The following is a 115,343-nucleotide window of genomic DNA, read 5'->3' on the forward strand; positions in this document are numbered from 1 at the left end:
GTCAGGCAGTTGAAGAAGGTCGTCTTGCCGGCGCCGTTGGGGCCGATCAGCCCGACGATCTCGCCGCTGTTGACGGTGAGGTCGACGTTGCGGACGGCGGTGAGACCGCCGAACCGCATGGTGACCCCGCGCGCGTCGAGCACGGTCTCGCCGGGGACGGAGGCGCCGGGGGCGGCGCCCTTGGTGGTGGTGTCGGTAGTCATCGTGGTCAGGCCCCTGCCTTGCTGAGGACTGCGGGCGCTTGTGCCTCTTCGTGGAATTCGAGCTGGCGGCGCCGGTTCGGGATGAGGCCTTCCGGACGGAAGCGCATCAGCAGGACGAGCGCGAGACCGAAGGCGAAGAGCTGGTAGTCGCCGAGGAACTGGAGCTTGGCCGGGATCAGGTAGAGCAGCGCGGCGCCGACGAGCGGACCGCTGATGGTGCCCATGCCGCCGAGGACGACCGCCGCCAGGAGGAACGCCGAGTTCGGCGGGACCACGTGCGCGAACTGGTACTGCTCCGGGGTCACGGTGTACGTCACGTGCGCCTGGACGGTACCGGCGAGGCCGGCGAGCGCGGCACCCAGGGCGAACGCGATGAGCTTGACCCGGAAGCCGTTGATGCCCATGGCCAGGGCGGCCGTCTCGTCCTCGCGGATGGCGATCCAGGCGCGGCCGATGCGGGAGTCGCCGCTGCGCCGGAAGACGACCACGACGATCAGGGTGATCAGCAGCATCAGCAGGAAGTAGTTGGCGAAGCGCGCGATGGTGAACCCGGCGATGGTGTGCTCCGCGCCGAAGTCGAAGCCGAAGATGTTGAGGTTCGGGATCGACGAGATGCCGTTGGAGCCGTTGGTGATGTCCGGGCCGGAGGTGCCGTCCATGTTGAGGACGGTGATCCGGAAGATCTCACCGAAGCCGAGGGTCACGATGGCGAGGTAGTCGCCGCGCAGCCGCAGGGTCGGGGCGCCGATGAGAACGCCGAAGATCATGGCGACGACGGCGCCGAGGATGGCGGAGGCCCAGAACGGCAGGTGGATGTCGAACGGCGAGGAGGGGGAGCCGGAGACCATGGCCGCGGTGTAGGCGCCGACGCCGAGGAAGGCGACGTAACCGAGGTCGAGGAGGCCGGCGAGGCCGACGACGATGTTCAGGCCCAGGGCGACGGTCGCGAAGATCAGGATGTAGACGCCGATCGTCGCGTACTGGTCGTCGGACTGGGTGAAGGGGAAGGCCGCCGCCGCGACGAACGCGCCGATCATCGTCACGTTGCGGTGCTTGCCGGTGAGCGCCGAGACCCGGGCCACGAGCCCGGCCTTGGACGCGGCGGCGAAGCCGAAGCCGGCGGTGATGAGGAAGCCGACGAACAGCTCGTCGTACTCGGTGCCGATGCCGTACGTGAACACGGTCAGACCGAGGGCCAGCGCCGCGACGATGATCAGGATCTCGGCGTAGGCGGGGATCTTGCGGGCCGGGGCGGCGGTGCCGGAGGCGAAGGCCGCCTTGAAGACGGCGAGGTTGGTGCGCGCGTTGTGGCGGAACTGGTCCCAGCCGGTGTCCTCGGGGTCGGCCGGCTCGGGCTCCGGCCGCTCGAAGGGCAGCGCGAGCGCGCCGAGCAGTGCGGCGAGGGTGGCGACGGCCACGACCCAGCCACCGGGTTCGAGGTTGACCAGGCCGCCCAGCTGGGCGCTGATGGCGATGATGGTGAACCAGGCGGTGGCGAAGGTGCCGAGGGCGGACAGCTTGAGGGCGCTGTCGGCACCTGCCGGGGCCAGCCAGCCGAGGCCCTTGACGCCGTACGACGCGAGGCCGAACAGCGCGGTGAGGGCGCCGCCGATGAGGACCAGGACCTGCAGGCCGCCGGGGTAGCCGTAGACGGTGAGGTTGCCGGGGAACGCGGCGGTCCAGGTCCAGGAGAGGAACGTGGAGATCACGGCGAGGATGCCGCCGCCGGTGGCGAGCGCGCGGCCGACGCTCTCCGGGAGGCCGACGAGGCCCTTGGGGGCGCCGGCGACGGGGGTGCTCGGGGTCTCGGGTGCTGTGGTCTGTGTGGTCATCGTTGTCACGCCCTGTCCGCCACGCGCTCACCGAGCAGGCCCTGCGGCCTGAACAGGAGCACGAGGATGAGGAGTACGAAGGCCCAGACGTTGGCCCAGGACTGGCTGCCGAACTGCTCCATGCCGGGGATGTCGGCGATGTAGGCCGTGGACAGGGCTTCGGCGACGCCGAGGACGACGCCGCCGAGCATGGCGCCGTAGATGTTGCCGATGCCGCCGAGGACGGCTGCGGTGAAGGCCTTCAGACCGAGGATGAAGCCCATGCGGAACTGGACCTGGCCGTATTTCAGGCCGTAGGCGACGGCGCCGATGGCGGCGAACGTGGCGCCGAGGGCGAAGGCGACCACGATGATGCGGTCGGTGTTGACGCCCATGAGCTTGGCGGTGTCGGGGTCCTGGGCGGTGGCCTGCATACCGCGTCCGGTGCGGGTCTTCATCACGAAGTACGCGAGGACCGCCATGCTGATCGGCGCGGCGATCACCAGGAAGACGTCACCGGTCTGGATCGTGACGTTGCCGATCTGGAAGGGGCCGCCGTCGATCTCGGGGAAGTTGATGGACTCCTTGGCGCCCGGGTACCAGGCCCACACGGCCTGCTGCAGGGCGAGGGAGAGACCGATGGCCGTGATGAGGGGGGCCAGGCGTGGTGCGGTGCGCAGGGGGCGGTAGGCGAACCGTTCCGCCCCGATGGCGACCAGCACGGCGACGAGGATGCCGCCGATGAGCATCAGGGGCAGCGCCACCCACATGGACGTGCCGTCGGGCAGCACGTAGAGGTAGACCGTGAGGGCGCCGAAGCCTCCCACCATGAAGATCTCGCCGTGGGCGAAGTTGATGAGCTGGACGATGCCATAGACCATCGTGTAGCCGATGGCGACCAGCCCGTACATGGATCCCAGTAGCAGGCCGTTGACCAGCTGCTGCGGCAGTTCGTTCACCGCATGTCCTCCGAGACGTTCGGATAGTCGAGGAATGTGACCGGATGCGAGTCCGCGCGGGGCGCCTGTGATGCGGCGCCCCGCGCGGCTCGATGAGTGGTGCGGGTGTGGATCAGCCGGTGTAGGTACCGGACTTCACCGGCTTCCACTCGCCGCCCTCGACGGAGTAGACGGTGAGCTGCTTGTTGGTGGTGTCGCCGAACTCGTCGAAGGAGACCTTGCCGGTCACACCGTCGAACGAGACGTTCTGCATGGCTTCGGTGATCTTCGCGCGGGCGTCGTCCGGAAGCTTGCCGTCGTTGTCCTCGACGACCTTCTTCACGGCCTCGATGATCGCCCAGGCGGAGTCGTAGGAGTAACCGCCGTACGCGGCGTAGGGCTCCTTGTAGCCCCCGGCCTTGTAGGCGGCGACGAACTCCTTGGCGGAGGCCAGGTCCTCGACCGGGGCGCCGACGGAGGTGGCGAGGTCACCGGTGGCGCTGGAGCCGGCCAGCTTGATGAAGGTCGGGTCGTAGATGCCGTCACCGCCGACCACGGGGACCTTGGCGCCGGTGGCCTTGATCTGCTTGCTCAGCGGACCGGCCTGCGGGTACTCACCGCCGTAGTAGACGACGTCCGCACCGGAGTTCTTCACCTTGGTGGCGACCGCGGAGAAGTCCTTGGTGTCGGGGTCGATGTGCTCGGTGCCGACGATCTTGCCGCCGAGCTTCTTGAACTCGTCGCTGAAGGTGGCCGCCAGACCGGCGCCGTAGGTCTTCTTGTCGTCGATGACGAAGACCTTCTTCTTCTTGGCGTCGTTGACGACGTACTGCGCGGCGAACGGGCCCTGGATGGCGTCCGTGGTCGCGGTGCGGAAGTACGACTTGTACGTGCGGACCTTCTTGGTCTGCCAGTCCGGGCCCTGGGTCAGCGTGGGACCGGTGTTGGCGGGGGAGACCTCGACCAGCTTGGCGTCGTCGAACACCTTCTGCATGGACTCGGCCACGGAGGAGTTCAGCGGGCCGACGACACCGAGGACGTCCTTGTCGGCGACCAGCTGGGTGGCGTTCTGCTGGCCCGAGGAGGGCTGCGCCTGGTCGTCGAGCGCCTTGACCTCGAAGGTGACGCCGTCGACGGTCTTCTCCTTGTTGGCCGTCTTGGCGGCGAGGTCCACGGAGTTCTTGATGCCGAGGCCCAGCGCGGACAGGTCGCCGGTCAGCGGCGCGTCGACGCCGATGACGACCTTGGTGCCACCGCCGCCGGAGGAGTCCGAACCGCCCTCGTCGCGCGAACCGCAGGCGGTGAGTGTGAGTGCACCCGCCGCCAGCGCGGCGGTGATGGCGATGAGCGAACGTTGACGCACGATCAGTCAGTCCTTTCGGTGGCACGGCCCTACGTGTTGCAGCGGCCGAGTCGAGCGCTGGGGCCGAAATTTCTTCGAATCCGATGGCGCGGTGACTGGCGGTGACTCTAAGCGTGTGTGGGGAACGTGGAGGAGGGTCTGACCGATGCTGTGACGCTCTTGTTATGACACGACGTAATGCAGAGCGGTACTCGGTGGGTGGAAGAGTGGAATTCGGGCCGATTCGCCCCGTCCGCATAGTGAGAACCTGCAGGGTGTCGAGCGGTGATTTCAGTAGTGTTCTATGGCTTTGGTGATGACGAGGGTGTGCTGCCGCAAGCGACTCGTAGGGCCTCTGAGAGGTCGTGCGCATAGCGCTCGCCCAGGATGAAACTGTGGTCTTCTATTGCGCGCGTATTACGCAGAGTTACGTCCAGGAAAGGCAGCCCGGCGTTCCTGGGTGCATTGGCGCAGTGCACTACATGCATGGTGATGACAATCTTGCGGGGAGAGCCGGCCTTGGTCCGGAAGGGCGGCCGGGGCGCCGAGACGAGGGAAAGGGCGGCGTACGGCTGGGACACGCGCGTCACGGTGATGGGCGGTCCGGACTGGGTGGTGACCTCCACCCCGAAGCTGAAACTCCTGGTCGGAGCGGTCGCGGGGGTGCGCTGCGCGCCCAGGTAGGTGAATCCGATCACCTGCGACGGGTACGGCGGAGGGGGAGGGGGCGGCGCCTGGGGACGCGTGGCGTACACATAGCCGCCGCCCGCGAGAAGCGTGACGGCCGTCGCTGACGTGAGCACGGCACGGCGACGCCGGGCGTACAGCCGCGCCAGCCGTCCGCGCGGGGGAGGGGCGGCGATCGGCGACGGGCCCGCGTCCGGGGCGTCGTCCCACGCGCGCGTGCCCTCACCCGGCTCGACCGGACCGACGCCGCTCACTGCCAGGGGCCCTTGGCCGGACCGCCGTCGCGGTACCAGTCCGCGCAGCCCTCGCGTGCCCCGCGGTCGATCAACTCCTCGGCCGCCTCCCGGCTCTCCCGCTTCTTCGCGGCCCGGGCGGCGTCCACGACGTCGCGCAGGATCTCGTACTGCCCGTTGGACAGCCCCATCGACTGGTAGTCGCCGTAGGTGTCGCCGTCCAGCACTTCCCGAGACCAGTAGGCGACGACCCGCGCGCACAGCTCCTCGGGAGGTGTGGCCCGGGGTGACGGCGGCGAGCCCGAGGCGCTTCGCGCGGTGGCCCGCGCACCGGCCGGCGTCCCCTCGCCCGCTCCGGATCCCCCGCAGCCGACGGCCAGGCCGCCGCTCAGCAGCACCAGCCCGAGCCCCCGTCCGAGCGCCGCCCCCGGTCCGAGGGCCCCTCCCGTTGCCATGCCATGACGCTAAGGGGCCCGGTGCCAGGGATCAACGGCGGACGCACACCGGTGGGTCAGCCCTTCGGCTGGACGTACCGCGAGTCAGTCCTTCGGCTGCACGTACTGCGCGTCGCCCGGATTGACGTCCCGCAGCATGCACGTCAGCCGGGCGCTGCACACCCGCCTGCCCTGCTCGTCGCTGATGACGACCTCGTACGTCGCTGTGGAACGCCCCCGGTGCACCGGTGTGGCCACGCCGGTCACGAGCCCTGACCGGACGCCCCGGTGGTGTGTGCAGTTCAGGTCGACGCCCACGGCTATCTTCGAGCTGCCCGCGTGCAGCATGGAGCCGACCGAGCCCAGGGTCTCGGCGAGTACGGCGGACGCGCCGCCGTGCAGCAGCCCGTACGGCTGGGTGTTGCCCTCCACAGGCATCGTGCCGACGACGCGGTCGGCCGAGGCCTCCACGATCTGCACCCCTATGCGGTTGCCCAGGTGCCCCGCCGAGAACATGGCGACGAGGTCGACGCCGAGCGCCGCGTACTCGTCGATGACCTCTTGCGGGAACGTCACGTGGTGCTGCTCACCCATGGGGCCCGGCTCCGTTTCGTCATGGATCTCGTCGTGGCGGACCGGCTTTCGCCCGCCGGCCACCCGGCTGAGCAAACGCTCAGTCGGTTCCCGATTGTTCCAGACGGATCACGACGGACTTGCTCGCCGGTGTGTTGCTGGTGTCCGCGGTGGCGTCCAGAGGCACGAGGACGTTGGTCTCCGGGTAGTAGGCGGCCGCGCAGCCCCGGGCCGTCGGGTAGTGCACGACGCGGAAGCCGGGCGCCCGGCGCTCCACGCCGTCCTTCCACTCGCCGACCAGGTCGACGTAACTGCCGTCGGCGACCTTCAGCTCGGCGGCGTCCTCCGGGTTGACCAGCACGACCCGGCGGCCGTTCCTGATGCCCCGGTAGCGGTCGTCCAGGCCGTAGATCGTGGTGTTGTACTGGTCGTGCGAGCGCAGCGTCTGGAGCAGGAGGCGGCCCTCGGGAAGCTCCGGGTACTCCACCGGCGCCGCCGTGAAGTTCGCCTTGCCGGTCGCGGTGGGGAAGCGGCGCTCGTCCCGCGGGGCGTGGGGGAGCGCGAAGCCCTCGGGACGGGCCACGCGCGCGTTGAAGTCGTCGAAACCGGGGACCACGCGCGCGATGCGGTCACGGACCGTCGCGTAGTCCTTCTCGAACTCCTCCCACGGTGTGCGGCTGTCCTCGCCCAGCACACGGCGGGCCAGCCGGCACACGATGGCCGGTTCGGACAGCAGCTGCGCGCTCGCGGGCTGCAGACGGCCCCGCGAGGCATGCACCATGCCCATGGAGTCCTCCACGGTCACGAACTGCTCGCCACTGCCCTGGAGGTCCCGCTCGGTACGGCCGAGCGTGGGCAGGATCAGCGCACGCGCGCCCGTGACGGCGTGCGACCGGTTCAGCTTCGTCGACACGTGCACCGTCAGACGGGCGCGGCGCATGGCCGCCTCCGTCACCTCGGTGTCGGGCGACGCCGACACGAAGTTGCCGCCCATCGCGAAGAACACCTTCGCCCGGTCGTCGCGCATGGCGCGGATCGCCCGCACGACGTCGTAGCCGTGCTCCCGGGGCGGCGCGAAGCCGAACTCCCTCTCCAGGGCGTCCAGGAAGGCGGGCGCGGGCCGCTCGAAGATGCCCATCGTGCGGTCGCCCTGCACGTTCGAGTGACCGCGCACGGGGCACACACCCGCGCCAGGACGGCCGACGTTGCCGCGCAGCAGCAGGAAGTTGACCACCTCACGGATGGTCGGCACGGAGTGCTTGTGCTGGGTCAGACCCATGGCCCAGCAGACGATGGTGCGCCGCGAGGCGAGGACCATGCGCAGGGCCTCGTCGATCTGCCCGCGCGTGAGGCCGGTCGCCGTGAGCGTCTCGTCCCAGTCGGCGGCCCGCGCGGCCTCGGCGAACTCCTCGTACCCGTGCGTGTGTTCGCGGACGAACTCCTCGTCGACCGCGCCGTCCGACTCGAGGATCAGCTTGTTGAGGAGGCGGAACAGGGCCTGGTCGCCGCCGATACGGATCTGCAGGAACAGGTCCGTGAGCGCGGCGCCCTTGACCATGCCCTGCGGGGTCTGCGGGTTCTTGAAGCGCTCCATGCCCGCCTCGGGCAGCGGGTTCACCGTGATGATCCGCGCGCCGTTCGCCTTCGCCTTCTCCAGGGCGGAGAGCATGCGCGGGTGGTTCGTGCCCGGGTTCTGCCCGGCCACGATGATCAGGTCCGCTTTGTAGAGGTCGTCGAGCAGAACGCTGCCCTTGCCGACGCCGAGGGTCTCGGTGAGTGCCGAGCCGGACGACTCGTGGCACATGTTCGAGCAGTCGGGCAGGTTGTTCGTGCCGAACTCGCGCGCGAACAGCTGGTAGAGGAACGCGGCCTCGTTGCTCGTCCGTCCCGAGGTGTAGAAGAGGGCCTCGTCGGGGGAGTCCAGGGCGGTGAGCTCCTCGGCGATGATGTCGAAGGCCCGGTCCCAGGTCACCGGCTCGTAGTGCTCGCCCCCTTCGGGGAGGTACATGGGGTGGGTGAGCCGGCCCTGCTGGCCCAGCCAGTAGCCGCTGCGGGTGGCGAGGTCGGCCACCGAGTGGGCGGCGAAGAACTCCGGGGTGACCCGGCGCAGGGTGGCCTCCTCGGCGACCGCCTTCGCGCCGTTCTCACAGAACTCCGCCGCGTGCCGGTGCTCCGGCTCCGGCCAGGCGCAGCCCGGGCAGTCGAACCCGTCCTTCTGGTTGACGCGCAGCAGGGTGAGCGCGGTGCGCTTGAGGCCCATCTGCTGCTGGGAGATCCGCAGCGAGTGTCCGACGGCCGGCAGCCCCGCGGCCGCGTGCTTCGGCCCGGCGACCTGCGGTGCGTCCTGAACCGGATCGCCCTTCGGCGGCTTGGATGCCATCGCACGCTCTCCTTCGACTGCGAGGTGAAGCAGGATTCCGACCACACCGACTGCGAGGTGAAGTACGTTTCCGATCCTCGCACGTGTCAGTGACAGCGATCGCCGCAGGGCGAAAGGCGGAACGCGGCCCCGCGGGCCCGACGGCAGGCCGGACCGGCGACTCTCCGTGCCGGGGAAACTCCCCACCGTGACAGGCGTGCTGCCCGACGGCCTCCGCCGGCTGTGACTGTGGGGACCGGGTGCCCGTCCACGACGGCCGGGCCCGACTGTCAGTGGCTCGTGGCAGGATCGGGGGCGTGGCAGAGACAGCATCGAAGAAGACCGAGAAGACCCCTGGCGGCGGCCGCCCCCGGCTCATGCTCATGGACGGGCACTCGCTGGCGTACCGCGCGTTCTTCGCGCTGCCCGCGGAGAACTTCACGACCGCGACGGGCCAGCCGACGAACGCGATCTACGGGTTCGCGTCGATGCTGGCCAACACCCTGCGCGACGAGGCGCCCACGCACTTCGCCGTGGCGTTCGACGTCTCCAGGAAGACCTGGCGCTCCGAGGAGTTCACCGAGTACAAGGCGAACCGCTCGAAGACCCCCGACGAGTTCAAGGGCCAGGTCGAGCTGATCGGCGAGCTGCTCGACGCGATGCACGCCCAGCGCTTCGCGGTCGACGGCTTCGAGGCGGACGACGTCATCGCCACGCTCGCCACCCAGGCCGAGGCCGAGGGCTTCGAGGTCCTCATCGTCACCGGCGACCGGGACTCCTTCCAACTGGTCACCGAGCACACGACGGTGCTGTATCCGACGAAGGGCGTCTCCGAACTCACCCGGTTCACGCCGGAGAAGGTCTTCGAGAAGTACGGGCTGACGCCGGCGCAGTACCCCGACTTCGCGGCGCTGCGCGGCGACCCGTCGGACAACCTGCCGGGCATCCCCGGTGTCGGCGAGAAGACCGCCGCGAAGTGGATCAACCAGTTCGGTTCGTTCGCGGAGCTGGTCGAGCGCGTCGAGGAGGTCAAGGGCAAGGCCGGGCAGAACCTCCGCGACCACCTGGAGGCCGTCAAGCTCAACCGCCGCCTCACGGAGATGGTCCGCACGGTCGAACTGTCCAAGGCGGTCGGTGAGCTGGAGCGCGCGCCGTACGACCGCAAGACCGTCGCGATGGTCCTGGACACCCTGGAGATCCGCAACCCGTCCCTGCGCGAGCGGCTGCTGGCCGTCGACCCGGGGGCCGAGGAGGCCGACCCCACCCCGGCCGCCGACAGCGGCGTCGAGCTGGACGGCACGGTGCTCGGCGCGGGAGAGCTCGCCCCCTGGCTCGCCGAGCACGGCAAGGCGGTCCTCGGTGTGGCCACGGTCGACTCGTGGACGCTCGGCACGGGCGCGGTGGCCGAGGTCGCGCTGGCCGCCGCCGGGGGAGCGGCCGCCTGGTTCGACCCGACCCAGCTGGACGAGCCCGACGAGAACGCGTGGGCGGCCTGGCTGGCGGACGGGTCCAAGCCCAAGGTCCTCCACAACGCCAGGGGCGCCATGCGCGTCTTCGCCGAGCACGGCTGGACGATCGAGGGCGTCACGATGGACACCGCCCTCGCCGCCTACCTGGTCAAGCCGGGCCGTCGCTCCTTCGACCTGGACGCGCTGTCCCTGGAGTTCCTCCACCGGGAGCTGGCCCCCGCGGCCGAGGCCGACGGGCAGCTGGCCTTCGGCGCGGACGACGGTGCCGAGGCCGAGGTGCTGATGGTGCAGGCCCGCACGATCCTCGACCTGGGCGAGGCGTTCGGGACGCGGCTGGACGAGGTCGGCGCGGCGGACCTCCTGAGGGACGTCGAACTGCCCACCTCCGCGCTGCTCGCCCGCATGGAGCGGCACGGCATCGCGGCGGACAGGGCGCATCTGGAGGCCATGGAGCAGATGTTCGCGGGCGCCGTGCAGCAGGCCGTGAAGGAGGCGCACGCGGCGGCCGGGCACGAGTTCAACCTGGGCTCTCCCAAGCAGCTCCAGGAAGTCCTCTTCGGTGAGCTGGCCCTGCCCAAGACCAAGCGCACGAAGACCGGCTACACGACCGACGCCGACGCGCTCGCCTGGCTGGCCACCCAGACGGACAACGAACTGCCGGTCATCATGCTCCGCCACCGCGAGCAGGCGAAGCTGCGCGTCACGGTCGAGGGCCTCATCAAGACCATCGCCGCGGACGGCCGCATCCACACCACGTTCAACCAGACGGTCGCCGCCACGGGCCGCCTGTCGTCCGTGGACCCGAACCTGCAGAACATCCCGGTCCGCACGGACGAGGGCAGGGCCATCCGCCGGGGTTTCGTGGTCGGCGAGGGCTTCGAGTCGCTGATGACGGCGGACTACAGCCAGATCGAGCTGCGCGTGATGGCCCACCTCTCGGAGGACGCGGGCCTGATCGAGGCGTTCACGTCCGGTGAGGACCTGCACACCACGGCGGCCTCGCAGGTGTTCGGCGTCGAGCAGTCCGTGGTGGACGCGGAGATGCGCCGCAAGATCAAGGCGATGTCGTACGGCCTGGCGTACGGGCTGTCGGCGTTCGGTCTCTCCCAGCAGCTGAACATCGAGGCGGCCGAGGCCCGCGCTCTGATGGACGCCTACTTCGAGCGCTTCGGCGGCGTACGGGACTACCTGCGCAGGGCGGTCGACGAGGCCCGGGCGACCGGCTACACGGCGACGCTCTTCGGGCGCCGCCGCTACCTGCCCGACCTCAACAGCGACAATCGCCAGCGCCGCGAGGCCGCCGAGCGCATGGCCCTGAACGCCCCGATCCAGGGCACGGCCGCCGACATCGTCAAGATCGCCATGCTGAACGTCGACCGGGCGCTGCGCGAGGCGGGTCTCACCTCCCGCATGCTCCTGCAGGTCCACGACGAAATCGTCCTGGAGATCGCCCCCGGCGAGCGCGACCGGGCCGAGGAACTCGTCCGCCGCGAGATGGCGAGCGCCGTGCAGCTGAGGGCGCCCTTGGACGTCTCCGTCGGCTCGGGCCCTGACTGGGAGTCGGCGGCCCACTAGCGCCTCCGGCGGGCAGCGGACGGCATACGGGCACCGCGACGAGGGCCCGGCACCCCGTGGGTGCCGGGCCCTCATGCCGCCCCCACGTCACCCGTTCGGAGTCATCGAGACCCCTGGAAAACGTCACCCACCTGGCCCTCAAGAGGGCGCCCCCGGCGGGCGCGCGGCGCAAGGATGCGGGCATGGGCATACGCACGCTCCGCCGCCGTACCGCAACGACCGCCGGCGTCCTCGTCTCGGCGTTGCTCGGACGGGCACCCGTCTACGCGCTCGACGCCAGCACACCCCGTATCCCCGAAGACGTCGCCCTCTTCCGCACCCAGCGCGACCTCGCCCGCGCGGCGGAACAGGCCTCCACGGCGCTCTCACGCACGGCCGCACGGCCCTGAGCGACGGGGGCGTCAACGAACACAGCACGCGGTCAGCGGGACACGCGCTCCACCACGGCATCACCCGGGGGCGCGGGCACCGGGCGCCACACCCTGACCCCGACCCCGTACAGCATGAGCCCGAGCACGAGCCCCGCTCCGGCGCCGAAGCACAGCGTGGGAATCACCTCGTACGGCTTCGCGGTGGTGCCCCAGTACTCCCACCACCGGGTCACCCGCTGCACCGCGGCCGCCAGCGCGCATCCGCCGATCACGAGGCCGGCCACCAGGCGGTCCGCCATGGACAGCGCGGGCACGCCGTCGGGCTTCCGGGACGGCTGCCGGCGCAGGGCCAGCACCACGAAGACGACAAGCACGACGGCGGCCACGGCCGAACCGCCGTACTGCAGGTACCAGTAGAGCGGTGAACCCGCGATCTCCCGCCCCAGGACGGGGAACAGGCGCATCCCCCACCGGTCGAGGTGCGTGAACGCGTCCCAGACGACGTGCGTCAACGCACCGAGCGCCGCCGAGACGTACCACCACACCACCTCGGACGGGCGTGAACGCCCGCGCAGGCGCTCATGTCCCGCCCCGCACCGCACCAGTGCCGCCACCCGGCCCTGGCGATGCCGGGGCAGCAGGGCGACCAACGGTTCGCGCAGGACCAGCCACATCCCCACCAGAGCCCAGGAGACGAGGACGTCGAACGTGAGAACCCCGGTGAAAGAGTGGGTGAAATCCCCGAACTCCATCGCTCCGGGCAGCACACTCGCCGCGTAGTAGGTCATGTCGGGCGCGAACGAACCGGCGACGAGCAGCGAGGGCACCAGCGGCCCACGGCCGGTCCCGTCGAGGCGCACGGCGGGCAGGACGGCGGCCGCGTGGCTGAGCGTGAAGGGCAAGTCGTCCCCCTGCGACGGGTGTTGGCCGGGCGCCCCCGCCCGGTGATCACTGCCCGCCAGTATGCGCGACGCGGCGCCGTCCGCCTCAAGGGCACCGGAATGGAGGGCACCGGATCCCGGCGGAACGGATATGGCCAACCGGTGAATAACGGGCACGAACGGGTGTTGACGCGATGGAAGTTGTCGTAGGGTCACCTGGGTCACGGTGCGGGGAGCGCGATCAAACGCCGATGACGGGGCAACCGATGAGCGTCGTCGACTGTCCTGACAGACGGCACCACAGGGAACGCGAAGACCATCGTCCGCGGGAGGGGTTCACTCGATGTCGGCGCAATTCGGCAAGAGGCTGCGCAAGGGGGCGGCGACCACGACGGTGGCCGCGATCGCGGTCGCGGCACTGGCCGCCTCCCAGGCTCCGGGAGTCACCACCGACAGTGCCGGCAGACAGACCACGGGCTCGCCCTCCCCCGACGCCACGTCCGACGCCACGTCCGGCGCCGCCGACACCGCGACCGGCAACTCGCGCTACTACACCGACCTCCCGCCCCTCGACAGCCCCACGGCGACCCCCGGCACGGGCGGTGACACGTCGGGAGGCACGGGCGGCACCGAGCGCGGCATCCCCGCGACCGTCCTCGACGCCTACAAGCGGGCCGAGGCCTCCCTGCGCGATTCCAAGCCGGGCTGCAACCTGCCCTGGCAGCTCCTCGCCGCCATCGGCAACGTCGAGTCGGGCCAGGCCCGCGGCGGCCGCGTCGGCGCCGACGGCACGACGTTCGGAAAGATCCTCGGTCCGGTCCTCAGCGGCGGCCTGTTCGCGAACATCAAGGACACCGACAACGGCGCGTACGACGGCGACAGCACGTACGACCGCGCGGTCGGCCCCATGCAGTTCATCCCCTCCACCTGGGAGTGGGCGGGCCGCGACGGCAACGACGACGGCCGCAAGGACCCCAACAACATCTACGACGCCGCCCTCGCGGCCGGCAACTACCTGTGCCGGTTCAACTGGGACCTGTCCGACCAGAAGGACCTCAGGCGCGCGATCCTCAGCTACAACAACTCGACGCACTACCTGAACACGGTGCTGACGTGGCTGGAGTACTACCGCAAGGGCGTCCACGAGGTCCCGGACGGCACGGGCACGCTGCCTCGCACCCCGAGCGACGGAAACAACTCCGGGTCGGGCACGAGCCCCAGCCCGAAGCCGAGGGACACGCAGAAGCCGAAGCCCCCGAAGACCCCCACCAGGCCCGGCACCCCGGGGACGGACGGCGGCACCACGAGCCCGAGCCCCAAGCCGCCCAGCACACCCCCGAGTACGCCTCCCAGCACGCCGCCCACCCCCACCGACACGGTGGACCACCTGGAGAACGCGGGCACCGGGACGCTCACGGCCATGGCGGGCGACGCGTTCACCGAGAAGATCGCCGCGCGCACCGAGACCAAGGCCGGCAAGGCCGTGGAGAAGGTCCGCGTCCGCTTCACCGTCGTCGGCGACACGGACACCACGTTCACCGGTGGCGAGACCGTCGCCACGGTCGTCACCAACAGCGCCGGCACGGCCACCGCGCCCGCGCTGCAGGCCGGCGAGAAGGCCGGCGACTTCACGGTCCGCGCCACGGTCGTGGGCCGCTCGGTACCCGGCCTGGACTACAAGGCGACCGTCACGGCCCGCCAGGCCGACACGTTGGCCCGCACCACCAACACCGAGCTGACCTGTGTCCCGGGCGGCGAGTTCGCCGAGCAGGTCGAGGTGAAGGCCACGTACAAGGGCGCGGTCGCCGACGGCGTCGCGGCCACCGCCACGCTCGTCAAGTCGGCGGACGACCCGACCGCGAACGACAAGGGCCCGTACTTCAAGGACGCCGACGGCAAGACCGTCCGCACCCTCACCGGCCTCACCACCGACAAGGACGGCCTGCTGAAGCTGCCGAAGCTGTACGCGGACGACACGACCGGCACGTTCCAGCTCCGTGTCACCACCACCGGCGGAGCGGTGCTGACGGTCGAGCTGAAGGTGGCCGCGGCCGAATCGGCGTCGCCCAGCCCCAGCGCGTAACCCACGGCACGACAGCCCACGACAGCTCACCTCGACGACGGCGCTCCTCCACTCGGAGGGGCGCCGTCGTTGTGTGTGCGACGTGTTCTCATCTCGCCCGGCCGTTGCTACCGTGCCGGAACTGACGGTCTATCAGTTCCTGTTCGCCGGGAGGCCCGTATGCGTGCTCTCGTCGCCGCCGCGACCGGTCTCGCCCTCGCGCTCGCCCTGGTGTTCACGATCACGGCGATGGGCTCCCCGACGGGCGAGACGTCACCGAAGCCGCTGCTGACGACGGTGCCCGCACACCCGTAACTCCCCGGGAGGGAGGCCGAGATGCGCCGCAAGGCCGGCCTGGTCCTGCTCGCCCTCGCCGTGTTCTTCACGGCCCTGTCCCCGCTGGTGCGCTGGTACGCCTTCCCGCGCCTGGCCAAGATCCCGGCCAACCAGTACCAGGACATGGTCCTGGAAGCGAAGGACGCCACCCTCCTCGACTACGGCACCATGCGCGCGAAGAAGGTCCCGAAGGTCACCATCGTGCAGACGCTCAAGGGCAACGTGGAGGCCGCGGAGAAGATCGAGGAGACGGCCGGCCGGGACGTCGTCGTCTGGGACGGGCTCTCCTACGTCCAGGGCCCCGACCGCAAGATGGTCTCCAAGATCCCCGAACGCTACATCTTCGACGCCCACACCCAGGAACCGGTGCACGCCAGGGGCGAGATGGTCGACGGCGACCCGGTGAAGCGGGAGGGCCTGGAGTTCAAGTGGCCGTTCCTCACGGAGAAGCGGGACTACGAGTACTTCGACGCCCAGGCCCGCGTCACCGCGCCCATCCACTACAAGGGCACCCAGGACTTCCGCGGCATCGAGGTCTACTACTTCGAGCAGACGATCCCCTGGACCAAGGTGCCCTTCCCCAAGACCATGCCCGTCCAGGGCATCACCCCGGAGTCGGTCGCCAGGACGGGCACGACCCGCTGGTACACCACCGTCCGCAAGTTCTGGGTCGAGCCCCTCACCGGAGCCCCTGTGTACGGCGAGGAGCTCCACAAGGAGGAACTCCGCGGCGGCACGCTCCTCGGGGGCCGCGAGAAGGTGACGGCGTTCGCCGGGCACGTGAAGATGCGCGAGGACTACATCCGGTCCACCGTGGACCTCGTCGAGTCCAACCGCACGCTGGTGCTTCTGATGACCTCGTACCTGCCGTGGGGCTTCCTCGCCCTCGGCGTCCTGCTGCTGTCGCTCTCCCTCTACCTGGAGGCCCGCGGCCGCAGGCCCGGTGAGCCGGAGCCGGAGGAGTCGTTGGACCCGGAGCCGGTCAGCGCCTGAGCGGCGCGCTGTCGGTCAGCGCCTGAGCCGGGCGTTCGTGTGCCGGGTCGGCTCGGCGGTCGCCGGGTCCTCGGGCCACGGATGCTTCGGGTACCGGCCCCGCAGCTCCGCCCGCACGGCCCGGTAGCCGTCCTTCCAGAAGGACGCGAGATCGGCGGTGACGGCGGCGGGCCGTCCGGCGGGGGACAACAGATGCACGAGCACGGGCACGCCGGCCAGCACGGGCGACTCGTGGAGCCCGAACATCTCCTGCAACTTCACGGCCAGCACGGGCCGTTCTGGATCGCCGTAGTCGACCCGGATCCTCGATCCGCTCGGCACCTCGATCCGCTCGGGCGCGAGCTCGTCGAGCCGCGCGGCCTCCCCGGTGGCCCAGGGCAGCAACCGGCCCAGCGCCGCCCCGGCATCGATCCGTGCCAGATCGCTCCTGCGCCGGGCCCGGCTCAGCTCCGGCTCCAGCCACTCGTCCACGCGCGCGTGGAGGGCGTCGTCGGAGACCTCGGGCCACGGCTCGCCCAGGTGCAGTCGCAGGAAGGCGAGCCGCCGCCGCAACAGCTCGGCCTCCGGCGACCACCGCAGCAGCCCGAGCCCTTCCTCCCGCAGCCCGTCCAGGAGCGCCTGCCGTACGAGCCCGGAGTCGACGTCCTTGAGGGGGCGCACCGCCAGCTCCACGGCCCCGAGCCGCTCGACCCGCCGCGCGACGACGTCCCCGTCGGCCCAGTGGACCTCCTCACCCACCGCACGCAGGGGCGCCGCCGCACGCCGGGCCACGTCCTCGTCCACCGCGGCGGCGAGCCGCACGCGCGCGTGCCCCGCGCCGACGGGCCGGTCCGCGACGGCGACAGCGAGCCACGGGACACCCCGCAGGGACGAGCCGTCCCCCACATCCGCCCGCGTCCCGGACACCATGACGTACGACCCGCCCCGCGCCCTGGCCACCCGCTCGGGAAAGGCGAACGCGGCCACGAGCCCGACGGCGGCGTCGTCCGTGGGCGCCGGGGAACCGGGCGCGGGACCCGGGGTCACGTCCTTCGCCCTCGGGGCCACGTCCGCGGCCGAGGACCTCAGCCGCCGTGCCTCGGCCCGCCAGCGCCCCGCGTACGCGTCACCGCCGCGCCGGGCCGCCCGCAGAGCCGAGGCCAGGTCGTCCCCGTACTCGCGGGGCGCCTCCTCGCTGAGCAGGGCGACGACCTCGGCCGCCCGTTCCGCGCCGACCTCGGGCGCCGCGTCGAGCAGCGCCCGCGCCAGCCGCGGATGCAGCCCGAGCCGGGACATCCGCACGCCACGCTCCGTGACCCGCCCGCTCGGATCCACGGCACCGATCGCCGACAGGACGTCCCGCGCCGCCGCCATCGCCCCGCCCGGCGGCGGGTCGAGCAGCGCCAGCCCCGACGCCTCCGGGTCACCCCAGCAGGCCGCCTGGAGGGCGAACGCGGTGAGGTCGGCCAGTTTCATCTCGGGTGCCGGGAACCGCGGCAGACGGGCGTTCTCGGCCTCCGCCCAGCAGCGGTACGCGGCGCCCGGAGCCTCACGCCCGGCACGCCCCGCCCGCTGGCGCCCGGCCGCCTGCGAGGCCCGTACGGTCGTCAGGGCGCTGAGCCCGCGCGCGTGGTCCACCCGCGGCTCCCGCGCCAGCCCGGCGTCCACCACGACCCGCACGCCCGGAACCGTCAGCGACGACTCCGCGACGGCCGTGGCCAGCACCACCCGGCGGCGCTCCCCGGGGGACAGCACCGCGTCCTGCACGGCCGCGGGCGCACGCCCGTGCACCTGGAGCATCTCGACGCCGTCCAGGTCGCCCAACCGCCCGGCCACGCGCGCGATCTCACCGACCCCGGGCAGGAAGCACAGGACATCGCCCTCCCGCTCGGCCAGCGCCCGCCGCACCACCGACGCCACGTGCGCCAGCAGCTCCGGGTCCACACGCATGCCGTGCGGGGGCCTGGGGGAGGGACGCACGGGCGGCGCCCACACCACCTCCACCGGATGAGAGACGCCCTCCGCCTCGACCACCGGCGCGTCGTCAAGCAGCCGGGCCCACCCCTGCGCGTCGGTCGTCGCGGACGCGGCCACCAGACGCAGCTCGGGGCGGAGCGCGGCCCGTACGTCGAGCAGGAAGGCAGCCACCGTGTCGGCGTCCAGGTGTCGTTCGTGGCACTCGTCGAGGACCACGACGTCCACGCCCGCCAGTTCCTGGTCCCGCTGCAACCGCTGCAGCAGCAGGCCCGTCGTGACGACCTCCACGCGCGCATGACGCCCGACCACCCGCTCGCCCCGCACGCTGTATCCGACGCTCTCGCCGACCTTCTCCCCGAGCAGCCACGCCATCCGCCGGGCCGCCGCCCGGGCGGCGATCCGGCGCGGCTCGGCCACGACCACGCGCCGCGCGGGCCCGTCACCCACCAGCCCGGCCAGCACCAGGGGAACGAGCGTGGTCTTCCCGGTGCCGGGCGGCGCCACCAGGACGGCGGTGCCGTGCCCCTGAAGAGCGTCGTTCAGCGCGGGCAGGGCACTGCGGACGGGCAGCGCGTCCAGGGCGTCGTAACGGATCACGCCCCTAGTGTCGTACGGCCGTCCGGTGCCGTACGCCTGTCAAAGCGGCCTCCCACGCGCGCGTGCCGTTCGGTTCAGTCGCGCTCGCACACGAAGACGGCTGTCCCGGGGATCAGGTTCCCGCGCAGGGGGGACCAGCCGCCCCACTCGGAGGTGTTCCAGGCGGGCCACTCCGGCTCGACCAGGTCGACCAGACGGAGACCGGAGGCCACGATGTCGCGCACCCGGTCGCCGAGGGTGCGGTGGTGCTCGACGTACACCGCGCGGCCCTGCTCGTCCTGCTCGACGTACGGCGTGCGGTCGAAGTACGAGGCGGAGACGCTCAGCCCCTCGGGGCCCGGCTCGTCCGGGAAGGCCCAGCGGATCGGGTGGGTGGCCGAGAAGACGAAGCGGCCGCCCGGGCGCAGCACCCGGCGGACCTCCTTCAGCACCAGCACCGGGTCGGCGACGAAGGGCAGCGCGCCGTACGCCGAGCACGCCAGGTCGAAGGACGCGTCCGCGAACGGCAGGGCGCCCGCGTCGGCCTGCACCAGGGGAAAGGTTCCGCCGATGCGCAGTGCGTGCTGGAGCTGGCGGTGGGAGAGGTCCAGGGCCACAGGGCGGGCGCCCTGCGCGGCCAGCCAGCGCGAGCACTGGGCCGCGCCGGCGCCGATCTCCAGGACGTCCCTGCCCTTCAGCTCCTCCGGCGGTCCGAGGAGCTCCGCCTCCACCTCGTCGAGGCCCTCGGGGCCCCACACGAAACGGTCGTCCCCGAGGAACGTGCCGTGCTCCACCTGGTACTCGTCCGCGTTCCTGTCCCACCAGCCCCGGTTGGCGCGGGAACTCTCCGCGACACCGGCCGCACGCCGGGTCGCTTCGGGGTCGAACGCATCGGGCTCTTGGATGATCGGCTCCCTCGTCGTACTCTTCCGTACCTACCGGTAGCCGGTGGTGTCACGGAAGGGGCATACCGGGCCTGCGCGGCTCGGAACGCCGTCCGGTGCACGGCATGCGGTTGCCGCCGCGTGTGTTCTTGTGCCGGGAATGGGGCGATCCGCCCTGGGTGTGCGAGTTCGTGCGTTGACCCTGCCCGGCTGCCCCCGTATGCTACAAGTTGCGCTGCGGGCCTGCGCGCCTCAGACGGAGCAGGCTGCGCTCGCATCTGTTGTATGTCCCCTCGGTTGTCGAGGCGCCACCGGATTTCCGGTGTGGCGCTTCCTAGGCTGTCCGGCTTCTGCAGAGCGAAACGGGCTCCCGGCGTAAGCAGTGCCTACGACTCAATGTCCGTACCGGAGCCCTTTCCCACATGACGAGCAGCACCGAGACCACCGCCACCACCCCGCAGGTTGCGGTCAACGACATCGGTAACGAGGAAGCCTTCCTCGCCGCGATCGACGAGACGATCAAGTACTTCAACGACGGCGACATCGTCGACGGCGTCATCGTGAAGGTCGACCGGGACGAGGTCCTGCTCGACATCGGTTACAAGACCGAAGGTGTCATCCCGAGCCGCGAGCTCTCGATCAAGCACGACGTCGACCCGAACGAGGTCGTCGCCGTCGGTGACGAGATCGAGGCCCTCGTCCTCCAGAAGGAGGACAAGGAAGGCCGCCTGATCCTCTCGAAGAAGCGCGCCCAGTACGAGCGTGCCTGGGGCACCATCGAGAAGATCAAGGAAGAGGACGGCATCGTCACCGGTACCGTCATCGAGGTCGTCAAGGGTGGTCTCATCCTCGACATCGGCCTCCGTGGCTTCCTCCCGGCCTCCCTGGTCGAGATGCGCCGCGTTCGCGACCTCCAGCCCTACGTGGGCAAGGAGCTCGAGGCCAAGATCATCGAGCTGGACAAGAACCGCAACAACGTGGTCCTGTCCCGCCGTGCCTGGCTGGAGCAGACCCAGTCCGAGGTCCGCCAGACGTTCCTCACGACCCTGCAGAAGGGTCAGGTCCGCTCCGGCGTGGTCTCCTCGATCGTCAACTTCGGTGCCTTCGTGGACCTGGGTGGCGTCGACGGTCTGGTCCACGTCTCCGAGCTGTCCTGGAAGCACATCGACCACCCCTCCGAGGTCGTCGAGGTCGGCCAGGAGGTCACGGTCGAGGTCCTCGACGTCGACATGGACCGCGAGCGCGTCTCCCTGTCGCTGAAGGCGACCCAGGAAGACCCGTGGCAGCAGTTCGCCCGCACCCACCAGATCGGCCAGGTCGTGCCCGGCAAGGTCACGAAGCTGGTTCCGTTCGGTGCGTTCGTCCGCGTGGACGAGGGCATCGAGGGTCTGGTCCACATCTCCGAGCTGGCCGAGCGCCACGTGGAGATCCCGGAGCAGGTCGTCCAGGTCAACGACGAGATCTTCGTCAAGGTCATCGACATCGACCTCGAGCGCCGTCGCATCAGCCTCTCGCTGAAGCAGGCCAACGAGGCCTTCGGTGCCGACCCGGCCACGGTCGAGTTCGACCCGACCCTGTACGGCATGGCCGCGTCCTACGACGACCAGGGCAACTACATCTACCCCGAGGGCTTCGACCCCGAGACCAACGACTGGCTCGAGGGCTACGAGACCCAGCGCGAGGCGTGGGAGCACCAGTACGCCGAGGCGCAGACCCGCTTCGAGCAGCACCAGCAGCAGGTCATCAAGTCCCGCGAGGCGGACGCCCAGGCCGCTGCCGAGGGTGGCGAGGCCGCCGCTCCGGCCGCGTCCGGTGGTGGTTCGTACTCCTCGGAGGGTCCGGACAACTCCGGTGCCCTCGCGTCGGACGAGGCGCTTGCCGCGCTCCGCGAGAAGCTCGCCGGCGGCCAGAGCTGATCGCTCACCGCTAGGCAGTAACCGCTGACCCAGGGCCCGCACCAGTGAGGTGCGGGCCCTAGGTCTGTTGAGCGTCCGCCCGCTGCCGCGCGGCGTCACCCGTACGGATGAAAAGCCTGTGAGATGAGGCCGTGAGGGCTGGGGGCGGGAATGGCCGCGCCCCGCGCGACGTTGTCCAGTACGAACACGAGGAGGAGCGGTCACAGTGCTTGATCCGCAGGGTTTGTACGCATGGGAGCCGAAGGGCCTGGCAGTCGTCGACGTGGCGCTCGCCCAGGAGTCGGCCGGTCTTGTCATGCTCTACCACTTCGACGGATACATCGACGCGGGCGAAACCGGCGACCAGATCGTCGACCGGCTCCTCGGCTCGCTGCCCCACCAGGTCGTCGCACGCTTCGACCACGACCGGCTCGTGGACTACCGCGCCCGCCGCCCGCTGCTGACGTTCAAGCGCGACCGCTGGACCGGCTACGAGGAGCCCACGCTGGACGTGCGGCTCGTGCAGGACGCCACCGGGGCGCCCTTCCTGCTGCTGTCGGGTCCCGAGCCCGACGTGGAGTGGGAGCGCTTCGCCGCTGCAGTCCAGCAGATCGTGGAGCGGCTCGGCGTCCGCCTGTCGGTGAACTTCCACGGCATCCCCATGGGCGTCCCGCACACCCGCCCCGTGGGCCTCACCCCGCACGGCAACCGCGCGGAGCTGGTCCCGGCCCACCGCAGCCCCTTCGAGGAGGCGCAGGTCCCGGGCAGCGCCGAGTCGCTCATCGAGTACCGACTCATGGAGGCCGGGCACGACGTCCTCGGCGTCGCCGCGCACGTCCCGCACTACATCGCCCGCTCCCCGTATCCGGACGCCGCGCTGACCGTCCTGGAGGCCATCACCGGAGCGACCGGTCTGGTACTGCCCGGCGTCGCGCACGCCCTTCGCACCGAGGCCTACCGCACGCAGACCGAGATCGACCGGCAGATTCGCGAGGGCGACGAGGAGCTCGTCTCCCTCGTCCAGGGCCTTGAGCACCAGTACGACGCCGCCGCGGGCGCCGAGACGCGCGGCAACATGCTGGCCGAGCCCGCCGACATCCCGTCCGCGGACGAGATCGGGCGCGAGTTCGAGAAGTTCCTGGCGGAGCGGGAGGGGGAGGGCTGACGGCGAGGGCTGACCCGGCCCGAACGGACAGCCGAACGGACACCCGGGCGGACGCGCGGACGGACACCCGGGCGGGCGTCATGTCGGCGTCGGGCCGCAGGGCCTAAGCTTCCGGTCATGCTGAAGGTGGGCTTGACCGGGGGTATCGGCGCCGGCAAGAGCGAGGTGTCACGGCTACTCGTCGAGCGCGGTGCCGTGCTGATCGACGCGGACCGCATCGCGCGCGAGGTCGTCGCGCCCGGAACCCCCGGGCTGACGGCGGTCGTCGACGCGTTCGGCGAGGAGGTGCTCGCCCCGGACGGCAGCCTGGACCGCCCCCGGCTCGGCTCCCTCGTCTTCGCGGACGCGGAGAAGCTCGCCGTGCTGAACGCGATCGTGCACCCCCTGGTGGGTGCACGCTCCCGCGAACTCGAAGAGGCCGCCCCCGAGGACGCGGTCGTGATCCATGACGTCCCTCTCCTCGCCGAGAACGGACTCGCCCCGTTGTACGACCTCGTGGTCGTGGTCGACGCGAGCCCCGAGACCCAGCTCGACCGGCTGGTGCGCCTGCGCGGCATGACCGAGCAGGACGCCCGCGCGCGGATGGCCGCCCAGGCGACCCGCGAGAAACGCCTGGAGATCGCGGACATCGTGGTCGACAACGACGTGCCCCTGGAGGAACTTCACCGGCGCGTGGGGGACGTATGGGCCGAGCTCGCCCGTAGGGCGCGGGAGCCGCGGCCCCAGGAATAGCGCCCCTTCAGGGACGCGTTGAACCGTGGCAGCAAGGGAAGGGATCAGCCGTGCCCGAGATCAGCGGTTCCAGCGGACGTACTCCGGAGACGCACGTCATCGACTACCGCGCCGCCGAGCAACTGCTCGCGGCCGGCGACCCGCGGGGCGCGGTGAAGCTCCTCGACGAAGTCATCGCCCTGCACCCCGAGAACACGGCGGCCCGGCTGCTGCGCGCGCGTGCCTTCTTCGCCGCCGCGCAACTGCGGCCCGCCGAACTGGAGTTCACGATCGTCCTGGAGCGCGAGCCGGACAACGCGTTCGCGCACTTCGCGCTCGCCCGCACCTACCAGCGCCAGAGCCGACCCGACCCCGCAAAGCGCCACTTCCGCCTCGCGGCGGCACTCGACCCGAACCCCCAGTACCTGGAAGCGGCACGCTTCGAGACGTGACGCCCGCCTGACGCGGGTGGGCCGGTAGCGGCTTGGCCGGGACAGCACACCTAGCGCCGTTGGTGGTCCTCCGGAGGCCGGTACGGAGGCACGTCGCGACCGGGCTGGTAGTGGGGGCCCTGGCGGATGTGCCGCAGGACCATCAACAGGTCGACGGTGACGATCAGCCAGAGCACACCGCAGGCGATGGCCCAGCCGGGCCGTCCGACGAGCGTGAAGGCGATGGTCCCCGCGATCGCCCAGACCAGCCCCCACACGCTCAGCCACAGACGCAGCCGCAGGGCACTGCGCGCTGTCGTCGGTTCACTGCCCGTACGCATAAGGATCACTGCTCCTCTTCGGAAACGTACTCTTCGTCCGGCACGTTCTCCAGGAGACGGTGAAACGATCGGACAGGGAGGCGATGGCGCTGCTGGACGCGCTGAGGGCGGACGAGAAGCTTGCCGAATGGCTGGGGGAGCCGGGGGAGCGGAAGGCCGACGACGTCCCACGTGTGGACGTGCGGCTCCCCTCGGCCGGCGATCTCCCTGACATCCTGCTGGACCTGGCGGTGCCGTACGAGGACGTCAACGAGATCGTCGCGCTGCGCGTCACGCTGCTCGCCGACGCGGAGGCGACAGGACTTCTCGAACGGTGCGTCGGCGCGCTGATACGGGACATGGGGGAGCCCGGCAAGGGCCCGAGCTTCCCTTCCTTCCCGCCGGAATCGGGCCCGCTCGTCCGCTACTTCTACGTGTACGTCCTTGTCGCCGCCCTGCCGTACGTGCGCGCGTACCACCGTGAGCGCGGCATCCCGGACGACGTCTCCCGGCGCACACTGGCCGACCTAGGCCGTGCCATGGTCCTGCACCGCAGGCGGTACGGCACGGGCGGGGTACTCGTGCCGGGCTGGCTGGCGCTGCACTTCCACGGGGAGCTGTACCAGCTGGGCCGACTGCAGTTCCAGCGCTCGCGGATCGAGCGGCGGGATGCGGAGGGGTTCGCAGGCGTGGGCCTGGAGCTCGGGGTGGGGGAGCCGTATCTGAGCCTGCACATCCCCGACTACCGGGGGCCGCTGTCGCCGGACGCGTGTGACCGGTCGGTCGTGCTGGCGCGGGAGTTCTTCGCACGGCACTACCCGGAGGAGCACTACGCGTCCGCCCTCTGCCACTCGTGGCTGCTGGACCCGCAGCTGAAGCGCCGGCTGCTCCCGGATTCCAACATCGTGCGGTTCCAGGAGCGGTTCGAGGCCGTGTACGTGGACACCGAACCGGAGGACGGCCTTCCCGTCCGCTTCGTCTTCGGCGATCCCGACCTGCCGGTGGAGACGCTGCCGCGCCGCACGGGTATCGAGCGGGCTGTGGTGGATCACCTGAGGGCAGGGGAGCACTGGTACCTGGGTCACGGCTGGTTCGCGTTCTGATGCGCGTTCTGATTCACGTTCTCATTCACGTTCTCATTCACGTCGAACGGATTCACTCCATCGGGTGACCGTGTGGGGGGAACGGCCGGGCGAGGACTGTCCGTTGGACGGACATGAGCATTCAGATGCGTGAGGGATACCAGGGGACCGGGCCCGGAGCGATCACCCCGGACGGCTGTGCGGTCGAGCTCTATTCGCGGCTTCCGTTACGGGGCGAGCCGGACATCATCGCCGGCGTGGCGCCCGCGGGGGCGAGAATCCTCGAACTGGGCAGCGGGGTGGGCCGGATGACCCACCCGCTCCTGGAGCGGGGGTTCACGGTCACGGCCGTGGACGAGTCGGCCGAGATGCTGGAGCGGGTGCGTGGAGCCCGCACGATATGCAGCCCCATCGAAAAGCTCGACCTGGGTGAGAAGTTCGACGTGGTCATGCTCGCGTCGTTCCTCGTGCACAGCGGGGACAACGAGGTGCGGCGGGGCATGCTCCGGACCTGTCTGCGGCATGTCGCGGACGGCGGCTTCGTGCTGATCCAGCGCGAGGGGGAGGACTACCACTCGAACGTGCCCCGCGAGCACGTCAACCCCAGCGGCATGACCGTACGCATCGTGTCGTCCGAGCCGGTGGGGGACGGGGTGAACTCGGTGCACGTGGAGTACGACTGCCCGGACGCCGCCTGGACCCAAACGTTCCGGTCACGACCGCTGACGACGGAACAGTTCGAGGGGGCGCTGGGGGAAGTGGGATTGAGGGTGGACCGGTATGTGACGGAGGACGGGATCTGGGTGAAGGTGGTGCCGGTGGAGTAGCCGAAATCCCGCTGGGCGGCGATGAGTTCCGGACCGGTCGTCGGTCTGCCTCTGTGACAGCGATACGGAACCGCTTCACACAGGAGACCTCATGTCCGAGACCACCGCCTCCGTCACCCGCCCCGCCATCGACCGGGGCAGCGCCCGTGCCCGCCGCGCCCGGATCTCGCTGCGGGCGCTGCAGATCGTGCTCGCGCTCTTCTACGGGATCGCCAGCGCTCTGCCCAAGCTGATCGCGCACCCGTCGGCCGCCGAGGGCTTCGAGAAGATGGGCTGGGGCAGCGCGGGGATGTACACCATCGGCGTGCTCGAACTGGCCGGCGCCGTCGCGCTGCTCATCCCCGTGCTGTCCTCGGTCGCGGCGGTCTCGCTGAGCGCGCTGATGGTGGGCGCGTTCGTCACGCAGCTCGTCGTCTTCGACGGGGAGAACGCGGCGACCCCGCTCATCCTGATCGTCCCGCTCGCCCTGATCGCCTGGGCCCGACGCCACCACACGGCCGAGCTGGCCCGGCTGGTCCGGCGTCGGGCGTGACGGACGGAGCGAGCGGCAGGTGCGGCTCCCTCGCGGGGCGCCGGTCCCGGATCAGCGAGGGTCGGGGGAGCTGCCCGGTCGACCGGATTCGCCCGGTCCGCCGGGCCCGCCCAGGCCGCCGCGGAGGCGTTCGATCTCGCGGCGGTCGCGCTTGGTGGGGCGGCCCGTGCCGCGGTCGCGGATGCCGACGGGGGCCACGGCCACGCGGGGCGGGGGCGGCGGGCTGTTGTCGACATAGCACTCGACCGCGACGGGGGCGCCGACCCGCTTGCGGATCAGGCGTTTGACGACGACGATCCGCTCGCGGCCCGCGTGACGCAGCCGTACCTCGTCGCCGACGCGGACCGAGTAGGCGGGCTTGACGCGTTCGCCGTTCACACGGACGTGCCCTCCGCGGCAGGCCGTGGCACCCATCGAGCGCGTCTTGACGAGGCGGACGGACCAGATCCAGCTGTCGATCCGCACGCTCTCGCCACTGGCCGGGCGAGCGGCCTCGGCGGCGGCCGCGGCATCGGCCGAGTCGCGCGCCTCCCGTCCGCCGGACGCGCCCTTCTCGCGGCCCGTACCGCCCGCCTCGCCCGCGGCGCTCGTGTTGTCGTCCGCACCCTCAGAAGCCATGTGTCCGACCTTAACGCCGGCGAGCAGGTCATCCGGTGGGATTTCCGCCGGTACGCCGCCGCCACCCGGTTCGCCGATCACCGGTCGTACCGTGGACGCATGGACAGCAGCCTGGCCCAGCTGGACGCACGGATCACCGGGTGCAGGGCGTGCCCGCGGCTGGTCGACTGGCGGGAGGAAGTGGCCCGTACGAAGCGGGCCGCCTTCGCCGAGTGGACGTACTGGGGGCGTCCCGTGCCCGGGTTCGGGCCGGGCGACGCGTCCCTGCTGATCGTGGGGCTGGCGCCCGCGGCGCACGGGGCGAACCGGACGGGACGGATGTTCACCGGCGACCGGTCGGGGGACGTGCTGTACGCGGCGCTGCACGATGTGGGGCTGGCGTCGCGCGGGACCGCGGTGAGCGCCGACGACGGCCTGGAGCTGTACGGCGTGCGGATCACCTCGCCCGTGCACTGCGCACCGCCCGCCAACCGCCCGACGCCCGGGGAGCGGGACGCCTGCCGCCCGTGGCTGATCAGCGAGCTGGAGCTGCTGCGGCCGACGTTGCGGGCCGTCGTGGTGCTCGGGGCCTTCGGCTGGCAGGCCGCGCTGCCGGCGCTCGCCGGCGCCGGATGGGACGTGCCCCGGCCACGGCCGTCGTTCGCGCACGGGGCACGGGTCACGCTGGAGGGGCGGCCACGCGCGCTCGATCTCTTCGGCTGCTTCCACGTCAGCCAGCGCAACACCTTCACGGGCCGGCTCACGCCCGCGATGCTGCGGGACGTTCTGCGGACGGCGGCCCGGTCCGCGGGGCTGCCCACCGTGCCGCACGAGCGGTAGCGGCGGCGTACGTTCCGTGGTCGCGGGTGTGGGCAGCGAGAAATGGGGCTGCTGACGGCGGGTGGCGCCGTCTAGGGTCGTGTGAATGGGCCTGTATCCGGAGATCGAACCGTACGACCAAGGCATGCTCGACGTGGGCGACGGCAACCACGTGTACTGGGAGGTCTGCGGCAATCCGCGGGGCAAGCCCGCGGTGGTGCTGCACGGCGGGCCCGGCTCCGGGAGCAACTCCGGCTTCCGGGGCTACTTCGACCCGGCCGCGTACCGCGTCGTGCTGCTGGACCAGCGTGGCTGCGGGAGGTCCACGCCGCACGCCAGCGCGTACGACACCGACATGAGTGCCAACACGACGGCGCACGTCATCGCCGATCTGGAGCGGCTGCGACGGCATCTCGGAATCGAACGGTGGCTGGTGTGGGGACTGTCGTGGGGGTCGGTTCTCGGCCTGCGCTACGCGCAGACGCATCCCGGTGCCGTGTCCGAGCTGGTGCTGACCGCCGTCGGGACCGGGGCCAATCGTGAGGTTGCGCTGCTGACCAGGGGGCTCGGGCAGTTCTTCCCCGAGGCCTTCGAGCGGTTCCTCGCGGAGCTGCCCGAGGACGAGCGTGACGGAAACCTGGCGGCGGCGTACAACCGGCTGATCGAATCGCCCGACCCCGAGGTACGGGCGCGGGCGGCGCGAGCCTGGACCGACTGGGAGACGGCCATGGCTCCCGCCCCGCCGCGTTCGATCCCTCACTACGAGGACCCGGTGTTCCGCATGGGCTTCGCCCGCATGGTCACGCACTACTGGGGCAACGACCACTTCCTGGGCGAGGGCAACGACGAGGGCGTGGTCCTGCGGGACGCCCCTCTCCTCAAGGACATCCCCGGCACCCTCGTCCAGGGCAGCCTCGACCCCGGCAACCTCCTCGGCACGGTGTGGCTCCTCCATCAGGCATGGCCCGGGAGTGAGTTGGTCCTCGTGGACGAGGTCGGGCACACCGCGGGCGCGCCGGGCATGGTGGACGCGCTGGTGGCGGCGACGGACAGGTACGCGGCCCGGGGGTTTGAGCCCTGAGGGGTGCCGCTCGCTAGCGGCGGACGCGTGCCCGTTCGCCCGCCGACTGCACGAACTGCAACGCCAGCGTGGGTGGGGCCGGGGCGACACCCGGTCCGCCCGCCTCGGCCCACTCCACCAGTTCGTCCGTGCAGTCGTCGCCCATCGACCAGCCGACCCAGACGGATCGGCCTCCGCGCCTTCGACCCTCGCCCGAGGGCTGGACGACCACGATGTTCGCCTGGTCGCACGGGCCGAGGCAGTCCGTCGTACGGACCGCGAAGCGACCGTCGGAGGCCGCCGCTGCCGAGCGCAGCCGGTCCAGCTGGCCCTCGTGGTCGTGGCCGGGGTACTTGCGCGGATCACCGCAGCAACAGCCGCGGCAGACGACCAGCGTGCAGGGGCGGGCCCGGGCGGCGCCGATCACCGTATGTGTGCTCACGCCTGTCCTTCCGGGCCGGGCTTCGCCCGTGCGCCACCTTCGTCTCTCGGGTCACCGTCGCCGAGCTTCGTCGCTTCTCCGTCGCCGGACCCGGTCGCGGACCCGGTCGCTTCTCCGTGGCCGTCCGCGGTCGTTCCACCGTCGCCGGTGAGCTCCGTACCGAAGAGATGCCGCACCGTCGACCGGAAGTTCGTCCGCACATGGGCCAGCGCGTGGGCCCGGGCCCGTGCCGGGTCGCCGGAGGCGATGGCCTCGTACAGCTCACGGTGTTCGACGAGTAGCTGGGGCCATTCCTCGTTCCGGCGGGTCATCCAGCGAAGGCGGCCCGCGACGGGTTCCAGGGAGGCGGTCAGCAGGTCGTTGCCCGCCATCGCCATGATGCGGTCGTGGAGGCGGCTGTTGATGTCGGTGATCGCCTCCGCGTCCCCCGCCTCCGTCGCAGCGGACGCCAGGTCGAGCAGTTCGCGGACCTCGGCCAGGTCCTCGGGCGTCGCGCGGGCCGCGGCGAGTCCGGCGGCGTAGACCTCCAGCGCCTCGCGCAGCTCGAAGAGCTCCCTGACGTCGTTGGCGGTGAGCCGGCGTACGACCGTGCGGCGCGGCGTCTCGAAATGGACGAACCCCTCGCCTACCAGCGCGCGGATCGCCTCGCGGACAGGAACGCGGGAGACTCCGAAGCGGTCGGCCAGCTCCCGTTCGACGAGTCGGTCACCGGGCCGGAGGCGGCCCGCGATGATCTCCTGCCGCAGGTTCGCGAGGACGCGTTCCCGCACGGCGCCCAGGGGTTCGATCTTCGCCATGGGCCCCATCTTCGTCGACTCCGGGGGTGATTTACGAAGCGTTAACAACAACGACATCGGTCGGAACTGTTGACGGGAGGACCATGGGCGCAGTTTGGTATACCAAACACCTTGCATTTGGCCCCAGCAGCTGGCCCCCGCAGTTGGCCCCCACGGTCAGTCCCCCTCGCAGGCGGCCCCGCACACTGTCCTCCCACAACAGTCCTCCTCCGTCCCCTCGCTCATGGAGGCCCCGTGTCTCTCGCCGACCATGCCGAAGCAACCGGAACATCCGCGTTCGTCCCGGATCCCCGGCTCACCAACGAAGACCTCGCGCCCGCCGAGAAGCGCAACTGGAAGGTCTTCGACCTCTTCGCCATGTGGATGTCGGACGTCCACAACCTTGGCAACTACACGTTCGCCGCGGGCCTGCTGGTCCTCGGCATGAACGTGTGGCAGGTCTTCACCTCCCTGCTCGTCGGCTTCGTGCTCATCTACGTCGGGATGAACTGGATGGGGAGGATCGGGCAGCGCCACGGCGTGCCCTTCCCCGTCGTCAGCCGCATCAGCTTCGGCGTCTGGGGCGCCAACATCCCGGCGCTGATCAGGGCCGTCATCGCCATCATGTGGTACGGCATCCAGACCTACCTCGCGTCCGTCGCCGTCAACGTGATGTTGCTGGCCGCCTGGCCGGGCCTGGAGTCCTGGACGCACAACTCCTTCCTCGGGCTGCACGCGCTCGGCTGGCTCTCCTTCGTCTCGCTCTGGATCCTCCAGGCGTTGATCATCAGCCAGGGCATGGAGTCGGTGCGGAAGTTCCAGGACTTCTGCGGTCCCGCGATCTGGGTCGTGATGATCGCGCTCGCCGTGTGGGTCCTGGCCAAGGCCGGCTGGACCATCTCGCTGACCTCGACCCCGCACCCGGTCTCCACCGGTGAGCAGTGGCGGCAGTGGTTCGGCGCGATCGGGCTGATCCTCGCCACCTACGGCACTCTGATGCTCAACTTCTGTGACTTCTCGCGCTTCGCGCCCACCTACAAGGCTGTCAGGCGGGGCAACTTCTGGGGCCTGCCGATCAACTCCACGGCCTTCGTCGTCGTGTCGGTCATCGTCACGGCCGGCTCGCTGGAGGTGTTCGGCGAGGCCATCACCGACCCGGCCGAGCTCGTCGCCAAGGTCGGCAACACCTGGGTGCTCGTCCTGGCCGCCCTGACCTTCGCCATCGCCACCATGGGCGTCAACATCGTCGCCAACTTCGTCTCGCCGGCGTACGACCTCGCCAACGTCTGGCCGCAGAAGATCACGTTCAAGGTCGGTGGCATGATCAGCACGGTCGCCGCGCTGGTCGTGACCCCGTGGAACCTCTTCTCCAACCCGACCGTCGTCAACTACTTCCTCGGCGGCCTCGGCGCCTTCCTGGGCCCCCTGTTCGGCGTGATCATGCTGGACTACTTCTGGGTCAAGCGCGGGCGTATCGACGTCGACGAGCTCTTCAACGCCGAGCCCGGCTCCCGCTACTACTACCGCAAGGGCGTCAACCCCAAGGCCCTGTGGGCGTTCCTGCCCGCGGCGGCGGTGTCGGCGGTACTCGCGCTGGTGAAGGACTTCCACTCCGTCGCCCCGTACTCCTGGTTCATCGGAACGGCCATGGCCGCCGGGCTGTACGCCCTGCTGTGCCGCCCCGAGCGCGCCGCGGCCGAAGCGTCCGCCGTCTCCGAAGCGCCAGCCGTTTCCGAAGGGCCTGCAGCCGCCGGTCCCACCGCCGTGGAGGGCTGAGCGTGCGCATCGTCGTCACCAACTGCAACACCACGCAGGAGATGACCGAGGAGATCGCACGAGGTGCCCGGGCCGCCGCAGGCCCGGGCACCACCGTGATCGGACTGACCCCGGCGTGGGGACCCGAGTCGGCGGAGGGCTGGCTCGACAGCTACCTCTCGGCCGCCGCCGTCCTCGACACACTGCGGACGTACGACGAGCCGTACGACGCCGTCGTCATGGCCGGGTTCGGCGAACACGGACGTGAAGGGGCGCGGGAACTCGTCGAAGTGCCCGTGGTCGACATCACCGAGGCCGCCGCCCACTTCGCGTGCCTGCTGGGACGGCGCTACGGGGTCGTCACCACGCTGGAACGGTCCTGCGGGCAGATCGAGGACAGCCTGGAGACGGCCGGGGTGGGGCGGAACTGCGCCGCCGTGGTCGGCACCGGGCTCGGCGTCCTCGACCTCGGCGATCCCGTACGCACCGAGGAAGCCTTCGTGGCCGCCGCCGAGCGGGCGCGGGACGCCGGCGCCGAGGTCCTGGTGCTCGGGTGCGCCGGGATGACGGGGCTGCAGCGGACCGTGGGGGAGAAGCTGGGGCTGCCCGTCGTCGACGGAGTGGGCGCGGCCGTGAAACTCGCCGAGTCGCTGGTGACACTCGGCCTCACGACCAGCCGTGCGGGGAGCTACGCCAAGCCCCTCCCCAAGCGCCGGACCTGGGGCCGGAGCGACGAGTGAACCTGCGCGGGCTACGCGGGCTCGGGGACGACCGCGGTCGCCGTGATCTCCACGAGCTGGCCCGTGTAGCCGAGGCAGGCCACGCCGAGCAGCGTCGAGGAGTGCGGGCCGGTGCTGAGGCCGGAGGCCTCGACGACGTCCCACACCGCGGAGAGGACCGCGGTCTCGCCGCTCACGACGTACACGTCGCTCGACACGACGTGCGCGAAGTCGCTGCCGACCGCGCGCAGTTGCTCGCCGAGGTTGGCGAGCACCTGCTCGGCCTGCCGTACGGGGTCGCCCGCGCCGACGAGGTTCCCGTCGGCGTCGAGGGGGACGGAACCGGCCAGGAACGCCAGCTTCGTCCCCGCCTCGACGACGGACGCGTGGGAGTACACGGGCGGCGGGAAGAGGCCGGGGACGGTGACGCGCTGGATCATGGAAGCTCCCAGGATCAAAGGTCAACTCTTGGATCAACTCGATCAACTTTTGATCATGCGAGCACTGTGACGTCACCGCACCCGATTTTCCCCGGTCACCCGTCGGCCACCCCGGCGCGGCGATGCGACCTACCTCGTCAGCGCATCGTGCACCCCACTGCCGGCGTAGGGACTCTCCACCCGCCAGCCGTCCTCGCGCGCCACCCTCTCGAACACGCCGAGCTTGTACGCCAGCCCTTCCGGCTCACCGATGTCACACCACCGACCGGCCTCCGCTCCCTCCTTCTCCCCTCGCACCAACGGCCACCCGCGCATGGCGAGATGCAGGGCCAGGGTCGAACGCGCGTACATACGTACGGCACCGCGATCGTCCACCATGCGCCGGTACTCCTCGGTCTCCCGCAGCCGCAGCCGCCCGTCGTCGCTCCCGGCCACGAGAAGCGGGACCAGGCCCTGCGCCCCGTCCACCAGAAACGTCAACTCCCCCTCCCCCTCCCGCACTTCGTACCGCGGCAGATACGACAACCTGGCGAGCACCAGCGTGTGCTTCCACGAGGTGACCCAGAGCCCGCGGCCGAGGTAGTAACGGACGGACGCCTGCCAGGTCCAGTGCGTGTCCAGGCGGAACCCGTGCAGCAACTCCTCCGCGCGGCAGGCCTCGTACACCGCGTCCAGAGCCGCCGCGCCGAGTCCCTGCCGCCGGGCGACCGGATGGACGTAGAGAGAGGAGACGCGCAACGACCCCACGCCGGTGAGCCATGTGTCGACGGCGATGGTCCCGATCGGTTCACCCTCGCGACCGGGCGTCCGGATCCAGTACCTCCCGCGGTACTCGTCGTCATGCGGGTACGAGCGCCCGGCCGCGCCCAGCCGGAGCCGCAACCGCTTCTCGGCCGTCACCGTCAGCGAACCCGGGTCGACGCATGTGCCGAGGGCTCCCTCGGTGAGTGAGGCGAGATCCCAGAGCCCGAACCGGCGGCCTTCACCGAAGGCGACAGGGCGGAGCAGGGGAGAGGACGCCAGACGTTCGTGCACGCGCAGGGCTTGATCATCCTTCATGGGCCCGGAGCGTAGAGACGCCCCGGCTCCAACCGCCCGGTTTCGCAGGGGAGTTCACCGCACACTTCACCGGTGCGGTGGACCAAGCTGTTGATCACTCATTCGTCTCTCGCATTCGTGTGCGAGATCGGGGTGTGCCTCGGCGATGGCCGCGTAGATCCGCCAATGCAGCAAAGCCTCCGCCTCCGCACGTCCGAGGGCCGTGGGCCCACCGCCTCCGGGGGGCCCGTCCAGGAGCCGGCCGTAATGATCGACCAGCCGCTGCCGCAGGTAGTCGACCTTCCAGGGCGCGAGGGAGGTGCGGTCGTCCCTCGCACCCTCGTCCCTCGCACCCTCGTCCCTCGCACCCTCGTCCTGCCGCCCTGCCTCAGCCTCGATCCGTGCCCGGTGCTCAACGGCACGCCGCGCCAGCTTGCCCGGGTCCAGCCGGGGCACGTCGAGGGGCTCGGTCCTGATCCGCTCCAGCACCTCCTCCTGCCGCCGCCCCAGCGCGGCCCGCACCACTTCCGACCGCCGCGCGGCTGCCTGCGCCACCACCCGGAACTCCTCACTCCGCTCGGCGGCCTCGACCCGCTCGACGCGATACAGCCGCGTGGGCGGCGCGGCCCTGAACCGCGGATTCAGCGCGAGCCGGTCCGGCGACCCCAGCAGCCGGTGCACCATCCCTCCGGTCCACCCGCGCACCCGCAGCCCGGCCAGCGACACATACCGTCGCCCGTCCTCCTCGTAACCACCCATGGCTACCTCCCCCGTAGCGCAGCAGCGCAGCAGCAATGCAGCGCTCAACAGCTCGGCCGTCACGCTCTGTGACGACATCTCCCATTGAAGCGCGCGCCACTGACAATCGGGCGGGGAGGGGCCTGTGGCCGCCCCGGGGCTACTGCTCGGCGAGCAGCGGTGCTCGGTGACTTCGGTGCCGTCCTCGTCGGCGGCGGGGAAGACAGCCAGGAAGCCCTCGACCGGCAGCGATGAGCAGGACGGCCGACAAGTCTGGAAGCCGAGTTGACCAGTCTGGCCGTGGCGGGCGCCACGCCGTTCGTGACCCAGATGGTGACCGACGGGTGGGAACAGGTGCGCGACCGCGTCGTCGCCTTCTTCGCCCGCCATCGGTGAGCCCCGGGGATGAGCGACGACGACGCGTTCCGTGGCCGAGTCGCTCTTCGAGGACGTGCACCTCATGGGGTCGCGTTACGGTGCCCCTTCCCGGAGGGCCCTGGAGGCTTCCGGCGGCTGGACGCGCCGGAGCGGCGGAGGGTGCTCATGAGTGGTGTCTGGTCCGGGAGGTCTTCAGCAGGCGTCGCCGACTGATCCCCGCCATTGCGTTCATAAAGAACCCGGCTTTCCCGCCGATCGTCACACCCCGTTAACACACACCCCCCGTCCCCTCCGGCCACGCCCCGTACCGTGGAGACCAGGAAACCCCGCCCTTCCGGCCACCGTCGCCCGAACGAAGGCACACCCCCGCCCTCGTCCTGACAGGAGCCACACCCTTGTCCCGCCTCGCGCTTGCCGTGCCGCCCTGGCTTGCTCATGCTCTGCGTGCGCAGAGGGGGCCCGTGCCGTGGAACGCGGTGGTGAGGGGCGCCTTGGCGGGTGGGCCGTTGCTGCTCGCGGCCGTACTCATGGACCAGGTCTCCGTCGGCGTCGTCGCCGCGCTCGGGGCCATGCTCGCCGGGATCAACGACCGGCCCGGGAGCCGGAGGATCTCGGTCAAGCGGATCGGGGTGCCGGCGCTCGCGGGGGCCGGAGGGCTGCTCGTCGGGACGTACGCCGGGGAACACACGCATGCCGTCGTGCTCACCCTCGTCCTGACCCTGCTCGGGCTGCTCGCAGGAAGCGTCAGTGCCATCGGGCCGGTGGCGTCGGGGGCCGGGACGCAGTTGCTCGTCACGGCGGCCATCGGGGCCGGGATGCCGTTGCCCGAGAGCGGCTGGGAGCGCGCGCTCGCCTACGTCGGTGGGGCCGCGTGGCTGCTCACCCTGCGGCTCGTGCTGCCCACGCCAGGAGCCGTCGCGGGGGACTCGCGGCTGGAGTTCTGGCTCGACTTCCGGTTCGACGGGGAGCGGGATGCCGTCGCCAAGGTGTACGACGCCGTCGTGGAGCTGCTGCGTGCCACGGGCAGCCCCGAAGCCACCGACCGGCGGGCCGCCCTGACCGCCGCTCTCGATCACGCGCAGGACGCCCTCGCCGGACCCCGGCTGCGGCGGTACGCGAGTTCGGCGACCGAGCGGCGGCTGCACACCCAGTACGCCGCCGCGCTGCCCCTCGCCGAGGCGGCGACCGCGCTCGCCTGGGCGGGAGAGGCCGTGCCCGCCCGAGCCGCCGAGGGGCCACTGCGCCTCGCCGCCGCCGTACGGGCCAACACGTCCACCGGGCCACTGCCCGCGCCCGCTCGTTCCGCGCCCGCCCTGCGCGCCCTGGACGACGCCCTGCTGGGGGCCGCCGAGGCGTTCGACCAGGAGGGCGACGCTCACGAGGAGAGGCTCCACCGCCGGCGTCGCAGCGGCAAGTCGCTCGTCCGGGTCGCCCTCGGGTCCGGCGGGCGCGAGTACGGGATGCGGGTCGCCCTGTCCTTCGGGGTCAGTGCGGCCGTCGCGCAGGCCCTCCACCACGTCCACTGGTACTGGCTGCCCGCCACGGCCGTCTTCCTGGTCAAGCCCGACCTCGGGCCGCTCGCCTCGCGCGTGCTGTCGCGGGCGGCCGGGACCGTGCTGGGTGCGGTCGTCTTCGCCGGGTTCGCCGCCCTGCTGCCGCGGCCCGAGGGGCTCGTGGCGCTCGTCGCCGTCTGCGGTGCGCTGATTCCCGTCGCCACGCGGCACTTCGCCGCGCAGACCGCCGTCGTCACCGTGCTCGTGCTCGCACTCGTCATGGTGGGCGGCGACCCGCAGGCCTCCTGGAGCCGCATCCTGGAGACGCTGCTGGCCTGCGCGATCGTGCTGATCGTGGGCCACCTGCCGATGCCGGGGCAGCGGGGCGGCGGTGTACGCGCGCGACTGGCCAAGGCCGGGGACGCCGCGTACGCCTACCTCGCGCACGTGCTCAGCGAGTCCGACGACCGCGCCCGGCGGTGGACCCTGCGTCGCGAGGCCTACCGCACGCTCGCCGAGGCCCACGCCGCGATCGACCTCTCCGCGGCCGAACTCCCGGCTCTGGCCCGGCACACGGAGGGCACCGCCGAGGTCGCGGCCACGCTGGAACGCCTCGTCGACACCACCACCGCGTACGCCGTCCACCTCGACGACACCGGCCACCTCACGCCCCAGGACACCGAGCGGCTCACCGAACTCCTCGACGAACTCACCGAGCGCGGCAGACGGGCGGGGCTGGGACGCCTGGCACCGGCGGCCCGGCGGGGCACCCTGCCGGGGCTGCGGACGGTGGGCTAGCGCAGACCCTTCGCTTTCTCGATTTCTCGATCAGGCCCTCGGCTCCCAGGATGGCTCGTTCACCTCTCCCGGGAGTACGCCACCGTCGTACCGTGACCGCATGACGCCGTCTCGCGCCGACTCCCCCGCGGATCTCCTCATCACGGGCTGCGCCGCCCTCGTGCACGACGAGGAGGAAGGGATCGGGTTCGTCGAGGACGCCTCGATCGCCGTACGCGGTGGGGCCATCGAGTACGTCGGCTCTGCCGGGGCCGGGGCCGGCGCCCATGCCGAACCGCCCGCGACCGAGCGCATCGACGCCCGCGGCCAGGTCGCCCTGCCCGGTCTCATCAACTGCCACACCCACGCCCCGATGGTCGCCCTGCGCGGAGTCGCCGAGGACCTGCCGGCCGAGGAGTGGTTCAACGACGTCGTCTGGCCCATCGAGTCGAACCTCACCCCGAAGGACGTGGAGCTGGGCGCGCGGCTGGCGTGCGCCGAGATGATCCGCGGCGGCGTGACCTGTTTCGCCGACCACTACTTCGCGATGGACACGGTCGCCGCCGTGACGGCCGAGAGCGGTCTGCGCGCGCACCTGGGGGAGGCCTACTTCTCCTCCCAGGGGCCCGAAGGACGCCAGAAGTCACTGGAGTTCGCGCTACGGCACCGGGGTGGCGCCGGCGGACGCATCACCACCGCACTCGCCCCGCACGCCCCCTACACCGTCGACGAAACCGACCTCGCCGCGACTGCCGAACTCGCCCGCGAACACGGCCTGCCCGTCCACCTCCACGCCTCCGAGAGCCGCGACCAGACCGACAACAGCCTCGCCCGGCACGGCGTCACGCCCATCGAAGTGCTGGAACGCACCGGACTCCTCGGCCTGGACGCGGGTGTGCTGATCGCGCACGGCACTGGCATCATCGAGCGCGACCTTCCCGTCCTGGAGCGGGCGACGGGGCCGGTCGCCGTGGCGTCGGCACCCCGCGGCTATCTGAAGTTCGCCTGGCCCGCCACTCCGGTACGGGCCCTGCGCCGTATCGGCGTCGACGTCGGGCTCGCCACGGACGGCGCCGCCTCGAACAACTCGCTCGACGTGTGGGAGTCCATGGCCCTCACCGCGCTCGTGCAGAAGTCGACCGAGGGCGACCCGCGCTGGCTGACCTCACGGCAGGCGCTGCACCACGCCACGCTCCAGAGCGCCCGGGCCGTCGGTCTGGGGGACCGCGTCGGCAGCCTCGCACCCGGCCGACGCGCCGACATCATCCTGGTGGACATCAGCGGCCCGCACGCCCAGCCCGTCCACGACCTCGCCGCCACCCTCGTGCACAGCGCCCGTTCCTCCGACGTCCGCACCACGATCGTCGACGGGCGCGTCCTCATGCGTGACCGGGAACTCCTCACCATCGACCTCCCCGCGACCGTGGAGGAACTCGGCGCGCGCCTGCCCGCGCTGGTGGACCGCACCCACGGGAGGCGGATCCAGGAGTACGACAAGCCGCCGGAGTAATCGTCGGAGAAGTGGTCGCCGGGCACGTGGGCGTTGGACATTGAGCGTCGGACACGTCACGTGTGGAATTCGGTGCGGAAAGTCACCCAGCAGGGCGTTTTCTGAGAGCTTCCTCACCGTTCTGCGTTGACCAAGTGTCAACTACGTCTCATTACCGTCACGTCAAGAGCCGTTCACCCCCTGGAGGGCGTTTAACTCTACGAGTACAGGCTTTACAGGGAGGTGCAGGGTGAACGGGAGAACAGTGCTGAAGCGCTTCCCCGCAGGCGGGCCGCGCGGCTCGTGGCCCGCCGAGGAGTTCGCGCAGGCGCGCCGCCTGGAGGGTCAGGCCGCGGAGGTCGTCATGGACCTCGCCACCGACACGTTCCTGGTGATCGTGCGCGGAGCCGACTCCGGAGAGTGACCCATGAGTGACTCCGGAGAGTGACCAGTGAGTGGGTCCCCGAGACCCGTCAACCCGCCTCCCTCGTCGGCACCTTCGCCGTGAACTGCTCCGCCTGCAGCGAGTACAGCTCCGCGTAGACGCCGCCCGTGGCCAGGAGTTCCTCCGGCGTGCCGGACTCCACCAGGCGCCCCTGGTCGAGGACGTGCACCAGGTCGGCGTGGCGCACCGAGGCCAGGCGGTGCGTGATGAGGATGACGGTCTGGCCGGTGTTCGCCAGGGCGCGGATCTTCTCGAAGACCTCCAGCTCGGCGCGGGCGTCGAGGGCCGCCGTCGGCTCGTCCACGATCAGGATGTGCCCACGCCGGTACGCCGCCCGCGCGATGCCGAGCCGCTGCCACTGCCCGCCCGACAGCTCGTGTCCACCGCTGAACCCGCGCGCGAGGAGCGTGTCGAGGCCGCGCGGCAGGTCCGCCACCACGTCCTGGGCCCCCGCCTCGGCGACCGACGAGGAGACGCGCTCGTCGGTCGGCGGCGCCGAGGGGCGGCCCACCGCGACGTTCACGCGGGCCGTGAAGGGCCACCTCTTGAAGTCCTGCGCCACCATCGCGATGCGTTCGGCGAGCTGCTGCCGGTCGGCGTTCGCCGTGTCCACGTCGTCCCACAGGATGCGGCCCTTGTCCGGTGTGTACAGCCCGGCGAGCAGCTTGACCAGGGTGGTCTTGCCCGAGCCGTTCTCGCCGACGAGCGCCACGATCCTGCCGAGCGGCACCGTCAGCGTCACGTCGGACAGGGCGGGCCGGGTCGCCTTGCCCGGGTACGCGAAGGTGACGTTCTCCAGGCGGATCTCGCGGGGGTCCGTGGGCAGCGGTTCCCCGCCCACCGGTATCGCGCGCTTGGCCGCCTCCACGTACAGACGTTCCATGTCGCCCACGAACAGCGCTTCCTCGTGCAGGGCGTTGAGCTCCAGGACGAGCGTGTCGAGGCTGGCCGAGCCGGTGCGGATCGCGATGACCGCCGTCCCCGCCACGGACAGCGCCATGGCGCCCGCGAGCAGCAGTGCGCCGAGCGTCGCGTACGTCGCCACGGTCGCGAGCCCCGTCCAGGCGGCGGCGATGAGCCCCGTACGGGCCGCCAGGCGGGCCAGGCGCGCCTGCTCGGCCTCCGCCGTCTCCGACATCGAGCGGAAGTGGCGCAGCAGGAACGGGCCCACCCCGTGCACACGGATCTCCGGGGCCGCCTCCGGCTGGGTCAGCAGTTCGCTGATCAGGCGTCCCGCACGCGCGTGCTGCACCCAGGCGTGGAACGACTCGTAACGGCGCCGGGCGATGGTCAGCGAGCTCCAGGCGCTCGGCAGCGTCATCGTGACGAGCAGCGGGAGCAGGGCCGGGTGCAGCACGGTCAGCACGCCCGCCGCTGCGACCAGCGAGATCATCGCGTTCACCACGCGGGCGGCGTAGGAGATCATCCGGCGCGCCGACTGGGCGCCGTACTTCGCGGTGTCGAGCAGCTTGTGGAAGGCGTCGTCCTCGATGGCGGCCAGCTCCACGGCCGCCGCCCGCTCCAGGTACAGCTCGGTGGCCACCCGTTCGACCTTGGGTTCCAGGCGGCCGGTGCCGTGCGTGGAGACGGCGCGCAGCAGGGCGGCCAGCAGCATGACGGCGGCGATGGCGACGAGGGCCGGGACAGCGCCCCGTAACCGGTCCCCGACCGGGCCGGCGGCCATCAGCCGGGCCAGGACGGTGTTGACCGCCAGCAGGCTCACCGCCTGGGCCAGGCCCCGGCCGACCTCTGCGGCCAGCACGGTCCGGGCGGCGCGCCGGTCCGCCTGCCAGGCCAGCCGGAAGCTGGAGGCGAGCAGTGACGGGAGCCGCCTCACCATGGCGCGGAAGTTCAGCTCCAGGAACGCGTCGGCGTGCTGCGACCAGCCCGTGTCGTACCGGAGCGGCCCGCCGAAGAGGAGCACCTCGGAGTCGGAGATCTCCGGCTGGTGGTCATTCTCGCGTGTACGTGGCGGGCGTGGCGTTCGTGGCGTTCGTCGTGCGCGCGGTGTTCGTTTGTTCGAGTCGGGCGCTTTCCCCACCCCGGGCCTCCCCCGATCGTCGGCGAACGCCACTATCGCGGGGCGGACGCCGGGGGACCAGAGCGCGCGACCGTCTCGCGGCGGCTCGTACGGAGCACGGCGGCGCGAGCCGTCGGACGGCTGTGCGCGGGGAGTGAGCGTGGGGGAGCTGCGAGGGAGGAGCGGCTGGGCGGGCAGGGGGAGTGGCGGCCCGGAGGGTGGTGACGGCCGCGCGGCTCGGGGGACCGGAACGCCCCCGACCCGAGACCGGCCCGCCACCACCGGCCCGGCGGACAGCGCTCGCGCGCCCCGCGGCGGGCTCCCGCTCAGGCGCTGATCGGCCGCGACCAGGCCGGCGTCGTCCCCGTCGCCCGGCACAGGGCCAGGTAGAGCGGTATCGGCGGGGTGTACGGGATCGTGCCGACGGGCTTGTGGATGAGGTCGGGGGCGGCGGGGGTGTCGGGCAGGACGGCGCCCGCGACGTACCGGACGGGCTCCGGCCACTTCAGGGCGTAGTCGGAGTCGGAGGGCACGATCCACCACCAGTGCGTACCGTCGGCGTACACGCACCCCACGCGCGGCAGCCGCGGCAGCACCTCGGGGCCGAGTTCCGCGGGCACTCCGACCGCGTCACAGCCCATGGGGGCGGTCATGCCCTCGGGCAGCGCGAGCCGCTGGGGCGTCTCGGGGGTCCGCTGACCGCGCCGGAGGCGGATCAGGGTGTCAAGGCACACCACCGGGGCCGTACGGCCCCCCGAATCCGCACCGGTCGACGCCCTCACACACTCCCCCGCTCTCGGCCGTGCTCGACCGCGAGGACCTCCACGGTCCCCGTCTCGTGGGACGCCTCCGTGCCGTTGCCCCGGTCCTCCGCGGGCGGCTTCTTCGCGCTCCAGCCCAGGTCGGACCGGGCGGCGGTGTTTTGGACGCGGTCCTGGACGCGCTCCTGGGCACGGTCGTGGCCGTGGCCCCGGCCACGACGGTCCGCGGGGGGCGGCACGGTGCGCAGGGGGCGCGCGGGGTCCGCCGGCCGCGACGCGTCCGCGGAGCGCTGAGCGGGGATGACCCCACGAGGCAGGTCCGCCCAGACCAGCAGCCCAGGGCCCGCGTCCTGCGCGCCCCAGGCACGGCACATGGCCTCGACGAGAAGCAGTCCCCTCCCGTGCTCCTCCTCGGGCCGCTGCGGCGAGGGGTGCGGCTCGCCCGGAGCGCACCCTTCGTCACGCACGGCTATCCGGACGAGGTCGTCACGGTCGTGCAGCTCGCAGACGACCCGGCGGCCGGCCGCGTGCACGATGGCGTTGGTGACCAGCTCGGACACGACCAGTGCGGCCGTGTCGCAGGTGTCCTCGCACAGTGCCCAGCCGGACAGCCGGGCGCGCGTCATCCGCCGGGCGTGAGCCACGGAACCCGGGTGCGCGGCCAGTTCGAAGCGGAACCGGCGTTCGACGGCCGCCTCGACGGCCGCGTCGGGGCGCACCCCGGCCGCCGGTCCGGGAGCGAACCGGTCTTCGGCGGCATCTGTTCCTAAGGGCGCAGGCGGAATCACAGTTGCCACTATCTCCTCGCCTCGAACACTTGGCAAGAGTCACTCTGAAAAATGCAGAGTGCGGTGTGACTCTCTGAAAGGTCGTGGCACACTGCTCGGTAACAGCACGTGACGCGGCGCCAGTTGGATCCCTGCACGAGTGCACAGGTGTGTGACCACGTAAACACGCACGGGCACGGCAAGGCTTCGGACGGGCGCCGCAGGGCTGTCGAGACCAGGAGGAGCACCAGTTACGGGCCAGGAGGAGGGGCGAGGTGAGCGAGCCGCGGTCCGCGCCGACGGTCGGTCAGGTCGTTCTCGGCCGACGCTTGTTGGACCTGCGGGAGCAGGCGAACCTGAAGCGCGAGGAGGCCGCACGCATCCTGCGCGTCGCACCCGCCACGGTCCGCCGTATGGAGATGGCAGAGGTCGCCCTCAAGATCCCGTACCTCCAGCTCCTGCTGAAGGCGTACGGCATCACCGACGAAGAGGCCGAAGCCTTCGTCCAGTTGGCCGAGGAGGCCAACAAACCCGGCTGGTGGCAGCGGTTCCACGACATCCTGCCGGGCTGGTTCTCGATGTACGTCAGCCTGGAGGGCGCGGCGAGCACCATCCGCTCGTACGAACCCCACTTCGTGCCCGGACTGCTGCAGACCGAGGAGTACGCCCGTGGCGTCCTGCGGTCGGGTGCCATCGGGCAGACCAGCCCTGAGGACATCGAACGTCACGTGGCGCTGCGCATGCAGCGGCAGGGCCTGCTCACGCGTGAGGACGCGCCCCGCTTCTGGGTCGTGATGGAGGAGACGACCCTGCGCCGTCCCGTCGGCGGCCCCGAGGTCATGCGCGCCCAGATCGACAGGCTGCTCGACGCCACGGCGTTGTCCAACGTGACGCTGCAGATCGCGCCGTTCGACCGGGGGCCGCACCCCGGGACGTACGGGCCCTTCGTGCTGTTCCGATTCGCCGTGCCGGAGCTTCCCGACATGGTCTACAGCGAGTACCTGACCGGTGCCGTCTACCTGGACGCGCGCAACGAAGTGGCAACCCACCTCGAGGTCATGGACCGCATGGCGGCCCAGGCCGCCACAGCACATCGCACGAAGGAGATCCTCCGGGATCTCCGCAAGGAGCTGTGAATGGATCGCATCAAGCCCCAGTCCCGCAACCAGTCGCACATGCGCGCCTACAACGGCATGCCCGCCCGGGAACTGGGCAGCGAGGGCTGGCACAAACCGTGGAGCGGTGGCAACGGCGGCAACTGCCTGGAGGCGATGAAGCTCGCCGACGGCCGGATCGCCGTACGCCAGTCCACCGACCCGGACGGGCCGGCGCTGATCTACACGCCCGACGAGATGAACGCGTTCATCAAGGGAGCGAAAGCGGGGGAGGCCGACTTCCTGCTGTCGTGAGTTCCTTGTTCAGCCAACTGTTCACTGGTTCAGTCAACTTCCCTGATTTTGCTAATGAATTGAGCGTGGGCTTGGTGGAATCGATCGCCAACGGCCGCAACGACTTACGGAGTTCTCCATGACCGGGCAGGGCCCCCTGAAGCTCGACACGAGCAAGCCGCATCCGGCGCGGACGTACGACTGGTTCCTCGGCGGCAAGGACAACTACCCCGTCGACGAGGAACTGGGCCGCAAGATGCTCGCCCTCGATCCCCGGACGCCGGTGATGGCCAAGGTCAACCGCGCGTTCATGCACCGCGCCATACGCTGGTTGGCTGACAACGGTGTCCGTCAGTTCCTGGACATCGGCACGGGCATCCCGACCGAGCCCAACCTGCACCAGATAGCCCAGCGGGTCGCGCTCGACGCCCGCGTCGTGTACTGCGACAACGACCCGATCGTGCTGGCCCACGCGGAGGCCCTGCTGCGCGGCACGCCCGAGGGCGTGACCGAGTACGTGCAGGGCGACGTGCGGGAACCCGACGCCATCATGGAGCGGGCCGGCGAGATCCTGGACTTCAGCCGGCCCGTGGCGCTCTCGCTCGTGGCGCTGCTGCACTTCGTCACCGACGAGGACGGCGCGTACGACCTCGTGGACCGGCTGCTGTCGCGGCTGCCCGAGGGCAGCTACCTCACGGTGTCGCACGCCACGGCGGACTTCACGCCGGAGAAGTCGAAGGCCGCGGTCGAGACGTACCGGGCCGGCGGCATCAACCTGGCGCTGCGCTCCCGCGACGAGGTCGGCCGTTTCTTCCAGAACCTCGAACTCGTCGATCCCGGCGTCTCGCTGGTCACCGACTGGCACCCGGAACTGGGCGAGCCCGTGCCGGGCCAGGACGACGACGTCATCCCGGGCTACGGGGCGGTGGGCCGCAAGGTGTGACGCGGGGCCCGTGCCGTGTGTGGAGCTGTCCCTGTCGGGGCCCTCCGGGGGCTACGCCGTCATGGGCCGGTCGTACGGCCCGATCGGTGCCGGAAGCCGTGCCGCACCGGTCAGATGACGGTCCACCGCGGCGGCCACCGCCCGTCCCTCCGCGATCGCCCACACGATGAGGGACTGCCCGCGGGCGGCGTCCCCGGCGGCGTACACGCCGGGCACGTCGGTCGCGAAGTCAGCGTCACGGGCGATCAGACCGCGCCGGTCGAGCGTGACACCCAGCTGGTCGATCAGGCCGTCCTCCCGGTCGGGCCCGGAGAAGCCGAGGGCGAGCAGGACGAGGTCCGCGGGGATCGTGCGCCCGGTGCCCGGCACCTGGCGTCGCCCCGCGTCCACCTCGACCAGGTGCAGCGCCCGCACATGCCCGTCCTCGTCCCCCGTGAAGCGGAGCGTCGACGCCGCGAACAACCGCGCGTCCGCTTTCGCCGCCGGCGCGGTCCGAAGGTCGCGCGCCTCCTCGTGCGCCGCCGAGAGCCGGTAGATCTTCGGATACGTCGGCCACGGCTCGGTGTCCTCGTCGCGCTCGGACTGCGGCAGCGGGTAGATGTCCAGCTGGGTCACTGACGCCGCGCCCTCCCGCACGGCCGTCCCCAGACAGTCCGCCCCCGTGTCACCGCCCCCGACGATCACCACGTGCTTCCCGGCGGCCGACAGCGGCGAGACCTCCAGATCCCCCTCGCACACCCGGTCGGCGAGCGGCAGGTACTCCATCGCCTGGTGGATACCGTCCAGCGCCCGTCCGGGCACGTCCAGGTCCCGCCACGCGGTCGCCCCCGTGGCGGTCACCACGGCGTCGTACCGCGACCGCAACTCGTCCGCCCCGATGTCCCGCCCGACCGCTGTCGACGTACGGAACTTGGTGCCCTCGCCCCGCATCTGCTCCAGCCGGCGGTCCAGGTGCCGCTTCTCCATCTTGAACGCAGGGATGCCGTACCGCAGCAGCCCGCCGATCCGGTCGGCCCGCTCGAACACCACCACGGTGTGTCCGGCCCGCGTCAACTGCTGGGCCGCGGCCAGCCCGGTGGGACCCGAGCCGATCACCGCGACCGTCCGCCCGGTGAGCCGGTCCGGCGGCCGGGGTGGCGCGAAGCCCTCGGCCCAGGCCCGGTCGGCGATGGCCACCTCGACGTTCTTGATGGTGACCGCGGGCTGGTTGATCGCGAGCACGCATCCGGCCTCGCACGGCGCGGGGCACAGCCGTCCGGTGAACTCCGGGAAGTTGTTCGTGGCGTGCAGCCGGTCACTCGCCGCCCGCCAGTCCTCCCGCGAGACGAGGTCGTTCCACTCGGGTATCAGGTTTCCCAGCGGACAGGCGTCGTGGCAGAACGGTATGCCGCAGTCCATGCAGCGGTCGGCCTGCTTACTGATGATCGGCAACAGGGCCCCGGGGACGTAGACCTCGTCCCAGTCCCGCACACGCTCCTCGACGGGCCGGCGGGGCCACTCCTGACGTGGCGTGGTCATGAAACCCTTGGGATCGGCCATGGCCGTGTCCCCTTACGTGACATACGCGTACGGCGTGGCCGTACGACCTGCGGACATCGGTCTGCGCGAGGCCGTACGCCGTCGGGCGGCACTCCTTTCCCGCCACGATACGTGGCGGTCGCCGGATCCGCCCCGGCCGGCGCAGGCCCGTTCCCTTCAGGCACGCGTGCGCCTGTCACTCTCAGGCTGCCCGGGCGGGCGCCCGCGTACCCGCCTCAGGTCAGGGCGAGCACGTACAAGAGCGCCGCGGCGGCCGAGGCTATGCCCCGGATATGGTTCCACGTCGACCACTCGCTCACGTACGTCGGCCAGTACGCGGCAGCCTCCGGAGTGCCCGCGTCCAGCTTGGCCAGGGTCTCGTTGCGCGGCACGTTCGCCACCATCGTGACCCCGAAGCACCCGAACAGATACAGCGCGCTCCCCAGCAGCAGTTCCACCGTCCCCTGGTCCGGCCACAGCACGAACGTGACCACCGCCAGCACGGCGCACAGCACGGCCGACCCGGCGAAGAGGAGCATGAAGGGCGGCCTCAGCGCCGCGACGTTGATGGCCTGCATCGCTGCCACCCCCTGCGCGGGCGGCAGCGCGGCGAGAGCCCTCATCACGAATGTCGAGAACCCGCAGAACACCCCGGCGACCAGACCCGTCCCGAGCACACCCAGCACCGTCAGCACGTAGTACGGCCCATCGATCATGATCACTCCCGCATCGTCCCCCGAAACCCAGAGCCTGTCCGGCCCCTGTCGCCACCACAAGTGAAATGCCGTACGGGCACAGCGGCCATCGCCGAGATGCGCACGCCCATACGCGAGCGTCCAGAGCGCTCCCGCACATGAGCGCCCGGCGCCGGGGCCGCTCTCTCACGCCGTCCGGTCACGCCCGTCCTCCCCACTCGCCCACCGCCACTGCCCGTCCCCGTCGGTCTACCGCCACGGCCTGTCCTCCTCGGCCTCCCGCCACCTTCGCAATGTCGCCTCCACCACTCCCGAGATCCGCCGTCGTGCCTCGTGCCGGGGCACCCCGCTCATCAGGAGCTGGTCGTACGACGTCTCCACATGCCGTACGGAGGCGATGACCGCCGAGGTCACGGCGATCTCGGACAGCGCCCGCCCCGCGGCGCTCCGGCCCACCCGCCCGCTGCCCCGCACCGAGGCGTGTGCCGCGATCGCCCCCGCCCGCCCGGCCGGGCAGCCGGGAAACAGCCGCAGGATCTCCGCCGCGAACGCGTCGGTGAACCGCACGTCCTCCGCGGCACGCCGCCGCGCGTCCCGCGCCCGGCGCCGTCGGCGTGCCTCCGCGTCCGCCAGACACCGCTCCTCGGCCCGGGCCAGTCCCTCTTCCTCGACCAGGACGCCCTGCCGCTCGTACCGGCTCCTCCTCCGGTTGAACCGCACCACCACCGCGGACAGCGTGCTCTCCTCCCGTGACCTCCGCGTCAGCGCGGTGTCACCCCGCGGCAGGAACACCAGATGCCCGAGATCCACGCAGTCGAGGCACCTCGGCACGCCGTCCTCCAGGACCAGCAACGCCAGCGGTCCGCTCCGGCACTCGGCGCAGTGTTTCCTCCTGAGTGCCTGGATCACGACAAGCCCGATGCGGGCCGGGGGAGTTGCAAGTGCCGTCATACGCGGATCATTCCCGTCCCGACCGGCACTTCACTCAGTTCACGGCCTCATGATCGGCCTCTTCCCGGGGACCTTCCGCCGCCCGCGTCGCGCCCGAGGAGTCCGCCTCCCGCCCCTGACCGCTGTCAGGGCCGCTCTCGGGGCCGTGCGGCTCCGCGGGGCATCATGGGCCGTGTGCGACTTGAAGCGATCACCTGGGAACGGCTCGGCGACCTCCTCGCCGACCGCCTGCTCGACCTGAAACCGGACGACGGCAGCCCCTGGCCTCGCATCGCGTTCGACGGAGCTCCCGCCGCCCGCCCCGGCGATCTCGCCCAGCGCGTCTGCGAGGCACTGCGCGTACGCGGCCGGCCCTCGCTCGTCGTCGGCACGGACGGTTTCCTGCGTCCCGCGTCCCTCCGCTTCGAGCACGGGCACGAGGACGTGGAGGCGTACTACAGCGGCTGGTTCGACACGGCCGCCCTGTGGCGTGAGGTCTTCGGCCCCCTCGACCCCGGCGGCGACGGCCGCGTCCTGCCCGACCTGTGGGACCCCGCCACCGACCGCGCCACCCGCAGTCCCTACGTCCCACTCCCGGCCGGTGGGTTCCTGTTGCTGCACGGCCCTCTCCTCCTCAAGCACTGGTTCCCCTTCGACCTGTCCGTCCATGTCCTTCTCTCGGCGGGCGCTCTGCGCCGCCGCACCCCCGAGGCCGAGCACTGGACGCTCCCCGCCTACGAGCGCTACGCGATGGACACCGGCCCGGCGGAGACGGCGGACGTCGTGGTGCGCGCCGACGACCCACGGCGCCCCGCCTGGAACGGCTGAGTACCGGTGCGGCCCTCTGCCAACCGCCGGCGGACTTCATAAAGAGCTTTTACATGCACGTGCATGAAAGTATGCTGCGGGACATGACGATCTCCTTCGACGAACCCGTCCGCGATCTGCTCGACGCCAGGAACTTCGCCAGCGTCGCCACCCTCGGCCCCGGCGGGGCTCCCCAGAACTCGGTGGTCTGGATCAAGCGCGAGGGCGACACCGTCCTCTTCTCCTCCGTCGCCGGCCGGCAGAAGGTCCGCAACCTGCGCCGTGACCCGCGTGTCAGCGTCTCCGTCTTCGATCTCACCAACCCCTACTCCTCGGTCGAGATCCGCGGTACCGCCCAGATACTCCCCGATGACGACAAACGCCTCCCGTACGAGCTCTCGCACAAGTACCTCGGCATCGACCCTCCCGCCGAGAAGGACGACGAGGCGCGCGTGATCGTCCGCGTGGTCCCGGAGAAGATCGTGAGCTTCTCGGCCTGAGCCTCTCGGGTCCGGCCGGGGCCTTCGAGGGGCGTGGGCGGCCTGCCGAAGGTGTGGCGCTCCGGGTGCGTTCCCTCGGCGGCGCGGCGAGAATGTTGGGGCCGGGACCAGCGGTGCGTCCCGCGCCGCGCCGGCCGTCCGGCAACGGGAGGTACTTCATGACCACTGCCGGAGACATCATGCACCGTGGCGCCCAGTGGATCCCCGCCCACGAGACCCTGGACCGTGCCGCGCAGCTGATGCGCGAGCTCAATGTCGGAGCCCTGCCCATCAGCGACGAGAACGAACGGCTCTGCGGCATCCTGACCGACCGCGACATCGTGGTGGGCTGTGTGGCCGTGGGGCACGACCCCTCACGCGTCACCGCGGGCGAGATGGCCAAGGGCACACCGCGCTGGATCGACGCGAACGCCGACGTCGGCGACGTGCTCCGGGAGATGACGGGGCACCAGATCCGCCGGCTTCCGGTCATCGAGAACAAGCGCCTCGTCGGCATGATCAGCGAGGCCGACCTGGCCCAGCACCTGCCCGAGGAACAGATCGGGTTCTGGGTCGAGAGCGTCTACGCGAAGGGCACCTCGCGCTGACCCCCGGGCCCGCGCCGGCTCGCCGGCGCCGTGCCCGTCGGGAGCGCACCCTCGCCCGGTTCCGTGACGGGTCGGTGCCTGGTGCCCGGCCCTGCGTCCCGGGCGGGGGAGGTCAGAGCCAGCCGTTGCGCTTGAAGCCCCGGTACAGGGCGGTGCAGGCGCCGGCTATGACCACCCAGACCATCGGGTAGCCGAGCTTCCAGTGCAGCTCCGGCATGTACTCGAAGTTCATGCCGTAGACCCCGCACACCATCGTCGGCACGGCGATGAGCGCCGCCCACGCCGTGATCTTCCGCATGTCCTCGTTCTGCGCCACGCTGACCTGCGCGAGGTGCGCCTGGAGGATGGAGTTCAGCAACTCGTCGAACGCGGCTATCTGCTCGGTGGCCCGCAGCAGATGGTCGGAGACGTCCCGGAAGTAGGCCTGTATCTCCGGCGCGACCACCCGCTCCGGCCGGGTGGCGAGCTCCAGGATCGGGCGGGCGAGCGGGGCCACCGCCCGCTTCAGCTCCAGCAGTTCGCGCTTGAGCTGGTAGATGCGGCCCGGGTCCGCCCGCGCGCCGTTCTCCGCGAACACGTCCGTCTCGACCTGGTCGATGTCCGCCTGGACCGAGTCCGTGACGTTCAGATAGTCGTCCACGACGTGGTCCGCGATCGCGTGCAACACCGCGGCCGGGCCCTTGGCGAGCTGCTCGGGGTTCGCCTCCAGCTCCTCGCGCAGCGGCCCGAGCGAGCCGTGGCGGCCGTGCCGCACCGTGATCACGAAGTCATGGCCGACGAAGACCATGATCTCGCCGGTGTTCACCACCTCGCTGGTCGCCGTCAGCTCCTTGTGCTCGACGTAGCAGACGGTCTTGAACACGGCGAACAGCGTGTCGCCGTAGCGCTCCAGCTTCGGGCGCTGATGGGCCTCGACCGCGTCCTCGACCGCCAGCGGGTGCAGCCCGAACAACTCGGCGATGCCCGCGAACTCGCGCGCCGTGGGCTCGTGCAGCCCCAGCCATACAAAGCCGTCGTCCGTCTTGCGGACGCGCTGGACGGCATCGACGAGGTCGCCACTGCCGGGCACGCGCTGCCCGTCCTGGTACGTCACGCAGTTGACCACCGCGGAGCCCAGCGGGGAGCGGGCCGGGTGGCTCAGGTCGACCCGGGCGCCGCGCCGTGCCAGCCGTGCCATCCTGCGGAAGCCGTTCACCCTGCCGAGGCCCGTGACCTTCCGCAGATTCCCTGCCATGGACATCTGGATCTCCTCGCGTGGATCTCCTCGCGCCGCTCTTGCGCCTTGTCGCGGCCAGTCTGCCAGCACCGATTGAGTAACGGGTAAGGCTGTGGGAACGGAACGCTCCGCTTCATTTCCCGGCCTCTCGGGCCGACGGCTCCGTTCTGGACCGTACCCGCGGCCGGGCAAGCAGGGGTGGCTGCGGGAGCGTCACCGTGCTGAACAACACAGATAAATGGGATGATCGCGGCATGACGGGAACCGACGAGTATCTCCTCGACAACCAGCAGGCCGAGGCGGGAGCGCGCTTCGAGGCCTTCGCCACGCTTTTCGACCCGATCACGTTCCGGCACCTCCAGGACTTCGGTATCGGGTCGGGCTGGCGCTGCTGGGAGGTCGGCGCGGGAGGCACCTCCGTGATCTCCTGGCTCGCCAAGAAGGTCGGTCCGACCGGCAAGGTCCTCGCGACCGACATCGACACCTCGCTCATGGCCTCGGCCGCGCGCCCGCCGGTCGAGGTCCGGGTCCACGACGTGGGCACGGACGAGCTGCCCGGGGAGGGTTTCGACCTCGTCCACGCCCGGCTCGTACTGGTCCATGTGCGGGAACGGGAGCGGGCGTTGCGGTCCATGATCAAGGCTCTGCGGCCCGGAGGGCGGATCCTGATCGAGGACGCCGATCCGGCCCTCCAGCCCCTGCTCTGCCCCGACGAGCACGGTCCCGAGCAGCAACTGGCCAACCGGTTGCGCCAGGGCTTTCGCGCGCTGCTCTCCGAGCGCGGCGCCGACCTCGCGTACGGCCGCAGGCTGCCGCGACTGCTCCGCGAGGCCGGACTGCGCGGCGTACAGGCCGACGCGTACTTCCCGGTCGCCTCGCCGGCCTGCGCCGCCCTTGAGTCCGCGACGATCCTTCAGATCCGCGACCAACTCGTCTCCTCGGGCCTCGCCACCGACCAGGAGATCGAACAGCACCTCGCGAACGTGGCCTCCGGCACCATGGACCTCGCCACCGCCCCGATGATCTCCGCGTGGGGGAGGAAGCCGTAAAGCCACGACGACAGGTGAAGTCTCCCAAGGCGCCCGTCCCCAGGGAGGCGGCGCGGCGCTGTCAGCTCGCCAGCTGCGGCCGCCCGGGTGGCCGCCCGCCCACCCGCCGCACCGCCAGTGCTCCGGCCCGGCACCCCTCGCCCGCCGCCTCCTCGGGCCCGGCGCCCGCGAGCAGGGCGGCCAGGAACGCACCGGTGAAGGCGTCACCGGCGCCTGTCGTGTCGCTGGGAGTCGCGGGAACGGCGGGCACACGCGCGCACACGGCACCGGACCGGGCCACCAGCGCCCCGTCAGCGCCCTGCTTGGCGACCACCAGCGGAACGTGACGGCTCAGCTCGGCCGCCGCGTCCGAAGCGTCGGGCAGGCCCGTGATCAGGCACGCCTCGTCGCGACTGGGCAGCAGTACGTCGATCCCCTCGATGAGCGCCAGGAAGCGGTCCAGACCCAACTCCTTGAGGAAACCGGCCGACGCCGGATCCAGGCTCACCGGTACGCCACGCGCGCGTGCCGAGTCCAGAGCCGCCGCGACCAGCGCCCGGCTCGGCTCGGAGAACAGCAGATAACCCGACAGATGCAGCCGGGCGACCCCGTCCAACAAGGTGTCCGACCAGTCACCGGGGTCGAGCCGCAGGCATGCCCCGCTGTCCGTCAGGAACGTCCGCTCGGCCGCCGCGTCCGTGTCGACCAGACAGATCACCGTTCCCGTCGGTGCCACCGGGTCGACCACGAGGCGTGGCCGTACGCCAGAGGCCTTCAGCTCCCGTTCGTGCCACGCGGCCGCGTCCTCTCCCACCCGCCCGAGCAGCAGTACCTCCGCGCAGCCCCAGTGAGCCGCCCAGCACGCCACGTTGGCGCCCGCGCCTCCCGGCAGCGTCCGCACCGAGGCTGCGGTGTCGGTCCCCGACGAAAGCGGTCCGCGGTGCCGGGCGACGATGTCGGTGACGACGTCCCCGACGACCAGAAGGGTGCCTCCGGGCGGTGGCACTTCCGAGGCGGGTCTGCGCCCCTGCCCGCCAGGACCGGTCACACCCCGGCCCAGGCCGCCGCGATGCGGGCCGCGAGCCGTACGTTCCCGCGCACCGCCGCCAGGTTCGCGCTCAGCGACGCGCCGTCGGTGTGCCGTACCAGGTAGTCGAGCAGGAACGGTGTGACGCCCTGACCGGTGACGCCCTCCTCCTCGCACGCGTGCAGCGCGTCGGCGAGCACGCGGGCGTGGAGCCCGGGATCCAGCTGCTCCTCCTCCGGCACGGGGTTGGCGACGATGAGCGCCGACTCCGGCCCGTCGAGCGCGTCCTGCGCGTGCATGACCTCCGCCACCCGCTCCGGTGACGGAAGCGTCCAGTCCACAGGATGTCCCGAGTCGGACAGGTAGAAGCCGGGGAAACGGTCCGTGCCGTACCCGGCGACGGCGACCCCCAGCGTCTCCAGGCGCTGCAGCGTCGCCGGCACGTCCAGGATCGACTTCACTCCCGCGCACACCACCGTGATCCGCGTGCGCGCCAGCAACCCCAGGTCCGCCGACTCGTCCTGGGTGACCGTCCACTCCCGGTGCACCCCGCCGAGCCCGCCTGTCGCGAACACCCGTACACCCGCGAGGGCCGCGAGCAGCGCGGTCGCCGACACCGTGGTCGCACCGCTCACTCCCGAGGCCACCGCGAGCGGCAGGTCCCGGTGGCCCAGCTTGCGGATCCCGTCCTCGTTCGCGATCCGCTCCAGCTGCTGCTTGTCCAGGCCGACGTGGGGCCGCCCGTCCAGCACGGCGATCGTCGCCGGTACGGCACCCTCCCGGCGCACGACCTCCTCCAGCTCCAGCGCGACCCGCAGGTTGCGCGGGCGCGGCAGCCCGTGCGCGATGATCGTGGACTCCAGGGCCACCACGGGACGACGGGCGTCGAGCGCCTCCCGCACCTCTTCGGACACCACCAGCATCACGCGCCTGCCTCCTGTCTTCCGGTTCTCCCTCATCTCTGGCGGGCGGCGCGCCCGGCCAAACCCTTGCGACCTGTGGGGGAGGCCACCAGCCTGGGTCACATGACGGACAACACGACACGTCTCGACCATGTGGTCCTCTGGGCCCGTGACCCGATCGCCGCGGCCGACTTCTACGAGAAGGCCGTCGGACTGCGGCCGGTGAGGCTGACCGAGTACGCCTCCGGCCAGGTGCCGTTCCCCTCGGTGCGAGTCAACGAGGAGACCATTCTCGACCTCATGCCGCTCACGATGGCGGAACGCATGACCATGGTGCCCGGGGCCGCCGACAGCGCGGGACACCCGGTCAACCATGTGTGTCTCTCCTTCGAGGCCGCCGACTTCGAGGAGCTGAGGGCCCGCCTCGAGGAGCGGGGCGTACCCGTCTCGGACATCTCGTACGACTCGTTCGGCGCCCGCGGCATGGCCCGCCGCAGCTTCTACTTCCGCGACCCGGACGGCAACGTGTTCGAGGCACGGCACTACGCGTAGGCCATGGAGGCGGCGGCGCGGGAGCCAGGACGGTGGGTGCTTCCGGAGCCCTTCAGAACAAGGGCTCCGGAAGCACCCCTTCCAGTGCCAGTAGCTTCCGCTTGGTCTCCAGACCCCCTCCGAACCCGCCGATCCCACCGTCGCTCTCGACGACCCGGTGGCACGGCACCACGACCGGCAGGGGGTTCGACCCCATGGCCACGCCCACCGCCTGGGCCGCGCCGGGCTGTCCCACCCGCCCGGCCAGGTCGCCGTACCCCACGACCGATCCGTACGGGACGCCGGACGCCAGCTCGCGCAGCACCTGGCGGTTGAAGCCGGAGATCAGAGACCAGTCCAGAGGCAGGTCGAATCCGTGCCGCCGGCCCGCGAAATAGGCGTCGACCTGACGTATCACCTCGGTCAGCAGCGGGGAGTCCGGCGCCTCGACGGGCTCGGTGCCGAGCCGGGACGCCAGCCGGTCGAGTGCCTTGTCGCGGACCGTCTCCGTGGCGTGGAACACGACGTTCACCAGGCCGTCACGCGTCGCGGCCAGCAGCAACGGGCCGATGTCCGTGCCCACGACGGCCCACACGACCTGCTGCTCGCTCTGCCCATGGCTGTTCATACGACCCACCGTACGGCGCGCCACTGACAACGCCCGGGGTGCGGACACTCACGCACGTCCGCACCCCGGGCGAGGGCCGTCCCAGCGGCCCTTCAGTGGTCCTCCGTCTCTCGGTCCGTCAGCCCGTCAGCCCTGAGTCGCGTCCCGGACGACGTCGGGCTTGTTCGTGATGATGCCGTCCACGCCGTACCCGGCGACGCGGCGGGCACCGGCCGCGTCGTCGACGGTCCAGGTGAGGATCTCCAGCGGCCTGCCGTGCGGTCCGTCGAACGCCTGGATCGCGGCGACGTAGCTCCTGGAGATCGTGGTGTACGAAGAGTTGATCTGGTCGGCGAACGTCGCGTACTCGGGCAGATCGGTGATGGCGGGCGTGCCCAGGAATGCGGTCTTGACGCCGGGACGCAGCCGGTGAACCGTGCGCACGGTGTCGGCGCTGAAGCTCTGGACGACCAGGCTGTTCTTGAGGTGCGCCGGGCTGAGCCAGCCCTCGTTGCTCAGCAGCTTCAGGGTCTCCCGCTCGATGCCGGGGTAGAGGTCGGGGTTCTTGATCTCCAGGACGAGCTTCTGGTGGTTGTGCGACACGCGGTTCATGTACTGCTTCAGGGTGGGCACGCGTGCGCCCTTGTACCGGGAGCCGAACCAACTGCCCGCGTCCAGCCGGGCGACCTGCGCGGCGGTGAAGTCCCGCACGTTCCAGGGCGCCCGGCCGGGGTACACCTGTTCCACGTTCGTCGTGCGGGCCAGGGAGGCGTCGTGGAGAACGACGAGCTCGCCGTCCTTGGTGCGCTGGACGTCGTTCTCGACCCAGCGGAAGCCCATCTCGGCGGCCTTGTCCACGGCCGCCAATGTGTTCTCGGGCGCGTACGCGGAGGCTCCGCGGTGCGCCACCACGACCGGGCTGTCGCTCGTATCGGCAGCCTGGGCGTGGGAGGTGGGGAGGAAGAGGACGGTGGCCCCCATGAGCGCGGTGGTCGCGGTGGCAACAGCGCGCACGTGCATGCGTACTCCTCGCGTCGAGCGGTCACGGATAGCTCCAGAGTGACAGCAGAGGGTCAACGGGAGGAGGGCGCAGGATGGCCACGAATTGAATGGAGTTGCCCAAGTCCGCACACGGGCACCGCACAAGTGGGGCAAGGCCGTGTTTCTTTGCCGGATTATCGTTCGACCATTCCGGTGGCAGTCATACTCTCTGCCTCACCCCTGACTGCTTGTCGGTGGTTCCGGGGCGGGGGCATTTCAGTAAGTTCGTGATGTAACAGGGTGGGAAGGGCAGCCGCGCATGCAGGGCACGATCGACGGCTTCAGCTACGGACTCGTCACGCCGTTGGTGGCCTATCTCATGGCCTGCCTCGGCGGTGCGCTCGGTCTGCGCTGCACCACCAGATCGATGCTTGTCGCCGGCCGCTGGCGGGCCGGCTGGCTCGCCATGGGCTCCGCGGCGATCGGGTCAGGCATCTGGACCATGCACTTCATCGCGATGATGGGCTTCACGGTCCGGGAGACCCCGATCCACTACGACAAGCCGATCACGTTCGCGAGCCTCGCCGTCGCGATCGTCATGGTCGGTATCGGGATCTTCATCGTCGGCTACAAAGGGGCGACCGGAACGGCCCTCTTCACCGGCGGCACCATCACCGGTCTGGGCATCGCGTCCATGCACTACCTGGGCATGGCGGGCATGCGTCTCAACGGGAAGCTCGAGTACAACACCCTCACCGTGTCCGCCTCGGTCGTCATAGCGGTCGCGGCAGCCACCGCCGCCCTCTGGGCGGCCGGGCAGGTCCGCGGTTTCCTGTGGAGCGTGGGCGCCAGCCTCGTCATGGGGCTCGCCGTCACCGGCATGCACTACACGGGCATGGCCGCACTCAACGTCCACCTGCACGGCGCCGCTGGGGGCACCCCCGCGGGCGAATCCCCCGCGTCCCTGCTCGCGCCGATGCTGATCGGGCCGCTCGCCTTCCTTTTCCTCGCCGGCGTGGTCGTGCTGTTCGACCCCATGATGGTCATGGGCAGGCCCGCCGCCTGGACCACCACCGAGCAGCGCCCCGGCATCCCCGCCCATGCCACCGCCGCCCACCTCGGCAGGCGCCCCGCGGCCCGCTCCCGCCATCACCACGAAGGCACCCGGCGGCCGAGCTCCCGCACCCCGCAGAACTGGTGATCAGGGCCCGATGTCAGTGCGGAGTCGTACGGTGGATTCCATGCGGCCCGTATCAAAGATCGAACGCACGGTGGCGCCCATCGAGGTCGTCAGCCCGTACCAGCCGAGTGGCGACCAGCCCGCGGCCATCGCCGAGCTCGCGCGGCGCGTCGGCGCAGGTGAGAAGGACGTCGTGCTGCTGGGTGCGACCGGCACCGGCAAGTCCGCCACCACCGCGTGGATGATCGAGAAGCTTCAGCGCCCCACCCTCGTGATGGCGCCGAACAAGACCCTGGCCGCCCAGCTGGCGAACGAGTTCCGTGAACTCCTGCCGAACAACGCGGTCGAGTACTTCGTCTCGTACTACGACTACTACCAGCCCGAGGCCTACGTCCCGCAGTCGGACACGTACATCGAGAAGGACTCCTCGATCAACGAGGAGGTGGAGCGCCTGCGCCACTCCGCGACCAACTCGCTGCTCACCCGCCGCGACGTCGTCGTGGTCGCCTCGGTCTCCTGCATCTACGGCCTCGGTACTCCACAGGAGTACGTGGACCGGATGGTCCCCCTCAAGGTCGGCGACGAGACCGACCGCGACGACCTGCTGCGCCGCTTCGTGGACATCCAGTACACCCGCAACGACATGGCGTTCGCCCGCGGCACCTTCCGGGTCCGCGGCGACACCATCGAGATCTTCCCGGTCTACGAGGAACTGGCCGTCCGCATCGAGATGTTCGGCGACGAGATCGAGGCGCTCTCCACACTGCACCCCCTCACGGGCGAGGTCATCAGCGACGACGACCAGCTGTACGTCTTCCCGGCCTCCCACTACGTCGCCGGCCCAGAGCGCATGGAGCGCGCGGTCAACGACATCGAGAAGGAGCTGGGGGAGCGCCTGGCCGAGCTGGAGAAGCAGGGGAAGCTCCTGGAGGCCCAGCGGCTGCGCATGCGCACCACGTACGACATCGAGATGCTCCGCCAGATCGGCTCCTGCTCCGGCGTCGAGAACTACTCGATGCACTTCGACGGCCGCTCGCCCGGATCCCCGCCGAACACCCTGCTGGACTACTTCCCGGAGGACTTCCTCCTGGTCATCGACGAGTCGCACGTCACCGTCCCCCAGATCGGGGCCATGTACGAGGGCGACGCCTCCCGCAAGCGCACCCTGGTGGACCACGGCTTCCGACTGCCCTCCGCGCTGGACAACCGCCCGCTGAAGTGGGAGGAATTCCAAAAGCGCATCGACCAGACCGTCTACCTGTCAGCGACGCCCGGGCAGTACGAGCTCTCCCGTGGCGACGGCCACGTCGAGCAGATCATCCGCCCCACCGGCCTCGTCGACCCCGAGGTCGTCGTCAAGCCGACCGAGGGCCAGATCGACGACCTGGTGCACGAGATCCGGGGCCGCACCGAGAAGGACGAGCGCGTCCTGGTCACCACGCTGACCAAGAAGATGGCCGAGGACCTCACCGACTACTTCCTCGAACTCGGCATCCAGGTCCGCTACCTCCACAGCGACGTCGACACCCTGCGCCGTGTCGAGCTGCTCCGCGAGCTGCGCTCCGGAGAGTTCGACGTCCTGGTCGGCATCAACCTCCTCCGTGAAGGCCTCGACCTGCCGGAGGTCTCCCTGGTGGCGATCCTCGACGCCGACAAGGAGGGCTTCCTGCGCTCCGGTACCTCCCTCATCCAGACCATCGGCCGCGCGGCGCGCAATGTCTCCGGTCAGGTCCACATGTACGCCGACAAGATCACCCCGGCGATGGAGAAGGCCATCGAGGAGACCAACCGCCGCCGGGAGAAGCAGATCGCGTACAACAAGGAGAAGGGGATCGACCCCCAGCCGCTCCGCAAGAAGATCAACGACATCGTGGCGCAGATCGCCCGCGAGGACGTCGACACGGAGCAGCTGCTGGGCACGGGCTACCGCAAGGGCAAGGACGGCAAGGGCGCCAAGGCTCCCGTCCCCGCCCTCGGCAAGGCGGCCAAGGGCGCCAAGTCCACCAAGGGCAAGGCCGGGGAAACCGTGCCGACGGACCGTCCGGCGGCGGCACTCGCCGAGCAGATCGACGAGATGACCGAGCGGATGCGTGCGGCGGCGGCCGACCTCCAGTTCGAGATCGCCGCGCGGCTGCGCGACGAGGTGTCCGAGATGAAGAAGGAGCTGCGGCAGATGCGGGAGGCGGGTCTGTCCTGAGAGTCCTGCGCGCAGCGGCGGAGGGTACCGGGAGAGGGCCCCGCAGCACCGGCGCGGGCGCGCTGTGTTGCAAGACCGACACAAAGTGCGACCCAGGGTTCGGCACCGTCCGCGCTGAACCGTAGGGTGCTGGTCAACCGCGGACTCCGCGGCAACAGGGGACAGTTCGAGAGGGGAACGGCCCGTGACGGTCAACATGACCAAGGGGCAGGCCATCAGCCTGCAGAAGAACGACGGGGGCACGCTGACCGCGGTGCGCATGGGACTCGGCTGGCAGGCCGCCCCGCGTCGCGGGCTGTTCGGCTCCCGCACCCGGGAGATCGACCTCGACGCCTCGGCCGTGCTGTTCGCGGACAAGCAGCCGGTCGACGTCGTCTTCTTCCGCCACCTCGTCAGCGACGACGGCTCCGTGCGTCACACGGGCGACAACCTCGTCGGCGGTGTCGGCCAGGGGGGTGACGACGAGGCCATCCTCGTCGACCTGGCGCGTGTCCCGGTCCACATCGACCAGATCGTCTTCACCGTGAACTCCTTCACGGGCCAGACGTTCCAGGAGGTGCAGAACGCGTTCTGCCGCCTGGTCGACGAGACCAACGGCCAGGAGCTGGCGCGCTACACGCTGGACGGCGGCGGCAACTACACCGCCCAGATCATGGCCAAGGTGCACAGGGCCGGCGCGGGCTGGAACATGACGGCCGTCGGTTCCGCGGCCAACGGCCGCACCTTCCAGGACCTGATGCCGGCGATCCTGCCGGTCCTGTAAGCAGGCCGACGCACAGCGCACACAGTGACACAGGGGGGACGAAGGCGATGACGGCCGAGCTGGTCCGGGGGCAGAACCATCCGCTCCCCGAGGTCCGACTGGAGGTCCGTGTCTCGGCCGGCAAGCCGATCGTGGCGGGGGCCACGCTCAGCGACGAGCACGGCAAGGTGCACGGTGTGGAGTGGGTGGCCCATCCGGGCGCGCCCACGCTGCCCGGCCTCGAGGTGTCCAGGCAGGCGGCGGCCGACCACCGTCTCGCCTTCGACCTGGACGCCATGCCGCAGGCCGTGCACCGGGTGAGCGTGCTGCTCGCGCTGCCGTCCGGCGTCGGCGGCCCCGTCCGGTTCGGCGCCGTCGCCGCTCCCTTCCTCGCCGTCACCGGACTCGACGGCACCGAGATCGCCAGCTACACCGTCACCGGCCTGGACTCCGAGTCGGCCGTCGTCGCCCTGGAGCTCTACCGCCGGCAGGGCGCCTGGAAGGTCCGCGCGGTCGGCCAGGGATACGCGGGCGGCCTGGCCGAACTCCTCACCGACCAAGGCCTGACCGAGGCTCCGCAACTCGCGCGCGGCATCGACGAGGCGGTGGCCCAGGGACTGGCCCGCTCGGTGGCGGCGCCCCCGCCCCGGATCTCCGACGCCGATCGCCCCCGGCACGCCGCGGCACCAGCACAGGGCCCCGACCAGGCCCGCGGCGGCACCGCTCCCCAGAGCACCTCCCCGAACGCGTCGCCGCAACAGAGCCCCTACGGCGCCTCGGACCCCCAGGACGCCACGCGAGCCGGCCACGGTGCGACACCGCAGCCCGGATCCGTGCCGGCGGGACCGCCCGCCGTCACACCAGCCGCCGCACCCACCGCCGGCGACCCCGTCAACTACACGCACCCCGGCCGGCAGACCGCGGCGCCTCCGCCGCCACCGCCGACCGCGCCCGAGGCCCAGCCGGGACGGCCCGCGCAGCCTGTCGCCGGTGACGCCACCGGCTGGTCCATGGACGAGCGGCTCTACAACCAGGTGTGGGGCATGTTCGAGGACCTGGCCCGTACCACGGCCGCCTACCGCAGCGCCGTCGACTTCGCCGACTCCCGCATGGAGCAGGAGCTCGACAAGGCCCTGTCCGACCCACGCAACCGTATGGGCGGCCAGGGCGATGCCGCGCGCGAGGCAGCCCGGGCGAGGCACACCGAGCTCGTCGACCGGGCCAGGGAGGCACTCGACCGGGACCTCGCCCAGCTCAGGGCCGAGGCGGACGTCGTCGAGCCCGCGCTGCCCCCGGCGTACGCGCGCTGGGACAACCCCGTCTGGCACGGCTACCGCGTCCCGATGGAGATCCCCATGGCCCTGCGCCTGGGCGACCTCCACCTGCCCGAGAGCGAGAACCTGCGGATCCCGATGCTGGTCCGCCTGCCGCTGGAGCGCGGGCTGTGGATCGACAGCGGCCGCTCGGGATCCGGCGAGGCCGCGTTCACCGACTCCGACGAGCTGCGCGCCCTGGCTCTTCAAACCGCGACCGCACTGGCCGCGCGGGTCCTCGCGGTCTACCCTCCGGGCGAGTTCTCGGTGCACGTCATCGACCCCGCCGGCACAGGCGCGTCCGCGCTCGCGCCGCTGGTGCGGGCCGGTGTGCTCGCCGCTCCGCCCGCCGCCGGCGCCGCGGGCGTGGCCGACGTGCTGACCCGGCTCACCCAACGCGTCGACCTGGTGCAGATGGCCGTGCGCGGTGGCGCGTCCGACGCCCTGCCCCCGGGCTTCGACACGTCCGAACAGCTGCTGATCGTCAACGACTTCCCGCACGGCTTCGACGACCGGGCCGTCACGCAGCTGCGCTATCTCGCGGACGAGGGCCCGGCCGTTGGTGTGCACCTGATGATGGTCGCCGACCGTCAGGACGCCGCCGCGTACGGGCCGTTGCTCGACCCTCTGTGGCGTTCGCTGATGCGACTCACACCCGTGCCCGACGACCACCTCGCCGACCCCTGGGTGGGACATGCCTGGACGTACGAGCCCGCGCTCGTCCCACCGGGCAGCCAGGTCCTGGAGCAGGTCCTCACTCAGGTCGCGACGGCTCGCCGCACCTGGAGCCGTTGACCTGTCCGGGCTCCTCGCCAAGCGTAGGCAAAACTATCTGACCAGGGGTTTTGACTCACTTTTTGCTTAGCCCTTTACCTTTCCTTGGTGATTCGGGTAGTCTTTTCCGTACGGAGGGGAGTACTCCCTACCAGCTGCGGCGTACCCGTCAATACGGATCTGGCCAGATCCCGGGGCGTCGGCCCGAGGTACCAGGCGTGTCGAACGCCAGCGGTGGCACGGGTGGAAGAGACCTCCGGCAGCGACGACGCTGACATTTGCCGTTACGTACTGCCGGAGGCGCAGTGGAAGTTTCCACGACCCTATGGGTCCTGACCATCGTGGGCCTTGCCGCCCTGATCGCGGTCGATTTCTTCATCGGCCGCAAACCACATGACGTATCGATCAAGGAAGCCGGGATCTGGACGGTCGTCTGGATCGTCCTGGCCGCGCTCTTCGGGCTCGGCCTGCTCGTCTTCTCCGGGGGCCAGCCGGCCGGGGAGTTCTTCGCCGGCTTCATCACCGAGAAGTCGCTGAGCGTCGACAATCTGTTCGTCTTCGTGCTGATCATGGCGAAGTTCTCGGTGCCCTCGCAGTACCAGCAGCGAGTCCTGCTCATCGGCGTGCTGATAGCCCTGGTGCTGCGTGCCATCTTCATCGCTGCGGGCGCGGCGATCCTCTCCAGCTTCGCTTGGGTCTTCTACATCTTCGGCGCCTTCCTGATCTACACCGCCTGGAAGCTGATCCAGGAGGCCAGGGCCGACGAGTCCGAGGAGGAGTGGGAGGAGAACAAGCTGCTCAAGGCGGCCGAGAGGCGCTTCGGCGTGGCCGACCGCTACCACGGCACCAAGCTGTGGATCGAGCAGAACGGCAAGCGCGTCATGACGCCGATGCTGGTCGTGATGCTCGCCATCGGCACGACGGACGTGCTCTTCGCGCTCGACTCGATCCCGGCGATCTTCGGTCTGACCCAGGACCCGTACATCGTGTTCACGGCCAACGCGTTCGCGCTGATGGGCCTGCGCCAGCTGTACTTCCTCATCGGCGGTCTGCTGAAGAAGCTGGTCCACCTCTCCTACGGTCTGTCGGTCATTCTCGGCTTCATCGGCGTCAAGCTCGTGCTGCACGCACTGCACGAGTCCGGCGTCCACGTCCCCGAGATCTCCATACCGGTCTCGCTCGGCGTGATCTGCGCCGTTCTGATCGTCACCACGATCACCAGCCTGATGGCATCCAAGAAGCAGGCGGCGGCCGAGGCGGCGCAGAAGGAGACCGAAGGCACTCCGCAGGACAGCGTCGAGGCCGGACGGCCGCAGGCGTAGAGACACTCGGCACCGGGAGCGCGCTGGTCGCCTTGCCGACCACCGCTCCCGGTGCTGGTTCGTCTCCTGGAGTGGCGCCGACCGGACGAATCCGGCGTCGCCCGTCCTCTCCTCAGCCGACGCCGCTCGATCTCGTCTCAGCCGGTGGTCGCTTCGGCCGCGACCGCCCGCACCGGTCGCGTCTCCGGCAGTAGTGCGAAGCAGCCCAGGCTCAGCAGTGCGATCCCCGTCAGATACGCGGCCACGCCCCAAGGGGTCCCGTCGCCCTGAGCCGCGGCCGTCGCCACGATCGGGGTCAGGGCACCGCCGAGCACCCCGCCCAGGTTGTAACCCACCGCGGCCCCCGTGCAGCGCACACGGGGCTCGTACAGCTCCGGCAGATACGCGGCGATCACGGCGAACATGGTGATGAACGCGAGCATCGCCATGAGGAACCCGAAGAACATCAGCAGCGGCTCTCCGGTCGCCAGGAGTCCCACCATGGGGAACATCCACAGCGCGGACGCCGCACATCCGACCAGACACATGGGCCGCCGGCCGAACCGGTCGCCGAGGAGCGCCGCAACAGGTGTGAGCGCGCCCTTCACGACCACGGCGGCCATGATGCAGGCCAGCATGACCGTACGGTCCACGCCCAGCCGTTCGGTGGCGTACGCGAGGGACCAGGTCGTCACCGCGTAGAAAACGGCGTACCCGGTCGCGAGCGCCCCGGCCGTCAGCAGCACCAGTCGCCAGTGGCCGCGCACCACTTCGGCGAGCGGCATGCGCGCGTGGTTGTCGATGCCGAGGAACTGGGGGCTCTCGGCGAGCGAGGAGCGCAGCCACAGCCCGGCCAGGGCCAACGCCCCCGCCGCCCAGAACGGCACCCGCCAACCCCAGGACGCGAACTGGGCATCCGACAGCGTCGCCGACAGCACCAGCATCACGCCGTTGGCCAGCAAGAACCCCACCGCCGGGCCGATCTGCGGGAAGCTCGACCACAACGCGCGCCGCTCGGCGGGCGCGTGCTCCGCGGTCAGCAGCACGGCGCCGCCCCACTCCCCGCCGAGCCCGAGCCCCTGCAGGAAACGCAGCGTGAGAAGGAGCACGGGAGCCGCCACGCCGATCGAGTCGTACGTGGGGACACAGCCGACGGCCACGGTCGCCGTACCGGTCAGCAGCAGCGAGGCGACGAGAACCGGTCGCCGACCGCGCCGGTCCCCGATGTGCCCGAACAGCACCGACCCCAGGGGCCGGGCGACGAAGCCGACGCCGAAGGTCGCGAAGGCGGCGAGCATGCCGGCCACCGGCGAGAACGTCGGGAAGAACAGCGGCCCCAGGACCAGTGCGGCCGCCGTGCCGTACACGAAGAAGTCGTAGAACTCGATGGCCGTCCCGGCGAGCGAGGCGGTGGCGAGCCGCAACATGGAGGGTGGTCTCACGGTGTGTGCATGGCGCATGCCGCGTCAACTACCCACGGTGACCGGCGGTTACGGGGGCGCACGGTGGTCCGTACGACGTCAGTGCGTACCCCAGGTCTCAGTACGTCACCGTGATGCGCCGGGCGGGCCCGTCGACGCGCATCGCGCCCCCGTACGGGATGACGACCTGGGGATCGGTGTGCCCGAGGTCCACGTCGAAGACGATCATCATGTCGGGGGCGTACACACGCAGGGCGCGCAGAACGGCCTCGCGCTGCTCGGCGGCGTAACGGGCGGCTTCCTCAGGGCTGTTGGGGCGCTCGAAGGACCAGGTCCTGGCCCGGCCCATCAGGAGCGCGGAGAAGCGCTGGAGCAGCCCGCGCTCGCCCATGTTCCTCAGGGTGCGGAACACCTCCTCGCCGCTCGGCAGTTCCTCCGAGGTCTCCAGGAACAGCACGCCTCCGTCGAGTACCGAGAGATCGCGGGGAACCTCGCGGTCGGCCATCAGCAGCCAGCCCACGATCTCCAGACAGCCGCCCCAACTGCGGCCTTCGACCACCCGGTCCGCGTTCACCCAGGTCCACCCCGTGCCCGGCCGGGTCTCCGGCTCGGACTCGAAGGTCGCCGGGTCCGCCCAGTCGCGGCTGACGTCGCGCCACCGCTCGGCGGGCCTGAGCTCGTACTCACCCGAGGTGAAGAGCGCCGCCCGCACCGACTCCGCGGTCAGTGGGTCCATGGCGACCGGCCGGCCCAACTCGGCCATCACGGACGCGCCGTGGTAGCCCACGATGCCGGTGTTCCAGAGGTACGCGAGCATGCTCGTGTTGTCGCTCCAGCCGAAGAAAGGCTTCGGGTTGGCGCGGATCAACTCCCGGTCCAGCAGCGGCAGCACCGTGATCTGGTCGTCGCCGCCGATCGACGCGATGACCGCCTTGATGTCCGGGTCGGCGAAGGCCGCGTGGATGTCGTCGGCGCGCTCCTGGGGTGTCGAGCCCATCTTCCGGGTCGTCGGGTACTCGACCGGTTCGAGACCGTAGTCCTCGCGCAGCCGCTCCAGGCCCAGTTCGAAGGGGAGGGGGAGGAGTCCCGGCAGCCCCGAGGACGGGGAGAGCACGGCTACGCGGTCGCCGGGGGAGGGCTTGGGAGGAGAGGAGGGCGCGGTCATGCGGGGAGCGTACGGGCTCACTCACTGTCGGTGCACCGTGATAAACCGGGTCCGAGCAGCGGCCTTGAGCAGACCGCCCCCGCCCACCGGACCGGAGGAACAGTGCCCCGCACCCTCGCCAACGCCCCGATCATGATCCTCAACGGGCCCAACCTGAACCTCCTCGGCCAGCGCCAGCCCGAGATCTACGGCTCCGACACGCTCGCCGACGTCGAGGCCCTGTGCGCCAAGGCGGCGGCCGCGCACGGCGGCACGGTGGACTTCCGCCAGTCCAACCACGAGGGCGAACTGGTCGACTGGATCCACGAGGCCCGGCTGAACCACGCCGGCATCGTCATCAACCCCGGCGCCTACTCGCACACGTCGGTCGCGATCCTGGACGCCCTCAACACCTGTGACGGTCTGCCCGTGCTGGAGGTCCACATCTCCAACATCCACAAGCGGGAGGAGTTCCGGCACCACTCGTACGTCTCGCTGCGCGCCGACGGCGTCATCGCGGGCTGTGGGGTCCAGGGATACGTGTTCGGGGTGGAGCGGGTCGCGGCGCTGGCGGGGGTGGGGCAGGCGGACACCTGAGCCCCACCCGTACGGGGCTCGCGATCCGCTCGCAAGCCCCGTCTCAGAGCCGTCCGGCGTCCACGATCCGCCGCAGGAAACGCCGTGTGCGCTCCTGCCGCGGGTCTGCGAAGACCTGCTCGGCGGTGCCGCGCTCCAGGACCACGCCGCCGTCCAGGAAGCACACCTGGTCCGCGACCTCGCGGGCGAAGCCCATCTCGTGCGTCGCCAGCACCATGGTCATGCCGTCGTCCTTCAGATCCCGGACGACAGTGAGGACCTCGCCCACGAGCTCGGGGTCGAGCGCGGCGGTGATCTCGTCGAGGAGCAGCAGCCGGGGCCGTACGGCCAGTGCGCGGACGATCGCGACCCGTTGCTGCTGCCCGCCGCTCAACCGGTCGGGGTACTCGCTCGCCTTGGCGCCGAGTCCGAGCCGCTCCAGCAGCTCCCGGGCCCGCTCCTCGGCCTCCGCGCGGGCCACGCGGTGGACGCGGCGCGGGGCGAGGGTGATGTTCTCCAGCACGGTCATGTGCGGGAAGAGATTGTAGGCCTGGAAGACCACGCCGATCCGGCGGCGCACCGCGTCCTGGTCCGCCCGGGGGTTCGTGATCTCCTCGTCGTCCAGCCAGATCGCCCCGTCGTCGATCTCCTCCAGGAGGTTGGCGCAGCGCAGCAGTGTCGACTTGCCGGACCCGGAGGCACCGATCAGGGCGGTCACCGTGTGCGGGGCGACCTCCAGATCGACGTTGCGCAGGACGACCGCATCGCCGAAGGTCTTGCGGACGGACTCCATCCGCAGCACCGGCGGCCGCGTCGAGGACTGTTCGGGGGACTCGCTCATGGGGTGCCTCCCTGGGCCCTGCGACGGTCCATGCGGGCGGTGACCCAGTCCGTGAAGCGGGTCATCGGGATGGTCAGCGCGACGAAGACCAGCCCGGCGACGATGTACGGCGTGTAGTTGAGACTGCGGCCCACGATGATGTCGGCCGCGCGGACGGCGTCGACCGCGCCGCCGATCGACACGAGCCCGGTGTCCTTCTGCAGCGACACCAGGTCGTTGAGCAGCGGTGGCACCTGGCGGCGCACCGCCTGGGGGAGGACGACGTGCCGCAGTGCCTGCCGGTTGGTCAGGCCGAGGGAGCGTGCCGCCGCCCGCTGCGAGGGGTGCACGGACTCGATGCCCGCGCGGAACACCTCGGCGACGTACGCCGAGTACGTCAGCGTCAGTGCCGTACCGCCCAGCAGCACCGGATCGACGGTCACGCCCTGCAGCCGCAGAGCGGGGACTCCCAGGACGACGATCATCAGGTTGATGATGAGCGGCAGTCCCCGGAAGAAGTCGGTGTAGGCGGCGGCCAGGGCCCGCAGCGGGAAGAAGACCGGGCCGGGCAGGGTGCGCGCGATGGCGATGAGCATGCCGAGGACGAGCACCGCGACACCGCACACCAGCAGCAGCCGGACGTTGAGCCACAGCCCGTCGAGGACCTTGGGGAGCGCCTCGCGCGCGTACCCCCAGTCGAAGAACGTCTCCTTGGTGCGCGGCCAGCCGGGCGCGCCCACGACGACCAGGTAGAGGACGACGGCCGTGACCAGGGTCGAGAGCGCGGCGATCGCGGTCGCGCGGCGGGCGCGGGCACGCTGGTACGCCTCCCGCTCGATCCGCCGCTGGGAGGGGACGTACGCGTCGTCCCCGCCCCGCATGTCGCCCGGCTCGTCCTGCCCGGACTCCTCCTTCAGAACAGTCACTTGAGCACCGTCACTTGAGAACCGGGGCGTCAACGGCGTCGGACAGCCACTGCTTCTCGACCTTCGCCAGCGTGCCGTCCTCGCGCAGGGCGTCCACCGCGTCCGTCACGCACGGGGTGAGCGCGCTCCCCTTGTCGAGGACGAGGCCGAACTGCTCCGGCGTGCCGCCCTGGTTCTCGAACTGCCCCACGATCTTCGCGTCCGTCACCTCGGCCGCGGTGATGTAGAAGGCGGTCGGCAGGTCGACCACGATGGCGTCGACCTGGCCGTTCTTCAGCGCGGACTTGGCCTGGTCGTTCTTCGCGAACGCGGCGGCCTCCTGCTTGGGCTTCACCACGTCGTTGATGTAGTCGAGGCTGGTGGTGCCGACCTGGGCGCCCAGCTTCACGTCCTTGAGGTCCGCGATGCTCGTCGCCTTGGCGGCCTTGGAGTCCTTGAGCGCGATGACGGCCTGGCGCACGTCGTAGTAGCCGGACGAGAAGTCCACGGCCTTCTTGCGCTCGTCGCTGACGGACACCTGGTTGATGTCGAAGTCGAAGGTCTTCTCGCCGGGCGCGAAGGCCTTGTTGAAGGGCACGGTCTGCCAGACCACGTCGGCCTTGTCGTAGCCGAGTTGCTTCGCCACGGCGTACGCGATCGCCGACTCGAAGCCCTTGCCGTTCGCGGGGTCGTCGTCCTTGAACCAGGGCTCGTACGCCGGCTTGTCGGTCGCGATCGTCAGCTTGCCGGACGTCTCGGTGCTCAACCTGCCCTTGGCGCAGTTCTCCTGAGCGGAGCCGGAGGCCTTGCCGGAGGCGTCGCTCTCGGGCTGCGGGGCGCAGCCCACGGCGACGGCGAGCAGGGCGACGGTGGCGGCGGACGCGGCGCGGCGCAGGGCGCGAGGCGCTCCAAGGGCGAGATGCATGGCGGGAGACTGACAGCGCCGCATCCCGTTTGTCGAGGTCACGACGGCAATTGTCCGCATATTGGGAACGGGTGTTGCGATTTCGTGAACAGCCGGGCGGAAGGCCCGAGGGGCCGCCGGCCGAGGGCGGGGATTGAGTGGCCGGCGGCCCATACCGCACAGGAGCCGTCATCCCGTGCGGGACTGCTTCCAGTGGACTGCGCCAATGACTGCGCCGGGAGCGCGCGAAGGGCACCGGCGCGTGTGTTCGGTTCACACGGGGCGCGTACGGCGCGCGCTCTGCGGCGCGCGCCGTGCGGCGCATCAACTGCCGCCCGACACCAGGGATTTCAGGTACTCAAGTGACACCAGGGTCGTCGGGAACGCCAGGCCTCAGGGCCGTTGCCACCTGTCCCGTGGGCCGATGTCACCAGCCCCGTGCGTGCCACTCCGGCAGGTGCGGACGCTCGGCGCCCAGCGTCGTGTCGTCGCCGTGGCCCGGGTAGACCCACGTCTCGTCCGGGAGCGGGTCGAAGATCTTCGTCTCGACGTCGCGGATCAGACTGGCGAACGCCTTCGGGTCCTTACGTGTGTTGCCCACACCTCCCGGGAACAGACAGTCCCCCGTGAACACATGAGGGTGGCCGTGCGGGTCGTCGTAGACGAGCGCGATCGAGCCAGGGGTGTGGCCCACCAGGTGGCGCGCGGTCAGCTCGACGCGCCCCACCCGGATCGTGTCGCCGTCGTCGACCGGGACGTCGGTCGGCACCGGGATGCCCTCGGCGTCGTCCCGGCCCGCGTACGTCCGCGCGCCCGTCGTCGCCACGACCTCGGCGAGCGCCTGCCAGTGGTCGCCGTGCTGATGCGTGGTGACGACGGAGGCGATGCCGTCGCCGCCGATCAGCGTGAGCAGCGTGGCCGCGTCGTTCGCCGCGTCGATCAGCAACTGCTCGTCGGTGGCACGGCAGCGCAGCAAGTACGCGTTGTTGTTCATCGGGCCGACCGCGACCTTGGAGATCATCAGGTCCTGCAGTTCGTGCACATCCGCAGGGCCGCCGACCGTCACCGCTCCGCTGTACGTCATGGCTGCAAGCCTATAGCGGGGGCAGCGAGGGGAGGGGGCCGCCGTCGGCGCGCAGTGCGGACCCGTCGCGGCGGCCCGCCAGCCAGCCGAGGAGGTCGGCCTGGCGGCCGCTGACCGTGAGCCCGGGGAGCGGCGGCTCGTAGCCGCTGTCGAGCTGCTCCTCGGAGACGGGCTCGGCGGCTCCGGTGGGGAGCATGCGCCCGTCGTCCTGCTTGATCAGCAGCGCGGGGACGCCGGGGTGGTTGCGGAACCGGTCGGCGAGGAAGTTGATCTCGCGCTGGGTGAACTCCTTCGAGAGGTCCTCCAGCTCGTACCCGATGCCGAGGTCCACGTGGTGGATCTCCACCTCGATCCAGCGCCGGAACGGCACCATCGCCGCCTGGTCGGTCACGCCGTTGCGCAGCTCCACCGTGCGGGACCAGTCCGCGGAGACCGAGGCGGCGTCCTGGAAGCGGCCCATGCTCTCGCGTACGTCGGCGAGCTGGACGTCCAGGGGGCGCGGCGCGTCCCGTTCGATGTCGGCGTCCCGAGCGTCCGCGGAGACGTACATGGGACGCCCCTGGAGGACGTTCACGAGCGCGTCCGCGTTGCGGGCGAGGTGGGCGAGGATGTGGCCGCGGGTCCAGCCCGGCAGCCGTGACGGCTCGGCGACGGAGGCGTTGTCCAGTTTGGCGGCTGCGGTGAGGAGCCGCTCGGTCGCATCACGTACAGATGCCAGGTCGCGCGCGTGATCCATCATGAGGCCGACCCTAGCGCCGCCACACGTTTGGGTGAAGGATGTGGACCGCCGCCGCAAATCGAATGCGCGTGCTATATGGTCGGGTTCTGCGTCGGGCATGCTGGAAGGCCCGGGATTGTTGAAGAACGGGGAAACAGGACCGGCGCTGTCAGTGGCTCCCCCTAGTCTGTGAAGGGCGGGGGCCCCGCCCCTGCTACTTCACTCAAGAAAGGTGCGGACCGGCGTGGCCGACCGTCTCATCGTCCGTGGCGCGCGCGAGCACAACCTCAAGAATGTCTCGCTCGACCTGCCGCGCGACTCGCTCATCGTCTTCACGGGCCTGTCAGGGTCGGGCAAGTCCTCGCTGGCCTTCGACACCATCTTCGCCGAGGGCCAGCGCCGCTACGTGGAGTCGCTGTCCTCGTACGCACGGCAGTTCCTCGGGCAGATGGACAAGCCGGACGTGGACTTCATCGAGGGTCTGTCCCCGGCTGTCTCCATCGACCAGAAGTCGACCTCGCGCAACCCGCGCTCCACGGTCGGCACCATCACCGAGGTCTACGACTACCTGCGCCTGCTCTTCGCGCGCATCGGCAAGCCGCACTGCCCCGAGTGCGGCCGCCCGATCTCGCGCCAGTCGCCGCAGGCCATCGTCGACAAGGTCCTGGAGCTGCCGGAGGGGAGCCGCTTCCAGGTGCTGTCGCCGCTGGTGCGCGAGCGCAAGGGCGAGTTCGTCGACCTGTTCGCGGACCTCCAGACCAAGGGCTACTCCCGTGCGCGCGTGGACGGGCAGACCATCCAGCTCACCGAGCCGCCGACGCTGAAGAAGCAGGAGAAGCACACCATCGAGGTGGTCGTCGACCGCCTCACGGTGAAGGACTCCGCCAAGCGCCGCCTCACCGACTCCGTGGAGACCGCCCTCGGCCTCTCCGGCGGCATGGTCGTGCTCGACTTCGTCGACCTCCCCGAGGACGACCCCGAGCGCGAGCGCATGTACTCGGAGCACCTGTACTGCCCGTACGACGACCTGTCCTTCGAGGAGCTGGAGCCCCGCTCCTTCTCCTTCAACTCGCCCTTCGGCGCCTGCCCCGACTGCACCGGCATCGGTACGCGCATGGAGGTCGACCCCGAGTTGATCGTCCCGGACGAGGAGAAGTCGCTCGACGAGGGCGCCATCCACCCCTGGTCGCACGGTCACACCAAGGACTACTTCGGCCGTCTCATCGGAGCCCTCGCCGACGCCCTCGGCTTCCGTACCGACATCCCCTTCGCCGGTCTGCCGCAGCGCGCGAAGAAGGCCCTGCTGTACGGCCACAGGACGCAGATCGAGGTCCGCTACCGCAACCGGTACGGCCGCGAGCGTGTCTACACCACGGCCTTCGAGGGCGCCGTCCCCTTCGTGAAGCGGCGGCACAGCGAGGCCGAGAGCGACGCCAGCCGTGAGCGCTTCGAGGGCTACATGCGCGAGGTGCCCTGCCCCACCTGTGAGGGCACCCGCCTGAAGCCGATCGTCCTCGCGGTCACGGTCATGGAGAAGTCCATCGCCGAGGTCTCCGCGATGTCCATCAGCGACTGCGCCGACTTCCTGGGCCGGCTCAAGCTCAACGCCCGCGACAAGAAGATCGCCGAGCGGGTGCTGAAGGAGGTCAACGAACGGCTGCGGTTCCTGGTCGACGTCGGCCTGGACTACCTCTCGCTGAACCGCGCGGCCGGCACCCTCTCCGGCGGCGAGGCCCAGCGCATCCGTCTGGCCACCCAGATCGGCTCCGGACTCGTGGGCGTGCTGTACGTGCTCGACGAGCCGTCCATCGGTCTGCACCAGCGCGACAACCACCGGCTGATCGAGACCCTGGTCCGCCTGCGCGACATGGGCAACACACTCATCGTCGTCGAGCACGACGAGGACACCATCAAGACCGCCGACTGGGTCGTCGACATCGGCCCCGGCGCCGGCGAGCACGGCGGCAAGGTCGTGCACAGCGGTCCCCTGAAGGAGCTGCTGGCCAACGCCGAGTCGATGACCGGGCAGTATCTGGCCGGCAAGAAGGAGATCACGCTCCCGGACATCCGCCGCCCGGTCGACCCCGGCCGCAGGCTCACCGTGCACGGCGCCCGCGAGAACAACCTCCAGGACATCGACGTGTCCTTCCCGCTGGGCGTGCTCACGGCCGTCACGGGCGTGTCGGGCTCCGGAAAGTCCACGCTGGTCAACGACATCCTGTACACGCACCTGGCCCGCGAGCTGAACGGCGCAAGGACCGTCCCCGGACGGCACACGCGCGTGGACGGCGACGACCTCGTCGACAAGGTGGTCCACGTCGACCAGTCGCCCATCGGCCGCACCCCGCGGTCCAACCCGGCGACGTACACCGGCGTCTTCGACCACGTCCGCAAGCTGTTCGCCGAGACGACCGAGGCGAAGGTGCGTGGCTACCAGCCCGGGCGCTTCTCGTTCAACGTCAAGGGCGGCCGCTGCGAGAACTGCTCCGGCGACGGCACCATCAAGATCGAGATGAACTTCCTGCCGGACGTGTACGTCCCGTGCGAGGTCTGCCACGGGGCGCGCTACAACCGGGAGACCCTGGAGGTCCACTACAAGGGCAAGTCCATCTCCGAGGTCCTGGACATGCCGATCGAAGAGGCCCACGGCTTCTTCGAGGCCGTGCCCGCGATCGCCCGCCACCTGAAGACGCTCAACGACGTCGGCCTCGGCTACGTCCGGCTCGGCCAGCCCGCGCCGACGCTGTCCGGCGGTGAGGCGCAGCGCGTCAAGCTGGCTAGCGAGCTGCAGAAGCGGTCCACCGGACGCACGGTGTACGTGCTCGACGAGCCGACCACCGGTCTGCACTTCGAGGACATCAGCAAGCTGATCACGGTGCTGTCGGGCCTCGTCGAAAAGGGCAACACGGTCATCGTCATCGAGCACAACCTCGACGTCATCAAGACCGCCGACTGGGTCGTCGACATGGGCCCCGAGGGCGGCAACGGCGGCGGCCTCGTCATCGCCGAGGGCACGCCCGAGCAGGTCGCCGGGGTCCCGGCCAGCCACACGGGCAAGTTCCTGCGCGAGATCCTGGGCGCCGAGCGCGTCAGCGACGCCGCCCAGGTGAAGGCCCCGCGCAAGGCCGCGGCCAGGAAGACGGTCGCCGCCACGTCGACGGCCAGGAAGACAGCCACGGCGAAGACCGCCAACAGCACGGCGACCAAGAAGGCCGCCGCGGCCACGAAGAAGGTGGCCACGAAGAAGACGGCCACCGCGAAGAAGACAGCGCGGGCCCCCAAGGCCTGAGGCCCCGCCCGCGAGGCGGGACAGACGAGCACGCGACGGGCGGTGTCCCGGGGAACTCCCCTGGGGACACCGCCCGCCGCACGTCAGCAGCCTTTCGCGTCCACCAACTCCGCCTGCTCCACCAACTCCGCCTGCCCCACTCACTCCACGGCTACGGTCACAGTTCGCCCAGTTCGGTGGCGTACGGCGGTTCCGCGCCCGCCCGGGAGCAGGTGATCGCCGCAGCGCGCGCCGCGAACCGCAGCAGCCGCGCCCAGCCGTCGGCACCCAGACCCACGAGCGCGTCGGGAGCCAGGGCGCCCCACGTGGACAGCCCGTGCAACAGGGCCGCGTTCACCGTGTCGCCGGCGCCGATGGTGTCCACGACGTCGACCCGCTCGCCCGGGACGGAGTGCTCGGAGCCGTCGCGGGTGAAGACCGTCAGCCCGTCGCCGCCGTGCGTGACCACGACGGCGGAGGGGCCGGAGGCCAGCCACTCGCGCGGGGTGCCGCCGAGCCACTGGGCGTCCTCCTCGGAGAGTTTCAGCAGGGACACCGACGGCAGCCAGCTCTTGAACCGGGCACGGTAGGCGTCCGCGTCCGGTATCAGCCCCGCCCGGATGTTCGGGTCGAGCGCGGTGAACACCCCCTGGGCCGCGGCCGTCCGCATCAGTTCCTCGTACGCGCTCGCGCCGGGCTCCAGGACGAGCGAGCAGGTGCCGAAGGACACGGCCTTCGTGCCGGCGGGAAGGCGGTCGGGAGCCTCGAACAGCCGGTCCGCGGTGCCCTCGACGTAGAAGGAGTACGCGGCCGAACCGCTCTCGTCGACCGAGGCCACGGCGAGCGTCGTCGGCTCCGTACCGCGCTGCACGGAGGCCACGTCGACACCCGCAGCCCGCAGCCCGTCCAGCAGTGCCTCACCGAAGGCGTCGCGTGAGACGCGGGAGCAGAACGCGGTGGGCGAGCCGAGGCGGCCGAGGGCCACCGCCGTGTTGTAGGGGCCGCCGCCACGAGCGGGCTGCAGCCCCACGAGGGCGCCCGCACCCTGCGGTACCAGGTCGATCAGGGCCTCACCGGCGACGACGATCACGAGACGGATCCTTTCTCGGAGTCCTTCGGGTTCCTCACGCCCTCGGAGGTCCCCGGACGCGTGGTGCTCTCGGGGCTCTCCGGGCAGCCGCACGAGCCGCGGTGGACGAACGTGGAGGGGAGCCGGACGGTACGGGCGGGCTGGTCGGGCGCGCCCAGCCGCTCCAGCAGCAGCCGCACGGCCTGCGCGCCGATCTCCTTGCTGGGCTGGGCGACGGCGGTCAGCCGTGGGTGGAACAGGTCGGCCCACGCGAAGTCGTCGAAGCAGCACAGCGCCATGTCGTGGGGAACGCGGACGCGCAGCTCGCCCAGGGCACGCAGGGCGCCGATGGTCATGGCGTTGTTGCCGGTGACGAGCGCCGTGGGCGGGCTCGACCGGGTGAGCAGCTCACGGGTCACGCGCCGGGACACCTCCGCGTCGGAGTCGCCCCGGGCCACGAGCGACTCGTCGTACGGCAGTCCGGCGGCCGTGAGGCCGAGACGGTAGCCGGTGATCCGCTCGCCCGTGGTGCTGAGGCCGGGCAGGCCCGCGACCAGCCCGATGCGCCGGTGGCCGAGATCGGCGAGATGTCCGACGAGCCGTGCCATGGGCTCGGTGTTCTCGGTGCAGACCTGGTCGAAGCGGAACGGGTCGCCGTCGGGCAGGGTGACCAGCCGGTCCAGGAACACGGTCGGCACGTCGTGCCGGCGGAGGTAGTCGAGGAGACCGTCGGGCCGCGCCGACGGTGCGACGATCATGCCGTCCACGCGCCGTTCGTGCAGGAGCTGGACGACCTTCCGCTCGTGCTCCGGGTCGTCGTGCGGATCGGCGATCAGCAGGCTGTAGCCGTGCTCCAGAGCACCGGCCTCGACGCCCTGGAGGATCTCCGTGAAGTACGGGTTGCTGACCGCCGACACCGCGAGCCCGATGGACCGTGTCCGTGAGGTGACCAGGGAACGGGCCAGCGTGTTCGGCGTGTAGCCGAGTGCCTCGATGGCGTCGAGGACGAGTTGGCGGGTCTGTGGCCGCACGGCGCGCGTGTTGTTCAGCACGTGCGAGACGGTCGCCACGGACACACCCGCGTGCTGCGCTACATCGACCATCGTGGCCAAGGCGGTCCCCTCCTCGGACACGGTGAGCTGCCTGGGCGGGAAGCTACCGCATGCGAGGGCATACGTAAACGTTTGCGCAAGCGTTTACGTATCGAGGCGGAATCATTGACGTGTCCGGGCGCGGGCGTCCGCGTCCCCGGGGCTTCCGCCGGAAGGGTGCCTGCGGTGCCCGTTACTCCCAGTCCCAGCCGATGCCCAGGATCCCCGAGCGGACCCGGGGCTCGACCAGGTGGACCGAGCGGTGCAGGCGGCTCAGGGGCAGTTCGTGGTGGCCGGTGCGCGGGGCCGCCGCCGTGTGCTGGGTGAAGCGGTGGCAGCGCGTGGGCATGGCCCGCTCGTCGAAGCACACCTGGAGCGCGTACTGCCCGCCCGAGTAGCCGAACCCGCGGGCGTACTCGTGGGACGTCCCGGCCGTGCCGTCCTCGACCCGGTACCGGAAGAGGAAGGTGTCGCCCGTGCGCAGCCGGATGTCGAAGAGCAGTTCCGCGACGAGTACTCCGGTGTCGCGGTGCCACCGCATCCGCCCGGTGCGGCAGTTCTCCAGGGCGTGTACGGTCATGCGCTCCGGCGAGCACCCCGGGTCACCGTGGTGCACGGCCACATAGCGGTCCACACCGTCCTTGTGGGCGCGCACGATGTGATGGGACTCGCGTGCCAGCAACTCGCGGTGCGCCCCGATCCGGACCCGTTCGTGGTGGGCGATGGTGTGCAGGCCGCCGTCGAGCGACGCCTCCAGTTCGTTCAGGAGCTGTTCCAGCACTCCCGACGCCTCCACGAGGGAGCGGTACGAGCGGCCCGCGTGACGCTCCTGGCCAGGGCGTTCCTCGGTCTCGGCGAGCAGGCGGATCAGAGACTCGTCGGGGAGGCGGAGAATCTCCTCCAGGGCGCGCACGGCCCGCAGGGACTCGGGGCGCTGTGGCCGTCGGGCGCCCTGCTGCCAGTAGCTCAGGCTGGTCACGCCGACCTTCACCCCGTAGCGCGACAGGTGGTGCTGGACGCGCTGCAGGGGCAGCCCGCGCGCGGCGATGGCGGCGCGCAGGGCGACATGGAAGGGGCCGCTGCGCAAGGCCGTCTCCAGTTCCGCCGCGGTGAGGTCCGCCTCCGTCGTGGCGACGTCCGCGTGCTCTGTGCCGTGCAGCATGCAGGGGCCTTTCTGTCCGGGGCGCGGACGGCGGGTCGGACCGTTCGCGTATGTGCGTCAGGCGCCCGGTGGGCGCCGGTGCCCGTGTGCCGGAACTCCGCACCCCCATGTGGGCAGTTCACGGCGCCGGGCCACCCCGCATTGAAGCGTGTTGACCATGCTCCGACAACACCTGGCGCGGAACACCACGCTCACCCGTCAAGCCGTCTACGGCCCCGGCTCCGGGCCCAGAAGATCGCGTATCGCGCGCCCGGACAGCCACGACTTGTGCAGGAATCCACGGGCGGGGCTCGCGGCGACGAGCTCCTCGAAGTCGTCCAGGGAGTGCGTCGAGATGAGGATGATGACGGAGGAAACGGTCTCCGCCAGCCGCGTGGCCAGGTCGAAGCCGCTCTCGCCGTCGAGGTCCAGATCCACCAGTACGACGTCCGGGGCAAGCTCGGTGGCCCGCGCGACCGCCTGCGCGCCCGTCGAGGCGACGCCGACGACAGTGACCCCGTCGCGCTCCAGCAGGGAACGCGCTGCCTCCAGGAACCGGGCGCTGTCATCGACGAGCAGACAGCGCATGGACATGCAGCAAGGGTGCCAACCGGTCGGTGATTGCGCCTTCCAGCTAGCCGGAAAAGTGCGGCGTGTTCATGTCCCGTGGGCGGCAGGGCCGGGGGAATGTGCTGAAGTCCTGTGCCGGTTGGCGCGGTTGCCGCTCACCTGGCGCGGTGCAGCGACATGGGCGCTAGCATGACGCTGCCCTGGGGGAGGCCGAGCAGCCTGGTCAAAGCAGGGGTGCGTCATGCAGGCACCGCACAGGAACGCGGGAACACGCCGGATCCGGCGAACCCTGGTCACAGGGACGCTGGCCGCCGCCCTGCTGCTGGCAGGGTGCAGCGGAGGCAACGGCTCGGGCGGGGGGAAGCGAGCGCCGAGCGACACCACCTGCGACGGCAGGATCGAGGGCACCGAACGCATCACGGTGTGGTTCCACACCGGGCAGAGCGGTGAACTCGACACCATGCGCGACCAGGTGCGGCAGTTCAACAGGACCCAGAAGCAGGTGAGGGTCGAGCTCGTCGCCCTGCCCCGGACGCCGTCGTACACCGCTCTGGTGGACTCCGCGGCGGCCAGCGGCGACCTTCCCGACCTGCTCGACTTCGACGGCCCGCACCTCTACAGCTACGCCTGGTCCGGCAAGCTCAAGCCGATCGACTCCTGCGTGCCCCGGAAGACCCTGGACGATCTGCTGCCGTCGATCCGCCGGCAGGGCACGTACGCCGGGCGGTTGTGGGGCATCGGAACGTTCGACTCCGGACTCGGTCTGTACGTAAGGCCGTCGGTGCTGAAGAAGGTGGGTGTGCGCATCCCGCGTGGCGTCGACGACGCCTGGACGGCCGGCGAACTGACCGGCATCCTCCGGAAACTCCGTGAGGAGGGTTACAAGAGGCCGCTCGACCTGTGGCTCCACCACGCCTCGGACGGCGGCGAGTGGAACACCTACGCGTTCGCGCCGGCCCTGTGGTCGGCGGGCGGCGACCTCATCGACCCCGAGTTCCGCACGGCTGACGGTTACCTCAACGGCCCGGCGTCCGTCAGGGCGCTCACCATCCTGCAGAACTGGGTCAGGGAAGGGCTCGTGGACCCGGGCAAGGACGACGAGGCGTTCGTCGAGGGCCGCAGCCCCATCTCCTGGATGGGCCACTGGAGATACGCCGAGTACACGAAAGCGCACCCCGGTGACGTGGCGATCGTGCCTCTGCCCGACTTCGGCAAGGGCACCGTCACGGGGATGGGGTCCTGGCAGTGGGGCATCACGTCGGGCGCCACCGACGGTGACGCGGTGTGGCGCTTCCTCGCGTATCTCCTGCGTCCGGAACAGGTCCTCAAAATGAGCGAGGCGAACGGCGCGGTCCCGGCGACGAACCGCGCGGTGAAACTCTCCTCCGCGTACGGCGCGGGCGGTGCCGAGCGGCTGTTCCTCGAGCAACTGCGGGACGGGGTCGCCCGGCCACGCCCGCAGACGCCCGCGTACCCGGCGATCACCACTGCTTTCTCGCGCGCCTTCGCGAAGATCGTCCTCGACGGCGCCTCCGTCAGGAGGACCCTGGACCAGGCGGCCCGGGCCATCGACAAGGACCTGGCCACGCACGACGGTTACCCGCAGAGCGGGCCGTGAGCGGCAGCGGAGCGTCCGCGCCTCCGGCCCACGTCCCGAGCGGCGGGGGTCCACGCGGAACAGGGAACGGATGGACGGCTCACAGGGTTCCCCGGCATCCTGAAGAAGCCGCGCGAGCAGGGGCACCAGAGGCCACTCGGCCGCACTGGGCGAAGGTGGGACAGGTGGACGCGAACAAGGACCCAGAAGTCCACGTGAGGGGCCGCAAGGCGGGGCCCTGGCCGGGATCCGGGCGGCACCAGGACTCCACGGAGGCGTCCTCATGGCAGGTGCGCGCCCTCGGCAGGGACCTCACGGGTCACCGTTGTCACCCTCGCCCGGGGCGTTGAGGACCGACCGTGCGCCGCGGACCGACCGGAAGACGCCTGCTCGCGCCACGCCGCGCGCCCCGAACGAGCCCCAAGAGCGCGCCCGCGCAGGGCACGAGCTCCACGGGAGCGGACGTGCCGGACGCGAGCCCCATGAACGTACCCGCGCCGGACACGACCCCCTCGAGCCCCACCGGCGCACCGGCACGTCGCCCTTCGCCCCCGGTCCGCCTAGCGATGCTCGCCCGCCTGCGCGTCGGGCCCAAGCTGATGCTCCTCGTGCTGCTGCCGGTGACCGGGCTGCTGGTCTTCACCGCCGCCGGCGCCGTGACCCAGTGGCGCGAGGCCCGGACCTTGGGCCACTTCCGCACGGCGACCGCGGTCGCGCACGCGACCACCGGGGTCTCCGACGCCGTCGCCCGGGAGCGGATCGCCGCCGTCCTGGCCAGGCTGCGGCCGGGGCCGGGCACGCTGAAGGAACGGTCCGCCGCCGAGAGCGCCACCGACCGCGCCGTGAAGCGGGCAGCCGCACGCGCGGAGTCCTGGTCGGGGCCCACCGACGTCGCGGGCCGCCTCGACGCCCTGAGCCGCGAACTGCACGCCGTACGCGCCCAGACGGGCACCGGCTCCCTCGGCCCCCAGGGCGTGACGACGCAGTACGGGAGCGTCGAGGACCGCCTCCTGCACACTGTCGCCGACCTGGAGTCCGGCCGCCCCACCCGGGACGCGGGCCGCGCCGCCGACGCCCACCTCGCCCTCCTTTCGGCCATCGAGGCCGCCGAGCGGGAACGCGCCGAACTGGCCGTCCTCCTCGACGCACCCCCCGGCAGACGGCCCGTCGCGGTGGGCCGCTGGCAGGCACTGGAGGAGGCCCAGCTCGACACCTTCCGGCAGAACACCTCGCCCGCGCTGAAGAGCGAGCTGTACGCCGCTCTGCTCCGGGCTCCCGGCCGGGCCGTCCGCGAGGTCCGCGACACGCTCGCCGCGCCGGCCGGGACGACCGCCGGCCTGCCCTCGTACGACCGCTGGCTGGCCGTCTCCGGGGCACGCGTCCAGGACCTGCGCCGCATCGAGGACAAGGCCGCGCGCGAACTGGCCGACGAGGCCGACCGCGATCTCACCGCCGCCCGGTCCGGTGGCGCGCGGGACCTCATCGTCTCCCTGCTCGTCCTGGGCGTCGTCACCGCGCTCGCGCTGGCCCTGCGCCGCTCGATCACCCAGCCCCTCGGCGACGTGTCCGCGGGCGCCCGGGCCCTGTCGGACGGCGACCTCTCGTACGACGTGGGCTACGCGGGACGCGACGAACTCGGCGACGTCGCCGACACCTTCCGCGGCCTGCGGGGGACCACCGAGCGGCTGGTCGGTGAGATCCGCGCCATGAACACCGCGATCAACGCGGGCCGCTTCGAGCACCGCGCCGACGTCGTCTCGTTCGAGGGCACCTGGGCACACCTGCTGCGCGGCATGAACGGCACGATGGCGTCCTTCGCCGCGGCGCACGGGCGACGGGAGAAAGCCGAGCAGGAACTGGAGAGCATCTTCAACCTCTCCCTCGACCTGCTCTGCATCTGCGGTTTCCAGGGTTACTTCAAGCGCGTGAACCCCGCCTTCGAGCGGACCCTGGGTTACCCGGGTGAGGTGCTGTTGTCCAAGCCGGTCCTCGAGTTCATCCACGAGGACGACCGGGCACGCGCGCGTGCCGCCTTCGAGCGGCTGGCGAACGGGCACGCGGTGGAGGAGTTCGAGAACCGTTGCGTGCGCGACGACGGCACCGAGCGCTGGCTGGAGTGGAGTGCCTGGCCGGTTCCCGAGGAGGGCCTCATCTACGGCGCCGCGCGCGACGTCACCGAGAGCCGCCGGGCCGCCCGTGAACAGGCCGCGCTGCGCCGGGTCGCCACCGCAGTGGCCAACGGGGTCCCGCCGTCCGAGGTGTTCGCGAGGGTCGCGGAGGAGGTGGCGGAGCTGCTGGGGACCGCCGTGGCCGTGCTGCGGTACGAGTCCGACGGCTATTTCACGGTCCTCGGGATCGCGCAGGACGCAGTGGGCGAGGGAGAGGGCGAGGACGCGGGCGGGGGCGAGGACGCGGGCGGGGACGGGGACAAGGGCAGGGACAAAAACAGACACGACGACGCCTGGCCCCGGCGGGCCGCCGTGGCGGGACGTTCCGCGGCCGCGCCCATCGTCGTCGACGGCCGGCGGTGGGGTGCCGTCGTCGCGGCCTCGATGGTGGAGCCGCTGCCCGGCGACACCGAGTCGCGTCTCGCCGACTTCACCGAACTCATCGCCACGGCCATCGCCAACGCCGACAGCCGCGCCCAGCTCACGGCCTCCCGCGCCCGTGTGGTGGCCGCCGGGGACGCCTCCCGGCGCCGCATCGAACGCGATCTGCACGACGGCGTCCAGCAGCGCCTGGTCTCGCTCCAACTGGAGCTGCGGCTGGCCGAGACCCTGGTGACGGACCGCTCCGGTGAACTCGGGCGGCGTCTGGCGCAGGTGGGCAAGGGCCTCGACGACGCCTTCCAGGACCTGCTCCAGGTGGCCCGCGGCATCCACCCGGCCGTCCTCTCGCGTGGCGGCCTGGGCCCGGCCCTGCGCGCCCTGGCCCGCCGCTCCGCCGTCCCCGTGGAACTCGACCTCGGGCTGCCCGCTGCCCGCTTCCCCGAACAGTTGGAGGTGGCCGCGTACTACGTGGCCTCCGAGTGCCTCACCAACGCCGCCAAGCACGCGAGCGCGACGGTGGTGACCATCGCGGCCGAGGACCGGGACGGCGTCCTGGAGTTGATGATCCGGGACGACGGCGTCGGCGGAGCGGAGCCCGGCAAGGGATCCGGACTCATCGGACTCATCGACCGCGTCGAGGCGGCGGGCGGCCGGCTGGACGTCGTCAGCCCACCGGGCGGCGGTACGACGCTGACGGTGCGGCTTCCCGTGCCGAGGCGCCCCGAGAGGGAGTGAGCGAGCACAGCCCTGGGAGCACAGCCCCGGGAGCACGGCCGTGGCCTCCCGCGGGCATGGCGGGCCGCCCGGAGCGTACGCGGGTGTCCAATCGAGGGGGAGTCATTGGACTCGGTGACGTGCGTACGGTCCGGGCGGCCGGGGCGGACGGTAGAGGCGACCGTCCGGTTCTAGGGGCGGGTGTTCCCGCCGTGCCGTGCGCCCTGGCGGCGCCTGGCGCGCACGATGTCGGGGTCCCTGGGGTCGCGGAGGGCGCTGAGGGAGAGCATGTCGTCCGTCTGCCGACGGACGGGGGCCGACCGTCGCTTCTCGATCCGTGTCTGCCGCATGTGCGCAGCCCTTCGAGCGATGTTCCGATGACCCGCCACCCCTCTTCTCACTTCCGGAGCGGCACGTCCCTTGCATCTGCACTGGTTCGAGCATCCCGTCCCGACGTCAAGGTGTCGTCATGGCCAGCCCCCAAGTAGGTTTCCGGCTAGCCGGAAGTGGTCGGTTCCGGCAGGCTGTTGGTCGCGCACCGCATGGGATCGGGCAGAATCGGACGGGGTCGGGTACATGGGCGACATGGACGACGCGGTCGCGAAACAGCGTCCCGCGCGCGGGAGAGTGGTTCTCGCCGACGACGACGTCCTGCTCAGGGAGGGCCTGGCCAGCCTGTGCGAGCGGGGCGGGTACGAGGTGGCGGGCCAGGCCGGGGACGCCGTCCACCTCCTGGAACTCGTCGAGGGCGAGCGGCCCGACCTCGCGATCATCGACATCAGGATGCCGCCGAACCAGTCCACCGAGGGGCTGAAAGCGGCCCGCGCCATCCGAGAGCGCCACCCCGACACGGGCATCCTGGTGCTGTCGGCGTACGTCGAGGTCGAGGACGCCCTGGAACTGCTGGCCGGCGGCCGGCGGATCGGTTACCTGCTCAAGAGCCGGGTCACGGTGGTCGACGAGTTCATCGAGACGCTGGAGCGCATCCTGAAGGGCGGTTCGGTCGTCGACCCCTCCCTCGTGCAGGAACTCGTCGTCGCCCAGCGCCGCGACGATCCTCTCGGCGTCCTCAGCAACCGTGAGCGCGAAGTCCTCGCCCTCATGGCCGAGGGCAGATCCAACGCCGGTATCGGCCGCCGTCTGTGGGTCACCGAGGGCACCGTCGAGAAGCACGTGCGCAGCATCCTGGGCAAGCTCCGGCTGCCCGAGGACACCGACGACCACCGCCGCGTCCTCGCCGTCCTGACCTTCCTGGAGTCGGGCCAGTACGGGGGGTGAGCGAGGCGGGTGAGCGGGGCCCGCGAGGGGTGGCCGGGGTCCGTCCACAGGGCCGCCGCGATGTCGGTCCCCGCCAGTAGGGTGTGGAACATGGCCGACCCCTCCAGCTACCGCCCCAGGCCGGGACAGATCCCGGACACACCCGGGGTCTACAAGTTCCGTGACGAGCACCGCCGGGTGATCTACGTCGGGAAGGCGAAGAGCCTGCGCCAGCGCCTGGCGAACTACTTCCAGGATCTGGCGGGCCTCCACCCGCGCACCCGCACCATGGTCACCACGGCCGCGTCCGTGGAGTGGACGGTGGTGTCCACGGAGGTGGAGGCCCTTCAGCTGGAGTACTCCTGGATCAAGGAGTTCGACCCCCGTTTCAACGTCAAGTACCGCGACGACAAGAGCTACCCGTACCTCGCGGTGACGATGAGCGAACAGTTCCCGCGCGTGCAGGTGATGCGCGGTCACAAGAAGAAGGGCGTGCGCTACTTCGGGCCGTACGCGCACGCGTGGGCGATCCGCGACACCGTGGACCTGCTGCTGCGCGTCTTCCCCGTGCGCACCTGCTCGGCCGGCGTGTTCAAGAACGCGGCCCGCACCGGCCGTCCCTGCCTCCTCGGCTACATCGGCAAGTGCTCGGCCCCGTGCGTCGAGCGGATCTCCCCCGAGGACCACCGGGAACTGGCCGACGAGTTCTGCGACTTCATGGCCGGCCGCACCGGCACCTACCTGCGCCGCCTCGAGAAGCAGATGATGGAGGCGGCCGGCGAGATGGAGTACGAGCGGGCCGCCCGCCTGCGCGACGACATCGAGGCCCTGAAGAAGGCCATGGAGAAGAACGCGGTCGTGCTCGCCGACGCGACCGACGCGGACCTCATCGCGGTCGCCGAGGACGAGCTGGAGGCGGCCGTGCAGATCTTCCACGTCCGCGGCGGACGCGTGCGCGGCCAGCGCGGCTGGGTCACCGACAAGGTCGAGGCGGTCACCACCGGTGACCTCGTCGAGCACGCCCTCCAGCAGCTCTACGGCGAGGAGACCGGCGACGCCGTCCCCAAGGAGGTACTGGTCCCCGCGCTGCCCGAGCCCGTCGAGCCCGTCCAGGAGTGGCTCACCGACCGACGCGGGTCGAACGTGTCGCTGCGCATCCCGCAGCGCGGCGACAAGAAGGCACTCATGGAGACCGTGGAGCGCAACGCCCAGCAGGCGCTCGCCCTGCACAAGACCAAGCGCGCCTCCGACCTCACCACCCGCTCGCGCGCCCTGGAGGAGATCGCCGAGGCCCTCGACCTGGACAGCGCGCCCCTGAGGATCGAGTGCTACGACATCTCGCACCTCCAGGGCGACGACGTCGTGGCCTCCATGGTCGTCTTCGAGGACGGCCTGCAGCGCAAGAGCGAGTACCGCCGCTTCCAGATCAAGGGCTTCGAGGGACAGGACGACGTCCGCTCCATGCACGAGGTGATCACCCGCCGCTTCAGGCGGTACCTCGCGGAGAAGGAGAGGACCGGAGAGTGGGCCGACGGCGACGAGATCGACGGCGCTGAGCGCCCGGGTGACCTCAAGGACGACGACGGCCGCCCCAAGCGCTTCGCCTATCCGCCCCAGCTCGTCGTCGTGGACGGCGGGCAGCCGCAGGTCGCCGCCGCCCGCAGGGCCCTCGACGAGCTCGGTATCGACGACATCGCCGTGTGCGGACTCGCCAAGCGTCTGGAGGAGGTCTGGGTACCCGGTGAGGACGACCCCGTCGTCCTGCCCCGCACCAGCGAGGGCCTGTACCTGCTCCAGCGCGTCCGCGACGAGGCGCACCGCTTCGCCATCACCTACCAGCGCACCAAGCGGGCCAAGCGCTTCAGGGCCGGCCCTCTGGACGAGGTGCCGGGTCTCGGCGACACCCGCAAACAGGCACTGATCAAGCACTTCGGTTCGGTGAAGAAACTGCGTTCCGCGACGATCGACCAGATCTGCGAGGTCCCCGGCATAGGCCGCAAGACGGCCGAGACGATCGCCGTCGCCCTGGCGGGAGCGGCCCCGGCCGCACCCGCCGTGAACACGGCGACCGGAGAGATCATGGAATACGAAGAAGGCGAGGCAGACGAGAGGGACGAGGTGCCCGAGACGACGGAGGGCCCCTCGGGGGAGCCCGTGTCCGCGGGAGCCCCGGACGAACGACGGGGGCAGGAGACATGAGCGAGCACGACACCCGCGAAGAAGAGCACCAGGAACACACAACACGGCGCGAGGAAGCCCCCGCGGCGGCGGGCGAGCACGCCTCACAGCACCCAGCGCCCCAGGAAGACGGAGCACAAGTGAGTACGGGCATCGAAACGGCCGGGGTCCCCGAGGCGGCCATCCCCGAGCTGGTCATCATCTCCGGCATGTCCGGCGCCGGACGGTCGACGGCCGCCAAGTGCCTGGAGGACCTCGGCTGGTTCGTCGTCGACAACCTGCCGCCCGCGCTGATCCCCACCATGGTGGAGCTCGGCGCCCGCTCCCAGGGCAACGTGGCACGGATCGCGGTCGTCGTCGACGTCCGCGGCCGCCGCTTCTTCGACAACCTCCGCGAGTCCCTCGCCGACCTGGCGGAGAAGCACGTCACCCGGCGGATCGTCTTCCTGGAGTCCTCCGACGAGGCCCTGGTCCGCCGTTTCGAGTCCGTGCGCCGCCCGCACCCCCTCCAGGGGGACGGCCGCATCGTCGACGGCATCGCCGCCGAGCGCGAGCTGCTGCGCGAGCTGCGCGGCGACGCCGACCTCGTGATCGACACCTCCAGCCTCAACGTGCACGAGCTGCGCGCCAAGATGGACGCCCAGTTCGCCGGAGAGGAGGAGCCCGAGCTGCGGGCCACCGTCATGTCCTTCGGCTTCAAGTACGGCCTCCCGGTGGACGCCGACCTGGTCGTGGACATGCGCTTCCTGCCGAACCCGCACTGGGTCCCCGAGCTGCGCCCCTACACCGGGCTCAACGAGGAGGTCTCCAACTACGTCTTCAACCAGCCCGGAGCCAAGGAGTTCCTCGACCGTTACACGGAGCTGCTGCAGCTCATCGCCGCCGGTTACCGCCGCGAGGGCAAGCGGTACGTGACCGTCGCGGTGGGCTGCACCGGCGGCAAGCACCGCTCGGTCGCCACCTCCGAGAAGCTCGCCGCCCGCCTCGCCTCCCAGGGCGTGGAGACCGTGGTCGTGCACCGCGACATGGGCCGCGAATGACGGGACGTGCCGCTCTGCGGCTCAGCAGGCTGCGCCGGGTCACCCAGGAGGAGCGAGAGGGCAGGCCCGCCGAGGCCCGCGGCGGACGGGGACGCCGCCGGGGCGCCCAGCCGAAGGTCGTCGCGCTCGGCGGCGGCATGGGTCTGTCGGCCTCGCTCGCCGCCCTGCGCCGGATCACCGGCGACCTCACCGCCGTCGTCACCGTGGCCGACGACGGCGGCTCCAGCGGGCGCCTGCGCGACGAACTCGGCGTGCTCCCGCCCGGCGACCTGCGCAAGGCGCTGGCCGCGCTGTGCGGCGACGACGACTGGGGCCAGACCTGGGCGCGCGTCATCCAGCACCGCTTCCAGTCCCAGGGCGACCTGCACGAGCACGCGGTCGGCAACCTGCTGATCGTCGCCCTGTGGGAGCAGCTCGGCGACCACGTCCAGGCCCTCGACCTGGTCGGCCGGCTCCTGGGCGCCCAGGGGAGGGTGCTGCCCATGTCGGCCGTGCCCCTGGAACTGCAGGCCCTGGTCAAGGGCCACGACCCGGCCCGCCCGGACGCCGTCGACACCGTGCGGGGACAGGCCACCGTCGCGCTCACCCCCGGTGAGGTGCAGTCCGTGCACCTCGTGCCGCACGACCCGCCCGCGGTCCCCGAGGCCGTCGAAGCGGTCCTGGACGCGGACTGGGTGGTGCTCGGCCCCGGCTCCTGGTTCTCCTCGGTCATCCCGCACCTCCTCGTGCCTCAGCTGCTCGACGCCCTCACAGAGACGAAGGCGCGCCGGGTGCTGTCTTTGAACCTCGCCCCGCAGCCCGGAGAAACAGACGGCTTCTCCCCGCAGCGTCATTTGGAGGTTTTGGCACGACACGCCCCTAAACTCGCCCTGGACGTGGTGCTGGCCGACACGGCCGCCGTGCCCGACCGCGCGTCGCTCACCGACGCGGCCAAGCGGTTCGGCGCCGCGGTCGAGCTGGCGCCGGTGGCCCGGACCGACGGCTCGCCGCGGCACGACCCGGAGCTGCTGGCCGCCGCGTACGACCGTATTTTTCGGATGCATGGAAGGATCGGCCCATGGCGATGACGGCAGCGGTGAAGGACGAGATCTCCCGGCTACCCGTCACCCGGACCTGCTGCAGAAAGGCGGAGGTCTCGGCGATCCTTCGGTTCGCGGGCGGGCTGCACCTGGTGAGCGGGCGCATCGTGATCGAGGCGGAGCTGGACACGGCGATGGCCGCGCGCCGGCTCAAGCGGGACATCCTGGAGATCTTCGGACACAGCTCCGAACTGATCGTGATGGCGCCCGGCGGACTGCGCCGAGGCTCCCGCTACGTGGTGCGCGTGGTCGCGGGCGGCGACCAGCTGGCCCGCCAGACCGGGCTCGTCGACGGCCGGGGCCGCCCCATCCGGGGCCTGCCTCCGCAGGTCGTCTCGGGGGCGACCTGCGACGCGGAGGCGGCCTGGCGCGGGGCGTTCCTGGCGCACGGCTCGCTCACCGAGCCCGGCCGCTCGTCCTCCCTGGAGGTGACCTGCCCGGGCCCGGAGGCCGCGCTCGCGCTGGTCGGCGCGGCCCGGCGACTGTCGATCGCCGCGAAGGCCCGCGAGGTACGGGGCGTGGACCGGGTCGTCGTCCGCGACGGCGACGCGATCGGCGCGCTCCTCACCCGCCTCGGCGCCCACGAGTCCGTGCTGGCCTGGGAGGAGCGGCGGATGCGCCGCGAGGTCCGCGCCACGGCGAACCGGCTCGCCAACTTCGACGACGCCAACCTGCGCCGCTCGGCCCGCGCCGCCGTCGCCGCCGGCGCCCGGGTGCAGCGCGCCCTGGAGATCCTCGCCGACGAGGTCCCCGAGCACCTCGCGGCAGCCGGACGCCTGCGCATGGATCACAAGCAGGCCTCCCTGGAGGAGCTGGGCGCGCTCGCCGACCCGCCGCTGACGAAGGACGCCGTCGCGGGCCGTATCCGCCGGCTGCTCGCCATGGCCGACAAGCGCGCCTCCGACCTCGGCATCCCGGGTACCGAGTCCAACCTCACCGAGGAGATGGCCGACAACCTGGTGGGTTGACGGCTCGTCGGACAATCCCAACGGTCCGTCAACACGCCGGTGCCGACCGCCCCCTTGGTGGGTGGTCGGCACCGGCGTTCCGCGTTCTTGGGAACTCCGTTGCCCCGCCCTGAGGCGCCCTTGACTCGATCATGAACTGTCATGAGCCTGGCATCTGTTCGTCGCTGTGGCGAACCGTTGCAAGGGGGGCTCATGAGACGAAAAGCGAGACCGATCCTCGCTGTTGGCGCACTCCTGCTCGGCGGTGCGGGACTGGCGCCCACCGCCCAGGCCGCTCAGTCGAGCGGCTCTCCCGGCGCGGACGAGGTCAGGGTCTACCGCGCCGAGGTCACCAAGCAGCAGATACCCCTGCTGCTGGCGGCCGGCCAGGACGGTCACGAACTCGGCGAACAGGCACCCGACAAGGGCACGGCCACCGTCGAGGTCTACCTGACCGGCAAACAGGCCGAACAGCTGGAGCAGAAGGGCGTCGACCTCAAGGAGCACAGGCTCACGGCGAAGGCCCGCGAGCGCGTGGCCGCCGCCGGGGACGGGGTCTTCCGGCCCTACAGCGGGGCGGGCAACCTCAAGGAGGAGATCCTCCGGACGGCCCAGGAGAACCCGTCCCTCACCAAGGTGGTCTCCCTCGGCAAGACCCTCCGGGGGCAGGACATCCTGGCGCTCAAACTGACCAGGAACGCCAAGAAGACCAAGGACGGCGCCAAGCCCTCCGTCCTCTACATGTCCAACCAGCACGCGCGCGAGTGGATCACGCCGGAAATGACCCGCCGGCTGATGCACCACTACCTGGACAACTACCGGACCGACAAGCGCATCAAGAAGATCGTCGACTCGACCGAGCTGTGGTTCGTGCTCTCCGCCAACCCGGACGGCTACGACTTCACCCACAAGGCCGACGGCGACCGCCAGTGGCGCAAGAACATGCGCGACGTCAACGGGGACGGCAAGATCACCATCGGCGACGGCGTCGACCTCAACCGTAACTTCGCCTACAAGTGGGGCTACGACGACGAGGGTTCCTCCCCGTTCCCCACCAGCCAGACCTACCGCGGCGGCGGCCCGAACTCCGAGCCCGAGACCAAGGCCATCGACCGCTTCGAGAAGCGCATCGGCTTCACGTACGGCATCAACTACCACTCGGCCGCCGAACTGCTCCTCTACGGAGTCGGCTGGCAGGTGGCCACCCCCACCCCGGACGACGTGCTCTACAAGTCCCTCGCCGGCACGCCCGAGAACTCCGCGATCCCGGGCTACCACCCGCAGCTCTCCTCCGAGCTCTACACGACCAACGGCGAGGCGGACGGACACGCGGCCAACGTCAACGGCACGGCGATGTTCACCCCGGAGATGTCGACCTGCGAGACGGCGTCCAACGTCGACCCGAACGACGCCTGGGAGGCCCGGGACTGCGAGTCGATCTTCACCTTCCCGGATGACGAGAAGCTGATCCAGCAGGAGTTCGTCAAGAACATCCCGTTCGCGCTCTCCGTCGCCGAGTCCGCAGCGAAGCCCGACCAGCCGAAGTCCTCGGTCGGCATCGACGCACCCGACTTCACCCCGGCCGGCTTCACCACGTCGTACGCGCGCGGCGCCGACCAGGAGGTCTCCGTCGTCGCACGCAGGTCCGTGCGCGACAAGGAACTCAAGTACCGCGTCAACGGCGGCCGTACGCACGACACGAGCCTCAAGGCCTGGAAGGGCGGCGAGACGTACGGCGGTGAGGACAACCTGTACTTCGACGAGTACCGGGCCAAGGTCAAGGGCGGCGACCCGGGCGACAAGGTCGAGGTCTGGTACACCGGCAGGACGAAGAGCGGCAAGCGCACCTCCAGCGAGCACTTCACGTACACGGTCGCCGAGCGCCCCAAGGCGGACACCCTCGTCGTCGCCGAGGAGGGCGCGGCGCAGACCCGGGCGAAGACGTATGTGGACGCGCTGAAGGCCAACGGCAGGAAGGCGATCGTCTGGGACGTCGCCACCCAGGGCGCCCCCGACGCGCTCGGCGTGCTCGACCACTTCGGGACGGTCGTCCACTACACGGGCGCCGTCCGCCCCGGCAACGCCACCCAGCTCGAACTGCGCGCCTTCCTCAACGAGGGCGGCAAGCTGATCGAGGCGGGCGAGAGCGCCGGCGGCTCCGTCGACCTCGGCGGGGGCACCCTGTCGAACGACTTCAGCCAGTACTACCTGGGCGCCTACACCCGCACGTCCCTGCCGAACGCCACGGCCTTCGCGGGCAGCGGCAGGCTCGCGGGCGTCACGGGAGCGCTCGGCGGTGCGCCCGGCAACCCGCTGGACGCGGCAGGATCGTTCGGCGTCACCTCCGACGCCCTGCCCGTGGAGACGTTCCCGCAGTTCAAGAGCGCGGGTGCCGGCCAGTACCCCGGAACCGTCAGTCCGTTCGGCCCCTACGAGGGCGCGTCCATGGCGGCCGTCACGCACACCGACTACGCCTGGAACCGCCTCACCCGCACCATCGACCTCACCTCGGTGAGCGCCGCCGACAAGCCCACCCTGCGCACCCAGCTCCTGTGGGACACCGAGGAGGGCTACGACCACGCGGTGCTGGAGGCGCACACGGCCGGGGGAGACGACTGGACCACGCTCCCGGACACCCAGGGCGCCTCCTCCAGCGCCGTGCCCGCCGAGTGCGGCGCAGGGTTCCTCATCCAGGCCCACCCGGCCCTCAAGCGGTACCTGACGCAGGGCGACGGTGGTTGCACGCCCACCGGCACCAGCGGCTCCTGGAACAGCTTCACCGGAGCCTCGGACGGCTGGAAGCAGGTCGAGTTCGACCTGTCCGCGTACGCCGGGAAGACGGTCGAGGTGTCGATCAGCTACATCAGCGACCCGGGTACCGGCGGCCGCGGCGTCCTCGCCGACAACGCCTCCGTCGTCGTCGGCGGAACGGCCGGTCAGACCGACGGCTTCGAGACGTCCCTGGGCGCCTGGAGCACCCCCGGACCGCCCGCGGGCAGCCCGGCGGTCGTGAAGGACTGGGGCCTGTCCGGCGCGTTGTTCACGACCTACGGAGCGGTCACCACCGGGGACACCGTGCTGCTGGGCTTCGGTCTGGAGCACATCACCGCGGCGGCCGACCGTACGGCTCTGGTACGCAAGGCGCTGGCCGCGCTGAAGCGCTGACGCCGGCCGGGCACGAGATGACTGTTCGCCGCCCGGCACGAGGTGACCGGCCGGTGACCGTTATCAGGTGATCAGGTTGCGGGAACAGGGCGGTCCGTACCCCTACTGGCGGGTACGGACCGCCCTGCCGTGTATGGGGCGTGCTCGATGTCACTTCGCTCGCCTCAGGGAGGTAGGGTCGTAGGCGGTCGGGGACATCCCATACAGCTCGCCGGTCCGCAACCGGCGTACCAACGAGGAGATCGGTTCGTGACGATCCGCGTAGGCATCAACGGCTTTGGCCGCATCGGTCGTAACTACTTCCGCGCGCTGCTGGAGCAGGGTGCAGACATCGAGATCGTGGCTGTCAACGACCTGGGTGACACCGCGACCACCGCTCACCTGCTGAAGTACGACACCATCCTGGGCCGTCTGAAGGCAGAGGTGTCCCACACCGAGGACACCATCACCGTCGACGGAAAGACGATCAAGGTCCTTTCCGAGCGCAACCCCGCCGACATCCCGTGGGGCGAGCTGGGCGTCGACATCGTCATCGAGTCGACCGGCATCTTCACGAAGAAGGCCGACGCCGAGAAGCACATCGCCGGCGGCGCCAAGAAGGTCCTCATCTCGGCTCCGGCCAAGGACGAGGACATCACCATCGTGATGGGCGTCAACCAGGACAAGTACGACTCGGCCAACCACCACGTCATCTCCAACGCCTCCTGCACCACCAACTGTGTGGCGCCGATGGCGAAGGTTCTCGACGAGAACTTCGGCATCGGCAAGGGCCTGATGACGACGGTGCACGCGTACACCAACGACCAGCGCATCCTGGACTTCCCGCACAAGGACCTGCGCCGCGCCCGTGCCGCCGCCGAGAACATCATCCCGACGACCACCGGTGCCGCCAAGGCCACCGCCCTCGTCCTGCCGCAGCTCGCGGGCAAGCTGGACGGCATCGCGATGCGCGTCCCGGTCCCGACCGGCTCGGTCACCGACCTCGTCATCGAGCTCGACCGCGAGGTCACCAAGGACGAGATCAACACCGCCTTCCAGAAGGCCGCCGAGGGCCAGCTGAAGGGCATCCTGGAGTACACCGAGGACCAGATCGTCTCCTCGGACATCGTCAACTGGCCGGCCTCCTGCACCTTCGACTCCTCCCTGACCATGGTCCTGGGCAAGCAGGTCAAGATCGTCGGCTGGTACGACAACGAGTGGGGCTACTCCAACCGCCTCGTCGACCTCACGGTCTTCGTCGGCGAGCAGCTCTGACTCCCGGAGCAGGCACTTCGTTGTGAGGCAGGGCTCGGGCAGCGCAAGGGCGCGCTGACCGGGCCCTGCTGTACGTACGGATCGATCAGCCCTCCGGGCACGAGAGCCATCCCCTAGGAGTCCCCTACATGAAGACGATCGACGAACTCCTCGCCGAAGGCGTCGGCGGCAAGCGGGTCTTCGTCCGCGCCGACCTCAACGTGCCGCTCGCCGGCACCGCCATCACCGACGACGGCCGTATCCGCGCCGTCGTGCCCACCGTCAAGGCCCTCGCCGCGGCGGGTGCCCGCGTCGTCGTCGCCTCGCACCTCGGCCGCCCCAAGGGTGCGCCGGACCCGGCCTTCTCGCTCGCCCCGGCCGCCGCCCGCCTCGGTGAACTCCTCGACGCCGACGTCGCGTTCGCGACCGACACGGTCGGCGAGTCCGCCACCTCCACCGTCGCGGCCCTGACCGACGGCCAGGTCGCGGTCATCGAGAACCTCCGCTTCAACGCCGGCGAGACCTCCAAGGACGACGCCGAGCGCGGCGCCTTCGCCGACCAGCTGGCCGCCCTCGCCGACGTCTACGTGGGGGACGGCTTCGGCGCCGTGCACCGCAAGCACGCCTCCGTGTACGACCTCCCGGCCCGCCTGCCGCACGCCGCCGGTTACCTGATCGCGAGCGAGGTCGCCGTCCTCAAGAAGCTCACCGAGGACGTCCAGCGCCCCTACGTCGTCGCGCTCGGCGGTGCCAAGGTCTCCGACAAGCTCGCCGTCATCGACCAGCTGCTCGGCAAGGCCGACCGCATCCTCATCGGCGGCGGCATGGCGTACACCTTCCTCAAGGCCAAGGGGTACGAGATCGGCACGTCCCTCCTCCAGGAGGACCAGATCGCGGCGGTCAACGAGTACATCGAGCGCGCGGAGAAGACCGGCGTCGAGCTGGTCCTGCCCGTCGACGCGGTCGTCGGGCCCGCCTTCCCGGACCTGAAGACCAAGGCGCCCGCGGGGGCGGCCGCCGTCGGCGCGGACGCCATCCCCGCCGACCAGATGGGCCTGGACGTCGGTCCGGAGACCGGTACGCTCTACGCCTCGAAGATCGCCGACGCCGCCACCGTCTTCTGGAACGGCCCGATGGGCGTCTTCGAACACCCCGATTTCGCCGAGGGCACCAAGGCGGTCGCCCAGGCACTCCTCGATTCCAAGGCCTTCACGGTCGTCGGCGGCGGAGACTCCGCCGCGGCCGTGCGCATCCTGGGCTTCGACGAGAACGCATTCGGCCACATCTCGACCGGGGGTGGCGCCTCCCTCGAATACCTCGAGGGCAAGACGCTCCCCGGCCTCGCCGCACTGGAGGACTGACCCGCATGAGCACGCGCACGCCTCTGATGGCGGGCAACTGGAAGATGAACCTCAACCACCTCGAGGCCATCGCCCACGTCCAGAAGCTCGCCTTCGCCCTCGCGGACAAGGACTACGAGGCCACCGAGGTCGCCGTCCTGCCGCCCTTCACCGACCTTCGCTCCGTGCAGACCCTGGTCGACGGCGACAAACTCAAGATCAAGTACGGCGCCCAGGACATCTCGGCCCACGACGGTGGCGCCTACACCGGCGAGATCTCCGGCTCGATGCTGGCCAAGCTCAAGTGCGGCTACGTGGCCGTCGGCCACTCCGAGCGCCGCCAGTACCACAACGAGACCGACGAGCTCTGCAACGCCAAGGTCAAGACCGCCTTCAAGCACGGCATCACCCCGATCCTGTGCGTCGGCGAGGAACTGGAGGTCCGCGAGGCGGGCAACCACGTCACGCACACGCTCGCCCAGGTCGAGGGCGGTCTGAAGGATGTCCCCGCCGAGCAGGCCGAGACCATCGTGATCGCCTACGAGCCGGTCTGGGCCATCGGCACGGGCAAGGTCTGCGGCGCCGCGGACGCCCAGGAGGTCTGCGCCGCCATCCGAGGCAAGCTCGCCGAGCTCTACTCGCAGGAGGTGGCCGACCAGGTCCGCATCCAGTACGGCGGCTCCGTCAAGGCCGGCAACGTCGCGGAGATCATGGCGCAGGCCGACATCGACGGTGCCCTGGTCGGCGGTGCCTCCCTGGACGCCGACGAGTTCGTCAAGATCGTGCGGTTCCGCGACCAGTAAGTGTGCGGTGGCCACGATCCGTCGTACCCTTGCGGGGGCCGGACCGGGCATGATGGACCATGCCGCCCGGCCCCCGTCGTCGATATCTGTCCGAGGAAGTTGGTCCAGCCGTGGTTATGGGGTTCTCGATCGCCCTGATCGTCTTCAGCCTGCTGATGATGCTGCTGGTGCTGATGCACAAGGGGAAGGGCGGCGGCCTCTCCGACATGTTCGGTGGCGGCATGCAGTCGTCCGTCGGCGGCTCCTCGGTCGCCGAGCGCAACCTCGACCGGATCACCATCGTGGTCGGTCTGCTGTGGTTCGCGTGCATTGTCGTACTCGGCATCCTGATGAAGGTCAACAACTGACCAACAGGCCCCAGGTACGGCAACGCGTCACAGACGCACCAATTCGCACGTAAAGCCCCATGCCCGGTACGCGTTGAACAACGCGGCCTATCATGGGGCTTGCGTCTAGGGGGCGGGGTGTAACTCCAATCACTGGACGCGCGTTGGGCCTTACGTAGACTGAGGCGCTCGCAGCGAAGCGTCACGCCGACTCGCTTCGCGGCACCATCACGCAGGGAGTTACGACCGTGGCAAGTGGCAACGCGATCCGAGGAAGCCGGGTCGGGGCGGGGCCGATGGGCGAGGCCGAGCGCGGCGAGTCCGCCCCCCGGCTGCGCATCTCCTTCTGGTGCTCCAACGGGCACGAGACGCAGCCGAGCTTCGCCAGCGACGCACAGGTTCCCGACACCTGGGACTGCCCGCGCTGCGGATTCCCCGCAGGGCAGGACCGGGACAACCCGCCGGACCCGCCGCGCACCGAACCGTACAAAACGCACCTCGCGTACGTACGCGAACGGCGCAGCGACGCGGACGGCGAGGCCATCCTCGCCGAGGCCCTCGCCAAACTGCGCGGCGAGATCTAGGACTTGGACCAGCCGGCCCGCGCCCCCGAAAGGGGCGCGGGGAACTGCGCGGCCAGCCACATCGGGCCCGCGGTAAACCACTCATGCGTGCCCTCGAGCTCTCTTTCCTCCGTCCCAAAAGCGGTGTGCTGTCACTGATACCCGAGCCCAGGACCGACGTATCTGTTGTTGAGCCGCACGACAACAGGACGCCGGCTCGTGTTCCGCCGTGCTCCATTAGGTTGGGACCGGCAGCGGGGCAAGGTACGCAGCACAGGAAAGAAGGCTGAAGTCCGAGATGAACGCAGACAGCCGCACCAGGCTCAACCAGACACCCGAGTGGACGGCACTGGCCAAGCACCGGGAGGAGCTGGGGGAGGCCCAGCTGCGTGAGCTGTTCGCCGCCGACCCCGGGCGCGGCGCCGGGTACACGCTCCAGGTCGGTGATCTGCACATCGACTACTCCAAGCACCTGGTCACCGACGACACGCTGCGGCTGCTGAGGGAGCTGGCCGCCGCCACCGGCGTGTTCGGGCTGCGCGACGCCATGTTCCGCGGCGAGAAGATCAACACCACCGAGGACCGAGCCGTGCTGCACACGGCTCTGCGTGCCCCGCGCGACGCGGTGATCGAGGTCGACGGGGAGAACGTCGTCCCGGGTGTGCACGCCGTGCTCGACAGGATGGCCGCCTTCTCGGAGAAGATCCGCTCCGGAGAATGGACCGGGCACACCGGAAAGCGCATCAAGAACATCGTCAACGTCGGCATCGGCGGCTCCGACCTGGGCCCGGCCATGGCGTACGAGGTGCTGCGTTCCTACACCGACCGCGACCTCACCGTCCGCTTCGTGTCGAACGTGGACGGCGCCGACCTGCACGAGGCGGTACACGACCTCGACGCGGCCGAGACACTGTTCATCATCGCCTCGAAGACGTTCACGACGATCGAGACGATCACCAACGCGACCTCGGCGCGCGACTGGGTGCTCGCCGAGCTGAAGGCCGGCCAGGACGCGGTGGCCAGGCACTTCGTGGCCCTGTCGACGAACGCCGGGAAAGTCTCGGACTTCGGCATCGACACGGCCAACATGTTCGAGTTCTGGGACTGGGTCGGCGGGCGGTACTCGTACGACTCCGCCATCGGACTGTCCCTGATGATCGCCATCGGCCCGGACCGCTTCCGGGAGATGCTCGACGGGTTCCGGCTGGTCGACGAGCACTTCCGCACCTCTCCCGCCGAGTCCAACGTGCCGCTGCTGCTGGGTCTGCTGGGCGTCTGGTACGGCAACTTCCACGACGCGCAGTCGCACGCGGTGCTGCCGTACAGCCACTATCTGTCGAAGTTCACGGCGTACCTGCAGCAACTGGACATGGAGTCCAACGGCAAGTACGTGGGCCGGGACGGACAGCCGGTCCAGTGGCAGACGGGGCCGGTGGTGTGGGGCACGCCGGGGACGAACGGTCAGCACGCGTACTACCAGCTCATCCACCAGGGAACCAAGCTGATCCCGGCGGACTTCATCGGCTTCGCCGAGCCGGTGGCCGAGCTCAGCGACGGGCTCAAGGCCCAGCACGACCTGCTGATGGCCAACTTCTTCGCCCAGACCCAGGCGCTGGCCTTCGGCAAGACGCCCGAGGAGGTGCGGGCCGAAGGGGTGCCTGAGGAGCTGGTGCCGCACAAGACGTTCCAGGGCAACCACCCGACGACCACGATCCTCGCGCGGGAACTCACCCCGTCGGTCCTCGGCCAGCTCATCGCGCTGTACGAGCACAAGGTGTTCGTCCAGGGCGCGATCTGGAACATCGACTCCTTCGACCAGTGGGGCGTCGAACTCGGCAAGGTCCTCGCCAAGCGGGTGGAGCCCGCCCTGACGGAGGGGGCGGACGTGCCGGGCCTGGACGCGTCCACGTCGTCCCTGGTCGCCAGGTACCGGGAGATGCGCGGTCGGTAGAGCAGGCCCCCGCCGGGCCAGGACACGCACAGAGCCCCAGGCACACGGCCTGGGGCTCTCCGCTACAGCCACCCCGGACAGCGGGGCGCGGTACTCAGGGCGACGCCGGCGGATACAGCGACCGCGGCAGCTTCGAAGCCGCCGCGGCGTCCAGCAGCCACAGCGTGCGGGAGCGGCCGTGCGCACCCGCCGCCGGGGCCTGGACCTCGCCCGCGCCCGAGAGGGCGATCGTCGCGGCCTGCGCCTTGTCCTCGCCCGCGGCCAGCAGCCACACCTCACGCGCCGCGCGGATCGCGGGGAGCGTGAGGGTGACCCGGGTCGGCGGTGGCTTGGGCGCGCCGTGCACGCCGACCACCGTCCGCTCGGTCTCCCGCACCGCGGGCAGCTCGGGGAAGAGGGACGCCACATGGGTGTCCGGGCCGACACCCAGCATCAGGACGTCGAAGGTGGGGACGGCCCCGTGGTTCTCGGGGCCCGCCGCCCGCGCCAGTTCCTCCGCGTAACCGGCCGCGGCCGCGTCCACATCGGCGCCGTACGGACCGTCCGACGCGGGCATGGCGTGCACGCGCTTGGGGTCCAGCGGTACCGAGTCCAGGAGCGCCTCACGGGCCTGGGTGACGTTGCGGTCCGGGTCGCCCTCGGGCAGGAACCGCTCGTCGCCCCACCACAGGTCCAGCCTGCCCCAGTCGATCGCGTCCCGGGCGGGGGCGGCGGCGAGGGCGGCCAGCAGGCCGTTGCCGTTGCGGCCGCCCGTGAGAACCACCGAGGCGGAACCGCGTGAGGCCTGGGCGTCCACGATTTTCGTGATCAGCCGGGCCGCGGCGGCCTGCGCCATCAGTTCCTTGTCGCGGTGCACGACCAGCTGGGGAGTGCTCACTGCGTCGCCGCCTTCTTGACCGGGGGCATCTGCGCGGGGGACGGCCGGTCGCTGTCGCCGTCCGCGGCGCGCGAGGACGACGGAGGGGCGGGCGGCAGGGCCGGCAGGGACATCCGGCCGGAGGACTCCGACCCTGACCCGGATTCCGCCCCCGACCCTGACCCTGATTCCGCCGCCGGTCCGACCGAGTCCGACGCGTCCGACACCGGCGGGAGCCCGTCCGACACCTCGGACGGCGCGGGCGACGCGGGAGCCGGAACCCTCGGCACGCCCGGCGTGCTCCCGCCCAGCCGGTCCACCCCGAAGCGCAGAGCCGACGCGTACGTGTCGTCGGGGTCGAGCCGCCGCAGTTCCTCCGCGATCAGCTCGGACGTCTCGCGACGCTTGAGCGCCACCGCGCGGTCCGGCTGGCCCTGGACCGCCAGCGTGGCCATCGCCCCGTCCGGCCGGTGCAGCGCGATGGGCCCGCAGGTCGTCTCCAGCCGCACCCCGGTCAGACCGGGCCCGGCGGAGACACCGCGCCGGACGTGCACATGGAGCCGGTCGGCGAGCCACATGGCCAGCAGTTCGACGCTCGGGTTGAACTCCTCGCCCGTCACCTCGGCGGAGATGACCTCGCAGCGCACCTGGTCGAGGGCGGCGGCCAGCACGGAGCGCCACGGCGTGATCCGGGCCCACGCGAGGTCGGTGTCACCCGGCTCGTAGCTGTCGGCCCGGGCCCGCAGCTCGTCGATGGGCTTCTCCGTCGAGTAGCTGTCGGTGACCCGGCGCTGGCCCAGGGCGCCCAGCGGGTCCTTGGCCGGGTCGCGCGGGGCGCCCACCGGCCACCAGACCACGACCGGGGCGTCCGGCAGCAGCAGTGGGAGCACGACGGACTGGGCGTGGTCCGACACCTCGCCGTAGAGCCGCAGCACGACCGTCTCGCCGGTGCCGGCGTCCGCGCCCACCCGCACCTCGGCGTCCAGCCGGGACGACGTACGGTTGCGCAGCGAGCGCGAGACGCGCCGGATGACCACGAGGGTGCGCGAGGGGTGCTCGCGCGAGGCGTCGTTGGCGGCCTTCAGGGCGTCGTAGGCGTTCTCCTCGTCGGTGACGATGACCAGGGTGAGCACCATGCCGACGGCGGGCGTGCCGATGGCTCGGCGGCCCTGGACCAACGCCTTGTTGATCTTGCTCGCCGTGGTGTCGGTGAGGTCTATCTTCATGGCCGGCGCCAGCTCCGTCCTTCTCGCTGCAGCATCTGGTCCGCCTCGACCGGGCCCCAGGTGCCCGCCGGGTACTGCGCGGGCTTGCCGTGCTTGTCCCAGTACTCCTCGATCGGATCGAGGATCTCCCAGGACAGCTCGACCTCCTCGGTGCGCGGGAAGAGGTTCGAGTCGCCGAGCAGAACGTCGAGGATGAGGCGCTCATACGCCTCCGGGCTGGACTCGGTGAAGGACTCGCCGTACGCGAAGTCCATCGACACGTCCCGGATCTCCATGGAGGTGCCGGGCACCTTGGAGCCGAAGCGGACCGTGACGCCCTCGTCGGGCTGGACGCGGATGACGACCGCGTTCTGGCCGAGCTCCTCGGTGGCGGTGGTGTCGAAGGGGGAGTGCGGGGCGCGCTGGAACACGACCGCGATCTCCGTCACACGGCGGCCGAGACGCTTGCCCGTGCGCAGGTAGAACGGGACGCCTGCCCAGCGGCGGTTGTCGATCTCGACCTTGATCGCCGCGTAGGTGTCGGTCTTCGACTGGCGGTCGATGCCGTCCTCTTCGAGGTAGCCGATGACCTTCTCGCCGCCCTGCCAGCCGGCCGCGTACTGCCCGCGCACGGTGTCCCGGCCCAGGTCCTTGGGCAGCCGCACCGCGCCGAGCACCTTGGTCTTCTCGGCGGCGAGCGCGTCCGCGTCGAAGGAGGAGGGCTCCTCCATGGCGGTCAGCGCCATCAGCTGGAGCAGGTGGTTCTGGATGACGTCACGGGCGGCGCCGATGCCGTCGTAGTAGCCGGCGCGGCCGCCGATACCGATGTCCTCGGCCATCGTGATCTGCACGTGGTCGACGTAGGACCGGTTCCAGATCGGCTCGAACATCTGGTTGGCGAAGCGGAGCGCCAGGATGTTCTGGACGGTCTCCTTGCCCAGGTAGTGGTCGATGCGGAAGACCTGGTCCGGGGCGAAGACCTCTTCGACGGTCGTGTTGAGCTCCTCGGCCGACTTCAGGTCGTGGCCGAAGGGCTTCTCGATGACCGCGCGGCGCCAGGACTCGTTCGTCTGGTCGGCCAGGCCGTGCTTCTTCAGCTGCTGGATGACCACGGGGAACGCCGACGGCGGCACGGAGAGGTAGAACGCGAAGTTGCCGCCCGTGCCCTGCGCCTTGTCCAGCTCCTCGATCGTGTCGCGCAGCCGCTCGAACGCGTCGTCGTCGTCGAAGGTGCCCTGCACGAAGCGCATGCCCTGGATGAGCTGCTGCCAGACCTCCTCGCGGAAGGGCGTGCGGGCGTGCTCCTTGACGGCGTCGTGGACCTCCTGCGCGAAGTCCTCGTTGGCCCACTCACGGCGGGCGAAGCCGACGAGCGAGAAGCCCGGTGGCAGCAGTCCGCGGTTGGCGAGGTCGTACACGGCAGGCATCAGCTTTTTACGTGACAAATCGCCAGTGACACCAAAGATGACCAGGCCCGACGGCCCCGCGATACGCGGGAGCCGTCGGTCTGCGGGGTCACGCAGCGGATTGCTGCTCGACAAGGTTTCAGCCCTCCGAGGGGGCGAGGCGCTGAAGCTCCGCCTCGGTCGACTTGAGCAGGTCGTTCCAGGACGCCTCGAACTTCTCGACGCCCTCGTCCTCCAGGAGCTGGACGACCTCGTCGTAACCGATCCCGAGCCTCTCCACGGCGTCGATGTCGGCACGCGCCTGCTCGTACGTGCCCGAAACGGCGTTGCCCCGGATCTCGCCGTGGTCCTCGGTGGAAAAGAGAGTGGCTTCCGGCATGGTGTTCACCGTGTTCGGCGCGACCAGCTCGTCGACGTACAGCGTGTCCTTGTACGCCTTGTCCTTGACGCCCGTCGAGGCCCACAGCGGACGCTGCTTGTTGGCGCCCGCGCTCTCCAGCGCGCTCCAGCGGTCGGAGGACTGTGTCGAATTGTCGGCAGAGCCGAACACCTCCTCGTACGCCTGGTAGGCGAGCCGCGCGTTGGCGACGCCCGCCTTGCCGCGGGCGGCCTTGGCCTCGGGCGTGCCGAGCGCGTCGATCCGCTTGTCGATCTCGGTGTCCACACGGGACACGAAGAACGACGCCACCGAATGGATCTTCGAGAGGTCCAGGCCGCGCTCCTTGGCCTGCTCGAGGCCCGCGAGGTAGGCGTCCATGACGTCGCGGTAGCGCTCCAGCGAGAAGATCAGCGTCACGTTCACGCTGATGCCGCGGCCGATGGTCTCGGTGATCGCGGGCAGGCCCGCCTGCGTCGCCGGGATCTTGATGAGCGTGTTCGGGCGGTCCACCAGCCAGGCGAGCTGCTTGGCCTCGGCGACCGTCGCCTTGGTGTTGTGGGCCAGGCGCGGGTCGACCTCGATGGAGACCCGGCCGTCCTGGCCACCCGTGGCGTCGAACACCGGGCGCAGGATGTCCGCGGCGTCACGCACGTCCGCCGTGGTGATCATGCGGATGGCCTCTTCGACCGTGACCTTGCGGGCGGCGAGGTCCGACAGCTGCTGGTCGTAGCCGTCGCCCTGCGAGATCGCCTTCTGGAAGATCGAGGGATTGGTGGTGACGCCCACGACGTGCTGCTGGTCGATCAGCTCGGCGAGGTTGCCGGACGTGATCCGCTTGCGCGACAGGTCGTCCAGCCAGATCGCGACGCCTTCCTCGGAGAGGCGCTTCAGTGCGTCTGTCATCGAAAATGCATCTCCTACGTGTCGTATATGAGCGTCAGCGCTGGGCGGCCGCGATCGATTCCTGAGCGGCGGCGGCAACGTTCTCGGCAGTGAAGCCGAATTCCCGGAAGAGGACCTTGCCGTCGGCCGAAGCACCGAAGTGCTCCAGCGAAACGATGCGACCCGCGTCCCCGACGTACTTGTGCCAGGTCAGCCCGATCCCGGCCTCGACCGCGACACGTGCCTTGACGGCCGGCGGCAGCACGCTGTCCCGGTACCCCTGGTCCTGCTCCTCGAACCACTCCACGGACGGCATGGACACCACCCGCGTCGGCACGCCCTGCGCCTGGAGCCGCTCACGCGCCTCCACGGCCACGTGCACCTCGGAGCCGGTCGCGATGAGGACGACCTGCGCCTCGCCGCCCTCGGCCTCGAAGAGAACGTAACCGCCCTTCGCCGCGTCCTCGTTGGGCTCGTACGTCGGCACGCCCTGACGGGTCAGCGCCAGACCGTGCGGAGCGCCCTTGCCGAACTCCTTGGTGTAGCGCCCCAGGATCTCGCGCCAGGCGATGGTGGTCTCGTTGGCGTCGGCCGGGCGGACGACGTTCAGGCCCGGGATCGCGCGCAGCGAGGCGAGGTGCTCGATCGGCTGGTGGGTCGGACCGTCCTCACCCAGGCCGATGGAGTCGTGCGTCCACACGTACGTCACCGGCAGGTGCATCAGGGCCGACAGACGCACGGCGTTGCGCATGTAGTCGGAGAACACGAGGAACGTGCCGCCGTAGATACGGGTGTTGCCGTGCAGCGCGATGCCGTTCATCTCCGCGGCCATGGAGTGCTCGCGGATGCCGAAGTGGATCGTGCGGCCGTAGGGGTTCGCCTCCGGCAGCGGGTTGTCCGCCGGGAGGAACGAACTCGTCTTGTCGATGGTGGTGTTGTTGGAGCCCGCCAGGTCGGCCGAGCCGCCCCACAGCTCGGGGACGACCGCGCCGAGCGCCTGCAGCACCTTGCCGGACGCGGCACGCGTGGCGACACCCTTGCCGGCCTCGAAGACGGGCAGGTGCGACTCCCAGCCCTCGGGCAGCCGGCCGGCACAGATCCGGTCGAACTCGGCGGCGCGCTCGGGGTTGTTGGTGCGCCACTCCTGGAGCTGCTTCTCCCACTGGGCACGGGCCTCACGGCCGCGCTCGCCCAACTCGCGGGCGTGGGCGAGGACCTCGTCCGCCACCTCGAAGTGCTGCTCCGGGTCGAAGCCGAGGACGCGCTTGGTGCCCGCGACCTCCTCCTCGCCCAGCGCCGAGCCGTGCGCGGCCTCGGTGTTCTGCGCGTTCGGGGCGGGCCAGGCGATGATCGAGCGCATCGCGATGAAGGACGGCTTGTCGGTGACCGCCTTGGCCTTCTGGATCGCCTCGTACAGGGCGGCCACGTCGAGGTCGCCGTTCTCCTTGGGCTCCACGCGCTGCACGTGCCAGCCGTACGCCGCGTACCGCGCGACGACGTCCTCGGAGACGGCCGTCTCGGTGTCGCCCTCGATCGAGATGTGGTTGTCGTCCCACAGCAGGACCAGGTTGCCGAGCTTCTGGTGACCGGCCAGCGAGGACGCCTCGCCGGAGATGCCCTCCTGCAGGCAGCCGTCACCGGCGATCGCGAAGACGTGGTGGTCGAAGGGGGACTCGCCCGGCGCCGCGTCCGGGTCGAACAGACCGCGCTCGTAGCGGGCGGCCATCGCCATGCCCACCGCGTTGGCGACGCCCTGGCCGAGCGGGCCGGTCGTCGTCTCGACGCCCCTGGTGTGCCCGTACTCCGGGTGCCCAGGCGTCTTCGAGCCCCAGGTGCGGAAGGCCTTCAGGTCGTCCAGCTCCAGGCCGAAACCGCCCAGGTACAGCTGGGTGTAGAGGGTCAGTGACGAGTGGCCCGCGGACAGCACGAACCGGTCACGGCCGGTCCAGTCGGGGTCGGAGGGGTCGTGGCGCATCACCTTCTGGAAGAGGGTGTACGCGGCGGGCGCGAGGCTCATCGCCGTACCCGGATGGCCGTTGCCGACCTTCTGTACGGCGTCGGCTGCCAGGACGCGGGCGGTGTCGACGGCCCGCGCGTCCAATTCGGTCCACGCGAGATCTGTAGTGGTCGGCTTGGTGCTCACCCTGAGTCAGGGCTCCTCTCCACATGTCCATGCCGGTGTTCTCGGCGGCACCGGCCGCTGTCGAGCCTACCCCTGGAAGAACGCGCGTTTTTTCGAGTCGTTCCAGAGTCATTCGGGTGTCACCCCAGAGTCATTCCAGACTGCCGGGACCACCCGGGACTCGCCTCCCGACCGGCGGATTCCGCATGCTGAGACCGGTGGGTTCCGCAGTCGACACGTGAATACGCGCCAAGCCGTCGCCGCGCTCAATCGAGTGGCCTTCGGCTCTTTACGCGAATGCCGTCACACCCCTCACACAGCGCCGGTACTCCCTTCCCGCACCGCCCGCCAACACGACCCCACCCCCACGAAGGGCGCGGTTCGGGCAGCGGATACAGTTCCGTGAGTACGCGCGAGCCTTTACCGGGTGTTCACACCGGTACCGGGTGTTCCACCGAGGCTTGCTGGGATGTCTCTGTCAGGGGTGTACGTGACGGCCGTCGAATCCCGTCCAGCGGGTGGGGGCACCGCCCACGCCCTCAAGGCTGTGGGGGAGCTCGCAGCGAGCACGAGCAGCAGCCGGGGTCAGCGGCCGTTGGGGGCCCGCGTCAAGGCGTTCGTGGCGCTGACCAAGCCGCGGATCATCGAGCTGCTTCTGATCACCACGGTGCCGGTGATGTTCCTGGCGGAACAGGGCGTGCCGGACCTGAAGCTGGTGCTGCTCACCTGCGTCGGCGGCTACCTGTCCGCGGGCGGCGCGAACGCGCTGAACATGTACATCGACCGTGACATCGACGCGCTCATGGACCGCACCTCGCAGCGGCCGCTGGTCACGGGCATGGTCAGCCCGCGCGAGTGCCTCGCCTTCGGCATCACCCTCGCCGTCGTCTCGACCCTCCTGTTCGGCCTGACCGTCAACTGGCTGTCGGCCTGGCTGGCGCTCGGCGCGCTCCTCTTCTACGTCGTCGTGTACACGATGATCCTGAAGCGCCGGACCTCGCAGAACATCGTGTGGGGCGGCATCGCCGGCTGCCTCCCGGTGCTGATCGGCTGGTCGGCCGTCACGAACTCCATGTCGTGGGCGCCGATCATCCTGTTCCTCGTCATGTTCTTCTGGACGCCGCCGCACTACTGGCCGCTGTCCATGAAGGTCAAGGAGGACTACGCGCGCGTGGGCGTGCCGATGCTGCCGGTCGTCGCCTCCAACAAGGTGGTCGCCAAGCAGATCGTCATCTACAGCTGGGTGATGGTCGCCGTCTCGCTCCTCCTTACCCCCCTCGGCTACACGGGCTGGTTCTACACGGCGGTCGCGCTGCTGGCCGGCGGGATGTGGCTGTGGGAGGCGCACGGTCTGATGAATCGCGCCAAGGCCGAGGTGACGGGCGCCAAGCTCAAGGAGATGCGGCTGTTCCACTGGTCGATCACCTACGTGTCGATCCTGTTCGTGGCGATCGCGGTGGACCCCTTCCTCCGCTAGCCGCCCTTCGTTTCGCCGCCGCTCGGGCGGGTCAGGTGGTCAAGGCCACGCGACCCGCCCGTCGCCGTTTGATCTACCCGTGGGTAGCATCTGGACATGGCAGAAACGCAGCAGGTTGACGAGGGCAAGGGCGCGAAGAAGTCCACCAAGGCCGAGCGCACCGCCGCCCGGATCGCCAAGCAGATCGGCTCCTTCTCCAAGGCCCACGGCGGGGCCGAGGCACAGGTCGCGTACATCGGCCAGCGCGGCGCCCGCATCGTGCTGGTGGGCGAGGACGGCGGCTGGGGCGACCTCGTGGCCCCCACCCACGACATCGCCGAGCAGGCCGTCAAGAGGGCCGGAGTCACCGTCCACGAGGACTTCGACGGCGACTTCGCGGCCAAGGTCAGGACGGGCCCGTACGAGTGGACCCGCATGGCGGGGATCCAGCTGGGCGGCCCGAGCAACGGCTGAACCCCTTGTGGGCGGCGTGTCGGCATGCTCCCGGTGCGGGCAGATACGGACATGTGTCCCGACGGTCGCTGATCACGGCGACAACGGGTGCGGGAGTGTCATGACGGAGGGTAGCGTCGCAGTGTCAGTCCGCGAGTCCTTCGAAGGCACGAACCGGCGAACGCCGGGGACACGGTTGTACGTGGCGTCGACCGGACTGTCGTCATCGGACGCTGTCCGATGTGGGTGCCTGTCACCGCACCCGCACCCTCTTCTCTGCGGGAGGGTGGATGCGACCCGTGACCGTCCTGTCGTAGGGGGCAGTCGGGAGCGCGACGAGGTGTGAACGGCCGAGCCGGCGAGCTCAGCTGTTCACGGCCGAGACGGTGACCCGTTAGGACCTGTCGGAGACACGGTCCACTCGCGGGGAGTCCGATGATCGAAACGCCGTCCCTGGTGGACCAGTACTGCCACGGCGTGCTGCGGACGGAGCTGGGTCTCGGCACGTTCGAGACCCACCTCGCGCGCAGCGAGGGCCCGCCCGCGCCCGGCACCACGTTCTTCGACACACAGACCGGCTTCGCCGTACGCCGCTGGTGCCCGCCCCTGCTCGGTCTGGAACCGCACTGCCCGCCCGCCCGATACCTGGCCCGACGCCGTGAACTGGGCGTCCTGGAGGCCGGGCGGCTGCTCCTGCGGGGCAGCGGCATCACCACGTACCTCGTCGACACCGGCCTGCCCGGCGATCTGACGGGCCCCACCGAGATGGCCTCCACGGGCGCGGCAGAGGCCCACGAGATCATCCGTCTCGAACTCCTCGCCGAACAGGTGGCCGACACCTCCGGCACGGTCGAGTCGTTTCTCACCAACCTCGCCGAGTCGGTGCACGGAGCCGCGGCCAACGCGGTCGCCTTCACCTCCGTGGCGGGCGTACGACACGGTCTGGCGCTCGCGCCGGAGCCGCCCGGCCCGGGGGAGGTGCGGGGCGCGGCCGGGCGCTGGCTGGAGGACCGCAGGGTCGGCGGCACGCTCACCGACCCGGTACTGCTGCGCCACCTGCTCTGGGTCGCGGTCGCCTCCGGCCTGCCTCTCCAGCTCCACGCCGGCCTCGGCGAACCCGGTCCACGCGTCGACACCCCGGACCCCGTGCTCCTCACCGGCTTCGCCCGCGCCACCGCCGGCCTGGGCACCGACCTGGTCCTGCTGCACGGCTACCCCTACCACCGCCACACGGCCCACCTCGCCGCGGTCTTCCCGCACGTGTACGCCGATCTGGGCGCCGAACTCGTCCGCACGGGAGCACGCGCGGCCGCCGTCCTCGCAGAGGTCCTGGAGCTGGCGCCCTTCGGCAAGCTCCTCTTCTCCAGCGGCGCCCACGGCCTGCCCGAACTGCACGTGGTGGGCGCCCGGCTGTTCCGGGAGTCGCTGGCGAGGGTGCTGGGGACGTGGGTGGCCGAGGGCTCCTGGTCGCCGGCGGACGCACAGCGGGTGGCGGGACTGATCGCGGCGGGCAACGCGCAACGGGTGTACGGACTGGAGAACCTGCCCAGACTGCACCCATGACCCGAAGCACCGGAACCATCCAGAGCGCCCGAAGCGACGCGACCGACCGCCTCCTCGACCGCTTCCTCGCCGAACTGCGCGACCTGGCCCCCGTCGCCGTGTGGGCCCACGGCTCGCTCGGCGGGGGCGACTACCAGGAGGGCCGCAGCGACCTGGACCTGATCGCGGTCCTGGACGACCCGATCACGGCGAGACGTGTCTGGCGGGTGGCGCGGCTGCACGCCCGCCTGCGGGGCGAGCCACTCGTCGACAAGCTGCACTGCACCTATCTGACCCCCGGGAGAGCGGCAGGGGCGGAGCGGCGGCACCTGACCTGGGCCCACGAGGAACTGTTCAAGCGTCCCGTCACCCCGGTGACCCGGCGTGAGCTGCACACCTTCGGCGTCGTCCTGCACGGGGAGCCGCCCAAGGGCCTGCTGCCTCCGGTACTGGACCACGAACTCACCGAGTTCGTCGTGCGCGACCAACGGGACTTCTGGAGGCGGGAGGTCGACCGGGCGAGCAACTGGACGCAGGACATCTGGGTCGACCTGGCACTCGTCACGTACGCCCGCGCCTCGGTCACCCTCAGGGACGGACGGCTGATCACCAAGAAGGAGGCCCTCGACCTGCTGCCCGGCCTGGGCGCTCCCGTCGAGGTGGTCGAGGACGTCAGGCGGCGCCGGTACGACGGCCGGGGGACCGCGCCGAGCGAGGAGTGGACGGCCCGCAGGGCCGAGCTGACCACGGCGTACCTCGGCCCGGCGATCGACGCTCTCGTACGGGACTGCACGTGAGCCGCGCGCGGCCCCACGCGTGACTCACGCGCGCGTGGGAACCGCTTCCGCCGACGGCTCCGGCACGTCCACGGTGACCTCAGGCCGCTCCCGCAGCGACAGCACCACGCGCAGTGTGGCGATCCACACCAGGCAGGAGCCCAGCATGTGGACGCCCACCAGCACCTCGGGCAGGTCGGTGAAGTACTGGACGTAGCCGATGACGCCCTGTGCGAGCAGGACGAGGAACAGGTCGCGGGTGCGGTGGAGCGGGGCCTTGGGGGAGTCGACCGCCTTGAGGACGAACCACAGGGCGAACGTCAGGGTCACCACGATCCACGCGAGGACGGCGTGCAGCTTGGTGACGTCCTCCCAGTTCACCGGCATGCGCTCCACATCGCTGGAGTCACCCGCGTGCGGGCCCGCGCCGGTCACGACCGTACCGACGGCGATCAGCAGGACCGTCGCGGCGACCAGGAACCACACGAGCTGCTGCACGGCCTTGCCGACCAGCGGGCGCGGCGGGGCGTCGCTCTCCCGCGTGCGCTGCCACATGACGGTCGCGACCGCGATGAGGGCCGAGGTGAGCAGGAAGTGCGCGGCGACCGTGTACGGGTTGAGGCCGACCAGGACGACGATGCCGCCGAGCACCGCGTTGCCCATGACGACCCAGAACTGGGCCCAGCCCAGCCGCGTCAGGCTCCGCCGCCACGGCTTGTGCGCGCGGGCGGCGACGATCGCCCAGCCGACCGCGGCGCACAGCACGTACGTCAGCATGCGGTTGCCGAACTCGATGGCGCCGTGCACGCCCATCGCGCTGGTCGCGGTGAGCGAGTTGTCGGTGCACTTGGGCCAGGTCGGGCAGCCGAGACCGGAGCCCGTGAGGCGCACGGCGCCGCCGGTGACCACGATGACCACCGACATGACGAGTGCGGCGAGGGCCGCCCGCTGAACCGTCCTGTGGGTCGGTGTCCAGCGTTCGGCGATGAAGACTGCGGGGTTGCGCACGAGGGCGGTGGCGTCGGCGCGGGTCACTTTTGGCACGCGCCCCATCGTAGGCCGCCGCTTGTGCACGGTTTCACGAGGGGTGGTCCTCATTCCGCCCGTGGGCTTCCGTCCGTGGCCCACTCGCGACGGAACCGGGGGCTCACTCCCAGCGGAAGAAGCGCGCCGCCGCGCCCAGCCCGAGCACCGCCCACACGGCCAGGATCCCGAGGTCGCCCCACGGCATCCCCGCGCCGTGCTGGAGCACGTCCCGCAGCCCGTCGGACAGGGCCGAGATCGGCAGCAGCCCGAGGACGTTCTGGGCCGCCTCCGGGAACTTGTCCATCGACACGATCACGCCGCCGCCCACGAGCAGCAGCAGGAAGACCAGGTTCGCGGCCGCCAGCGTGGCCTCCGCCTTCAGCGTGCCCGCCATCAGCAGGCCGAGCCCCGAGAAGGCGGCCGTGCCGAGGACCAGGAGCAGGAGCACGGCGAGGGGGTTGCCGTGCGGGGACCAGCCGAGCGCGAAGGCGATCGCCGTGAGGAGGATCACCTGGAGGACCTCCGTGACCAGCACGGAGAGCGTTTTGGCGGTCATCAGCCCCCAGCGGGGGAGCGGTGAGGAGGCCAGCCGCTTCAGCACGCCGTAGCGGCGCTCGAAGCCCGTCGCGATGGCCTGGCCGGTGAACGCCGTCGACATCACGGCGAGTGCCAGGATCCCGGGCGCGAGGAAGTCGACGGCCTCGCCGGAACCGGTGTCGACGATGTCCACGGTGCTGAACAGCGTGAGCAGCAGCGTCGGGATCACGACCGTCAGGAGCAGCTGCTCTCCGTTGCGGAGCAGCATCTTCGTCTCCAGAGCCGCCTGCGCCCCGATCATCCGCGACAGCGGGGCCGCTCCCGGCTTCGGCGCGTACGTCCCGACGGCGCCGGCCCGCGCACCCGTAGTACCCGTACCGACGCTCATGCGCGCAGCTCCTTACCGGTCAGCTCCAGAAAGACGTCTTCGAGGGTGTGCCGCTCCACCGAGATCTTCTCCGGCATCACACCGTGCTGGGCGCACCAGGAGGTGACCGTCGCCAGCAGCTGGGGGTTGACCTTGCCGACGACGCGGTACGCGCCCGGCGTCAGCTCCGCCGCGGTGCAGTCCACCGGGAGCGCCTTCAGCAGGGAGCCCACGTCGAGGCCGGGCCGGCCGGTGAAGCGCAGGGTGTTCTCGGCGCCGCCCCGGCACAGCTCCTCGGGGGAGCCCTGGGCTATGACGCGGCCGGCGTCGATGATCGCGACGTCGTCGGCGAGCTGCTCGGCCTCGTCCATGTAGTGGGTGGTCAGGATGACCGAGACGCCGTCGGCGCGCAGGTCGCGCACGAGGTCCCAGGTCGCCCGGCGGGCCTGCGGGTCGAGGCCGGCCGTCGGCTCGTCGAGGAAGACCAGTTCGGGGCGGCCCACCACGGCCATGGCGAGCGCGAGGCGCTGCTGCTGGCCGCCGGACAGGCGGCGGTACGTGGTGCGCCCGCAGGAGCCGAGGCCGAGCCGCTCGATGAGCGCGTCCACGTCCAGGGGGTGCGCGTGGAGCTTCGCCACGTGGCGGAGCATCTCGTCCGCCCGCGCGCCCGAGTAGACGCCGCCGGACTGGAGCATGACGCCGATGCGGGGGCGCAGGTCACGGGCCTGCCGTACGGGGTCGAGGCCGAGCACGTGGACCGTCCCGGAGTCCGGCTTCCGGTACCCCTCGCAGGTCTCGACGGTGGTCGTCTTGCCCGCTCCGTTGGGGCCCAGTACGGCGGTGACGCCCGCTCTCGCCACCAGGTCGAGGCCGTCCACCGCGGTCTTCCGGCCGTACCGCTTCACCAGGGAACGGACCTGGACCACGGGCTCACTCTGCATGGGCGCCAAGTCTAGGGACGCCGTCGGGGCGCGGGGCGGGCGGGGGCGAAGAGACCCTCCTCACGGGGGCGGTGCACCGGCAGCCACCGCTCCGCGTAGGCCACCGCGTCCGCCACGGGGAACAGCCGCGCGTCCGCCGCTCCGACCCGGCCGCGTACGACGGGACGGTCCCGCTCGAAGTCGTGGCCCAGCTCGTCGAACCGGTCCGAGGTGATCGAGACCTCCGGCACGGTCTCCCAGGCGCCCCCGGGCGCGGGACGGCCGACCTCGACCAGCGGTGTCGGTATCCGGTACTCGGCCAGGTGGAAACTGGTGCACGCGTCGAAGCCCGCGCCCAGCAGCAGGACCCGCGCGCCCGTCCTCTCCAGCTGGGCCAGCGGACTGCGCTCGCCCAGCCGGCAGTCCGGCGCGTGTCCGTCGACGAGCGCCGCCGCGCGCGGCCCGAGCGCCGCGAAGGACGTCTGGGGGTGTGCGCTGCGGTGGGCACCCGGCCAGGTCCGTACGGTCTCCGGGATCACGCCGACCCCGCGTGAGGGCGTGACGAGCGGGTCGTACGCGGGCATGGTCGCCCGGATGGCCGCCCACCACTCCTCGGGCACCGGAGGGTTGCTCCACAGGGCCGGATCCGAGAGGTCGCCGGTCTGGGTGGGGACCACGAGGGTGCCGTCCGGGCCCAGGGCGTCGAGCAGCCCGAGGACGACGGTGACCGCGCCTCCGTTGACCCAGCCGAGCGCGCTGAGGGAGGAGTGGACGAGGAGGGTCTCGCCGGGCTGGACGCCGAGGGAGCGCAGCCCCTCGGCGAGTGAGTCACGGGTGACGAGTGGGCCGGTGGGAGGCGGTGTCGGCATGGTTCGGCAGTTTCCCGCAAGAACCGTGGTGACACCACCCAATTGATCGATCAAGGATCGTTCGCGCAGGTCAGCTCGGCTAGCGGCTTAGGCAAACCTAAGTGACGCACGGCACCGTCGGGCGGTCCGGACGCGGCTTGCTCCGCTCCGAGGAATTACGCAACAATGGCGTTGTGAAAAACGTCGACGAGGCTCGGGGAACCCCCAAGGGGACCCCCCAGGAGGAGCTCGCGACCGGGGAGCGCTCCACGCGCAACCGCGTCGCGCGGTCCATCCTGGACCACGGCCCCTCGACCGTCGCAGCGCTCGCCGAGAGGCTGGGCCTCACCCAGGCGGCCGTACGGCGTCACCTGGACGCACTGGTCTCCGACGATGTCGTGGAAGCCCGCGAGCAGCGGGTCTACGGCGCGCGCACGCGCGGCCGGCCCGCCAAGGTGTTCGCCCTGACCGACTGCGGCCGGGACGCCTTCGACCAGTCCTACGACAAGCTCGCCACGGACGCCCTGCGCTGGATACAGGGGCGGTTCGGCGGGGACGAGGCGGTCGTCGCCTTCGCGCGCGCGAGGATCGCCGAGCAGGCCACCGCGTACCGCAGGGCGATCGAGGCCGCAGCCCCCGAGGAGCGCACCGAAGCCCTGGCCAAAGCCCTGAGCGCGGACGGGTACGCTGCTACGGCGCGTAGCGCACCGGTCGGTGAGCAGCTGTGCCAGCACCACTGCCCTGTCGCCCACGTCGCGGAAGAGTTCCCGCAGCTCTGCGAGGCGGAG

Annotated in this window: 103 protein-coding genes (2 of these 103 cut by a window edge); 53 read left to right on the forward strand and 50 right to left on the reverse strand. The window is 70.8% G+C overall.

Annotated features, from left to right (window positions below; translation table 11 throughout):
* From AB0959_RS02175 to AB0959_RS02210, 8 genes are all read right to left on the reverse strand, one after another.
* Positions 1-203, reverse strand: partial view of an ABC transporter ATP-binding protein gene (locus tag AB0959_RS02175; protein ID WP_366824316.1) — the beginning only. Its footprint begins 709 nt before the window's first position; only the first 203 of its 912 coding nucleotides appear in the window; the start codon lies at positions 201-203; the stop codon falls past the left edge of the window.
* A gap of 5 nt (positions 204-208) precedes the next feature.
* Entirely contained in the window at positions 209-2,035 is a 1,827-nt protein-coding gene (locus AB0959_RS02180) for a branched-chain amino acid ABC transporter permease (protein WP_366824317.1), read from the reverse strand.
* 5 nt (positions 2,036-2,040) lie between these two features.
* Entirely contained in the window at positions 2,041-2,973 is a 933-nt protein-coding gene (locus tag AB0959_RS02185) for a branched-chain amino acid ABC transporter permease (protein WP_366824318.1), read from the reverse strand.
* Between the two features lie 112 nt (positions 2,974-3,085).
* A complete protein-coding gene (locus AB0959_RS02190; protein ID WP_366824319.1) occupies positions 3,086-4,315 on the reverse strand; it encodes a branched-chain amino acid ABC transporter substrate-binding protein in 1,230 nt (409 codons plus the stop codon).
* Positions 4,316-4,596: 281 nt separating this feature from the next.
* The gene (locus AB0959_RS02195; RefSeq protein ID WP_366824320.1) at positions 4,597-5,235 is read right to left on the reverse strand and encodes a Tat pathway signal sequence domain protein; all 639 of its coding nucleotides are present in this window, start codon (positions 5,233-5,235) and stop codon (positions 4,597-4,599) included.
* Positions 5,232-5,669: a hypothetical protein gene (locus AB0959_RS02200; RefSeq protein WP_366824321.1), complete on the reverse strand. Its 438-nt coding sequence runs from the start codon at positions 5,667-5,669 to the stop codon at positions 5,232-5,234. The genes AB0959_RS02195 and AB0959_RS02200 overlap by 4 nt, the downstream gene beginning before the upstream one ends.
* A gap of 84 nt (positions 5,670-5,753) precedes the next feature.
* Positions 5,754-6,242, reverse strand: coding sequence for a hotdog fold thioesterase (locus tag AB0959_RS02205; protein WP_366824322.1), 489 nt, complete (start codon positions 6,240-6,242; stop codon positions 5,754-5,756).
* A gap of 79 nt (positions 6,243-6,321) precedes the next feature.
* Complete coding sequence (locus tag AB0959_RS02210) at positions 6,322-8,601, reverse strand: FdhF/YdeP family oxidoreductase (RefSeq protein WP_366824323.1); 2,280 nt, start codon at positions 8,599-8,601, stop codon at positions 6,322-6,324.
* Positions 8,602-8,897: 296 nt separating this feature from the next.
* On the opposite strand from AB0959_RS02210, the gene polA reads away from it, so the two are divergent.
* Positions 8,898-11,624 (forward strand): DNA polymerase I, encoded by a 2,727-nt coding sequence (gene polA, locus AB0959_RS02215; RefSeq protein ID WP_366824324.1) that lies wholly within the window; start codon positions 8,898-8,900, stop codon positions 11,622-11,624.
* A 182-nt stretch (positions 11,625-11,806) separates the two neighbouring features.
* Positions 11,807-12,013, forward strand: a complete 207-nt coding sequence (locus tag AB0959_RS02220) for a hypothetical protein (protein ID WP_366824325.1) — start codon at positions 11,807-11,809, stop codon at positions 12,011-12,013.
* Positions 12,014-12,045: 32 nt separating this feature from the next.
* Here AB0959_RS02220 and AB0959_RS02225 read toward each other — a convergent pair whose 3' ends face one another.
* Positions 12,046-12,897: a DUF4184 family protein gene (locus AB0959_RS02225; RefSeq protein WP_366824326.1), complete on the reverse strand. Its 852-nt coding sequence runs from the start codon at positions 12,895-12,897 to the stop codon at positions 12,046-12,048.
* Positions 12,898-13,219: 322 nt separating this feature from the next.
* Here AB0959_RS02225 and AB0959_RS02230 point away from each other — a divergent pair, with 322 nt between their 5' ends.
* The 3 genes from AB0959_RS02230 (at position 13,220) to AB0959_RS02240 (ending at position 16,267) form a co-directional block, all read left to right on the forward strand.
* Positions 13,220-14,959 carry a lytic transglycosylase domain-containing protein gene (locus AB0959_RS02230; RefSeq protein WP_366824327.1) on the forward strand — a complete coding sequence of 580 codons (1,740 nt, stop codon included), beginning with the start codon at positions 13,220-13,222 and terminating at the stop codon, positions 14,957-14,959.
* Between the two features lie 159 nt (positions 14,960-15,118).
* Complete coding sequence (locus tag AB0959_RS02235; protein ID WP_152775101.1) at positions 15,119-15,253, forward strand: SPW_0924 family protein; 135 nt, start codon at positions 15,119-15,121, stop codon at positions 15,251-15,253.
* Positions 15,254-15,274: 21 nt separating this feature from the next.
* Positions 15,275-16,267 carry a DUF3068 domain-containing protein gene (locus AB0959_RS02240; protein ID WP_366824328.1) on the forward strand — a complete coding sequence of 331 codons (993 nt, stop codon included), beginning with the start codon at positions 15,275-15,277 and terminating at the stop codon, positions 16,265-16,267.
* Between the two features lie 15 nt (positions 16,268-16,282).
* Here the strand turns inward: AB0959_RS02240 and hrpB are convergent, their stop codons facing one another.
* Together hrpB and AB0959_RS02250 are read right to left on the reverse strand one after the other, a co-directional pair.
* Positions 16,283-18,820, reverse strand: a complete 2,538-nt coding sequence (hrpB, locus tag AB0959_RS02245; RefSeq protein ID WP_366824329.1) for an ATP-dependent helicase HrpB — start codon at positions 18,818-18,820, stop codon at positions 16,283-16,285.
* Positions 18,821-18,894: 74 nt separating this feature from the next.
* A complete protein-coding gene (locus AB0959_RS02250; RefSeq protein WP_366824596.1) occupies positions 18,895-19,707 on the reverse strand; it encodes a class I SAM-dependent methyltransferase in 813 nt (270 codons plus the stop codon).
* 398 nt (positions 19,708-20,105) lie between these two features.
* Between AB0959_RS02250 and rpsA the strand changes: the two genes are divergently transcribed.
* From rpsA to AB0959_RS02270, 4 genes are all read left to right on the forward strand, one after another.
* Positions 20,106-21,599: a 30S ribosomal protein S1 gene (rpsA, locus tag AB0959_RS02255; RefSeq protein WP_365139251.1), complete on the forward strand. Its 1,494-nt coding sequence runs from the start codon at positions 20,106-20,108 to the stop codon at positions 21,597-21,599.
* Between the two features lie 205 nt (positions 21,600-21,804).
* The gene (locus AB0959_RS02260) at positions 21,805-22,743 is read left to right on the forward strand and encodes a PAC2 family protein (RefSeq protein WP_366824330.1); all 939 of its coding nucleotides are present in this window, start codon (positions 21,805-21,807) and stop codon (positions 22,741-22,743) included.
* 117 nt (positions 22,744-22,860) lie between these two features.
* Positions 22,861-23,475, forward strand: coding sequence for a dephospho-CoA kinase (gene coaE, locus AB0959_RS02265; protein WP_366824331.1), 615 nt, complete (start codon positions 22,861-22,863; stop codon positions 23,473-23,475).
* A gap of 50 nt (positions 23,476-23,525) precedes the next feature.
* Entirely contained in the window at positions 23,526-23,906 is a 381-nt protein-coding gene (locus AB0959_RS02270) for a tetratricopeptide repeat protein (RefSeq protein WP_366824332.1), read from the forward strand.
* Positions 23,907-23,956: 50 nt separating this feature from the next.
* Here AB0959_RS02270 and AB0959_RS02275 read toward each other — a convergent pair whose 3' ends face one another.
* Positions 23,957-24,226 (reverse strand): DUF6343 family protein, encoded by a 270-nt coding sequence (locus AB0959_RS02275; protein ID WP_366824333.1) that lies wholly within the window; start codon positions 24,224-24,226, stop codon positions 23,957-23,959.
* A gap of 83 nt (positions 24,227-24,309) precedes the next feature.
* Between AB0959_RS02275 and AB0959_RS02280 the strand changes: the two genes are divergently transcribed.
* From AB0959_RS02280 to AB0959_RS02290, 3 genes are all read left to right on the forward strand, one after another.
* Complete coding sequence (locus AB0959_RS02280; protein ID WP_366824597.1) at positions 24,310-25,308, forward strand: acyltransferase domain-containing protein; 999 nt, start codon at positions 24,310-24,312, stop codon at positions 25,306-25,308.
* A gap of 113 nt (positions 25,309-25,421) precedes the next feature.
* On the forward strand, positions 25,422-26,114 hold the full coding sequence (locus AB0959_RS02285) for a class I SAM-dependent methyltransferase (protein WP_366824334.1): 693 nt from the start codon (positions 25,422-25,424) through the stop codon (positions 26,112-26,114).
* 91 nt (positions 26,115-26,205) lie between these two features.
* Positions 26,206-26,646, forward strand: a complete 441-nt coding sequence (locus AB0959_RS02290; protein ID WP_366824335.1) for a DoxX family protein — start codon at positions 26,206-26,208, stop codon at positions 26,644-26,646.
* A gap of 51 nt (positions 26,647-26,697) precedes the next feature.
* Here the strand turns inward: AB0959_RS02290 and AB0959_RS02295 are convergent, their stop codons facing one another.
* Positions 26,698-27,264, reverse strand: coding sequence for an RNA-binding S4 domain-containing protein (locus AB0959_RS02295; RefSeq protein ID WP_366824336.1), 567 nt, complete (start codon positions 27,262-27,264; stop codon positions 26,698-26,700).
* A gap of 99 nt (positions 27,265-27,363) precedes the next feature.
* Here AB0959_RS02295 and AB0959_RS02300 point away from each other — a divergent pair, with 99 nt between their 5' ends.
* Complete coding sequence (locus tag AB0959_RS02300) at positions 27,364-28,083, forward strand: uracil-DNA glycosylase (protein WP_366824337.1); 720 nt, start codon at positions 27,364-27,366, stop codon at positions 28,081-28,083.
* A gap of 85 nt (positions 28,084-28,168) precedes the next feature.
* The gene (pip, locus tag AB0959_RS02305) at positions 28,169-29,143 is read left to right on the forward strand and encodes a prolyl aminopeptidase (RefSeq protein ID WP_366824338.1); all 975 of its coding nucleotides are present in this window, start codon (positions 28,169-28,171) and stop codon (positions 29,141-29,143) included.
* A gap of 13 nt (positions 29,144-29,156) precedes the next feature.
* Here the strand turns inward: pip and AB0959_RS02310 are convergent, their stop codons facing one another.
* Positions 29,157-29,564, reverse strand: a complete 408-nt coding sequence (locus tag AB0959_RS02310; protein ID WP_366824339.1) for a (2Fe-2S) ferredoxin domain-containing protein — start codon at positions 29,562-29,564, stop codon at positions 29,157-29,159.
* Positions 29,561-30,361, reverse strand: coding sequence for a GntR family transcriptional regulator (locus AB0959_RS02315; RefSeq protein ID WP_366824340.1), 801 nt, complete (start codon positions 30,359-30,361; stop codon positions 29,561-29,563). The genes AB0959_RS02310 and AB0959_RS02315 overlap by 4 nt, the downstream gene beginning before the upstream one ends.
* A 234-nt stretch (positions 30,362-30,595) precedes the next feature.
* On the opposite strand from AB0959_RS02315, the gene AB0959_RS02320 reads away from it, so the two are divergent.
* The gene (locus tag AB0959_RS02320) at positions 30,596-32,116 is read left to right on the forward strand and encodes an NCS1 family nucleobase:cation symporter-1 (protein WP_366824341.1); all 1,521 of its coding nucleotides are present in this window, start codon (positions 30,596-30,598) and stop codon (positions 32,114-32,116) included.
* A gap of 2 nt (positions 32,117-32,118) precedes the next feature.
* Entirely contained in the window at positions 32,119-32,835 is a 717-nt protein-coding gene (locus AB0959_RS02325) for an aspartate/glutamate racemase family protein (protein WP_366824342.1), read from the forward strand.
* An 11-nt stretch (positions 32,836-32,846) separates the two neighbouring features.
* On the opposite strand, the gene AB0959_RS02330 is transcribed toward AB0959_RS02325, so the two are convergent.
* From AB0959_RS02330 to AB0959_RS02340, 3 genes are all read right to left on the reverse strand, one after another.
* Positions 32,847-33,254 carry a RidA family protein gene (locus AB0959_RS02330; protein WP_366824343.1) on the reverse strand — a complete coding sequence of 136 codons (408 nt, stop codon included), beginning with the start codon at positions 33,252-33,254 and terminating at the stop codon, positions 32,847-32,849.
* 129 nt (positions 33,255-33,383) lie between these two features.
* Entirely contained in the window at positions 33,384-34,313 is a 930-nt protein-coding gene (locus AB0959_RS02335) for a GNAT family N-acetyltransferase (RefSeq protein ID WP_366824344.1), read from the reverse strand.
* A 66-nt stretch (positions 34,314-34,379) separates the two neighbouring features.
* A complete protein-coding gene (locus AB0959_RS02340; protein WP_366824345.1) occupies positions 34,380-35,051 on the reverse strand; it encodes a hypothetical protein in 672 nt (223 codons plus the stop codon).
* 752 nt (positions 35,052-35,803) lie between these two features.
* Between AB0959_RS02340 and AB0959_RS02345 the strand changes: the two genes are divergently transcribed.
* The 3 genes from AB0959_RS02345 (at position 35,804) to AB0959_RS02355 (ending at position 39,591) form a co-directional block, all read left to right on the forward strand.
* On the forward strand, positions 35,804-37,699 hold the full coding sequence (locus AB0959_RS02345) for an FUSC family protein (protein WP_366824346.1): 1,896 nt from the start codon (positions 35,804-35,806) through the stop codon (positions 37,697-37,699).
* Positions 37,700-37,799: 100 nt separating this feature from the next.
* Positions 37,800-39,188: an amidohydrolase gene (locus AB0959_RS02350; RefSeq protein ID WP_366824347.1), complete on the forward strand. Its 1,389-nt coding sequence runs from the start codon at positions 37,800-37,802 to the stop codon at positions 39,186-39,188.
* 229 nt (positions 39,189-39,417) lie between these two features.
* Positions 39,418-39,591, forward strand: coding sequence for a hypothetical protein (locus AB0959_RS02355; RefSeq protein WP_322726353.1), 174 nt, complete (start codon positions 39,418-39,420; stop codon positions 39,589-39,591).
* A 49-nt stretch (positions 39,592-39,640) separates the two neighbouring features.
* On the opposite strand, the gene AB0959_RS02360 is transcribed toward AB0959_RS02355, so the two are convergent.
* The 3 genes from AB0959_RS02360 to AB0959_RS02370 all read right to left on the reverse strand — a co-directional run bounded on the left by AB0959_RS02360 (position 39,641) and on the right by AB0959_RS02370 (position 43,190).
* Positions 39,641-41,452, reverse strand: a complete 1,812-nt coding sequence (locus AB0959_RS02360) for an ABC transporter ATP-binding protein (RefSeq protein ID WP_366824598.1) — start codon at positions 41,450-41,452, stop codon at positions 39,641-39,643.
* Between the two features lie 506 nt (positions 41,453-41,958).
* Positions 41,959-42,369: a hypothetical protein gene (locus AB0959_RS02365; protein WP_366824599.1), complete on the reverse strand. Its 411-nt coding sequence runs from the start codon at positions 42,367-42,369 to the stop codon at positions 41,959-41,961.
* 41 nt (positions 42,370-42,410) lie between these two features.
* Positions 42,411-43,190, reverse strand: a complete 780-nt coding sequence (locus AB0959_RS02370; protein ID WP_366824348.1) for an ATP-binding protein — start codon at positions 43,188-43,190, stop codon at positions 42,411-42,413.
* A gap of 245 nt (positions 43,191-43,435) precedes the next feature.
* On the opposite strand from AB0959_RS02370, the gene AB0959_RS02375 reads away from it, so the two are divergent.
* The 3 genes from AB0959_RS02375 to AB0959_RS02385 all read left to right on the forward strand — a co-directional run bounded on the left by AB0959_RS02375 (position 43,436) and on the right by AB0959_RS02385 (position 45,491).
* Positions 43,436-44,296 (forward strand): helix-turn-helix transcriptional regulator, encoded by an 861-nt coding sequence (locus AB0959_RS02375; RefSeq protein WP_366824349.1) that lies wholly within the window; start codon positions 43,436-43,438, stop codon positions 44,294-44,296.
* Positions 44,297-44,569, forward strand: a complete 273-nt coding sequence (locus tag AB0959_RS02380; RefSeq protein WP_366824350.1) for a DUF397 domain-containing protein — start codon at positions 44,297-44,299, stop codon at positions 44,567-44,569.
* 118 nt (positions 44,570-44,687) lie between these two features.
* Positions 44,688-45,491 (forward strand): SAM-dependent methyltransferase, encoded by an 804-nt coding sequence (locus AB0959_RS02385; RefSeq protein ID WP_366824351.1) that lies wholly within the window; start codon positions 44,688-44,690, stop codon positions 45,489-45,491.
* Positions 45,492-45,542: 51 nt separating this feature from the next.
* Here AB0959_RS02385 and AB0959_RS02390 read toward each other — a convergent pair whose 3' ends face one another.
* The 3 genes from AB0959_RS02390 to AB0959_RS02400 form a co-directional block, all read right to left on the reverse strand.
* The gene (locus AB0959_RS02390; protein ID WP_366824352.1) at positions 45,543-47,030 is read right to left on the reverse strand and encodes a glutamate synthase subunit beta; all 1,488 of its coding nucleotides are present in this window, start codon (positions 47,028-47,030) and stop codon (positions 45,543-45,545) included.
* Between the two features lie 215 nt (positions 47,031-47,245).
* Entirely contained in the window at positions 47,246-47,725 is a 480-nt protein-coding gene (locus AB0959_RS02395) for an anthrone oxygenase family protein (protein ID WP_366824353.1), read from the reverse strand.
* Positions 47,726-47,953: 228 nt separating this feature from the next.
* Positions 47,954-48,655, reverse strand: a complete 702-nt coding sequence (locus AB0959_RS02400) for a DUF2293 domain-containing protein (RefSeq protein WP_366824354.1) — start codon at positions 48,653-48,655, stop codon at positions 47,954-47,956.
* A 165-nt stretch (positions 48,656-48,820) separates the two neighbouring features.
* Between AB0959_RS02400 and AB0959_RS02405 the strand changes: the two genes are divergently transcribed.
* The 3 genes from AB0959_RS02405 to AB0959_RS02415 all read left to right on the forward strand — a co-directional run bounded on the left by AB0959_RS02405 (position 48,821) and on the right by AB0959_RS02415 (position 50,528).
* On the forward strand, positions 48,821-49,462 hold the full coding sequence (locus tag AB0959_RS02405; protein ID WP_366824355.1) for a uridine kinase: 642 nt from the start codon (positions 48,821-48,823) through the stop codon (positions 49,460-49,462).
* An 83-nt stretch (positions 49,463-49,545) separates the two neighbouring features.
* Positions 49,546-49,941: a PPOX class F420-dependent oxidoreductase gene (locus AB0959_RS02410; protein ID WP_366824356.1), complete on the forward strand. Its 396-nt coding sequence runs from the start codon at positions 49,546-49,548 to the stop codon at positions 49,939-49,941.
* A 158-nt stretch (positions 49,942-50,099) separates the two neighbouring features.
* Positions 50,100-50,528, forward strand: coding sequence for a CBS domain-containing protein (locus tag AB0959_RS02415; RefSeq protein ID WP_366824357.1), 429 nt, complete (start codon positions 50,100-50,102; stop codon positions 50,526-50,528).
* Between the two features lie 112 nt (positions 50,529-50,640).
* Here AB0959_RS02415 and corA read toward each other — a convergent pair whose 3' ends face one another.
* Positions 50,641-51,768 (reverse strand): magnesium/cobalt transporter CorA, encoded by a 1,128-nt coding sequence (corA, locus tag AB0959_RS02420; protein ID WP_366824358.1) that lies wholly within the window; start codon positions 51,766-51,768, stop codon positions 50,641-50,643.
* Between the two features lie 230 nt (positions 51,769-51,998).
* On the opposite strand from corA, the gene AB0959_RS02425 reads away from it, so the two are divergent.
* Positions 51,999-52,793, forward strand: coding sequence for a methyltransferase domain-containing protein (locus tag AB0959_RS02425; RefSeq protein WP_366824359.1), 795 nt, complete (start codon positions 51,999-52,001; stop codon positions 52,791-52,793).
* 61 nt (positions 52,794-52,854) lie between these two features.
* Here the strand turns inward: AB0959_RS02425 and AB0959_RS02430 are convergent, their stop codons facing one another.
* Positions 52,855-53,778 (reverse strand): sugar kinase, encoded by a 924-nt coding sequence (locus AB0959_RS02430; RefSeq protein ID WP_366824360.1) that lies wholly within the window; start codon positions 53,776-53,778, stop codon positions 52,855-52,857.
* A 38-nt stretch (positions 53,779-53,816) separates the two neighbouring features.
* The gene (locus AB0959_RS02435) at positions 53,817-54,722 is read right to left on the reverse strand and encodes a pseudouridine-5'-phosphate glycosidase (RefSeq protein ID WP_366824600.1); all 906 of its coding nucleotides are present in this window, start codon (positions 54,720-54,722) and stop codon (positions 53,817-53,819) included.
* Positions 54,723-54,824: 102 nt separating this feature from the next.
* Between AB0959_RS02435 and AB0959_RS02440 the strand changes: the two genes are divergently transcribed.
* Entirely contained in the window at positions 54,825-55,253 is a 429-nt protein-coding gene (locus AB0959_RS02440) for a VOC family protein (RefSeq protein ID WP_366824361.1), read from the forward strand.
* 52 nt (positions 55,254-55,305) lie between these two features.
* Here AB0959_RS02440 and AB0959_RS02445 read toward each other — a convergent pair whose 3' ends face one another.
* Both AB0959_RS02445 and AB0959_RS02450 read right to left on the reverse strand, forming a co-directional pair.
* Complete coding sequence (locus AB0959_RS02445; protein ID WP_366824362.1) at positions 55,306-55,860, reverse strand: methylated-DNA--[protein]-cysteine S-methyltransferase; 555 nt, start codon at positions 55,858-55,860, stop codon at positions 55,306-55,308.
* 126 nt (positions 55,861-55,986) lie between these two features.
* Positions 55,987-56,859: a glycerophosphodiester phosphodiesterase family protein gene (locus AB0959_RS02450; protein ID WP_366824363.1), complete on the reverse strand. Its 873-nt coding sequence runs from the start codon at positions 56,857-56,859 to the stop codon at positions 55,987-55,989.
* Between the two features lie 280 nt (positions 56,860-57,139).
* Here AB0959_RS02450 and AB0959_RS02455 point away from each other — a divergent pair, with 280 nt between their 5' ends.
* The 5 genes from AB0959_RS02455 to AB0959_RS02475 all read left to right on the forward strand — a co-directional run bounded on the left by AB0959_RS02455 (position 57,140) and on the right by AB0959_RS02475 (position 64,348).
* Positions 57,140-58,021 (forward strand): MHYT domain-containing protein, encoded by an 882-nt coding sequence (locus AB0959_RS02455; protein ID WP_366824364.1) that lies wholly within the window; start codon positions 57,140-57,142, stop codon positions 58,019-58,021.
* A 40-nt stretch (positions 58,022-58,061) separates the two neighbouring features.
* On the forward strand, positions 58,062-60,197 hold the full coding sequence (uvrB, locus tag AB0959_RS02460) for an excinuclease ABC subunit UvrB (protein WP_366824365.1): 2,136 nt from the start codon (positions 58,062-58,064) through the stop codon (positions 60,195-60,197).
* Between the two features lie 184 nt (positions 60,198-60,381).
* Positions 60,382-60,960: a TerD family protein gene (locus AB0959_RS02465; protein WP_366824366.1), complete on the forward strand. Its 579-nt coding sequence runs from the start codon at positions 60,382-60,384 to the stop codon at positions 60,958-60,960.
* A gap of 47 nt (positions 60,961-61,007) precedes the next feature.
* Complete coding sequence (locus AB0959_RS02470) at positions 61,008-63,047, forward strand: TerD family protein (RefSeq protein ID WP_366824367.1); 2,040 nt, start codon at positions 61,008-61,010, stop codon at positions 63,045-63,047.
* A gap of 284 nt (positions 63,048-63,331) precedes the next feature.
* On the forward strand, positions 63,332-64,348 hold the full coding sequence (locus AB0959_RS02475; RefSeq protein WP_366824368.1) for a TerC family protein: 1,017 nt from the start codon (positions 63,332-63,334) through the stop codon (positions 64,346-64,348).
* Positions 64,349-64,485: 137 nt separating this feature from the next.
* On the opposite strand, the gene AB0959_RS02480 is transcribed toward AB0959_RS02475, so the two are convergent.
* Together AB0959_RS02480 and AB0959_RS02485 are read right to left on the reverse strand one after the other, a co-directional pair.
* Positions 64,486-65,754: an MFS transporter gene (locus AB0959_RS02480; RefSeq protein WP_366824601.1), complete on the reverse strand. Its 1,269-nt coding sequence runs from the start codon at positions 65,752-65,754 to the stop codon at positions 64,486-64,488.
* Positions 65,755-65,866: 112 nt separating this feature from the next.
* Entirely contained in the window at positions 65,867-66,913 is a 1,047-nt protein-coding gene (locus tag AB0959_RS02485) for a S66 peptidase family protein (RefSeq protein ID WP_366824369.1), read from the reverse strand.
* A gap of 102 nt (positions 66,914-67,015) precedes the next feature.
* Between AB0959_RS02485 and aroQ the strand changes: the two genes are divergently transcribed.
* On the forward strand, positions 67,016-67,489 hold the full coding sequence (aroQ, locus tag AB0959_RS02490) for a type II 3-dehydroquinate dehydratase (RefSeq protein WP_366824370.1): 474 nt from the start codon (positions 67,016-67,018) through the stop codon (positions 67,487-67,489).
* Positions 67,490-67,532: 43 nt separating this feature from the next.
* Here aroQ and AB0959_RS02495 read toward each other — a convergent pair whose 3' ends face one another.
* The 5 genes from AB0959_RS02495 to AB0959_RS02515 all read right to left on the reverse strand — a co-directional run bounded on the left by AB0959_RS02495 (position 67,533) and on the right by AB0959_RS02515 (position 71,920).
* Positions 67,533-68,309 (reverse strand): amino acid ABC transporter ATP-binding protein, encoded by a 777-nt coding sequence (locus AB0959_RS02495; RefSeq protein WP_366824371.1) that lies wholly within the window; start codon positions 68,307-68,309, stop codon positions 67,533-67,535.
* Positions 68,306-69,214 (reverse strand): amino acid ABC transporter permease, encoded by a 909-nt coding sequence (locus tag AB0959_RS02500; RefSeq protein WP_366824372.1) that lies wholly within the window; start codon positions 69,212-69,214, stop codon positions 68,306-68,308. The genes AB0959_RS02495 and AB0959_RS02500 overlap by 4 nt, the downstream gene beginning before the upstream one ends.
* 10 nt (positions 69,215-69,224) lie before the next feature.
* Positions 69,225-70,118, reverse strand: a complete 894-nt coding sequence (locus AB0959_RS02505) for an ABC transporter substrate-binding protein (protein WP_366824373.1) — start codon at positions 70,116-70,118, stop codon at positions 69,225-69,227.
* Positions 70,119-70,524: 406 nt separating this feature from the next.
* Positions 70,525-71,181 carry an MBL fold metallo-hydrolase gene (locus AB0959_RS02510; RefSeq protein ID WP_366824374.1) on the reverse strand — a complete coding sequence of 219 codons (657 nt, stop codon included), beginning with the start codon at positions 71,179-71,181 and terminating at the stop codon, positions 70,525-70,527.
* A gap of 10 nt (positions 71,182-71,191) precedes the next feature.
* A complete protein-coding gene (locus AB0959_RS02515; RefSeq protein WP_366824375.1) occupies positions 71,192-71,920 on the reverse strand; it encodes a maleylpyruvate isomerase family mycothiol-dependent enzyme in 729 nt (242 codons plus the stop codon).
* Positions 71,921-72,143: 223 nt separating this feature from the next.
* Here AB0959_RS02515 and uvrA point away from each other — a divergent pair, with 223 nt between their 5' ends.
* Positions 72,144-75,188 (forward strand): excinuclease ABC subunit UvrA, encoded by a 3,045-nt coding sequence (gene uvrA, locus AB0959_RS02520; protein ID WP_366824376.1) that lies wholly within the window; start codon positions 72,144-72,146, stop codon positions 75,186-75,188.
* A gap of 157 nt (positions 75,189-75,345) precedes the next feature.
* Here uvrA and AB0959_RS02525 read toward each other — a convergent pair whose 3' ends face one another.
* The 4 genes from AB0959_RS02525 to AB0959_RS02540 form a co-directional block, all read right to left on the reverse strand.
* Positions 75,346-76,257, reverse strand: a complete 912-nt coding sequence (locus AB0959_RS02525) for a carbohydrate kinase (RefSeq protein WP_366824377.1) — start codon at positions 76,255-76,257, stop codon at positions 75,346-75,348.
* Positions 76,254-77,348 carry a LacI family DNA-binding transcriptional regulator gene (locus AB0959_RS02530; RefSeq protein ID WP_366824378.1) on the reverse strand — a complete coding sequence of 365 codons (1,095 nt, stop codon included), beginning with the start codon at positions 77,346-77,348 and terminating at the stop codon, positions 76,254-76,256. Before AB0959_RS02530 ends, AB0959_RS02525 begins: the two co-directional genes overlap by 4 nt.
* 172 nt (positions 77,349-77,520) lie before the next feature.
* On the reverse strand, positions 77,521-78,489 hold the full coding sequence (locus tag AB0959_RS02535; protein ID WP_366824379.1) for a hypothetical protein: 969 nt from the start codon (positions 78,487-78,489) through the stop codon (positions 77,521-77,523).
* A gap of 207 nt (positions 78,490-78,696) precedes the next feature.
* On the reverse strand, positions 78,697-79,062 hold the full coding sequence (locus tag AB0959_RS02540; RefSeq protein ID WP_366824380.1) for a response regulator: 366 nt from the start codon (positions 79,060-79,062) through the stop codon (positions 78,697-78,699).
* Positions 79,063-79,279: 217 nt separating this feature from the next.
* Here AB0959_RS02540 and AB0959_RS02545 point away from each other — a divergent pair, with 217 nt between their 5' ends.
* On the forward strand, positions 79,280-80,656 hold the full coding sequence (locus tag AB0959_RS02545; RefSeq protein ID WP_366824381.1) for a sugar ABC transporter substrate-binding protein: 1,377 nt from the start codon (positions 79,280-79,282) through the stop codon (positions 80,654-80,656).
* 461 nt (positions 80,657-81,117) lie between these two features.
* Complete coding sequence (locus AB0959_RS02550; RefSeq protein WP_366824382.1) at positions 81,118-83,919, forward strand: nitrate- and nitrite sensing domain-containing protein; 2,802 nt, start codon at positions 81,118-81,120, stop codon at positions 83,917-83,919.
* Between the two features lie 170 nt (positions 83,920-84,089).
* Here AB0959_RS02550 and AB0959_RS02555 read toward each other — a convergent pair whose 3' ends face one another.
* Complete coding sequence (locus AB0959_RS02555; RefSeq protein WP_366824383.1) at positions 84,090-84,248, reverse strand: hypothetical protein; 159 nt, start codon at positions 84,246-84,248, stop codon at positions 84,090-84,092.
* 235 nt (positions 84,249-84,483) lie between these two features.
* On the opposite strand from AB0959_RS02555, the gene AB0959_RS02560 reads away from it, so the two are divergent.
* The 12 genes from AB0959_RS02560 to pgi all read left to right on the forward strand — a co-directional run bounded on the left by AB0959_RS02560 (position 84,484) and on the right by pgi (position 99,780).
* Positions 84,484-85,176: a response regulator transcription factor gene (locus tag AB0959_RS02560; protein ID WP_366824602.1), complete on the forward strand. Its 693-nt coding sequence runs from the start codon at positions 84,484-84,486 to the stop codon at positions 85,174-85,176.
* Between the two features lie 90 nt (positions 85,177-85,266).
* Positions 85,267-87,354 carry an excinuclease ABC subunit UvrC gene (uvrC, locus tag AB0959_RS02565; protein ID WP_366824384.1) on the forward strand — a complete coding sequence of 696 codons (2,088 nt, stop codon included), beginning with the start codon at positions 85,267-85,269 and terminating at the stop codon, positions 87,352-87,354.
* Positions 87,351-88,373 (forward strand): RNase adapter RapZ, encoded by a 1,023-nt coding sequence (gene rapZ / locus AB0959_RS02570; protein ID WP_366824385.1) that lies wholly within the window; start codon positions 87,351-87,353, stop codon positions 88,371-88,373. Before uvrC ends, rapZ begins: the two co-directional genes overlap by 4 nt.
* Positions 88,370-89,440 carry a uridine diphosphate-N-acetylglucosamine-binding protein YvcK gene (yvcK, locus tag AB0959_RS02575; RefSeq protein WP_366824386.1) on the forward strand — a complete coding sequence of 357 codons (1,071 nt, stop codon included), beginning with the start codon at positions 88,370-88,372 and terminating at the stop codon, positions 89,438-89,440. The genes rapZ and yvcK overlap by 4 nt, the downstream gene beginning before the upstream one ends.
* Complete coding sequence (whiA, locus tag AB0959_RS02580) at positions 89,431-90,420, forward strand: DNA-binding protein WhiA (RefSeq protein WP_366824387.1); 990 nt, start codon at positions 89,431-89,433, stop codon at positions 90,418-90,420. The genes yvcK and whiA overlap by 10 nt, the downstream gene beginning before the upstream one ends.
* 192 nt (positions 90,421-90,612) lie before the next feature.
* Positions 90,613-93,564, forward strand: coding sequence for a M14 family zinc carboxypeptidase (locus AB0959_RS02585; protein ID WP_366824388.1), 2,952 nt, complete (start codon positions 90,613-90,615; stop codon positions 93,562-93,564).
* Positions 93,565-93,813: 249 nt separating this feature from the next.
* On the forward strand, positions 93,814-94,818 hold the full coding sequence (gene gap / locus AB0959_RS02590) for a type I glyceraldehyde-3-phosphate dehydrogenase (protein ID WP_366824389.1): 1,005 nt from the start codon (positions 93,814-93,816) through the stop codon (positions 94,816-94,818).
* Between the two features lie 128 nt (positions 94,819-94,946).
* Complete coding sequence (locus AB0959_RS02595; protein ID WP_366824390.1) at positions 94,947-96,158, forward strand: phosphoglycerate kinase; 1,212 nt, start codon at positions 94,947-94,949, stop codon at positions 96,156-96,158.
* A gap of 5 nt (positions 96,159-96,163) precedes the next feature.
* Positions 96,164-96,940, forward strand: coding sequence for a triose-phosphate isomerase (tpiA, locus tag AB0959_RS02600; RefSeq protein ID WP_366824391.1), 777 nt, complete (start codon positions 96,164-96,166; stop codon positions 96,938-96,940).
* Between the two features lie 116 nt (positions 96,941-97,056).
* A complete protein-coding gene (gene secG, locus AB0959_RS02605) occupies positions 97,057-97,287 on the forward strand; it encodes a preprotein translocase subunit SecG (RefSeq protein ID WP_062713769.1) in 231 nt (76 codons plus the stop codon).
* A gap of 227 nt (positions 97,288-97,514) precedes the next feature.
* The gene (locus AB0959_RS02610; RefSeq protein ID WP_003957010.1) at positions 97,515-97,850 is read left to right on the forward strand and encodes an RNA polymerase-binding protein RbpA; all 336 of its coding nucleotides are present in this window, start codon (positions 97,515-97,517) and stop codon (positions 97,848-97,850) included.
* A 277-nt stretch (positions 97,851-98,127) separates the two neighbouring features.
* Complete coding sequence (gene pgi, locus AB0959_RS02615) at positions 98,128-99,780, forward strand: glucose-6-phosphate isomerase (protein ID WP_366824392.1); 1,653 nt, start codon at positions 98,128-98,130, stop codon at positions 99,778-99,780.
* Positions 99,781-99,874: 94 nt separating this feature from the next.
* On the opposite strand, the gene pgl is transcribed toward pgi, so the two are convergent.
* From pgl to tkt, 5 genes are read right to left on the reverse strand one after another with little or no spacing between them, the layout of a single operon-like run.
* Complete coding sequence (pgl, locus tag AB0959_RS02620) at positions 99,875-100,657, reverse strand: 6-phosphogluconolactonase (RefSeq protein WP_366824393.1); 783 nt, start codon at positions 100,655-100,657, stop codon at positions 99,875-99,877.
* Complete coding sequence (gene opcA, locus AB0959_RS02625) at positions 100,654-101,862, reverse strand: glucose-6-phosphate dehydrogenase assembly protein OpcA (protein ID WP_366824394.1); 1,209 nt, start codon at positions 101,860-101,862, stop codon at positions 100,654-100,656. Before opcA ends, pgl begins: the two co-directional genes overlap by 4 nt.
* Complete coding sequence (gene zwf, locus AB0959_RS02630) at positions 101,859-103,382, reverse strand: glucose-6-phosphate dehydrogenase (RefSeq protein ID WP_366824395.1); 1,524 nt, start codon at positions 103,380-103,382, stop codon at positions 101,859-101,861. Before zwf ends, opcA begins: the two co-directional genes overlap by 4 nt.
* Before the next feature lie 4 nt (positions 103,383-103,386).
* Positions 103,387-104,529, reverse strand: a complete 1,143-nt coding sequence (gene tal / locus AB0959_RS02635; protein ID WP_366824396.1) for a transaldolase — start codon at positions 104,527-104,529, stop codon at positions 103,387-103,389.
* 34 nt (positions 104,530-104,563) lie between these two features.
* Entirely contained in the window at positions 104,564-106,651 is a 2,088-nt protein-coding gene (gene tkt / locus AB0959_RS02640; RefSeq protein ID WP_366824397.1) for a transketolase, read from the reverse strand.
* Between the two features lie 448 nt (positions 106,652-107,099).
* On the opposite strand from tkt, the gene AB0959_RS02645 reads away from it, so the two are divergent.
* The 4 genes from AB0959_RS02645 (at position 107,100) to AB0959_RS02660 (ending at position 110,878) form a co-directional block, all read left to right on the forward strand.
* Entirely contained in the window at positions 107,100-108,107 is a 1,008-nt protein-coding gene (locus AB0959_RS02645; protein WP_366824398.1) for a heme o synthase, read from the forward strand.
* 96 nt (positions 108,108-108,203) lie between these two features.
* Positions 108,204-108,560: a hypothetical protein gene (locus AB0959_RS02650; RefSeq protein WP_366824399.1), complete on the forward strand. Its 357-nt coding sequence runs from the start codon at positions 108,204-108,206 to the stop codon at positions 108,558-108,560.
* Positions 108,561-108,974: 414 nt separating this feature from the next.
* Entirely contained in the window at positions 108,975-110,102 is a 1,128-nt protein-coding gene (locus AB0959_RS02655; protein ID WP_366824400.1) for an amidohydrolase family protein, read from the forward strand.
* Positions 110,099-110,878 (forward strand): nucleotidyltransferase domain-containing protein, encoded by a 780-nt coding sequence (locus AB0959_RS02660; RefSeq protein WP_366824401.1) that lies wholly within the window; start codon positions 110,099-110,101, stop codon positions 110,876-110,878. Before AB0959_RS02655 ends, AB0959_RS02660 begins: the two co-directional genes overlap by 4 nt.
* 24 nt (positions 110,879-110,902) lie before the next feature.
* Here the strand turns inward: AB0959_RS02660 and AB0959_RS02665 are convergent, their stop codons facing one another.
* From AB0959_RS02665 to AB0959_RS02680, 4 genes are all read right to left on the reverse strand, one after another.
* Positions 110,903-111,910, reverse strand: a complete 1,008-nt coding sequence (locus AB0959_RS02665) for a COX15/CtaA family protein (RefSeq protein WP_366824402.1) — start codon at positions 111,908-111,910, stop codon at positions 110,903-110,905.
* A gap of 94 nt (positions 111,911-112,004) precedes the next feature.
* The gene (locus tag AB0959_RS02670) at positions 112,005-112,808 is read right to left on the reverse strand and encodes an ABC transporter permease (RefSeq protein WP_366824403.1); all 804 of its coding nucleotides are present in this window, start codon (positions 112,806-112,808) and stop codon (positions 112,005-112,007) included.
* The gene (locus tag AB0959_RS02675; protein ID WP_366824404.1) at positions 112,805-113,728 is read right to left on the reverse strand and encodes an ABC transporter ATP-binding protein; all 924 of its coding nucleotides are present in this window, start codon (positions 113,726-113,728) and stop codon (positions 112,805-112,807) included. Before AB0959_RS02675 ends, AB0959_RS02670 begins: the two co-directional genes overlap by 4 nt.
* An 11-nt stretch (positions 113,729-113,739) precedes the next feature.
* A complete protein-coding gene (locus tag AB0959_RS02680) occupies positions 113,740-114,576 on the reverse strand; it encodes an AAC(3) family N-acetyltransferase (RefSeq protein WP_366824405.1) in 837 nt (278 codons plus the stop codon).
* A gap of 173 nt (positions 114,577-114,749) precedes the next feature.
* Between AB0959_RS02680 and AB0959_RS02685 the strand changes: the two genes are divergently transcribed.
* Positions 114,750-115,343 carry the 5' portion of a metalloregulator ArsR/SmtB family transcription factor gene (locus tag AB0959_RS02685; RefSeq protein WP_366824406.1) on the forward strand. 141 nt of this gene lie beyond the right edge of the window, so only the first 594 of its 735 coding nucleotides appear in the window; its start codon is at positions 114,750-114,752; its stop codon lies off the right edge, out of view.

The sequence above is a fragment of the Streptomyces sp. NPDC046862 genome, assembly GCF_040704615.1.
GTDB lineage: Bacteria > Actinomycetota > Actinomycetes > Streptomycetales > Streptomycetaceae > Streptomyces.

Bases quoted from the DNA above. Each gene is read 5' to 3' on its own strand.
- AB0959_RS02180 (WP_366824317.1), bottom strand. From the start codon at position 2,035: ATGACCACACAGACCACAGCACCCGAGACCCCGAGCACCCCCGTCGCC.
- AB0959_RS02200 (WP_366824321.1), bottom strand. From the start codon at position 5,669: ATGGCAACGGGAGGGGCCCTCGGACCGGGGGCGGCGCTCGGACGGGGG.
- AB0959_RS02205 (WP_366824322.1), bottom strand. From the start codon at position 6,242: ATGGGTGAGCAGCACCACGTGACGTTCCCGCAAGAGGTCATCGACGAG.
- AB0959_RS02210 (WP_366824323.1), bottom strand. From the start codon at position 8,601: ATGGCATCCAAGCCGCCGAAGGGCGATCCGGTTCAGGACGCACCGCAG.
- AB0959_RS02220 (WP_366824325.1), top strand. From the start codon at position 11,807: ATGGGCATACGCACGCTCCGCCGCCGTACCGCAACGACCGCCGGCGTC.
- AB0959_RS02230 (WP_366824327.1), top strand. From the start codon at position 13,220: ATGTCGGCGCAATTCGGCAAGAGGCTGCGCAAGGGGGCGGCGACCACG.
- AB0959_RS02235 (WP_152775101.1), top strand. From the start codon at position 15,119: ATGCGTGCTCTCGTCGCCGCCGCGACCGGTCTCGCCCTCGCGCTCGCC.
- AB0959_RS02240 (WP_366824328.1), top strand. From the start codon at position 15,275: ATGCGCCGCAAGGCCGGCCTGGTCCTGCTCGCCCTCGCCGTGTTCTTC.
- rpsA (WP_365139251.1), top strand. From the start codon at position 20,106: ATGACGAGCAGCACCGAGACCACCGCCACCACCCCGCAGGTTGCGGTC.
- coaE (WP_366824331.1), top strand. From the start codon at position 22,861: ATGCTGAAGGTGGGCTTGACCGGGGGTATCGGCGCCGGCAAGAGCGAG.
- AB0959_RS02275 (WP_366824333.1), bottom strand. From the start codon at position 24,226: ATGCGTACGGGCAGTGAACCGACGACAGCGCGCAGTGCCCTGCGGCTG.
- AB0959_RS02280 (WP_366824597.1), top strand. From the start codon at position 24,310: ATGGCGCTGCTGGACGCGCTGAGGGCGGACGAGAAGCTTGCCGAATGG.
- AB0959_RS02285 (WP_366824334.1), top strand. From the start codon at position 25,422: ATGAGCATTCAGATGCGTGAGGGATACCAGGGGACCGGGCCCGGAGCG.
- AB0959_RS02290 (WP_366824335.1), top strand. From the start codon at position 26,206: ATGTCCGAGACCACCGCCTCCGTCACCCGCCCCGCCATCGACCGGGGC.
- AB0959_RS02295 (WP_366824336.1), bottom strand. From the start codon at position 27,264: ATGGCTTCTGAGGGTGCGGACGACAACACGAGCGCCGCGGGCGAGGCG.
- AB0959_RS02300 (WP_366824337.1), top strand. From the start codon at position 27,364: ATGGACAGCAGCCTGGCCCAGCTGGACGCACGGATCACCGGGTGCAGG.
- pip (WP_366824338.1), top strand. From the start codon at position 28,169: ATGGGCCTGTATCCGGAGATCGAACCGTACGACCAAGGCATGCTCGAC.
- AB0959_RS02315 (WP_366824340.1), bottom strand. From the start codon at position 30,361: ATGGCGAAGATCGAACCCCTGGGCGCCGTGCGGGAACGCGTCCTCGCG.
- AB0959_RS02330 (WP_366824343.1), bottom strand. From the start codon at position 33,254: ATGATCCAGCGCGTCACCGTCCCCGGCCTCTTCCCGCCGCCCGTGTAC.
- AB0959_RS02335 (WP_366824344.1), bottom strand. From the start codon at position 34,313: ATGAAGGATGATCAAGCCCTGCGCGTGCACGAACGTCTGGCGTCCTCT.
- AB0959_RS02340 (WP_366824345.1), bottom strand. From the start codon at position 35,051: ATGGGTGGTTACGAGGAGGACGGGCGACGGTATGTGTCGCTGGCCGGG.
- AB0959_RS02350 (WP_366824347.1), top strand. From the start codon at position 37,800: ATGACGCCGTCTCGCGCCGACTCCCCCGCGGATCTCCTCATCACGGGC.
- AB0959_RS02360 (WP_366824598.1), bottom strand. From the start codon at position 41,452: ATGGTGAGGCGGCTCCCGTCACTGCTCGCCTCCAGCTTCCGGCTGGCC.
- AB0959_RS02380 (WP_366824350.1), top strand. From the start codon at position 44,297: ATGGATCGCATCAAGCCCCAGTCCCGCAACCAGTCGCACATGCGCGCC.
- AB0959_RS02385 (WP_366824351.1), top strand. From the start codon at position 44,688: ATGACCGGGCAGGGCCCCCTGAAGCTCGACACGAGCAAGCCGCATCCG.
- AB0959_RS02390 (WP_366824352.1), bottom strand. From the start codon at position 47,030: ATGGCCGATCCCAAGGGTTTCATGACCACGCCACGTCAGGAGTGGCCC.
- AB0959_RS02395 (WP_366824353.1), bottom strand. From the start codon at position 47,725: ATGATCGATGGGCCGTACTACGTGCTGACGGTGCTGGGTGTGCTCGGG.
- AB0959_RS02400 (WP_366824354.1), bottom strand. From the start codon at position 48,655: ATGACGGCACTTGCAACTCCCCCGGCCCGCATCGGGCTTGTCGTGATC.
- AB0959_RS02405 (WP_366824355.1), top strand. From the start codon at position 48,821: ATGGGCCGTGTGCGACTTGAAGCGATCACCTGGGAACGGCTCGGCGAC.
- AB0959_RS02410 (WP_366824356.1), top strand. From the start codon at position 49,546: ATGACGATCTCCTTCGACGAACCCGTCCGCGATCTGCTCGACGCCAGG.
- AB0959_RS02415 (WP_366824357.1), top strand. From the start codon at position 50,100: ATGACCACTGCCGGAGACATCATGCACCGTGGCGCCCAGTGGATCCCC.
- corA (WP_366824358.1), bottom strand. From the start codon at position 51,768: ATGTCCATGGCAGGGAATCTGCGGAAGGTCACGGGCCTCGGCAGGGTG.
- AB0959_RS02425 (WP_366824359.1), top strand. From the start codon at position 51,999: ATGACGGGAACCGACGAGTATCTCCTCGACAACCAGCAGGCCGAGGCG.
- AB0959_RS02435 (WP_366824600.1), bottom strand. From the start codon at position 54,722: ATGCTGGTGGTGTCCGAAGAGGTGCGGGAGGCGCTCGACGCCCGTCGT.
- AB0959_RS02440 (WP_366824361.1), top strand. From the start codon at position 54,825: ATGACGGACAACACGACACGTCTCGACCATGTGGTCCTCTGGGCCCGT.
- AB0959_RS02445 (WP_366824362.1), bottom strand. From the start codon at position 55,860: ATGAACAGCCATGGGCAGAGCGAGCAGCAGGTCGTGTGGGCCGTCGTG.
- AB0959_RS02450 (WP_366824363.1), bottom strand. From the start codon at position 56,859: ATGCACGTGCGCGCTGTTGCCACCGCGACCACCGCGCTCATGGGGGCC.
- AB0959_RS02455 (WP_366824364.1), top strand. From the start codon at position 57,140: ATGCAGGGCACGATCGACGGCTTCAGCTACGGACTCGTCACGCCGTTG.
- uvrB (WP_366824365.1), top strand. From the start codon at position 58,062: ATGCGGCCCGTATCAAAGATCGAACGCACGGTGGCGCCCATCGAGGTC.
- AB0959_RS02470 (WP_366824367.1), top strand. From the start codon at position 61,008: ATGACGGCCGAGCTGGTCCGGGGGCAGAACCATCCGCTCCCCGAGGTC.
- AB0959_RS02480 (WP_366824601.1), bottom strand. From the start codon at position 65,754: ATGTTGCGGCTCGCCACCGCCTCGCTCGCCGGGACGGCCATCGAGTTC.
- AB0959_RS02485 (WP_366824369.1), bottom strand. From the start codon at position 66,913: ATGACCGCGCCCTCCTCTCCTCCCAAGCCCTCCCCCGGCGACCGCGTA.
- AB0959_RS02495 (WP_366824371.1), bottom strand. From the start codon at position 68,309: ATGAGCGAGTCCCCCGAACAGTCCTCGACGCGGCCGCCGGTGCTGCGG.
- AB0959_RS02505 (WP_366824373.1), bottom strand. From the start codon at position 70,118: ATGCATCTCGCCCTTGGAGCGCCTCGCGCCCTGCGCCGCGCCGCGTCC.
- AB0959_RS02510 (WP_366824374.1), bottom strand. From the start codon at position 71,181: ATGACGTACAGCGGAGCGGTGACGGTCGGCGGCCCTGCGGATGTGCAC.
- AB0959_RS02515 (WP_366824375.1), bottom strand. From the start codon at position 71,920: ATGATGGATCACGCGCGCGACCTGGCATCTGTACGTGATGCGACCGAG.
- AB0959_RS02535 (WP_366824379.1), bottom strand. From the start codon at position 78,489: ATGCTGCACGGCACAGAGCACGCGGACGTCGCCACGACGGAGGCGGAC.
- AB0959_RS02540 (WP_366824380.1), bottom strand. From the start codon at position 79,062: ATGTCCATGCGCTGTCTGCTCGTCGATGACAGCGCCCGGTTCCTGGAG.
- AB0959_RS02545 (WP_366824381.1), top strand. From the start codon at position 79,280: ATGCAGGCACCGCACAGGAACGCGGGAACACGCCGGATCCGGCGAACC.
- AB0959_RS02550 (WP_366824382.1), top strand. From the start codon at position 81,118: ATGAACGTACCCGCGCCGGACACGACCCCCTCGAGCCCCACCGGCGCA.
- AB0959_RS02555 (WP_366824383.1), bottom strand. From the start codon at position 84,248: ATGCGGCAGACACGGATCGAGAAGCGACGGTCGGCCCCCGTCCGTCGG.
- AB0959_RS02560 (WP_366824602.1), top strand. From the start codon at position 84,484: ATGGACGACGCGGTCGCGAAACAGCGTCCCGCGCGCGGGAGAGTGGTT.
- uvrC (WP_366824384.1), top strand. From the start codon at position 85,267: ATGGCCGACCCCTCCAGCTACCGCCCCAGGCCGGGACAGATCCCGGAC.
- rapZ (WP_366824385.1), top strand. From the start codon at position 87,351: ATGAGCGAGCACGACACCCGCGAAGAAGAGCACCAGGAACACACAACA.
- yvcK (WP_366824386.1), top strand. From the start codon at position 88,370: ATGACGGGACGTGCCGCTCTGCGGCTCAGCAGGCTGCGCCGGGTCACC.
- whiA (WP_366824387.1), top strand. From the start codon at position 89,431: ATGGCGATGACGGCAGCGGTGAAGGACGAGATCTCCCGGCTACCCGTC.
- AB0959_RS02585 (WP_366824388.1), top strand. From the start codon at position 90,613: ATGAGACGAAAAGCGAGACCGATCCTCGCTGTTGGCGCACTCCTGCTC.
- AB0959_RS02595 (WP_366824390.1), top strand. From the start codon at position 94,947: ATGAAGACGATCGACGAACTCCTCGCCGAAGGCGTCGGCGGCAAGCGG.
- tpiA (WP_366824391.1), top strand. From the start codon at position 96,164: ATGAGCACGCGCACGCCTCTGATGGCGGGCAACTGGAAGATGAACCTC.
- secG (WP_062713769.1), top strand. From the start codon at position 97,057: ATGGGGTTCTCGATCGCCCTGATCGTCTTCAGCCTGCTGATGATGCTG.
- pgi (WP_366824392.1), top strand. From the start codon at position 98,128: ATGAACGCAGACAGCCGCACCAGGCTCAACCAGACACCCGAGTGGACG.
- opcA (WP_366824394.1), bottom strand. From the start codon at position 101,862: ATGAAGATAGACCTCACCGACACCACGGCGAGCAAGATCAACAAGGCG.
- tal (WP_366824396.1), bottom strand. From the start codon at position 104,529: ATGACAGACGCACTGAAGCGCCTCTCCGAGGAAGGCGTCGCGATCTGG.
- AB0959_RS02645 (WP_366824398.1), top strand. From the start codon at position 107,100: ATGTCTCTGTCAGGGGTGTACGTGACGGCCGTCGAATCCCGTCCAGCG.
- AB0959_RS02650 (WP_366824399.1), top strand. From the start codon at position 108,204: ATGGCAGAAACGCAGCAGGTTGACGAGGGCAAGGGCGCGAAGAAGTCC.
- AB0959_RS02655 (WP_366824400.1), top strand. From the start codon at position 108,975: ATGATCGAAACGCCGTCCCTGGTGGACCAGTACTGCCACGGCGTGCTG.
- AB0959_RS02660 (WP_366824401.1), top strand. From the start codon at position 110,099: ATGACCCGAAGCACCGGAACCATCCAGAGCGCCCGAAGCGACGCGACC.
- AB0959_RS02665 (WP_366824402.1), bottom strand. From the start codon at position 111,910: ATGGGGCGCGTGCCAAAAGTGACCCGCGCCGACGCCACCGCCCTCGTG.
- AB0959_RS02670 (WP_366824403.1), bottom strand. From the start codon at position 112,808: ATGAGCGTCGGTACGGGTACTACGGGTGCGCGGGCCGGCGCCGTCGGG.
- AB0959_RS02675 (WP_366824404.1), bottom strand. From the start codon at position 113,728: ATGCAGAGTGAGCCCGTGGTCCAGGTCCGTTCCCTGGTGAAGCGGTAC.
- AB0959_RS02680 (WP_366824405.1), bottom strand. From the start codon at position 114,576: ATGCCGACACCGCCTCCCACCGGCCCACTCGTCACCCGTGACTCACTC.